Raw genomic sequence first — 112,576 nt, 5'->3', positions numbered from 1 at the left:
CTCGGCGCTGCCGGCGCTCGGGGCGGCGATCGTCGTCCTGCCGGTGACGTACGGGGTCGGCCGGTGCCTGCGGCGGGTGGACTCGGACGCGGCAGACGTCGGATGGACGGCCGTGACGGCCGGGCTCACCGCCGCGGTGATGATCGAGGTGATCGCGGGGGCGACCTCGTACACGGCCCCGTTCCGTGCCGACGCGCTCCTGTTCGGGCTGGTCTACGCGGTGCCGTTCGGCATCGCGGCCGCGGTCGCGGGTGCCCTCGCCCGGATCGGTCAGCTGCGCCGCACCGCCGCCGTGGTCCCGGTCCCGGCCGTGGAGTCGTTGCCGACGCCGCTGGGGTAGGGGCGACGCCGCGTCGAACCAGGGAACCGACGTCGAACCAGCTGTGGGGGGTGGTTCGACGTCGGCTCCGTGGTTCGACGCCGGCCGTCGGGCGCAGCGCGACCGGCGGACGCGGAGCGCGACAGCCGGGCAGACGCAGGACGGCCCCGCACCGATCGGTGCGGGGCCGTCCTGACGAGCGCCGGGGGCGCGGGAGTCAGCGCTTGCCGAAGACATGGATCGGCAGGTAGAACGAGAGCGACATGAGCAGCAGGCCGCCCATGAAGACGAACGCCTGGCCGGACTGCACCTGGAACGCGAACCCGAACAGGTACATCGACACCAGCAGCAGCAGGATCGAGAAGAAAGCGGCGATGACGCGGCCCACGGTGGTACCTCCGGTTCGAGCGGGTGGATCCCGACCAGTCTATCCCCAGGTCGGCCGGGGCCGGTGCACGCCCCGACGACGGGGCGCCGGTTCACGCAGTGGGGCGGGTGGCGATGAGACGGTCGACGACGGCGAGCAGCGTGTCCATGTCGACGGTGCCTCGGTTCGGCCGGACCTCGGACCCGGTCACCGCGCCGAGGGAGGCCTGGTGGTACAGCCCGTCGCCGAGGAGCTTCACGGCCTGCGCGGTCGGCGCGTCGCCGAGCTCGTCGACGAGGGTCTCGAGCCATGCGTTCTCGGTGTCGTCGAGCGTCCGGCCGGCCTCCTCGTACCCGGCCTGCTGCAGCCGGCTGGCCGCCAGGAGGGCGAGGTCGAGCTCGCTGCCGACGAACAGGCAGTTCCGCACGAAGTAGCGCGCGGCGCCGTCCTCGGCCTCGCGCATCCGCTCGACGTCGATCGCCCCGAGGTCGGACAGCCGCTCGCACAGCCCCTCCACCAGGGCTGCCTTCGAGCCGAAGTGGTACAGCAGTCCACCCTTCGAGACGCCCGCCCGCGCGGCGACGGCGTCGAGGGTCGCCGGACGCTCGCCTTCCTCGCACACGATGGCGACGAAGCTGTCCAGGACACGGTCTCGGGCGCTTGCCATGCGCACGAGTCTAGGCAACCGCCCGCACGCCGACGAACGGCCGGTTCCGTGAACGTTCACGAACTCCTTGTCCGCGCGCTCGGCGGTGGGTAGCGTCGCAGCGACCGCACGGCCCACCGCACGAACAGGAACCGCATGTCAGCGCAGACCGCGACCCCCTCGACCACGCCGTCCACGGGCGCCGACCGGCCCCGATGGGCGGTGCTCGGCCCCGGCAGCATCGCCCGCCGCTTCCTGTCGCAGCTGCCGGCGAGCACCGGCACGCTCGTGGCCGCCGGGAGCTCGTCGCCGGAGCGCGCGCAGGCCTTCGCCGACGAGGCCGCCGAGCACGGGTTCGCCGACGTCGCCGCGGTCGACCACGCCGGGGTGCTCGCGGACGACCGGGTCGACGCCGTCTACGTCTCGACGGTGCACACCGGCCACGCCGACCTCGTGCTCCGCGCCCTCGCCGCCGGCAAGGCCGTGCTCTGCGAGAAGCCGCTCGCTCCGAACCACGGCACCGCGATGGCGCTCGTCGACGCCGCACGCCAGGCGGGTCTGCCCCTCGTCGAGGCCTACATGTACCGCTTCCACCCGCAGACCGCGGCGCTCCTCGACCTCGTCCGACAGGGTGCGATCGGCGACGTCCTGCACGTGGACGCGTCCTTCGCGTTCCGCACGGGCGAGCGCAGCGGTCGACTGTACGACCCGGCGACGGCGGGCGGCGGCATCCTCGACGTCGGCGGGTACCCGGTCACGATGACCGCCGCGATCGTGCAGGCGGCGACGGGTGTCGCCGTCGCCGAGCCCGTCGACCTGACGGCCACCGGCACCCTCGGCCCCACCGGGGTCGACGAGTGGACGGTCGCGCAGCTGACCTACCGCGGCGGCGTCACGGCGAGCGTCCGGACCGGCGTGCACCTGCAGGACGACAACGCGGTGACCGTCCACGGCAGCCGCGGCCGCATCGTCCTCACCGACCCGTGGACGCTCTCGGCCGACCCGACGATCACGGTCAGCACCGTCGACGAGGAGCCGCGCACGATCTCCTTCGCCGGCGAGCACCCCTACGCCCGCGAGGCAGACGCGACGACCGACGCCCTGCGCGCCGGAGCCGTCGAGGCATCGCAGATGACCCTGGACGAGACGCTCGCGACCGCCCGAACGCTCGACCGCTGGCGCGCCGCGATCGGCCTGCGCTACCCGTTCGAGGCGGAGACGGCCGACATCCCCACGGTGAGCGGTGCCCCCTTGCGCGTCCGCGACGACGCCCCGATGCGGTACGGCGAGGTCCCTGGCGTCGGCAAGCGCATGTCCCGGCTGGTCATGGGTGTCGACAACCAGCCCGACCTCGCCCACGCGAGCGCGCTGTTCGACATGTTCGTCGAGCAGGGCGGCAACGTCTTCGACACCGGCTACGTCTACGGCGGCGGCGTCCTCGAGGGTCGACTCGGCAAGTGGATCGAGAACCGCGGCATCCGGGACGACGTGGTCGTCATCACCAAGGGCGCCCACACCCCGTACTGCGACCCGGAGTCGCTCACCCGGCAGCTGCTCGAGAGCCTCGAGCGGCAGGGCACGGACCACGCGGACGTCTACATGATGCACCGGGACAACGAGGACGTGCCGGTCGGGGAGTTCGTCGACGTGCTCGACGAGCACCGCCGCGCCGGACGGATCCGGGTGTTCGGCGGCTCGAACTGGAGCACCGCCCGGTTCGACGAGGCGAACGAGTACGCCCGTGCGAACGGCAAGCACGGGTTCGAGGTCCTCAGCAACCACTTCGGTCTCGCCGAGGCGTACGACGTGCCGTGGGCCGGCTGCCGCCACGCGACCGACCCGGAGTCGAAGCGCTGGCTCGAGGAACGGCAGGTCCCGCTCCTGCCGTGGTCGTCCCAGGCCCGCGGGTTCTTCACCGGCCGTGCCGCTCCCGGCGACACGAGCGACCCGGAGCTCGTGCGCTGCTACTACTCGGACGAGAACTTCGAGCGCCTCCGCCGCGCACGCGAGCTCGGCGAGCAGCACGGCGTGCCCGCGACCGCGATCGCCCTGGCGTACGTGCTGCACCAGCCGTTCCCGACCTTCCCGCTGTTCGGCCCGCGCACCATCGAGGAGGCCCGTTCGTCGATGACCGGGCTGTCCGTCGAGCTGAGCCCCGAACAGGTCGCGTGGCTGGACCTCCGCGCCTGACCGCGGCGCTCGGCCGACAGCACGACCCGAACGTGACCGACACCACGCCCCACGGCGCGACCGACACCACCCACCCCGCGGACGCAGCAGCAGCGGACGGAGCAGCAGGCGCCGACGCGTCCGCGGGGCGGTCGGCCACCCGCGCCACGATCCACGACGTCGCCGCGGCCGCCGGGGTCTCTCGTCAGACCGTGACCCGCGCGATGAACGGCATGTACGGCATCAGCGCGGCGACGAAGGAGCGCGTCCTGGCCGCAGCGTCGGCCCTGCACTACCGGCCGTCGCGCTTCGGCCGCGGGCTCGTCACCGGCGGTGACCGTCAGCTCGGCCTCGTGGTGAACGACCTCCGGAACCCCTACTCGCCCGAGCTCGCGGCCGCGGTGCTCGGCCTGGCGGCGGCCCGCGGGTGGAACGTCATGCTCGCCGACGTCGGGCTCGCGGGGGACTCCGACCGCGCGGTGCAGGCCCTCGGGGCGCAGACCGACGTGGTGATCGGCTACCTCGGCATCCGCGCGCCCGACTGGATCGAGCGGCTCGGCACGGTCCCCGTCGTCGAGCTCGACCCCGCCGGCGAGGTCCTCCGCGGCGCCGTCCGCATCGACCCGGCGCCGGCCGTCGAGGACCTCGCCGATCACCTGACGGCCACGGGGGTGCGGCACCCGGTGATCGTCGACGCCTCGCACACCGGCCGCCCGAGCAGCCGCGGGCTCCTCGTGATCGACGCACTCCGGCGCCGTGGGCACCGACCGGAGATCGCGATCGCCGAGGCGTCGACGTCCGAGCACGGGGCCGCGATGGCCGCGCGGGCGCTCGAACGGTTCCCCGCGGTCGACGCGGTGCTCGCGTTCAACGACGTCATGGCGCTCGGCGTCCTCGCCGCGTGCCGTCGGGCCGGTGTCGACGTGCCCGGACGCGTCCGTGTCGTCGGCGTCGACGGGCTCGCGGTCGGCACGCTCGTCGCCCCCACCCTGACCACCCTGGCGGTCGACCTCGGCGCGGTCGCGCGCGAAGCGCTCGACCTCGCCCTCGGCATGCTCGCGGGGGAGCTGCCGCGCTCCGGCACGTCGGTGCAGCGCACCGTGCGCCACCGCCTGCTGGTGCGCGAGTCCGCCTGAGCGACCCGCGTCCGCAGGGTGCGCGCGAGGCGGACGGGAGGCCCGTGGCGGCGCCGCCACGGGCCTCCCGTCCGCCGTTCGGTTGCATTTGCAACCAACACCGTCCAGACGGTACACTTACGGAGTCCTGACGGGGCGCGTGTCGACACCGCGCCCCGTCTCGTCTGCTCCGCCGTCGACCTGGTCCGGCTCGAACCCCCAGGGAGTCACCGTGTCCGCACTGCTCACCAGCCCCGTCGCCACCGCCGTCACCGTCAGCCGCGCCCGACGGTTCGCCGCGCTCGCCGTGCTGATGCTGCCCGTCCTGCTCATCTCGGTGGACAACACCGTCCTGAGCTTCGCGCTGCCGACGATCGCCCGCGCCCTCGACCCGAGCGCGACCACGCAGCTCTGGATCGTCGACGCCTACCCGCTCGTCCTCGCCGGTCTGCTCGTCGTCATGGGCAGCATCGGCGACCGGATCGGACGCCGCCGGATCCTCGTCGTCGGCGCGACCGGGTTCGCGCTGTTCTCCGTCGCCGCCGCCTTCGCGACCGAGGCCTGGATGCTCGTCGCGGCCCGCATCGCGATGGGCGTGTTCGGCGCGATGCTCATGCCGGCCACGCTCTCGATCATCCGCAACGTGTTCACCGTCGCGGGGGAGCGGCGGATGGCGCTCGCCGTCTGGTCGACGATGTTCGCCGCCGGCAACGCCCTCGGCCCGCTCGTCGGCGGTGTGCTCCTGGCGCACTTCCACTGGGGCAGCGTCTTCCTGGTCGCCGTCCCGATCCTCGTGCTCATGCTCGTCGGCGTGCCGTTCTTCGTGCCGGAGTCCCGCGACCCCGCGCCGGGGCCCGTCGACGTCCCGAGCATGCTGCTCTCGCTCGGGACGCTCGCGCCGATCGCCTGGGCGATCAAGTCGGTCGTGCACCCCGAGGAGCGCGGCTTCGCGATCGCGATGCTCGCCGTCGGCGTGCTCTGCGGCATCGCGTTCGTCCGCCGGCAGCTCCGGTCGCGCACGCCCATGCTCGACCTCCGGCTGTTCCGGAGCACGGCCTTCAGCGGCAGCGTGCTCATGAACATGGCGGCGATGTTCTCGCTCACCGGCTTCCTGTTCTTCATCGCGCAGCACCTGCAGCTCGTCGCCGGGCTCGACCCGTTCGCCTCCGGGATGGTGCTCATCCCCGGGTCGGTGCTCACGATCGTCGCCGGACTCGTCGTCGTGCCGATCGTCGCCCGGGTGGCCCCGCGGTGGGTCGTCGCGGTGTCGCTGACGTTCTCGGCCGCGGCGTACGCGATGGTCTCGGTCCTCGGGCACCACGCGTCCGTGGTCGCCCTGGCGTTCGCGTTCGTGCTGCTCGGCATCGGGATCGGGGCGTCCGAGACGGTCACGAACGACCTCATCATCTCGACGGCGCCCGCGGACAAGGCCGGTGCGGCGTCGGCGGTGTCCGAGACGGCGTACGAGATCGGCGCGGTCCTCGGGACGGCCGTGCTCGGCACCATCCTCGCGGCCGCCTACCGGGCCCACGTCGTGGTGCCCGGCGGTCTGAGCGGGTCGGCGCACACGGCGGCGCAGGAGACCCTCGGCGGCGCGGTGTCGGCGGCGCAGGACCTCGGCGGCACGGCCGGGCAGGCGCTGCTCGAGAGCGCCCGGGCGGCGTTCGACTCCGGCGTGACGATCACGGCGGGCGTCGCCGCGGTGCTCATGCTCGTCGCCGCGGCCGCCTCGGTCGTCATGCTCAAGCGCGACTGACCCGGCGGCGCGCGACCGGCGCGGGCGGTCCTGCGTGGTCCCGTGCTCGCTCGCGCGCACTCGCCCGTCCGCTTGGTGGACCCGTGCACTCGGTGGAGCAGAAGACGTCGGGTCGGTGACCGCCACCCGACGTCTTCTGCTCCATCGTTGGCCCCGGGCAGGCTCCGGCGCGACCGAGCCCCCTCCGGCGCCTCCTCCGGCGCGCCCGGGATCGGACGAACCTGGGAATCGTTGACCTGAACCACGGTTGAGGTCCTACGTTGGGACGTGGCCGCGCAGCCGCGGCCCACCCCACCCCGGAGGAACCCCACGACTGCCATGCCCGACGAAGCCCCGGCCACGACCGCCGACGCGTACAAGGCCGCCTTCCGCGGACACCCCGCCGGTGTCGCGGTCATCACCGCCGAGGGATCCGACGGGCCCACCGGTCTCACCGCGTCGAGCGTCGCGAGCGTCGCGGTCGACCCGCCCGTCCTGGTGTTCTCGCTCTCCACGAAGTCCGGCTCCGCGGGGGTCGTGCTCGGCGCCGACGTCTTCGTCGTGCACCTCGTCGACTCGCTGAGCGTCGGACTCGCCAAGCGTTTCGCCGCGACCGGCAGCCCGGCGGCGGACGACCCGATGTGGGGCACCCTGCCCACGGGTGAGCGCTACCTGCCGGCCGCGGCCACCGCCCTGCGCTGCCGGCCTCGCTCGACGACAGAGATCGGTTCGTCCACCGTGGTCGTCGCCGAGGTCCTCGACATCGTCGTCGGCCGCGAGCACGGCGAGCCGCTGGTCTACCACAACCGGGAGTTCCACTCCCTCTCCGAACGTTCCCGGCTCTCCTGAGCCGCGGAGCACCGTCCGACAACCACGAACGAAAGGACCTCCGATGGCTGAGTACACCCTGCCCGACCTGCCGTACGACTACGCCGCCCTCGAGCCGCACATCAGCGGCAAGATCATGCAGCTGCACCACGACAAGCACCACCAGGCCTACGTGACCGGTGCCAACACCGCGCTGCAGCAGCTCGGCGAGGCTCGTGAGTCGGGCAACTTCGGTGCGATCAACAAGCTCGAGAAGGACCTCGCCTTCCACCTCGGCGGGCACGTCAACCACTCGATCTTCTGGACCAACCTCGGCCCGGACACGAAGGTCCCCGAGGGTGAGCTCGCCGCGGCGATCGACGAGTTCTTCGGCTCCTTCGAGCAGTTCCAGGCGCAGTTCGCTGCGGTCGCGAACGGCATCCAGGGCTCCGGCTGGTCCGTCCTCGCGTGGGACCAGGTCGGCCAGAAGCTGGTCACGTTCCAGCTCTTCGACCAGCAGGCCAACGTCCCGCTCGGCGTCGTCCCGATCTTCATGCTCGACATGTGGGAGCACGCCTTCTACCTCGACTACCTCAACGTCAAGGCGGACTACGTCAAGGCCGTGTGGAACATCGTCGACTGGGAGAACGTGGCGGCCCGCTTCGCGAACGCGAAGGCGCAGTCGTTCGTCACCCTGTGACGCGACGTCGGTCACCACGGTGACCGGCCCACGGACGGGAGGCGCGGTGCCAGCTGGCACCGCGCCTCCCGTCCGTCGTCTGGTCGCCGTGCGCAGTCTGGTCGCCGTGCGCAGTCTGGTCGCCTCGCGCAGTCCGGCGGTCGCGCGCGGTCGGGTGGCAGGCGTCGGCTGGTGGCCGTGGGTGGGCTGACCGGCACGCGTCTGCCGGCGGTTCGTCGATCCTGTGTGACCTGCCGGCGGGCGGACGGACGCCGTCAGGCGGTGGCGAGGGAGCCGACGGACACCTCGAGCGCGATCGCCCGGAGTGCGCCGTCGACGTCCGTGCCGGCCGGGTCGACGAGGGCGCCCCACTGCACGCCACGTGCGGCACCGACGGCGGCGCGTGCCGTGCGCTCGGCGGTGTCCGGGCAGGCGCCGTGCGCGGTGCACCAGGCAGCGATCTCCGCGATCCGACGCCGGAACGATCGCCGTTCGCGATCCCGCCCGTCGATGGACTCCACGCAGCCGAGCTCGAACGTCAGCCGCGCGGCGAGTGCGCGTTCGGGGGAGTCCAGTCCGCCGAACACCGTGACGAGGTGCCGGCCCAGTGCGTCGGTGTCGCCCTCGGGATCGAGGACGAGATCGACCACGTCGGCCTCGAGGTGGTCGACCACCGCCTGGATCAGGGACTCCCGCGAGCCGAAGTGGTACACGATCGGGTACGCGCTCGTGCCGAGCACCCGGCCGAGGCTGCGGACGGAGACGTCCTCGAGCTTGGTGTCGAGCAGGTGCTGCGCGACCTTCTCGACGATCGCGGGCTTGAGCGTCGGGTCGGGCTTCCTGGGCATGGGATCTCCGGGGGTCGCGGTCGCGTGGTGGTCGGTCGACGCGCACGACGCAGCCGATCACCTGAAATGTTAGCCGATCACCATGACATCCCGCACCTGCGAGGATCGACATCTGCTCGCAGCTTCCCTGAAGTAGAGGAATGCTCGGGTCTGGCTAGGATGGCGGACGTGTCATCGTCCTCCGAGCCCGTCGTGGTGCCCCCACGGCCCGCAGCCACACGCGCCGGACGAGAGGTCACGGGTCGTCGTCGCGGCGTCGGGAAGCGCTTCCTGGTCGTCGGCGACGTGCTCGACGGGGTCCTCGTGCAGACGAGCGCCGAGGCGGTGGGGACGCACGACCCGGCGGCCGTCATCCAGCACCGGTCGCTCGGCGCCGCGGGCAACACCGCCACCTGGCTCGGCTGGCTCGGGGCGGAGGTCGACCTCGTCGCCCGCGTCGGCGTCGACGACGTCCTCCGACACGAGCGCTCCCTGGCGGACGCCGGCGTCCGGGCGCACGTGCGCTACGACGCGCGCGCCGCGACCGGGGCGATCGTCTCCGTACGCGACGGCCGCGGCCGGACCGCGATGACGGATCCCGCGGCGAGCGGTGACCTCGACGCGGCGGACGTGCCGGGCGACCTCGTCGCGCGCGCGGACATCGTGCACCTCACCGGGGCGGCGATGCTCGGTGGTGGTGGTGCCGAGCGGATCGCAGGGCTCGTCGCACGAGCGGGGTCCGCGGGTGCGCGGGTGTCGCTCGACCCGTCCGCCGAGGCCGTGGTCCGCTCCGTCGGCCCGGAGGCGTTCCTCGCCGCCCTGGACGGCGTCGACGTGCTCTTCCCGGACGAGGCCGAGGCCTGCGCGCTGACCGGCGCGGCGACCGCAGCCGAGGCCGTCCGCCGGCTCACCGCGGTCGTGCCGCTCGTCGTCGTGACGACCGGGTCCGACGGGGCGCTGCTCGGACGTCCGGGCCGGAGCCCGCAGCGGGTCCCGGCCACCCCAGCGACGGTCGTCGACACGCTCGGGGCCGGGGACGCCTTCGCCGCCGGGTTCCTGCGTGCGTGGGCGACCGACCCCGTGCGGGTCGGCGCCGCCGCGCGCGAGGGCACCCGGGTGGCGTCGCGTGCGCTGGGCTTCGTGGGCGGACGGCCGCCGGTCTGAGCTGGGCCCTAGCGCTCGGTGGGCTCCGCGGTCACCGTCAGGGTCTGCACGAGTCCGACGGCGAGCGGCGCGAGCTTGATCTCGATGCGGAGGCGCCCGTTCGTCCCCGGCAGCCACCAGCGCAGCTGTGAGGGCACGGTCGCGTGCTCCTCGACGGGGTCCGCGTGCAGGTCGACACCGACGCGGGCGACGGCCTCAGCGAGTGCCCGCCGTCGCCGTTCGTACGGCTGGTCCATCGCGACGTTCGGGCTGCAGACGCGGTCGGCGAGGGCGTCGCCGGCGGGGTCCTGCGGGGCGTCGGCCCACTGCTGGAGCAGGGTGGTGACCGAGCGCTGGGCGTCCCGGGCGGCGGCGGCGGTCCGCTCGACGCCCGGTGCGACCGGGGCCGGCTGGCCCGGGATTCGTTCCAGCACGACGTCGAGCGCCCGGTCGGCGGCCGCGGAGACCTTGGCCTGCGTGGCGTTCTCGAACGCGACCACGCCGAGGCCGTGCTCGACGGACCAGCGCATGTGCGCGGAGAAGCCGGGGTAGCCGCCAGAGTGGCTGACGAGCTCACCGAACCGCGGGTCCTGCTCGACGAACAGCCCGAAGCCGTACGCGGTCGCCCGGGTCGAGGTCGGGACCACCGACGGCGGCACGACGCGCATCGCCTGCTGCATGAGCCGTCGATCGGCGGGGGAGAGCGGTCCGGGCTCCGGGGTGGTCGACGTCGCGGAGGCCAGGTGTCGTGCCCACCGGGCGAGGTCGCGGACGGTCGAGAACAGTCCGCCGATCGACGAGAACGCCCCGGGGCCGGTCATCGGCTGCGGGGTCCACGACCCGTCGTCGTCGCGCTGCCCGGTCACCACGTACCCGCGGGCGTCCTCGGCGCGGAACACCGTGTCCTCCAGGCCGAGGGGTGCCAGCACGCGGCTGGTCGCGGCTTCGAGGAACGTCGTCCCGGCTGCGACGGCCACCGCGCGACCGAGCAGGGCGTACCCGGTGTTCGAGTAGGCGAACCGGGTCCCGGGCACCGAGTCGAACAGCAGCCCGCCCCGGAGCACGTCGTCGAGTTCCGCGTCGGCGATCGACTCCTGCCGGTCGGCCCACGGGTCGTCCGTCGGGAACCCGCCGGCCATGGTGAGGAGCATGCGCAGGGTCGGGACCGGGGCGTCCCGCGACGGCAGCGTGACCTCGGCGAACGCCGGGACCGCGTCGGTGATCGGGGCGTCCAGGTCGGCGCGGCCCTCGGCGACGAGCGTGAGGAGGGTCGCCGCGGTGACGCTCTTCGTGCACGACGCGATGCGGTACACGGTGTCGGCGTCCGGTGCCCGACCGTCCCCGCGGTCGCCGTGCCCGCCGGATGCGATGAGCCCGTCACGGTCGAACACGCCCCAGACGCTGCTCGGGGCCGTCCGGGCCGCGACGCGGTCATGGAACAGCGCGTCGACCTCGGCCAGCAGGTCGTCGGGCAGGCTCATCCGCGGCGCATCCGGTCGTAGGCGTCGAGGGCGCGCTGCCGGCTCGCCTTGAGGTCGACCATCGGCTCCGGCCGGTCCTCGTCCGCGGGGACCCAGCGGTGCACGTACTCACGGTGCGGGTCGAACCGCTCGAGCTGCCGGTCGGGGTTGAAGACGCGGAAGTACGGCGCCGCGTCGAACCCGGACCCGGCGACCCACTGCCAGTTGCCCGCGTTGTTGGCCGGGTCGGCGTCGACGAGGGTGTCCCAGAACCACTGCTCGCCGATCCGCCAGTCGACCAGCAGGTTCTTCACGAGGAAGCTCGCCGCCGCCAGCCGCACACGGTTGTGCATCGCGCCGGAGTGCCAGAGCTCCCGCATCCCCGCGTCGACCAGGTCGAAGCCCGTGCGGCCGTGCCGCCAGCGGTCGATCTCGTCCTGGTCGGCGTCGCGCCACGGGAAGGCGTCGAACTCACGGCGGACGTTCACGGTGGCGATGTCGTCGCAGTGGAAGTACTCGTTCCAGTTGAACTCGCGCCACGCGAGCTGCCGGAGGAAGGCCGGGGCCTGCCGACGCTGCTCGGGCTCGAGTTCGCCGTGCAGCCGGTGCCACACCTGGTACGGGCTGACCTCGCCCCAGCGCAGGTGCGGGGACAGGTCACTCGTCGCGGCCATCGCGGGCTCGTCGCGCTGGTCGTAGTCCTCGAGCGCGTCGTGGACGAACCGTTCGAGCTTCCGGTGCGCCCCGGCCTCGCCCGGCTCCCAGGCGTCGCGGAGTCCGCCGGCCCAGTCCGGAGCGGTCGGCAGCAGGGCCCAGTCGTCCAGGTCGTCGCCGTCCACGTCCGCCGGCGCCGGCAGGTCACGGGGCTTCGGCAGCGGGTGCCGGGGTTCAGGCATCGCCTGCGCCGCACGCCAGAACGGCGTGAAGACCTTGAACGGCTCGCCCTGCCCGGTCAGGACGGTCCACGGTTCCCAGAGCAGGTTCGCCGCGAAGCTGTGCGCCTCGGTACCGGCGTCGGTCAGGCCGCTCTTGATGCCGGCGTCCAGGTCGCGCTCGACCCGGCCGTAGCGACGGTTCCAGTAGACCGCGTCCGCACCGGCGTCACGGACCAGGGCCGGCACCACGTCGGCAGCAGCGCCCTTCCGGAGCACGAGTCGTGACCCCCGGTCCCGCAGCTCGCCGTCGAGCGCCGCGAGCGAGTGGTGCAGCCACCAGCGGCTCGCGGCCCCGACCGGTCGGATGCCGTCGGTCTCCTCGTCGAGGACGACCACGACCGTGACGGGTCCGCCGTGGTCGATCGCGGCACGGAGCGCGGGGTTGTCGGCGAGCCGCAGGTCCTCCCGCAGCCAGACGACCGCGCCCCTCATGCGTCCACCGTGGCCCGGTCACGCGGGACGCGGGTGGTGCTCCGCCCCGGTGCGTCCGCCGCGACCCGGAGCTTCGTGCACAGGGCGGTGAGCGTCCGGAGCTCGTCGTCGTCGAGACCGGCGCCGACCTGCTCCGCGATGGTCTGCGCGTGCTGCACGGCGACCGAGCGGTAGACGTCGAACCCGTGCGCCGTGAGGGCGACGATGACCCCCCGGGCGTCGCTCGGGTCCGGCTGTTTCTCGACGATGCCCTTCGACGCCAGGCGCTCGACGAGTCGGCTGACGCTCGGCTGGGTGAGCAGCAGGTGTCCGGTGAGCTCGCGCATCCGGCACCGACGGCCGGGCTGCGTCGACAGGTTGAAGCACACGTCGTACTCGTTGAACGAGATCTCCGCGCTCGGGAAGTCGGCGTTGAGCGCCCGCATGACCGTCACCTGCGCCCGGAACAGTGCTTCCCAGGCCGCGACGGCGGTCGCCTTGTCGCTGCGGCGTGACTCGTCCACGGTGCGGCCCCTTCGGTCGTGCGGTCAACCCACACTAGCGACGGAGCACGAGCGCGCCGTGCAGACGGGGGACACTCCCGCGGACGGGTCGGCAGACGCAACGAGGGCCGGTCGCCTTCTGGGCGACCGGCCCTCTCCCTTGCACCAAGAGTGTCCTGCAATCACATTCCGCAGCCAGTGCCACAGCAAACACTGTCTGCAAGAAGGACTGTATAACGGCGAGGTAACGGCGCGCCAGCGTGTGACGAGGTCGTTCGCTGCGAGTTCACCGGGAGGACGCCGAGCGGATCAGAAGAGGTCGGGCGAGGGCGTCGAGGCGTAGCGCACGGCGACGTCGGCGTGCCGGTCGAACCGGTAGCCGACACCCCGCACGGTGCGGACGATCTCCTCGAAGGCGCCGAGCTTCGAGCGGAGCCGGCGAACGTGCACGTCGATCGTGCGCTCGTTCGGGGTCTCGTCCTCGCCGTCCGACCACAGGCCCTCGATGATGGCCGCGCGGTCGACGGTCTGTCCCTCGCGGAGGACGAGGAACTGCAGGAGTTCGAACTCCTTGTAGGTCAGGGGAGCGACCTCGCCGTCGAGCGTGACCCGCTTCCGAGAGATGTCGATGACGACCCCGGTCTCCTCGGGCTCGGGCTTCTCGGCCTGCTTGCGCGCGGCGACGGCGGACCGGTCCTGCAGGGCGAGCCGGACGACGTCGACGTCACGGCCGCCGGAGCCCTCGGCGGCGACGGCCACCGCGGCGTACGTCTCCGAGGTCGGCACGAGCTGCGCGGTGAGGGCCTTGAGCTGCTCGACCACCGCGGCGAGCGAGGTGCCGGCGGCGGCGGCCTGCGCCTCGTCGATGCCGACGTACAGCGCGAAGCCGCGGGCTTCGGTGCCCTCGGGCAGCGACCGGTTGCGCTGCGGCGCGACGACCGGGCTGGTCGGGATGCCGTTCGGGACCGGCGGAGCGACCGGTGCGCGACGGGACCGGATGGGCGTCACGGTGCCGAGGTCCGTCGACACGGACGCGGGGGAGCGGTGAGCGGTGCGGGGCTGGGCGATGGTGAGCGACATGGCGGTTCTTCCGTGCGGGTTGCTGCGCTGCGTGCGGCGCGGCGGTGTCGAATGCGTCGGTCCGGGGTCGGCGGATCGCCGTGTCGCCCTGCGGTCCGGCGGTGGACCGGGGCCTTCCCGGGGGTACGGGTGCACCGTCTCGAGCACGGTCGCTGTCCGTCGCCGGACGCTGTGCGTCGTCGAGTCGGTGTCACCCGGGGATCACACGCTCGCGACCGGGGTGGTGTCGCGGGGGATCCAGCTGGAACGGGTACCGATCAGGCACACATTCGACAACGCATGACCGCCGTCGTCGGCATCATCGTGCCGACGGTCCCCACTGCCCCTCGGGAGGAGCACGTCTCGAGGACGCGGGTGGACGGGTTCGCAGTCATGGGACGAGTATCAGCGGTATACCAACCCCGTGTCAACCGTCCGTGCGGACGGTGCGTGGTCCGGCCCACGGGATGCAGGACGCCCCCGACCACGCGGGACCTCCTGCCTGGCGGCAGGGTCTCGCGCGATCGGGGGCGTCGCGTCGGTGGTGCTACTCGGCCAGCCCGTACAGGCGGTCGCCGGCGTCGCCGAGGCCCGGGACGATGTACCCGTTCTCGTCGAGCTTCTCGTCGAGGGCGCCGAGCACGATCGTGACGTTGCGGTCGCCGACGGCCTGCTCGACGGCGGCCAGGCCCTCCGGGGCGCCGAGGATGCACACGCACGTGACCTCCTCCGCGCCGCGGTCGAACAGGAAGTCGATCGCCGCCGCGAGGGTGCCGCCCGTCGCGAGCATCGGGTCGAGCACGAAGCACTGGCGGCCGGACAGGTCGTCGGGCAGGCGCTCGGCGTAGGTCTGGGGCTCGAGCGTGGTCTCGTTGCGTGCCATGCCGAGGAAGCCGACCTCGGCCGTGGGGACGAGCTTGACCATGCCCTCGAGCATGCCGAGGCCCGCGCGGAGGATCGGGACGACGAGCGGACGGGGCTTCGCGATCGAGACGCCCATGGTGTGCGCGACCGGGGTGTCGATCGGCGTGGCCGTGACGCGGACGTTGCGCGTCGCCTCGTACGCGAGGAGCGTGACGAGCTCCTCGGTCAGGGCGCGGAACGTGGGGGACGGTGTGGTCCGGTCGCGGAGCACCGAGAGCTTGTGGGTGATGAGCGGGTGGTCGGCGACGTGGACTCGCATGGAGTCGAGCGTACCGTGCCGATGGGGCAGGATCGACGCGTGGAAGACCCCGCCGGCCGCCCGTTCACCGCCGCCATGGACCGTGCCCTCGCCGAGGCACGCGCGTGCCTGGCCACCGGTGACGTCCCGGTCGGGGCCGTCGTGCTCGACGCCGACGGCGCCGTCGTGGCGGTCGGACGCAACGAGCGCGAGGCGCGGCAGGACCCGACAGCCCACGCCGAGGTCCTGGCGCTCCGGGCCGCGGCCGCGGTCACGGGGGACTGGCACCTCGCGGAGCACACGCTCGTGGTGACGCTGGAGCCGTGCCCCATGTGCGCCGGTGCCGCGCTGGCCGCCCGGGTGCCGCGGATCGTGTTCGGGGCGTGGGATCCGAAGGCCGGGGCGTCGGGCAGCGTCTACGACATCGCGCGGGACCGCCGGCTGCCGCACCGGTCCGAGGTCGTCGGCGGCGTGCAGGAGGCGGCGTGCGCCGCACTGCTCGACGCGTTCTTCCACGAGCGACGCTGAGACCGCGGGGCGCCCTACTTCCAGAGCACCGCGACGAGCACGTTGATGATCGCCAGCGCCCCGGCCGAGTGGAAGAACGGCAGCGCGGCCTTCGCCTTCGCCTTCCCGGCGTCGGCCTGCGCCTGACGCGCCCGGGCGACGAGCGCCAGGACGAGCGCGACCACCGCGACGGCCAGCTTCACGCCGAGCTTCGCGTGGTTCGCCCCGCCGTCCGTCGTGGCGTCGAGGATGCCCATCATCGCGAGGCCCGTGACGAGCTGCGTGACGAGCCCGGTGATCATCCAACCGGTCTGGAACCCGCCCTTGCGGCGCACCTGCACGAGGAACGCGCCGATCACGGCCGCGAGGCCGAGGAAGTGCAGGATGAGCAGGACCGAGGAGAGCGCCGTCATGGACACGAGCCTGGCGGAACCGGGTGGCCCTCCGCCAGCAAGGCTGCCCTCAGTCGGCGGCGCGGATGACGATCGCCTCGGTCGGTGGTCGCGGACCGGTGCGCAGCACGTCCGGCTCGACGTAGATCACCCGCGCTGCCGGGACCGCGGCGCGGATCCGCTGCTCCACGGCGTCGATGCCCGCCGCGACGTCGCCGAGCCGCCGGTCGCCGTCGACGGCGACCTTCATGCCGACCATGAGCTCGTCCGGGCCGAGGTACAGGGTCTTGAGGTGCACGATCGAGTCGACCTCCGGCCCGTCGAGCGTCGCGGCCCGGATGCGTTCGACGTCGGCGTCGTTCGCACCCTCGCCCACGAGCAGGCTCTTCGTCTCGATGCCGAGCACGACCGCCACCGCGGTGAGGAGCAGGGCGATCAGTATCGTGCCGACCGCGTCGAACACCCCGTTGCCGGTGACCACCGTCAGCCCGACGCCGAGCAGCGCGAACACCAGGCCGGTCAGGGCCGCCGTGTCCTCGAGCATGACGACGGGCAGCTCGGGCGCCTTCGCCCGGCGCACGAACTGCACCCACGACTGCGACCCCTTGTGCGGGCGGGCCTCGCGGAGCGCCGTGCGGAGCGAGAAGCCCTCGAGCCCGATCGCGACGACGAGCACGGCGACCGGCAGCCACCAGTTCTCGAGCGGGTGCGGTGCCGCGAGCTTCTCGAGTCCCTCGTACAGCGAGAAGACCCCGCCGACGGTGAACAGGATGATCGACACGACGAACGCGTACACGTACCGTTCGCGCCCGTGGCCGAACGGGTGCTCCTGGTCGGCGGCCTTCCGCGCACGCCGTCCGCCGAGCAGCAGCAGGAGCTGGTTCGCGGAGTCGGCGAGGGAGTGCACGCCCTCCGCGAGCATCGCCGCGGACCCGCTGATCGCCGCCGCGACGAACTTGACGATCGCGATCCCGACGTTCGCGGCCAGTGCGGCGAGGATCGCCCTCGTGCCTCCCGAAGCGCTCACAGGTGTCCCTTCTCCCGACGTGCCCCGATCCTAGGCGCGACCGGTGCGCCAGGTCGCTGGATAGGGTCGGGAGCATGACGATCGAACTGCCCCGCACCGCCATGCTCGGCGTCGGCTCCATGTCCGGCGCGGTCCTCGACGGCCTGCTCGCCGCTGGGCTCGACCCGGCCACCGTGACGCTCACGACGAAGTCCGAGGGCTCGGCTGCGGCACTGCGGGGGCGCGGGCTCGACGCCCTCGCCACCGACACGGACCCGGACGCCAACCGGCACGCGGTCCGCGGCGCCGACCTCGTGGTGCTCGGGGTCAAGCCGTACATGGTGGCCGACGTGCTCGACGAGGTCGCTGCGTCCCTGCACCCGGGCGCCGTGGTCGTCAGCGTCGCCGTCGGTACGACCACCGCCGCGATGGAAGCCCGCGTGCCCGCCGGCGTCCGCGTCGTCCGTGCACTGCCGAACACCCCGATCGGCGTCGGGCACGGCGTCACCGGCATCAGCGCCGGCGTGACCGCCGACGACGACGCGGTCGCGCTCGCGTCGTCCGTGTTCAGCGTCTCCGGGACCGTGCTCACCGTGCCGGAGGACCGCCTCGACGCCCTGTCCGCCGTCTCCGGTTCCGGACCCGCCTACGTCTTCCTGCTCGTCGAGCAGTGGCAGGAGGCCGCCGAGCGCCTCGGCTTCGACCACGACCAGGCCGCCGCGATGGTGCAGGGGACGCTCCGCGGCGCGGTCGAGCTGCTGGCAGCCTCCGGGCGGGAGCCCGCGGACCTCCGCCGGGCGGTCACCAGCCCGGCCGGCACGACCGAGCGCGCCGTCGCCGTCCTGCAGGACGCGGACCTCGCAGACACGCTGGAGCGCGCGTCGCGCGCGGCGATCGCACGGGCCGAGGAGATCGCGCGGTCCTGACGGCGCGGTCCCAGCCACGCGTCGCCGGGGGCGACGAGCACCGGACGGGAGGCTCGTGGCGGGCCCCGCCACGAGCCTCCAGGCCGTCAGCGGGTCACTCGAGCGCCGCGAAGCGTTCCAGGTCCGTCTCGGTGCCGGAGACGATGATCACGTCGTCCTCGCCGATCACGCTGTCCGGCGTCGCCGGCACGAACGCCCGCCCCGGCGACTTGATGCCGAGCACGGTGAGTCCGTGCCGCGTGCGGATGACCGTCGTGGCGAGGTCCTTGCCGCGCACCGCGCGGGGCGGGTGCATCTTGACCACCGCGAAGTCGTCGTCGAACTCGATGAAGTCGAGCATGCGTCCCGAGACCAGGTGGGCGGTCCGCTCGCCGGCCTCGCGCTCCGGGTAGACGACGTGGTTCGCGCCGATGCGGGACAGGATCGTGCCGTGCGACCGGCTGACGGCCTTCGCCCAGATCTGCGGGATCCCGAGGTCGACGAGGTTCGAGGTGATGAGGACACTCGACTCCAGGTGCGAACCGACCGCGACCACGGCGATCGCGAAGTCCTGCGCGCCGATCTGCCGCAGGGCGTCGATGTCGGTGGCGTCCGCCTGCACCGCGTGCGTGACGCGGTCCGACCACTTCTGCACCAGCGCGGCGTCGGTGTCGACGACGAGGACCTCGCGGTTCTGGCGCTCGAGCTGCCCGGCGGTCGCGGCGCCGAAGCGGCCGAGGCCGAGGACGAGCACGGGGGCGTCGTGGCTCACGGCTCCGGTGACGGGGTGGGGCGCACGGCGGTCGGCGCGTCGGTCAGCCAACGATGGGCCTCTCTTCGGGTCGGCGGAACAGCTGCCGGCTCTGGCTGGCGGCCAGGGCTGCGGCGATCGTCACTGTACCGACCCGGCCGAGGAACATGGTGGCGGCGAGCACGTACTTGCCGGACTCGGGCAGCTCGGCCGAGATCCCGGAGGACAGGCCGCACGTGGCGAAGGCCGAGATGACCTCGAACAGCACGCGGTCCAGGGAGTCGCCGGTGATCTGCAGGAGCACGACGGTGGCGACGGCGACGATCGTCGCGCCCCACAGCACGACGGCGACGGCGACGCGGAGGACGTCGCTCGGGATGCGGCGGCCGAACGCCTCCATGCTGCGGCGGCCCCGGGCCTCGGCGACGGCGGCGAGGAACAGCACGGCGAGGGTCGTCACCTTGATGCCACCGGCGGTCGAGGCCGAGCCGCCGCCGATGAACATGAGCATGTCGGTGACGAGCAGGCTCGCGCCGTGCATCTGCTCGACGTCGATCGTCGCGAAGCCGCCCGAGCGGGTCATCGTCGAGAAGAAGAGGGCCTGGAACGCCGTGTGCCCGGCGCCCTCGGACCCGAGCGTGCGGGGGTTCGAGGCCTCGAGCGCGATGTAGACGACGGCGCCGAGGAGCAGCAGGACCGCACTCGTGGTCAGCGTGAGCTTGACGTGGATGGGCCACCGCCGCGGGGAGCGGAGCTGCTTGGTGAGCGTCCGGATGACCGGGAAGCCGATCGACCCGAGGACGACGGCGACCATGAGGAGCGACAGGAACCAGTAGTCGTGGGTGAACGGCGCGAGGCCGTCGGCGTTCGGTGCGAACCCCGTGTTCGTGAACGCCATCGCCGCGTAGTAGAAGGAGTCGCCCACGGCCGTCCAGAACGGGTACCCGGCGACGAGCACGGACGGCAGGAGCAGGAGCCCGACGGCGATCTCGATCGTCAGCGTGCTCACCGCCACCGTCAGCAGGAGCGTGCCGACCTCGCCGAGCCGGACCGCCTGGCCCTCGGGGACGGCGCCGTGGTGGGTGCGGAGCGGGTTCGAGTCGCCCGCGGCGATGAGCTTCGCGCGGAGCCCGAGCCGACGGGTCACCACGAGCCCGAGGATCGACGCGAAGGTCAGGACCCCGACGGCGCCGATCTGCGTGCCGATCACCACGAGGGTCTTGCCGAACACCGACCAGTGCGTGGCCATGTCGACCGTGGCGAGTCCGGTGACGCAGACCACCGACGCGGCGGTGAACAGGGCGTCCGAGAAGTGCGTCGTCGTGCCGTCCGCCGAGGCCATCGGCGTCATGAACAGCAGCGTGAACAGGAACACCAGCGCGATGAAGACGAGGATCGCCAGTCGGGAGGGCGAGGACCGCAGCACCGCGGCGATCCGGCTCACCTGTCGCCGGGAGGCGCTCACCTGGGGCGGGAGCGGCTCGGTGCGGTCGAGCATCGTATGCCTCCGGGGACATGGGCGGGACAGCGGTCATGGTACATCCGTGCCCGCCCGACTAGCCTTGCCGCATGGCCGACATCTTCACCGTCGTGGCGGACCCGACCCGGCGCGAACTGCTCGGTGCGCTGCTCGCCGCGTACGGGTCGGACAGCACCGGCGGCGAACTCAGCGTCGGGCAGCTCGTCACGAAGCTCGGCGTGAGTCAGCCGACCGTGTCGAAGCACCTCCGGGTCCTGCGGGACAACGGCCTCGTCTCCACGCGCGAGGAGGGTCAGCACCGCTTCTACCGTCTCGACCCCGAGCCCCTCGTCCGGCTCGAGGAGTGGGTCGTCCCGTTCACCGGCGCGGTGGACGCCGACGGCACCCCCGCCACGACGGCCTGGACGCTCGACGGCCAGCCGGTCTCGATCCGCCGCAACGGCACCGCCGGCAAGGCCACGGTCGAGGTCGGCACGGAGCTCGGCCGCGTGATGGCCGAGGCGTCCTACCGCGCGACCGCGGCGTTCAGCGGGGCGCAGCAGGGCTGGGAGCGCGTCGTCGAGAGCAGTCGGAAGCGCTTCACCCGACGGGGCGAGGACGACTGACGTCACGGTTCGGCCCCGAGCCTCGGAAGTGCCTGGACACGTCGTCCCGTCGGCCCCTACAGTTACCAGAGACCACACAGGTCACACCCATCCCGCGCGGGAGCGCGGGTCACCCGAAGGACCACCATGAGCGGCAGTTTCGACGACGTGCGCTTCCTCACCGTCGCAGAGGTCGCCGAGATGATGCGCGTCTCCAAGATGACGGTCTACCGGATGGTGCACGCCGGTGAGCTGCCCGCGATCCGCTTCGGCCGGTCGTTCCGCGTCCCGGAGTCCGCGGTCGCCGACGTCCTGCGCGGCGGCGGGGTCGCCGACGTCGGCTAGCGCCCGTCCGCCCGGCCACGCCGCTCGTTCGACAGGACCGCTGCGCTCCGCTAGACTCGGCCGGGTTGATTTTCCGCGGTCTCTTCGGGCCCGGTGTCCACACATCAGCATCGTTCCGAGCGAGGTCCACTATGGGTTCTGTCATCAAGAAGCGTCGCAAGCGCATGGCGAAGAAGAAGCACCGCAAGCTCCTTCGCAAGACGCGCCACCAGCGTCGCAACAAGAAGTAAGTCCAGTACTTGCACCCGAAGCCCCGGTCCGCCGGGGCTTTCGTGTGTCCGCGCGCCGGTTCCCCTGCGGGCTAGGGTGATGACATGCCCGCCGTGACCCTGTTGACGAAGCCCGGCTGCCACCTCTGCGACGACGCCCGACCCATCGTCGAGCGGGTCGTGGCCGACCACCCCGGCACCACCCTGCAGGAGCGGTCGATCCTGGACGACGACGCGCTGCGCGAGCAGTACGCCGAGGACATCCCGGTCGTCCTGGTCGACGGGCGGGTCCACAGCAACTGGCACGTGGACGCCGACCGGCTCCACCGTGCCCTCGAGAAGGCCGAGGCCCGCGCATGATCCACCACGTCGTTTCCTGGACCCTGCGGGAGGACCTCGACCGCTCGGCGTCGATCGACCGCATCCGCGAACTGCTGACCGGCCTGGTCGGCACCGTCGACACGATCCGGTCCCTCGAGGTCGTCGAGAACGTCGCCTACCCGGGGAAGAACCAGGACGTCGCGGTCGTCGCGACGTTCGACGACCTCGCCGGGCTGGACGCGTACCAGGTGCACCCCGACCACCAGGCGGCGGCAGCGGAGATCCGAGGACTCGTCAGGTCGCGGGCGGCCATCGACTGGGAGCGGTGATCCGCGCCTCCCGTCCGTGACACGCGACCAGCCGGGACCGTCCCCGGTCCTGGACACCAGAACGGCCACCCTCCTGCAGGAGGGTGGCCGTTCTCGTGTCGCCGGTGCTTACGGGGTGAGGCGCGTCGGGCCGCGGAACAGGTACGTGACCTCGCGGATCGACGGCTCGTGCAGCGCGAGCATGAGCACGCGGGCGAGGCCCATGCCGAAGCCGCCGTGCGGCGGGACGCCGTAGCGGAAGAAGTCGAGGTACCAGTCGATCTCGGCGGTGTCGAGACCCTTCTCCTCGGCCTGCGCCGCGAGGCGCTCGACGCGGTGCTCGCGCTGCGCGCCGGTGGAGATCTCGGCGCCGTTGAACAGCAGGTCGTAGCTGTTCGTGAGCGTCGGGTCGTCCTCGTGACGCATGTGGTAGTACGGCCGGATCGTGGCGTCGTAGTCGGTGACGAACACGAACTCGGAGCCGTGCGTCTCCTTCGCCCAGGCGCTCACGCGGCGCTCGCCCTCGGGGTCCAGGTCACCGTCGGCGCGCACGACCTCGTAGCCGCTGTCGGCGACGATCTTCCGGGCCTCGGCGAGGGTGACGCGGGGGAACGGGGCGGTCGGCACGACGAACTCGAAGCCGAAGACCTCCTCGATCTCCTTGCCGTACTTCTCCTTGACGGCGGTGAAGCCGGCGACGAGCAGCTCCTCGTGCATGGCCATGACGTCGGCGTGCGACTCCACCCACGAGATCTCGGCGTCGACGCTCGTGAACTCGGTGGCGTGCCGACTCGTGAACGACGGGTCCGCGCGGAAGGCGTCGGCGATCTCGAACACGGCGCCGAAGCCGGCGGGCTGCGCCATCTGCTTGAAGTTCTGCGGCGACTGCGCCAGGTAGGCCGTCGTCTCGAAGTACTCGAGCTGGAAGAGCTCGGCGCGGGACTCCGACGCCGACGCCATCAGCTTCGGGGTGTGGATCTCGATGTAGTCGCGCTCGACCCAGTACGTGCGGAACGCGTGCTCCATCGTCGTCTGGATGCGGAAGATCAGGTTCTGCTTGCGGTTGCGCAGGTCCAGGAACCGCCAGTCGAGACGCTTGTCCAGGGACGAGTCGTCGGCGATCGGGGTCTCCGGGATCGCGGCGCTCACCACCTCGAGCGAGCCGACCTTGACCTCGAGCCCGCCGAGCTTCACGCGCTCGTCGTGCTTCAGGGTGCCGCGCACGTGCACGAAGGTGCCGTGGGCGAGACCGGAGATCGCGTTCGTGATGCCGAGGGCGGCCTGGGCGGCGTCGTCGCCGTCCTCTGCCTCGCGCGTGGCCGGGTTCACCAGCTGCGCGGCGCCGGTCTCGTCGCGCAGGACGACGAACTGGACCTTCTTCTGGTCACGGACGGTCTCCACCCATCCGGCGACGGCAACGGGGCCGTCGGGGAGGGCGGCGAGGTCGGCGATACGGGTGCGTTCGATCACGGTCGTCGAGTCTACGGCCTCCTCCACAGGGAGGGTTCCGCGGGTGGTCCTCCACAGGTCCGGACGGGAGGCACGGGTCGGGTCCGCCTGGTCCGTAGCGTCGGGTGCGTGGTCGGGTCGCGAGTCGAGAGGGGGCCCCGGTGACGGCAGGGGGAGTGGGGCTCGCGGCCTGGCCGCCCCTCGCGGTGGCGACGGTCGTGGCGGCGCTCGTCGCGACGACGCTGACGCTGCTGGTGGGGGTCGTCGGCGGGTGCTGGGCGGTCGTGCGGTGGCGTCGGGACGTAGCGAGGGAAGAGCGCGACCGTGCGTGGTCACGCTTCGTCTGGACCGTCGACCAGGCCTGCGCCGCGGACGTCGGGCGCGCGGAACTCGGTTGCGCGAGCGCCGAAGCGATGTACGACATGCAGATTCTTCGCGAGGACGACGCGACCGTCGGCAGCATCGTGCTCGAGATCATCACGGGAAGGAACGGCAGATGACGGTGGAGGACCCGATCGACGCACTCATCCTGCGACGGCGGGAGGAGTTCCGGGAGCGTGTCCGGCGGCAGTACCGGCTGCGGCCGTGGCGCGCCCGACGCGTGCTCGAGCGGCACGACACGCTCATCCGGCACCTCGAGGAGACCCGGGCTGCGCGGCGTGAGCGCGCGCGGCTCGTGGCGGCGGGGTTGCTCCCGGCATCACGGGAGTGATGCGCGGAGGGTGCTCAGCGTCCCGATGAACTCCTCCGCCATGCCGGCACGCTCGACGAGCTTCGCGTGGCGAGCCCGGGCGTCGTCGAGGAACGCGTCGAGTCGGGCGGCGCGGGTCCTGGCATCGTCCGGGTCGGCGTCGCGCAGGCCGTCGACGACCCGGAGCAGCTCGGCCATCTCGTCGAGGGTGAACCCGAGGGGCTTCATCCGTCGGATCACGAGCAGGCGCTCGAGGTCGTCGCCCGTGTAGACGCGGAAGCCCCCGGTGGTGCGGCCGCTCGGGACGAGGAGCCCGACCTCGTCGTAGTGCCGGATCGTCCGGAGGGACATCCCCGCACGCTCGGCCAGCTCGCCGATGTGCATGGTCGTGGGGAGGCCGGCATCGCTCATGGTCCAACCCTACCCTCACGTGAGGGTAGGGTTGCCCGCGATGACCGTGCTCACCCATGCCGCCACGCCGCCGCGCGTCCTCAATGCCCTCCGATCGCCGCGGATGCTGACGCGCGAGGTCCTCGCCGGCGTCGTCACCGCGCTCGCCCTGATCCCCGAGGCGATCTCGTTCTCGGTCGTCGCCGGCGTCGACCCCGCCGTCGGGCTGTTCTCGAGCGTCGTCATCGCCGTGGTGATCGCGTTCGTCGGCGGTCGCCCCGCGATGGTCTCGGCCGCCGCGGGGTCGGTCGCCCTGGTGATCGCTCCGCTCGTGCGCGACCACGGGATCGCTTACCTCGTCCCCGCGGTGGTGCTCGGCGGCGTGTTCCAGCTCGTCCTCGGGTTCCTCGGGGTCGCACGGCTGATGCGCTTCATCCCGCGGAGCGTCAACGTCGCGTTCGTGAACGCGCTGGCCATCCTCATCTTCACCGCGCAGCTGCCGAACCTGTTCGGCGGGGACGTGCCCGTCGTGGTGTGGCCGCTCACCGCGCTCGGCGTCGGCATCGTCGTCGGGTTCCCGTTCCTCACGAAGGCCGTCCCCGCGCCGCTCGTCGCCGTGGTCGTCGTCACGGCGATCACGATCGTCTTCGGCATCGCCGTGCCGACCGTCGGCGACGAGGGGGCCCTGCCGACGGCACTGCCCGGCTTCGGCGGGATCACCGTCCCGATCACGTTCGAGACGCTGCAGATCGTCGCGCCGTACGCGTTCGGCGTCGCGATCGTCGGACTCATCGAGACACTCCTCACGGCACAGCTCGTCGATTCGATCACCGAGACCCGGTCGAGCGCCTGGCGGGAGTCCTGGGGGCAGGGCATCGCGAACATCGCGTCCGCGTTCTTCGGCGGCACGGGCGGCTGCGCGATGATCGGCCAGACGGTCATCAACGTGAAGACCGCCGGCGCGCGCACCCGGATCTCGACGTTCGTGGCCGGCGTCTCGGTGCTCGTGCTGACGATCGTGCTGCACGACCTGGTCGCGCAGATCCCGATGGCGGCGCTCACCGCCGTGATGCTCATGGTGTGCGTCGCGACCTTCGACTGGCACAGCATCCGACCGCGCACCCTCGGGCGGATGCCGCTCGGCGAGACCGCCGTCATGCTGATCACGGTCGTGGTGGTCGTCGCGACCGACAACCTCGCCACCGGCGTGCTCGTCGGGGTGGTCGTCGCCGCACTCGTCTTCGCGCGGCGGGCGGCGCACCTCGTCACGGTCGTGCGGGAGCCGGTGGACGAGCGCACCGTCCGCTACCGGGTCCGCGGCGCGCTGTTCTTCGCGTCGTCGAACGACCTCGTCACCAGGTTCTCGTACGCCGAGGACCCCGAGCACGTCATCGTCGACATGAGCGACGCGCACGTGTTCGACGCGAGCACCGTCGCCGCGCTCGACGGCGTGGAGCAGCGGTTCGCGAAGCACGGCTCGACGGTCGAGGTCGTGAACCTCAACACCGGGTCGGTCGCCCTGCACGGACGGTTGACGGGGCGCCTCGGCTGAACGTCCCCGCATCCGTGAATCCGCTGTGGGGCCGGTGGGAACCGCGGAGCGACCTAGACTGGAACCCATGCCCGCGACACGGATCCACCTCGTCCGGCACGGCGAGGTCCACAACCCGGGGCGAGTGCTCTACGGCCGTCTGCCCGGCTTCGGCCTGAGCGACCTCGGCGCCCGGATGGCCGCGGCGTCGGCGAACGCGTGGAAGGAAGCCGGCGTCGATGTTCGCCGGATCGTGGCGTCCCCGCTCCAGCGCACGCAGGAGTCCGCAGCGCCGTGGGCCCAGGCCTACGGCCTCGACGTCTCGCTCGACGAGCGCCTCATCGAGCCGACGAACCGGTACGAGGGGCAGCGTCCCGGCTTCACGAAGCGGTCGCTCGGTCGCCCGACGGAGTGGCCCTGGATCGCGAACCCGTTCCGCCCGAGCTGGGGCGAGGCGTACGAGTCCATCGCGAACCGCATGCTCGCCGCCGTCACCACGGCGTGGGAGAGCGTCGACGAGGGCGACGTCGTCCTCGTGAGCCACCAGCTGCCGATCTGGACGGTGCACCGCAAGCTCGCGGGGGAGCCCCTGTGGCACGACCCGCGCAAGCGCCGGTGCGACCTGTCCAGCATCACGACCGTCGAGCGTGTGCCCGCCACCTCGTCCGGCCGCTTCACCGAGGTCGGGTACGCGGACCCGGCGCACGCGTTGCGCGGATCCGCCGTCGACGAAGGAGCTGTCTGATGTCCACCCGAACCCGGTTCGCCACCCTCGCGGCGACGGCGGTGATCGCCGCCCTGGCGCTCGCCGGGTGCTCGTCGTCGAACGACTCGCTGTCCAAGCAGTACGGCAGCGGGACCACGCAGAACTACATCTCCGGCGACGGCGCGGTGACCGAGGTCGCCGCCGACAAGCGCACCGACCCGGTCGAGTTCAGCGCGAAGGACTCCGACGGCGACACCATCTCGTCGAAGGCGCTCCGCGGCAAGGTCGTCGTCCTGAACTTCTGGTACGCCGGCTGCCCGCCGTGCCGTGCCGAGGCGAAGTACCTCAACCAGGTGCACGACCAGTACGCCGACCAGGACGTCGCCTTCGTGGGTGTCAACGTCCGCGACGAGGCCGGTACCGCCGCCGCGTTCGAGCGCACCTTCAAGGTCGACTACCCGAACGTGCTCGACGCGGGGACGGGCACGATGCAGCTCGCGCTCTCCGGGCAGATCGCCCCGAACGCCGTGCCCGCGACGATCGTGCTCGACAAGCAGGGTCGCGTCGCCGCCCGTGTGCTCGGCGCGGTCGACGGTCCGAGCATCCTGCAGACCCTGGTCGGCGACGAGCTGCACGGCAAGGCCTCCTGACCCGTGTCCGGCAACCCCTTCGCCGACGCGATCCTCAGCGGCCAGATGGTCGTCGCGCTGCCCGTGGCCGCGCTCGCAGGGCTCGTGTCGTTCCTGTCGCCGTGCGTGCTGCCGCTCGTCCCGGGCTACCTCGGGTACGTCGGCGGCGTCGCCGAGGGCGGGCAGCGTCGCGGCCGTGTGGTGCTCGGGGTGCTGCTGTTCATCCTCGGCTTCACCGCCGTGTTCGTCGCGTACACGACCGTCTTCGGTGCGCTCGGCTTCTGGCTCGTCCGCTGGCGCGACCTCATCACGCAGGTGCTCGGCGTCGTGGTCATCGCGATGGGGCTGGTCTTCGTCGGCCGGTTCACGTTCCTGCAGCGCACGCTCAAGCCGTCGTGGACGCCCGCGACGGGTCTCGTCGGCGCGCCGCTCCTCGGCATCGTGTTCGGCCTCGGCTGGACCCCCTGCCTGGGCCCGACGCTCGCCGCGATCAACCTGCTCAGCGTGCAGTCGGGCAGCGCCTGGCAGGGCATGTGGCTCGGCGTCGCGTACTGCCTGGGCCTCGGCGTCCCGTTCGTCCTCGTGGCGCTCGGCGCCGGCTGGGCCACCGGGGCGATCCGCGCCGTCAAGCGCCACATGCGTGTCGTCAACATCATCGGAGGAGCGATCCTGATCGTCATCGGTCTGCTCATGGTCACCGGCATCTGGTCGGCCGTCATGTCGAGTCTCGGGGCGGTGATCCAGAGCTTTGTCCCCGCAGTCTGACCGCGACGCCGACGACACCGCGCGCGCCGACGCCCCTACGGACGCCACCGCGACCGACGCCACCGCACCCGACGACACCGTCTCCGGCGGCGACCCCATGCGACCGTCGGACCACGTCGACGGCACCGCCGCCGCGGCCGCGGACGACGCCGACGGCGGGGTGACGCAGCCGAAGCTCGGGTTCGTCGGCTACCTGCGCTTCTTCTGGCGGCAGCTGACCAGCATGCGGACCGCACTGTTCCTGCTCATGCTCCTCGCGCTCGCGGCGATCCCCGGCTCCCTCGTGCCGCAGCGGACCGCGGACCCGAACGGCGTCGTGCAGTACAAGGCCGACCACCCGCAGCTCTTCCCGGTGCTCGACACGCTCCAGGTCTTCGACACCTACACCTCGGTGTGGTTCTCGGCGATCTACCTGCTGCTGTTCGTGTCCCTCATCGGCTGCATCGTGCCGCGGACGAAGCACCACTGGCAGGCCCTCCGCACCCGCCCGCCGCGGACCCCGGTGCGGCTCGGTCGCCTGGCGGGCTACCGCTCCGTCCCGGTCGAGGCAGCGGCGCTCCGGGGCGACCGGACGACCGACGTGGGCGGTGCGACGAACGCGGCCACGAGCCTCCCGTCCGTCGACCACGCCGTGACGCGAGCCGCCGCGCTCCTGAAGCGGTCCGGCTACCGCGTCGAGCGCTTCGGCGACTCGGTCAGCGCGGAGCGCGGCTACCTGCGCGAGACCGGCAACCTCGTGTTCCACGCGGCCCTCGTCGGTGTGCTCGTCGCCGTCGGGCTCGGCGGTGGCTTCAGCTACACCGGACAGCGGCTGCTCGTCGAGGGCCAGACGTTCTCGAACGTCCTCGGCTCCTACGACTCGTTCAACCCGGGTCGCTGGTTCACCCAGTCCGACCTGCAGGGCTACAACCTGACGCTCGACAAGTTCACGACGACGTACGAGGAGCGCAACCTCGACGCCCTCGGCCAGGCGCTCGACTACTCGGCGACGATCACCGCACGTCAGAAGGACGGCCAGGAGCGCACGGAGCGCCTCGGCGTCAACGAGCCGCTGTCCATCGGCGGCACCAATGTGTACCTGCTCGGCAACGGCTACGCGATGCAGGTGACGGTGCGCGACGGCGACGGGAACGTGGCGTTCAAGGACGTCGTGCCGTTCCTGCCCGAGGACGCGAACTACACGTCCACCGGCGTCATCAAGGTCCCGGACGCGAAGCCGTCGCAGCTCGGCATGGTCGGGTTCTTCTACCCGACGGCGTCGAAGCTCGGCTCCGGTGCGTTCGCGAGCGCCTACCCGGACGCGCAGAACCCGCTGCTGACGCTGCAGGTCTACCGCGGCGACCTCGGGCTCGACAGCGGCGTGCCGCAGAGCGTCTACTCGCTCGACACGAGCGGGCTCGAGCAGATCGCCGGACGCCAGTCGAAGGCGGCGAGCATCGAGCTGAAGCCCGGGCAGTCGAAGGAGCTCCCCGACGGCACGGGCTCGATCACGTTCGACGGCGTCAAGCGCTACGTGTCGCTCGACGTGCACCACGACCCGTCGCAGCTCTTCGTCGCCGGCTTCGCGGTCCTCGCCGTGCTCGGTCTGCTCACCTCGCTGTTCGTCCCGCGCCGACGTGTGTGGGTGAAGGCGGTCCCGCGTCGCGGTGCGGAACACGGCGAGTACGACCTGGAGTACGCCGGGCTCGCCCGCGGCGAGGACCCCAACCTCGAACGAGCGGTCGCGGACATCGCTCGACGCCACCTGTCGGACCTCGGAGTTAGGATCCCTGCGTGAACCCGGACATGACGACCAACCTCGCGACCTACTCGGTCGTGCTGACCTACTCGGCGATCGCCGTGTACGTCATCGCGTTCATCGCGTTCGCGCTGGACATGGCGAAGCGCTCGGGTGAGGTCACCGCCGCCGCTGCCGGGGCGTCCACCGCGGCGGCCGAGCGGACGGTCGCCATCGTCCAGGGCGGCACGGTCGTGCTCGAGAAGGTCGCCGAGTCGGCTGATCGGTCGGACCGCGGGACGAAGTTCGAGCGCGTCGGCATGGCCGTGACGATCCTCGCGCTCGTGCTGCACGTCGGGGCGGTCGTCCTCCGGGGCGTCGCGGCCGACCGTGTGCCGTGGGGCAACATGTTCGAGTTCTCGCTCACGGGCACGGCGCTCATCACGCTGATCTTCCTGCTCGTGCAGTTCTGGCAGAACCTGAAGTTCCTCGGTGTCTTCATCAGCGGCCTGACGATCATCCTGCTCGGCATCGCCACGGTGAACTACTACGTGCCCGTCCGGCCGCTCGTGCCGGCGCTCGAGTCGTACTGGCTCGTCATCCACGTGTTCGTGGCGATCGCCGGGACCGGGTTCTTCGCCCTCGGCGCCGGGCTCGCGGTGGCGCAGCTCGTGCAGACGTCCCGACAGAGCCGCGGTCTCGCGACCAAGCTGCGGTTCATGGAGACCCTGCCGGACGCCGACCGGCTCGAGGTCCTGAGCTACCGGGTCATCCTGGTCGGCTTCGTCCTCTGGACCTTCACGCTGATCGCCGGTGCCATCTGGGCCGAGCGTGCGTGGGGCCGCTACTGGGGCTGGGACACGAAGGAGGTCTGGACCTTCATCATCTGGACCCTCTACGCCGGGTACATCCACGCCCGCGCGACGCGCGGCTGGCGCGGGGCGCGCTCGTCCTGGCTGGCGCTCATCGGGTTCGCCGCGGTGATGTTCAACTTCGCCGTCGTGAACGTGTTCTTCAAGGGGCTGCACAGCTACTCCGGCCTGTGAGCCGTCGGATGCGGTGACGGACCAGGATCCGTGACGGACGGGAGGCGCGGTGCCGGCTGGCACCGCGCCTCCCGTCCGTCACGGGTGCGGTCCGGCGGTCGTGTGCTCGCTCGGGCTGGGGTGCGCTCGAGCGGGCCACATCTGGGCCGCTCGACGTCGCCCGGCGACGGAATGCGCCCGCGCGGCGAACGCGCGCGGCGTGTCCTGCCCACTCGGCGCCCGCTCGGCGCGCCACAAGAGCGCACGCGCCGCCGCCCGCGGGTCAGGCCGCGGCGAGCAGGGCGTGCGTCCGCCGGAGCCGGTCGAGCCACCACGCCCGGCGCTCCGGGGCCGCGGCGTGCCGCTCGAGCAGCTCGACCGACACCTCGGCCCGCCGGACGTCGACGCGCCCGCCGACCGGCAGGAGCGGGGTCGCGGTCACGTCGGCCTCGAACATCGCCGCCGTGCCGAGGCCGGCGGCGTAGCCCGGGGACATCGCCGCAGCCGCGAGGAACGCCCCCATCCCGAGCCCGACCGAGGTGTCGAGCGCGCTGGACACCACGCAGGGCAGTCCGGCCTCCGCGACGACCCGCTGCGCAGCGGTCACGCCCCCGAGCGGCTGCGCCTTCACGACCAGGACGTCGGCAGCGCCGGCCCGTGCCACCGCGAGGGGATCGGCGGCGCGACGGACGCTCTCGTCGGCGGCGATCGCGACCCCCAACCCGGAGGTCCGGCGGCGGAGGTCGGCGAGCTCGGGGACGGTCCGGACCGGCTGTTCGGCGTACTGCAGGTCGAGGGGTGCGAGGTGCTCGAGCGCCCGGACAGCCTGGTCGACGGTCCACAGGCCGTTCGCGTCGACCCGGACGGCGGCGTCCGGACCCATCACACGGCGGACCGCGGTGACCCGGTCGACGTCGTCCTCCAAGGTCGTCCCGGGTTCGGCGACCTTCACCTTCGCGGTCGTGCAGCCGGGGTAGCGGTCGAGGACCTCGGCGACGCGGTCGGCGGGGACGGCCGGGACGGTGGCGTTCACCGGGACGGAGTCGGCCGCCGGTTCGTGGTCGGTCCAACCGAAGTCGATCGCCGCGCGGAGCCACGCGGTGGCCTCGGCGTCGTCGTACTCGACGAACGGCGAGAACTCCGTCCAACCGGCGGGGCCGCGGAGCACGAGGGCCTCGCGGATGGTGATGCCGCGGAAGCGCACCCGCATCGGCAGGGCGACGACGTGGGCGTCGGCGGTCAGGTCGGCGAGGTCGGGGAGCACGGTCCATCCTCCCGCAGGGACTGCGAGCGCGCTCGGCCCCCGCCGCAGGTCACGGTCCGGACACGTCCAGCGCGTCCGCCGGTTCCTCGGAGCGGACCGCCAGGGCCGGCCATTAGCATGCGACGGTCGGCCAGCGCCGACGCACGTGCACCACGTGACCGACCGCGTGCACGTGGACGACGTCGCGGCGACGACCGCGACGCACCCTGTGACGAATGGAGGGCCGGTGCCGCCGGAACCGCAGCAGCGCGCGCAGCGAGCAGCCGCGCCCGCGACCAGCGCGCAGCGGCGACCCGCCCCCGCACCGACCCGCACGACGCAGGACAAGCAGGTCCGCACGACGCAGGAAAAGCAGGTCCGCACGGCGCCGGACAAGCAGCTCCGAGCCGCGCACGGCAAGCAGGCCCGCGGGACCACGAACCAGCGGGTGGGCGCCCGTCCGGCCGGGAGCGGCACGAGCGACTTCGAGCGCCTCATGCAGCGCAACACCGTCGACGCCCGGACCCTCGCGCAGCGGGCCCGCCGGCGCAAGAACCCGATGGCCGGCAAGATCGCCCTCGGCCTCGCGATCGTCTCGGCTGCGGTGGACGCCAGTGCCTTCGCGGTGTTCATGGGCGGCGACACCACCTTCGCGTTCGGCATCTGCTTCGTCGTGGTGTTCCTGACGCTGATCGCCGCGGTGCTCGGCTTCGTCGCCGCGGTCGGCTCGTTCGGCCGCTGGTACGGCGCGATCGGGGTCGTCCTGGCGTTCTTCGCGAACCCGGTGATCCTCATCGTCCTGCTGGTGGTGGTGGCGCCCGAAGCGCTCACCACCATGTGACCGGCCCGACGCACCACGAGCACGACGCACCACGAGCACGACGCACCACGAGCACGCCGCGCCCCGCCGCGAACCGGCACCAGCACGACCGCCCACCCGGGCTCCGGCGATACGGTGGATGCATGCCCGCCCCCGTCAGCGACCTGTTCGACCCCGACGTCTGGACCGCGGCTCCGGTCGCGGAGCACTTCACCGACATCACGTACCACAAGCACGTGTCGCAGGGCATCGTCCGCGTCGCCTTCGACCGCCCCGAGGTTCGGAACGCCTTCCGTCCCCGCACGGTCGACGAGCTGTACCGCGCCCTCGACGACGCCCGCCAGGACCCCCGCGTCGGCGTCGTCCTGCTCACCGGCAACGGCCCGAGCCCGAAGGACGGCGGGTGGGCGTTCTGCTCCGGCGGCGACCAGCGCATCCGTGGACGCAGCGGCTACCAGTACGTCGGCGACGAGGGTGCCCCGCCCGAGGGCGTCGACCCCGCCGCGGCGCAGGCGTCGATGGGCCGCCTGCACATCCTCGAGGTGCAGCGTCTCATCCGCATGATGCCGAAGGTCGTCATCGCGGTCGTCCCGGGCTGGGCGGCCGGCGGCGGGCACTCGCTGCACGCGATCTGCGACCTGACGATCGCGAGCGCCGAGCACGGGAAGTTCAAGCAGACCGACGCCGACGTCGGCTCGTTCGACGGCGGGTACGGCAGCGCCTACTACGCCCGCCAGATCGGCCAGAAGCTCGCGCGCGAGGTCTTCTTCCTCGCCGAGGAGTACTCCGCCCAGCGCGCCTACGAGATGGGTGCGGTGAACAAGGTGGTGCCGCACGCCGACCTGGAGCGCGAGGCCATCGCGTGGGGCGAGACGATCCTGGGCAAGTCGCCGACCGCGATCCGGATGCTCAAGTACGCCTTCAACGCGGTGGACGACGGGATGGTCGGCCAGCAGGTCTTCGCGGGCGAGGCCACGCGCCTCGCCTACGGCACGGACGAGGCGGTCGAGGGCCGCGACTCGTTCCTGCAGAAGCGCGAGCCCGACTGGACCGCCTTCCCCTGGCACTTCTGATGGCCCGTCCGCTGGTCGCGCTGGGGGCGTCCGACCCGTCGGCCGTGCTGCGCGGCCTGGAGGCAGCGCTCGCCGGCGGCCCCGCGCTGCTCCCCGTCGCGGAGGACGCCCCGGCCCTGCCGACCGCACCACCGTCCCACGTCGAGCAGCGGGTCGCCCTGGTCGTCGAGACGAGCGGCTCGACAGGGACCGGCAAGCGGGTGGCGCTGTCGTCCGACGCCGTCCTCGCGGGTGCGGCGGCCGCGGACGCGGCCCTCGGCGGACCGGGCGCGTGGCTCCTCGCGTTGCCGACGCACTACATCGCCGGCCTCAACGTCCTGACGCGGTCGATCACCGCCGGGACGACCCCGGTCGTGCTGCCCGTCGGCCACTTCGCCCCCGCGGCCTTCGCGGACGCGGTGGACCGGCTCGACGTCGGTCCGGCCGCCCCGCGACGCTACACCTCGCTCGTCCCGGTGCAGCTGGCGCGCGTGCTCGACGACCCCCGGGCGACCGCGGCCGCGGCGACGCTCGACGCGGTGCTCGTCGGCGGGCAGGCAACCCCGGTGCCCCTCCGCGAGCGTGCCCGTGCCGCCGGCGTCCGTGTCGTCACGACCTACGGCGCGAGCGAGACGAGCGGCGGCTGCGTGTACGACGGCGTTCCCCTCGGGCCGGTGCGGGCCGCGGTCGACGACGGGGAGCTGCTGCTCGCCGGGCCGGTGCTCGCCGAGGGGTACCTCGGCGACGACGAGCGGACGGCGCGGACCTTCACGGAGCGCGACGGCCTCCGCTGGTACCGGACGGGCGATGCCGGGCAGGTCGAGGACGGCCGCGTCCGCGTGCTCGGGCGGCTCGACGACGTCGTGATCTCCGGTGGCGAGAAGGTCCCGCTCGGTGCGGTCGAACGGATCGTGCGCGGCATCGCCGGACAGGAGGGCGCGGTGGTGACGCGCCGCGCGTCCGCGGAGTGGGGCGAGGTGCCCGTCGTCGTGACGGAGCGGTCGCTCGACCTGGACACCGTGCGCGCCGTCGTCGGCGACGCCCTCGGCCGGGCCGCCCGGCCCGCCGACGTGGTCGTCGTGGACCGCCTGCCGATGCTCGCGTCGGGCAAGCCGGACCGCCGGGCGGTGCGCACGATCGCCGACCCCGCCAGCTGACGGACCCCCGTCCTGACGGGCCGGGCCACCTGACGGACCGGACCGGCGTGGGGGAGGTACGCCGTGCCTCCCGGTCGACGTCGGTACGATGGTCGGCCGTGGCACGTAAGAGGAACACGACCCCGGCGAAGCGCCGGAGCGGCAACCCGGCGAAGGCCGCTGCGCCGCAGCGCACGAAGCGGCGCGCGACCGCACGCGACTGGATCGGCGGGGCGCGCCTGCGCACCCTGACGCTCGGCGTCGTCCCGGTCGTGCTGGGGACGGGCGTCGCGTTCGTCGACAGCGGCGAACCCGGCGACTTCGGCGCGTACCTGGCGAAGGACCACCATCTCGTCGTGGCCCTGCTCGCCCTCGCGGTCGCGCTGTTCCTGCAGATCGGCGTGAACTACAGCAACGACTACTCGGACGGTGTCCGGGGCACCGACGAGTTCCGCGTCGGACCCGCACGGCTGACCGGGGCCGGGCTCGCGAAGCCGCGCACGGTGCTCACCGTCGCGCTGACGTTCTTCGGCCTGGCCGCGGTCGCAGGTCTCGTCATCGTCGTGCTCACCGGGCTGTGGTGGCTGCTGCTCGTGGGCGCCGCCGCGATCGTCGCCGCCTGGTTCTACACCGGGGGCAAGCGGCCCTACGGGTACAACGCCCTCGGCGAGGTGTTCGTCTTCGTGTTCTTCGGGCTCGTCGCCGTGCTCGGTACCGAGTTCGTGCAGATCCGTGCCGTCACGACGAGCGGCTGGGCGGCCGCCGTCGCCGCGGGCCTGTTCGCGTGCGCGGTCCTCATGGTGAACAACATCCGCGACATCGACGAGGACCAGCAGGCGGGCAAGCGCACCCTCGCGGTCGTCGTCGGCCGTCCGGTGGCCCGCGTGCTCTTCGCGCTGTTCCTGCTGCTGCCCTACGTCGCGCTGCTCTGGTTCACGCTGCTGTACTTCCGGACCGGCTTCGCCTACTTCTCGCTGCTGCTGGCCCTGCCGGCGCTGGCGATCGGGGTGTCGTCGCGGAAGCCGCGGGAGCTCATCACCGCGCTCCAGCTGTCGTCCTTCGCGTCGCTGGCCTACGGCGTCGTGCTCGGCGTCACGCTCGCCGTCCAGCCGTAGCGGCCGCTGCGGCGGTCAGGCCCCAGCGACGCCGGGCCCGGCCGGTGGCGGCGAGTCACTCCTCGCCGGACTCCCGACGGACCTCGTGCCGCTCGGCATCGGACACCGGACGCGGCGCGGGGGAGTCGGAGTCGGCGGCGTCGACGAAGTCGTCCTCGAAATCGCTGTCCGCGTCGTGCTCCTTGCGGGGCCGACGGGACGCGAGGCTCGAGGTGACCTGGCCGCGCAGCCCCGGGAGCGCGATGTACGAGACGAGCAGGCCGATGAGCGCCGCACCGATCGTCGCCCAGTACCAGGGCAGACCGATCACGAACAGGACGACGAGGGCCACGGCGAAGATGCCGAGCCGGGCCAGGGTGTAGACGAGCCACGCTTTCACCCGACGAGTCTACGGACCCCACGGCGCACGGCGGCTGACGGGCAGGCGCATCCCAGGCGCCGAACCTAGACTCCGTCCATGGTCCGTCTGTGGTTGGTCGTCGTCGTCGCCGCCGTGGCCTTCACGGTCTACGCGGTCATCGACTGCGCGACCATGCCCCGGCAGCGAATCCGGTCGCTCCGCAAGGGCTGGTGGATCCTCGTCGTGCTCGTCCTGCCCGTCCTCGGTGCCGTGCTGTGGTTCCTGCTCGGCCGGGCACCGACGGCCAGCGGCCCGGGCCCCCGCTACCGTGGACCCGAAGACGACCCGGACTTCCTCGGCGGCCCCCGCGCTCCCGAGCCCCACCGCACGGACAAGGACCAGGACGACGAGACCCTCCGAGACCTCGAAGAACAGTTCCACGAGCGTGACGACGACGGCCCCGCCGATCGCTGACGATCCTGCGGGATCCGGCAGCCCGGCGACCGACTTCGCCCTCGCGCTCCTCGGCGCCCTCGCGCGCGCCGGCGTCACCGACGTCGTCGTCAGTCCGGGTTCACGCTCGCAGGCCCTCGCCCTCGCCGCCGTCGCCCTCGAACGGGCCGGCGGGGTCACGGTGCACGTCCGGCTCGACGAGCGCACCGCCGGGTTCTTCGCCCTCGGGCTCGCCGTCGAGAGCGGCCGGCCCGCCGCGGTCGTGACGACCTCGGGCACCGCCGTCGCGAACCTGCACCCCGCCGTGCTCGAGGCGCACCACTCCGGTGTACCGATGGTCGTGCTCAGCGCCGACCGTCCGGACGAGCTCCGCGGCATCGGCAGCAACCAGACGACCGTGCAGCCCGGGCTGTTCGGCCCTGCGGTCGCCTTCGTGCGGGACGTGCAGGCGCCGACCGCGGGTGGGGTCGACCAGGACGCCGTCCGGTCCCTCGCGCGCGAGGCCGTCGCGGTCGCCGCAGGCCACACCGGCCAGCCGGGTCCGGTGCAGCTCAACGTCGCCTTCCGCGAGCCGCTGTCCGCGGGGCTCCGCGCCGAGGACGTCCAGGGCGTCCCCGACGACGAGGTCGACCTCGAGCACGCCCGGCGCCGGGTGCACACGGACCTGCCCGTCGCGGAGCTCGCACCCGACGAGGTCCCCGGGACCGTCGTCGTCGCAGGACACGACGCCGGCGAGGACGCCGAGCGGATCGCGTGGGAGCTCGGTGCGCCGCTGCTGGCCGAGGTGTCGAGCGGAGCGCGCTTCGGGCGGAACCTCGTCGTCGCCTACCGCGACCTGCTCCGCGACGCCGACTTCGGCGGGGCGGTCCGTCGCGCGGTCGTGCTCGGCCACCCCACGCTCAGCCGCGAGGTCCCCGCGCTCCTGCAGCGCGACGACGTCGAGACCGTCGTGGTCCGCGGACCGGGGGCCGACCCGTACGACCCGGCCCGTGCCTCCCGGCCGTCCGCCGCGACCACCTTCGTGTCCGACGTCCGCGTGACGGGCCGGACCACCCCGGCGCACCGGGCGTGGGTGGGGCGCTGGGTGGCGACGAGCCGCGCGCTCCTCGGCGACGGCGACGCCGGTCCGGACCTGGACGCCAAGCGGTCCGCCGACCGGACCGAGCGCAACCGATTCCTGCGCGACGAGGTCGCGCTGCGCCGCCGCGCGGTCGACCGCGAGATGCTCGTCGAGGCGGTCTGGGGTGCGACGTGGCCGCACGACCGGCTCGTGCTCGGCGCCTCGCAGCTCATCCGGGTCGCGGACGCGCACGTCGCCGGCAAGAAGCTCCGGGTGCACGCCAACCGCGGGCTCGCGGGCATCGACGGCACGGTGTCGACGGCGCTCGGGATCGCGGCGGCGCTGGAGCGGTCACCGGACTCGATCGGCACGACGCGGGTGCTCGTGGGGGACCTGACGTTCCTGCACGACCTCGGGGCGTTCGTCACCGGGACCGAGGAGCGGCGGCACCGCGTGCAGGTCGTGGTCGGGAACGACGGCGGGGGCGCGATCTTCCGCGGGCTCGAGGTCGCCGCGACCACGCCCGAGCAGGACATGCGCCGGATGATGACGACGCCGCAGCAGGTGGACGTCGAGCGCGTGGTGACGGGGCTCGGGTGGTCCTACCGGCGCGCGGCGACCTGGGGTGACCTCGAGGCGGTGCTCACCGACCCCGCGGAGCGGCTGGTCGTCGAGGTGCCGCTGGGCTGACGGGCTGGCACCCGCTCGTGCGCTTTCGTCTCGTCTCGTCTCGTCTCGTCGAGACGGACCGGTCGCGTCGAGACGCCGCCGGATCCGGGGGCGTCTCGCGTGTGGCGGTGCGTCTCGCGCGGACGCGGGCGTCTCGCGTCCGCCGTGGGGCCGGGTGGCGCCGGACGGGAGGCACGGTGCGGGCCCGCCACGATCCTCCCGTCCGGGGGCGGTCACGCGGGTGACGTTCCTGCCCATCGCACCCGACATGGGAAGCCGATCCGCGCGTCGGAGGCCGGAAGGAACGACTGCCCACGCGCGGATCGGTCTCCCGTGCGCGGATCGGCACCCTACGCGCGGATCGGTCTCCCCGCTGCCGCCGCCGCGCTCAGGCCAGGGCGTCGCGCACCGGGCGGAACTTGAGCGCCGTCTCGGCGACCTCGCGCGCCGGGTCGGAGCCGGCGACGATGCCGGCGCCGGCCCAGGCGCGCACGGTCCCGTCGTCCTCGATGCGGGCGCTGCGGAGCGCGAGCATCCACTCGCCGTCGCCGTTCGCCCCGAGCCAGCCGACGGGTCCGGCGTAGCGGCCCCGGTCGACGCCCTCGAGCTCGGCGACGAGCCGCACGGCCACGTCGGTCGGCGTCCCGGCGACCGCGGCCGTCGGGTGCAACGCGTCGGCGACGTCGAGCGAGGTCGTCCCGGCGGGGAGCGTCGCGCGCACGTCGGTCGCGAGGTGCCAGAGGTTCGGCAGCTGCAGCCGGAACGGCTCCGGGTCGGCCCGCAGGTCGGTGGCGATCGGTCGGAGCGCCGCCAGCAGGCTCGCGATCGCGAAGCCGTGCTCCTCGACGTCCTTCCCACTCGACGCCAGGGCCTCGGCGGCGGCGCGGTCGGACACCGGGTCGGTCCCGCGTGCGGCGCTGCCGGCGAGCACCCGCGCGGACAGCTCGGTGCCGTCCGTCCGGGCGAGCGTCTCGGGCGTGGCTCCGACGAGCCCGTCCACGGCGAAGGTGACGCACTGCGGGTAGGCGGCGGCGAGGTCGAGCAGGATCGCCCGGCGGTCGGCGCCGTCCGGCAGGGTCCCGACGAGGTCGCGCGCGAGCACGACCTTCTCGGCGCGGCCCGCGATGATCCGGCGGACGGCCTCGGCGACGTTCGCGGCGTAGGTGTCCTCGTCGACCCGGCCGGGGCCGAAGGCGACCGAGACGTGCCCACCCACCGCGGGCACCGGGACCGAGGTCCGGGTGAACGCGAGCGGAGCCGGGTCCGGGGTCGTGTCGACGGCGGTGAGCCATGCCTTGCCGCGGCGCTTTCCGATGACCACCCGGGGGACGACCAGCACGCTGCGCTCGGCGGAAACGTCCGCGAAGGTGAAGGAGCCGAACGCCACGAGCCCGGTCCCGCGGAGCTGCACCGGGTCGTCGACCACGGCGCTGCCGACGACGTCCCGCCAGACCGCGGCGGCGTCGCGCATCCGGTCCGGTCCGGAGAACTCGAAGCGCAGGGCCTCGCCGATCCCGACGATGCCGTCGCCGCCCCGCACGAACGCGAGCGGAGCGTCCCGCAGGGTGTGCCGCAGCACGTCGCCGGGATCGTCGAGGATGCGGGTCGAGACCGTGAGCGTGGGAGCCGCCGTGGTGGTTCGGGTCACGCACCGATCGTACGCGCGGACGGGGTGCACGGGCCCCGGCCCGGCGTCGGGGACACCCTCGGGCGCGACCTCTAGGATGGTGCGGTGAGCAGAGCGGACCTGAGCAAGCAGCCGGCTGAAGTGGCGGCCATGTTCGACGACGTCGCCGCGAAGTACGACCTCACGAACGACATCCTGTCGGCGGGCAACGCCCCGCTGTGGCGCGTCGCGACGGTCCGTGCGGTCGACCCGCAGCCGGGGGAGCGCGTCCTCGACATCGCCGCCGGCACGGGCACGAGCGCTGCGGCACTCGCCAAGAAGGGTGCCGAGGTCACCGCGCTCGACCTGTCCGCGGGCATGATCGCCGTCGGGCGTGAGCGCCACCCCGAGATCACCTTCGTCGAGGGCGACGCCGAGCACCTGCCCTTCGACGACGACTCGTTCGACGCCGTGACGATCTCGTTCGGCCTCCGCAACGTGAACGATCCGATGCAGGCCATCACCGAGATGCTCCGGGTGCTCAAGCCCGGCGGTCGCGTCGTGATCTGCGAGTTCTCCACCCCGCCGATGGCGCTGCTGCGCTTCGGCTACGGCGCCTACCTCAAGCGCGTGCTCCCGGGCATCGCGCGGCTGTCGAGCAGCAACCCGGCCGCCTACCGCTACCTCGCCGAGTCCATCGAGGCCTGGCCGGACCAGCAGGTCCTCAGCCAGTGGCTGCGCGGCGTCGGCTTCACGATGGTCGCGCACCGCAACCTGACCGCCGGCATCGTCGCGCTGCACCGCGGCCGGAAGCCCGTCGCCGGCACCGTCCGCGAGTCGGCGGCCCGCCGTGCCAAGGCCCGTCGGGAGCACCAGCACACGGGCGAGCAGCCCAGCGTGGTCGACCCCGGCGCCGAGCAGCCCGGCACGGACGCCTGACGGCCCCCACCCCCGAACACGGAGCAGCACTTGAACCCGAGCGTCCCGGTCGCACGTCGCGCACCGAGTCTCCGCGCGTCGTTGGGCATCGGCGAGCGACTCTTCGCCACGCCGTCGGAGCGCCGCTTCATCACCGCCGTCGACGACGGTCTCGAGCTCGTCGAGGAGCAGCTCGAGGTCGCGATGCGGTCCACCGACACCCTCGCCGACACGACGAGCCGCTACCTGCTGTCGGCCGGTGGCAAGCGGATCCGTCCGACGCTGACGCTCCTCATCGCGCAGCTCGGCCAGGGCGTGACGGACGCCGTGGTCAAGGCCGCGGTGAGCATCGAGACCACGCACCTCGCGTCGCTCTACCACGACGACGTCATGGACGAGGCCCCGGTGCGCCGCGGTGTCCCCGCGGCACACGTGACCTACGGCAACAACGTCGCCATCCTGACGGGCGACCTGCTGTTCGCCCGTGCGAGCCTCATCACCGCGGACCTCGGCACCGAGGGCATCCGGATGCAGGCCGAGACCTTCCAGCGTCTCTGCATGGGGCAGCTCCACGAGACCACCGGCCCGCAGCCCGAGGACGACCCCGTCGAGCACTACATCCAGGTGCTCAGCGACAAGACCGGCTCGCTCATCGCCACCGCGGCCCGCGCCGGTGTGATGTTCTCCGGCGCCGACCGGGCGTACCTCGACGCCGTCGGCACCTTCGGCGAGAAGGTCGGCGTCGCGTTCCAGCTCGTCGACGACGTGATCGACCTCGCGCCCGCGACGGACAAGACGGGCAAGATCGCCGGCAACGACCTCCGCGCCGGAGTCGACACCCTGCCGCTGCTCCAGCTCCGTCGACTCGCGGGCGACGACCCTGAGGCCGCCGCGCTGCTCGGCCGCATCGAACGCGACGTCAAGGACGCCCCGGACGACGCCGTCGACTCCACGCCGTACCAGTCAGCGGTCGCCGCGCTCCGGGCGCACCAGGCGACCACCGCCACGCGCGCCGTCGCCGTGCGCTGGGCAGAGGAAGCCGTCGAGGCCCTCGCCCCGCTGCCCGACGGCACCGTGAAGCGCGCACTGACCCGCTTCGCCGAGTCGGTCGTCGAGCGGAGCCGATGACCTCGCCGGCACACCAGCCGACACCCCCGGCAGCACCCCGCACGAACGAACTGGAGACACCAGTGCCCACCCTCCGACTCGCCATCGTCGGCGCCGGTCCCGCCGGCATCTACGCCGCGGACATCCTGCTGCGGGAGGCCCGCGGCTTCGACGTCTCGATCGACCTGTTCGAGCAGCTGCCGGCGCCGTACGGCCTGGTCCGCTACGGCGTCGCACCGGACCACCCCCGCATCAAGGGCATCGTGAACGCGCTGCGAGACGTGCTCGACCGCGGTGTCGTCCGGCTGTTCGGCAACGTGCGGTTCGGCGAGGACATCACGCTCGACGACCTGCAGCAGCACTACCACGCGGTGCTCTTCTCGACGGGCGCGATCAAGGACGCCGACCTGGACATCCCCGGCGTCGAGCTCGAGGGCTCCTACGGCGCGGCGGACTTCGTCAGCTGGTTCGACGGCCACCCGGACGTCCCGCGCACCTGGCCGCTGACGGCCGAGAGCGTCGCGGTGATCGGCAACGGCAACGTCGCCCTCGACGTCTCCCGCATCCTCGCGAAGCACGCCGACGACCTGCTGCCGACCGAGATCCCCGCGAACGTCTACGACGGCCTCAAGGCCAGCCCCGTCACCGACGTGCACGTCTTCGGCCGCCGCGGTCCGGCGCAGGTGAAGTTCACGCCGCTCGAGCTCCGCGAGCTCGGTGAGCTCCGCGACGTCGACATGGTCGTGTACGACGAGGACTTCGACCATGACGAGGCCTCGAAGACCGCCATCGCCACGAACAAGCAGGTCATGGTGATGAACCGCGTGCTCGAGCAGTGGCGCCAGCGCGAGACCGGCACCGCCAGCCGCCGCCTGCACCTGCACTTCTACGCGAAGCCCCTCGAGCTCGTCGGCGAGGACGGCCACGTCACGGCGATCCGCTACGAGCGCACCCGCCCCGACGGTCTCGGCGGGGTCGAGGGCACCGGCGAGGTCCGCGAGCTCCCGGTGCAGGCCGTGTACCGCGCGGTCGGATACTTCGGGTCCCCTCTGCCGGGCGTGCCGTTCGACGAGCGCACCGGTGTCATCCCGAACCACGAGGGCCAGGTCCTCGACGCCGACGGCCACCAGCTCCCCGGCATCTACGCCACCGGCTGGATCAAGCGCGGACCCGTCGGGCTCATCGGACACACCAAGTCCGACGCGATGGAGACCGTGCAGCACATCGTCACCGACCAGGCGTCGTGGTGGAGCCCGGCCGACCCGTCGCCCGAGGCCGTCCCGGCGCTGCTCCGCGAGCGCGGCGTGGAGTTCACGGACCTCGACGGCTGGCACGCGCTCGACGAGCACGAGCAGGCACTCGGCGGCGCCGAGGGTCGCGAGCGCATCAAGGTCGTCCCGCGCGACGAGATGGTCGACGTGTCGCTCCGTCGCGTCGACCAGCCGACGAGCTGACCGCCCCGACGACCACCGCGCTCCCCGCACCGCGATGACCACCGCCCGCCCCGCACCGCCCGCCGCGATGCGGGGCGTGCTCGTCGCGCCCGGACGGCTGCAGGGCGTCGACGTGGCGCGGGCCCTCGCGCTGCTCGGCATGATGGCCGCGCACGTCGGCGGCGTCGCGGACGCGTTCGACTGGGCCGACGGCGCGACGTGGTCCGCCGTCGCGAACGGCCGGCCATCGACGCTGTTCGCGGTCCTCGCCGGGGTGTCCATCGGGCTGACCAGCGGCCGCACCACCCCGCCCGGGCCGCCGGCGATCGGCCGGGTCCGCGCACGGCTCGCGGTCCGCGCGGTCGTCGTGGTCGCGATCGGGCTGCTGCTCATGGCGCTCGACACGCCCGTCTACGTCATCCTGCCGACCTACGGGGCGCTCTTCCTGCTCGTCGTGCCGGTCCTGCGGCTGCGCGCACGGTGGCTGTTCGTCCTCGCCGCGGTGTGTGCGCTCGCGTCGCCGGTGGCTGCCCTCGCGGTCGTCCCGCTCTACGCGGACGCCGGCATGTTCGGGGTGCAGCTCGGGCTGGTCTACCCGGTGGTCACGTTCCTGGCGTACGTCCTGGTCGGACTCGCGGTCGCCAGGAGCGGTCTGGAGGTTCGTGTCCGGCAGGTCCTGCTCCTCGCGTCCGGCGCGCTGGTCGCCGCCACCGCCTACGTGGTCGGGAACCTGGTCGCCCCGGTCCCGGCGGACGCCGAGTACGCGTTCCCGGGGCTGCCGTACGCTCCGGACGACAGCACACCGGGGCAGGTGCTCGCGCAGTACTTCGCGTCGCCCCGGGACCACTCGTCCTCGGTCGTGGACGTCGTGGCGACGGCCGGGATCGCCGTCGCGGTCGTCGCCCTGTGCACGCTCGTGTTCGACGGACGCGGTCGGACGGTCGCCCGGGTCGCGTTCCCGCTCGCGGCGGTCGGGTCGATGCCGCTGACCGTGTACGCCGGCCACCTCGTCGTCATCGCGGCGCTGCCCGAGTACCCGGAGTCCGCGACCGCGTGGGGCTGGTTCGCCGTCGGCTCGGTGCTGTTCGCGATGACGTGGCGGACGTTCCTGGGACGCGGCCCGCTCGAGCGGCTCGTGGCGCGGCTCACCCGACTGGTGCCGGACGCTCGCTGACCAGCCCAGGGCGCCGGAACCGCATCGACGTCTGGGGGCCCGGCGGGGCGGACCCGCACCGTGCCTCCCGGCCGGCCCTACTGCAGGGCTGCCGTCAGCCGCGCGACGTTGTCGAGCACCTGGGACCGGCGCGGACGTTCGAGCCACGCGTCCAACGTGAGCTCGAACGAGGCCTCCTTGTAGGCGGCCTGCACACCGCGCAGCGCGTCCACGAACCGGCTCCCGCGGACCATCACCGAGACCTCGAGGTTCAGGCTGAACGACCGCATGTCCATGTTGCTCGACCCGATGACGGACACGTCGTCGTCGATCGTGAAGTGCTTCGCGTGCAGGATCGTCGGGGCGCGGTACAGCCAGATCTTCACGCCGGCGCGCAGGAGCTCCTCGTAGTAGGAGCGCTGCGCGTGCCACGTCATCGCGTGGTCGCCCATCTCGCCGACGAACAGCTCGACCTCGACCCCGCGCTGCGCCGTCGTCGTGATCGCGTAGAGCATCGAGTCGTCCGGCACGAAGTACGGGGACGTGATCGACACCTTCTCCTGCGCGGAGTAGAGCAGCGCGTTGAACAGACGCAGGTTGTTCTCGCCGTCGAAACCGGGGCCGGAGGGGACCACCTGGCAGTCGAGGGCGTCCCCGCGGTCGGCGCGCTGCACCGGGTCGCTCTCGCGGAGCAGGAGCTCGTCCGTCTCGCTGTACCAGTCGGTGACGAACAGGGCGTTGAGGCCGGCGACGACCGGACCCTCGAAGCGGGCGAACAGGTCCTTGTAGACCATGCCCTTCTCGATGTGCGACGGCAGGTCGTAGGACGGGTCGATGAGGTTCTGCGACCCGGTGAACGCGACCGAGCCGTCGATGACCATGATCTTCCGGTGGTTGCGGAGGTCCGGGCGCTGGAACTTCCCCTGCAGCGGCTGCAAGGGGAGCATGAGGTGCCACTCGATGCCGGCCTGGTCGAGGAACGCGAGCGTGTCCTTGTAGCCCGGGTAGCCGCGGCTCGCCCAGTGGTCCAGGAGGAACCGCACCGTCACACCGCGGGCCTGCGCACGGGCGAGGGCCTCGAAGTACGGCCGCGTCGTGTCGTCGATCGTGGCGATGTAGAACTCGACGTGGACGAACCGACGCGACTGGTCGATCGCGCGGGTCATCTCCTGCACCGACTCGTACGAGTCCGGGTAGAGCTCCGCGGAGTTGCCGCCGACCAGGGGCATCGCGCCGAGCTCGCGGTTGAGCTTCGTGATGCTCTCGAGCCACGGCGGCCACGGATGGTCCCGCCGCACGCGCTCGATGCCCTCGGTCTGCTCGAGGATGTACGCGTTGATCTCCGTCTGCTTCTCGCGCCGGGCCTTCGGCAGCTTCGTCGACCCGATCACCAGGAAGACGATGAACCCGATGTAGGGGATCAGGAAGATCGCGAGGAGCCAGGCGGTCGCGGTCTGCGGCTTCCGGTTGTACGGGACGTAGATGATCGAGAAGACACGGATCGCCAGGTCCAGCAGGACCAGGAGGACGGTGATCGCGACGCTGAGCCAGTGCTCCACGGGGTGCGGCGCTAGCGGAAGTTGATGAACTGCAGCGGCACGTCGAACTCTTCACCCTTGAGGAGCTGGATCGTGTTCTGCAGATCGTCACGGCTCTTCGAGGAGACGCGCAGCTCGTCGCCCTGGATCTGGTTCTTCACGCTCTTCGGGGCGTTCGCGCGGAGGAACGCGCCGATCTTCTTCGCGACGTCCTGCTCGATGCCGTTCTTGAACTTCACCTCGATGCGGTACTCCTTGCCCGAGGCGAAGGGGTCGCCGGCGTCCAGGCTCTTCAGGCTGATGTTGCGCTTGATCGCCTTGGTCTGCAGGACGTCGAGGACGGCCTTCGCGCGCTCCTCGGAGTTCGCCTTGATGAGGACGTCCTCGCCGCTGAACGCGATCGAGGCCGCGGCGCCCTTGAAGTCGTAGCGCTGCTCGATCTCCTTGGCTGCCTGGTTGACGGCGTTCTCCGCCTCCATCTTGTCGACCTTGCTCACCACGTCGAAGGAACTGTCTGCCATGCCGGACAGCCTAACGGCGGACGGGAGGCACGGTTCGGGTCCGGCACGCCGGCTGCGGTGGGCGGTGGTCACGACCACCCCTGGTGATCCGCTATGCTCTTGGAGCGCCTTCGGTTGGTGATCACACGAGCCGGGTGCGCACATGGCGAGTTACCCAAGCGGCCAAAGGGATCTGACTGTAAATCAGCCGGCGTAGCCTTCGGGGGTTCGAATCCCTCACTCGCCACTCGATGAACCGGCCCCGTCCTCCTCGGACGGGGCCGTTCGCGTTCCGGCATGCACCGCGTTCCGGCTCGCGTCGCGTTCCGGCATGCTGGGGTCGTGTCCGACGCGCTCACCCCAGTCCAGTTCGCCGACCTCGCCGAGTCGATCGCACGCGAAGGGGCCGCCCTCGCCGCCCGTCGTCGTGCCGAGGGGGTCGAGGTCGCCGACCGCAAGTCGAGCAACGTCGACGTCGTCACCGCGGCCGACCGCGAGGTCGAGGCGCTGATCCGCCGCCGGATCGCCGAGGCCCGTCCCGACGACGGCTTCCACGGCGAGGAGTCCGGCTCGGGGACCGGCAGCTCCGGCTTCACGTGGGTGGTCGACCCGATCGACGGGACCGTCAACTACCTCTACGGCAGCGACGCGTACGGCGTCAGCATCGGCGTCGTCCGCGGGGAGCCGGACCCGACGACGTGGGAGCCCGTCGCCGGCGTCGTCGTGCAGCCCGCGACCGGCGCCGTCTTCCGCGGCGCGGTCGGCGCCGGGGCGACCCGCGACGGGGTGCCGATCCGTGTGGCGACGCCGGCGTCGCTCGCCGAGACGCTCGTCGCCACCGGCTTCGGGTACACGGCGGACCGTCGTCGGGAGCAGGTCGCCGTGCTCGCCGGGCTCGTCGGCGACGTGCGGGACGTCCGACGCGGGGGAGCGGCGTCGCTCGACTGCTGCGCGGTGGGAGCCGGCACCGTCGACGCGTACTACGAGCGGGGGATCAACCCGTGGGACATGGCCGGGGGCGCGGTCGTCGCGGCCGAGGCCGGTGCCACGGTCCGCATCTGGGAGGCGGGCGGGACCCGGTCCTTCCTGTTCGCCGCACCAGCGGTGGCCGACGGACTCGAGGCACTCGTCCGACGGCTCGAGCGGGAGGTGCTCGGCGGCTGAGCGCTCCGGGCGACCTGCACGGACGTGCACGCGACTGGCGAGGAGCTGTACGTCCTGCTAGCGTGCTCCAGTCCCGTTACCTGCTCGTTACCAACGGGAGCCCTGCCCCACGCTCGTGCTCCCGACCCACGAGCGCTCCGTGCCCCGAACTCCCGCCGAACCAGGATCAGCCCCGAACGCATGCCCCACGCTCCCGTGACGCCCACCCGCACCGCCGACGTCGACACCGCCCCCGAGCCGGTCGTCCACCTCACCCGACGCGAGCGCATCGCCGCCGAGCGACGAGCGGCAGCAGCAGGCGATCCGGTCGCAGCCCCGGTCCGTGCCGAGGTCGCCACGCCCGTGACCCCGCCCGCGCCGGCGTCGCCGATCGACCTGGCACCCGCGTCGCCTGTGCGTCCCGAGCCCTCCGCCGGTGCGGTCACCCCGCCGGCCCCGAGCTCGCCGGTGGTCGCTCCGGCTGCCGTCCGCCGGGCGGGTCGTGCCGCACGTCCCGTCGTCACCACGGCCGACCGGGCGACCCGGCACATCCCCGCGGTCCCGGCTGCTCCGGCTGCTCCGGCTGCGGCCACCGCGTCCACCGGCTCGTCCTTCCGCCGGACCGCCTCGCGCATCACCGCGGTCGGTGCCCTGCTCTTCGCCGCCGGACTCGTCGTGTCGACGTCGCTCCCGGCGCAGGCGCTCTGGGTCCCGACGAGCACGACGGCCGAGCGTACCGGCAGCGGCGCCGCCCAGACCCTCGCGGTCGGCGACGGCGCGACCGACGCGGAGACCACGCGCGACCAGTACTCGGTGTCGAGCGCTGCGCAGTACAAGAACGTCGACGCGTCCTCGTTCACCAACGACGCGAACGGCACGATCCAGTGGCCGTTCCTCACCGGTGTCCCGATCACGTCCGGGTTCGGCGGCCGCCAGGTGGAGGGCTGCTCCTTCTGCTCGACGAACCACATGGGCGTCGACTTCGCCCCGGGCGAGGGCACCCCGATCCGTTCGGTCGCCGCCGGCACGGTCATCAAGGTGCAGGCGCACGACGGCGGCTTCGGCAACGACGTCTGGGTGCAGCACGACGTCGACGGCAAGCAGTTCGTCAGCGTCTACGGCCACATGAAGGACAACACGTTCGAGGTCGTCCGCGGCCAGCAGATCGAGGTCGGTCAGGTCCTCGGCCAGGTCGGCTCGACGGGCAACTCGACCGGGCCGCACCTGCACCTCGAGATCCACGTCGACGGAGTCCCCGTGGACCCGCTGGCGTGGCTCCGCGCGAACGCGAACTAGCGGTCCAGCGGCGGCACGCCCGGGCGTCACGTCCGGTTCCCGACCACCGTCGCGGGTCTGCTACTCTCGTCTGGTGCCGCCGAGCGGCACTCGCCCCGATAGCTCAGTGGTAGAGCACTTCCATGGTAAGGAAGGGGTCGTCAGTTCAATCCTGACTCGGGGCTCCGACCCGGAGCTGTGCGCTCCGGATCTCTGGCGGGGTAGCTCAGTTGGTTAGAGCACACGACTCATAATCGTGGGGTCACGGGTTCAAGTCCCGTCCTCGCTACCACAAGCCCGGCGATCCGCTCGCCGGGCTTTCGTCGTTCCCGGGCTGTGCTCGTCCCGGGCTCTGCTGGTCTCGGGCTGTGCTGGTCTCGGGCTGTGCTCGTCCTGCTGCGCGTGCTGCGGCGCTGCCCACCGCGCGCGCCTGGTCGTTCCGGGCATCCCTGGTCGTCCCGGAGCACCAGGTACGTCCGATCCCACGAGGTACGCCCGATGCCGCCGAGTACGGGCGCGCGTTCCTGCCCATCTCGCTCGACATGGGATGCCGATCCGCTCGTGGGGTGCAGGAAAGGACGACTTCCCATGCGCGGATCGGCATCCCATGCGCGGAACGGTCTCCGACGCGCGGAACGGCGGCCGGGTCAGCGCGGGGGAGCGGTGAGCAGACCGGCCGCGCGCAGGGAGCGCTCGAGCGTCGCGTTCACCTGCTGCCACGCGGAGCGGCGTCGTCCGGCGCCGATGCTCCCGCCGGACACCGCGGTGCCGTGCACGGCGTGCCGCAGGGTGATCGTGGTCGAGGTCCCCGTGACGGTGGAGGACAGCTCGTACCGGCGGAACTGCCGCGACGGGTGCACCAGGGCCCCGAGCAGGATCGTCAGCGCGCGGCTGCCCGACGTCGCGGTGAGCGTGCCGCCCGTGGACTCCACGCGGTGGCCGGCCTGGCGCAGGGCAGCGCCCGCGACCTCCATGGCCGTGCAGCGGTCACCCGTGTGCACCGCGAACTCGGTCGTCGTCTCCATCGTTCCTCCCCACCCCCCGGATCGGCACAGCGACCCGACGACTTCCCCCGAAGCCGTTCGCGGCAGCATAGCCGAAACGACCTCACTTCCGGGCGATGTGTCGCGGAGCGTCGGTAGACTCCCGGACGTGTCAGTGAACCCCGAGCTCGTCGGCAGGACGTTCCCGCCGGCCCAGCCCTACCTGGTCGGCCGCGAGAAGGTGCGCGAGTTCTCGCGGGCCGTCTTCGCGACGAACCCGATCCACCACGACCCCGACGCAGCCCGGAACGCCGGGTACGCCGACGTCGTCGCACCGCCGACCTTCGCCGTCGTCGTGCAGGAAGCCACGCTCGCACAGCTCCTCGCCGAGCCCGACGCCGGGATCGACTTCTCGCGCGTCGTGCACGGCGAGCAGTCCTTCACGTACGAGCGGCCGATCGTCGCGGGCGACGAGCTCACCGCGACGCTGACCGTCACGAGCGTGAAGACCCTCGGCGGCAACGCCATGGTCACCGCCGAGAGCACGATGCAGGACGCCACCGGGGAACACGTCGTCACGGCGACCTCCACCCTCGTGGTCCGAGGAGACGACGCATGACCGCCGCACCGCTCACCGCCGTCGAGGTCGGCACCGTCGTCGCCGAGCGCACGGTCCACCTCACCCGCGACTCGCTCGTCCGCTACGCCGGGGCCTCCGGGGACTTCAACCCGATCCACTACCGCGACGACGTCGCCGCCTCGGTCGGTCTCCCCGGTGTCCTCGCGCACGGCATGCTGACGATGGGCCTCGCGGTCCAGCCGGTTTCCGAGTGGCTCGGCGACCGCGGGACCGTCCAGCGCTACGGTGTGCGGTTCACCCGCCCCGTCGTCGTCGACCCGGAACAGGGCGCCGACGTCACCGTCGTCGCGAAGGTCGGCACGGTCGACGCGGACGGTCGCCCCCAGCGCATCGACCTCACCGTGACCGCCGGCGGGCAGACCGTGCTCGGCAAGGCGCAGGTCACGGTGGTGCTCCGCTGACCGGGTCGACGCGTCTCGCCGACCTGACGACGTTCCGCGTCGGGGGTCCCGCCAGGACGCTCCTGACCGCCGAGACCACCGACGAGCTCGTCGCGCACGCGCACACGGCCTGGGCGGACGACGAGTGGCTGGTCGTCGGCGGCGGCAGCAATCTGCTGGTCGCCGACGACGGCTTCGACGGCACCGTCGTGCTGGTCCGCACCCGCGGCGTCACCGCCGAACACGACGCGGACGGCGTCACCGTCCGCGTCGCGGCCGGTGAGCCGTGGGACGCGTTCGTCGCCACCACCGTCGCCGAGGGATGGACCGGACTGGAGGCACTGAGCGGCATCCCGGGCACGGTCGGCGCCGCCCCCGTGCAGAACATCGGCGCCTACGGGGTCGAGCTGTCCGACGTGCTCACCGCGATCGACTTCCTCGACGCGTCGACGGGGGAGCGCGCGTGGGTCCCGGCCGCCGAGTTGGCGCTCGGCTACCGCACGTCGACGCTCAAGCACGGCCGGCGCGGGGTCGTCCTCGCCGTCGAGTTCCGTCTCGGCTCGGCTCCCGAGGCCGGGGTGCCGGTCCGGTACGCCCAGCTCGCGGGCTCGTTGGGGGTCGACCTCGGCACGCCGGTCGACCCGGCGACGATCCGCGCGACCGTGCTGCGGCTCCGTGCGTCGAAGGGCATGGTCCTGGACGACGCCGACCCCGACACGTGGAGCGCCGGGTCGTTCTTCACGAACCCGATCGTCTCCGCCGCCTTCGCCGAGACGCTCCCGCCGGAGGCGCCGCGCTGGCCCGCCGGCGACGACGTCAAGCTCAGCGCCGCCTGGCTCATCGAGCACGCCGGGGTGCACCGCGGGTACGCGGTCCCGGGGTCCCGCGCGGGGATCTCCTCCAAGCACACCCTCGCGCTGACCAACCGGGGCGACGCGACCGCGGCGCAGGTCGCGGAGCTCGCGCGCTACGTGCAGGCGACCGTCCTGAACCGCTTCGGGGTCGCGCTCGTGCCTGAGCCCGTCGTGGTCGGTGACCTGACCGCCTGATCGCCACGATCCTCCCGGCCGTCCAGCAGTCGGTCTGACGGGCCGCACCCCCGGAACGACGTTGCGCCCCGCTGCTGCGGGGCGCGACGTCGTCGACGGGGTGCGACGATCAGGCGGAGAAGAACGCCGCCAGGCGACGGACGCCCTCGGCGATGTCGTCGTCTCCCAGGGCGTAGGACAGTCGCAGGTAGCCGGAAGGGCCGAACGCCTCGCCGGGGACGACCGCGACCTCGGCGTGCTCGAGGATCAGGTCGGCGAGCTCGAGCGTCGTCGTGGGGGTGGAACCGGCCCACTCGCGACCGAGCAGCGCCGTCACGTCGGGGTAGACGTAGAACGCACCCTGCGGGGTCGGCGTGACGAAGCCCGGGATGGCGTTGAGGCCGTCGACGATCGAGCGGCGACGGCGGTCGAACGCATCGCGCATCGCGGCGACGGGCTCCTGCGGGCCGGTCAGTGCGGCGATCGCGGCGCGCTGGGACACGTTCGACACGTTCGAGGACAGGTGCGACTGCAGGTTCGACGCGGCCTTGACGGCGTCGGCCGGGCCGATGAACCACCCGACGCGCCAGCCGGTCATGGCGTAGGTCTTCGCGACGCCGTTCACCAGGATCGTGGTGTCGGCGAGGGCCGGGACCGCCTCGAGGATGCCGGTGAAGCGGACGCCGTCGTAGACGAGGTCCTGGTAGATCTCGTCGCTGATCACCCAGATGCCGTGCTCGAGGGCCCACTCACCGATGGCCTTCGTCTGCTCGGCGGTGTAGACCGAGCCGGTCGGGTTCGACGGCGAGCAGAACAGCAGCGCCTTCGTCGCGGGGGTCCTGGCGGCCTCGAGCTGCTCGACGGTGACGAGGTAGTCCTGGTCGCTGCCGGCGAAGACCTCGACCGGGACACCGCCGGCGAGCCGGATGGCCTCGGGGTAGGTGGTCCAGTACGGGGCGGGCAGCAGGACCTCGTCGCCGGCGTCGACGACCGTCTGGAACGCCTGGTAGACGGCCTGCTTGCCGCCGTTCGTGACGATCACCTGCGCGGGGTCGACGGTCACGCCGGACTCGCGCGCGGTCTTGTCGGCGATGGCCTGCTTGAGCTCGGGCAGCCCGGTGGCCGGTGTGTACCGGTGGTTCTTCGGGTCCTGCGCGGCCTGGACGGCGGCGTCGACGACGTGCTGTGGCGTCGCGAAGTCGGGCTCGCCCGCGGCGAAGGAGACGACCGGGCGGCCGGCGGCCTTGAGCGCCTTGGCCTTCGCGTCGACCTTGAGCGTGGCGGACTCGGCGATCGCCGCGATGCGCGACGCGATGCGCGGTCGGTCCGCCTGCACGGCGGGCTCGGGGGTGGTGGACTCGGGGCCAGGGGCTGCGGTGCTCACGGCCCCCAGCCTACCGACGCGGCACGCCGGAGCATCCGTCAAGTGGACAGCGTGTGACGGACTCCCGTACACTCGACCACCGGCGCACGGAACGCTCTGCGGAACGTGGCCACGGGGCAGTCCCCCTAGGGCGGTGGCTCAATTGGTAGAGCAGCGGTCTCCAAAACCGCAGGTTGCAGGTTCGAGTCCTGTCCGCCCTGCAAGTCTGGAAGGTGTGAAGTTGGCGAGCAAGGACATGGAGACGACGACGGACGACGTCGTCGCGAAGGCCAAGGCCGATCGCGCCCAGCGCGGTGGTCCGTTCGCCGCCATCGCCCTCTTCATCCGCCAGGTCATCGGCGAACTCCGCAAGGTCGTCACACCGACCCGTAAGGAGCTCTTCAGCTACACGGGTGTCGTGCTGGTCTTCGTCATCGTGATGATGATCCTCGTGTCGATCCTCGACTTCGTGTTCGGTCTCGGCGTCGGTTACGTCTTCGGCAACGGTCCGACGGTCTGATCCGACGGGGCCCCTGCGGGCGTCCGGCTGGTCTGGGCGTCGTCCGACAGGAGTACGGTCGCCCGAGACGGAACCGGACGCGCACCGCTCCGACCGCACACCCGATCCGCACCACCGAACGGAAAGAACCGCAGTGTCTGACAACTCCCGCGACGACATCGACCTCGCCACGGCTGCCGAGCAGTCCTCGGAGGTCGAGGAGAACCAGGAAGGCGACGTCGAGACGAGCGAGGGCCGCTCGGTCGAGTCCGCCGAGGAGCGTGCGATCTCCGTCGAGGACGAGGACGACGAGTCCCTCGGTCTGAGCGACGAGCCCGACGACGGCACGGTCGACGCCTCCATCGACGAGGCGCTCACGGCGCTGCAGGAGTCCCGCGACCCCGAGGCGGACGCCGTCGTGGACGACGCGCTCGACGTCGACACCCTGGACGAGGCCGAGGCCGCCGTCGAGGCAGTCGAGGACGAGGAAGAGACCGAGCTCGAGGCGGAGACCGCCGCCGAGGCGAACGAGGCGAACGAGACGATCGCGGCGGACGAGGCCCTCGAGGCCGACGACGACACCGAGGTCGACCCGTACGAGGCGTTCAAGGCCGAGCTGCGCATGAAGCCGGGCAAGTGGTACGTCATCCACTCCTACGCGGGCTTCGAGCGCCGCGTGAAGTCGAACATCGAGAACCGCATGGTCTCGATGTCGATGGAGGACTCGATCTACCAGGTCGAGGTCCCCATGGAGGACGTCGTCGAGATCAAGAACGGGCAGCGCAAGCTGGTCACCCGCGTCCGGATCCCCTCGTACGTGCTCGTCCGCATGGACCTCAACGAGGACTCGTGGTCGGTCGTCCGGCACACCCCGGGCGTCACCGGCTTCGTCGGCAACGCGCACAACCCCACGCCGCTCCGCTTCGACGAGGCGTTCGGCATGCTGAAGTCCCTCGTGCAGGTCGCCGAGGCAGCCCCCACCAAGGGCGGCGCCAAGGGCAGCGGCTTCGCTCAGGCCCAGCCGCAGGCCGAGGTCGACTTCGAGATCGGCGAGACGATCACCATCAAGGAGGGCTCGTTCGCGGGTCTGCCCGGGTCGATCTCCGAGATCAAGCCCGAGAGCGGCAAGCTCACCGTCCTCGTCTCGCTGTTCGAGCGCGAGACGCCGGTCGAGCTCAGCTTCGACCAGGTCACCAAGCTCTAGTCCGATCCACGAGATCGGGTAGACTACTGAGGTTTGGCCCCGTGCGCTGACGCGTGCGGGGCTTCACCGCGGTCCGGATCCGCCGGACCAGCGGGAGAGTGCACGGGTCCCCGTGCGTTCGATTCCAGGAGGAAAGCGAAGAATGGCACCGAAGAAGAAGGTCACGGGCCTGATCAAGCTGCAGATCAACGCGGGCGCCGCCAACCCGGCCCCGCCGATCGGTCCGGCGCTCGGTCAGCACGGCGTGAACATCATGGAGTTCTGCAAGGCGTACAACGCCGCGACCGAGTCGCAGCGCGGGAACGTCGTGCCGGTCGAGATCACCGTCTACGAGGACCGTTCGTTCACGTTCGTCCTCAAGACCCCGCCGGCCGCGGAGCTCATCAAGAAGGCTGCGGGTGTGCAGAAGGGGTCCTCGACCCCGCACACGGTCAAGGTCGCGAAGATCTCGATGGACCAGGTCCGTCAGATCGCCGAGACGAAGCAGGCCGACCTGAACGCCAACGACATCGAGCAGGCCGCGAAGATCATCGCCGGCACCGCGCGTTCGATGGGCATCACGGTCGAGGCCTGAGCCTCAGCGCCACACACACCCCAACCTTTCCGTGGGAGAGCCTCGCCGGCTCGTCAACCACGTAGCTCCTGAGGAGAACACCATGGCGAAGAAGTCCAAGGCCTACCAGGCCGCGGCCGCGAAGATCGAGGCCGACAAGTTCTACACCCCGACCGAGGCCGTCGCCCTCGCGAAGGAGACCGGGTCGGCCAAGACCGACTCGACCATCGAGGTCGCGCTCAAGCTCGGCGTCGACCCGCGCAAGGCGGACCAGATGGTCCGCGGCACGGTCATCCTGCCGCACGGCACGGGCAAGACCGCCCGCGTCATCGTCTTCGCCGTGGGCGCTGCGGCCGAGGCCGCCATCGCCGCCGGTGCCGACGAGGTCGGTGGCGACGAGCTCATCGCGAAGGTCGCCGAGGGCTACACCGCCTTCGACTCGGCCGTCGCGACCCCGGACCTCATGGGCAAGGTCGGTCGACTCGGCAAGGTGCTCGGCCCGCGCGGCCTCATGCCGAACCCGAAGACCGGCACCGTGACGCCGAACGTGGCCCAGGCCGTGAACGACATCAAGGGCGGCAAGATCGAGTTCCGCGTCGACAAGCACGCCAACGTGCACTTCGTCGTCGGCAAGGCCTCGTTCACGCCGGAGCAGCTCGACGAGAACATCTCGACCGCGCTCGAGGAGATCGTCCGTCTCAAGCCGTCCGCCTCGAAGGGCCGTTACATCACGAAGGGCGCCGTCTCGACGACCTTCGGCCCCGGCATCCCGCTGGACGTCAACGCGATCTGACGACCTTCGGCACTGGGTTGGTTCAGGCCATCCCGCTGGACGTCAACGCGATCTGACGACCTTCGGCACTGGGTTGGTTCAGGCCATCCCGCTGGACGTCAACGCGATCTGACGACCTTCGGCACAGGGCTGGTTCAGGCCATCCCGCTGGACGTCAACGCGATCTGACACTGATCTGCTGAACAGCCGATTCCTCGATCGGCTGGTCGACCAGGAGACCCGCACCGGTTCCGGTGCGGGTCTCCTGCGTTCCCGCCGCGGTCCGGATAACGTGGCAGCGTGCGGACCCTCGTCAACTCCCTCCGGCTGATCGCCGTGATCGCCGTCGTGGCGGCAGTGCTGGCCCAGTGGCTCGTCAGCTCGAAGTCCCCGGACTACCTGTTCTGGAACTTCTTCGGGTACTTCACGATCCAGTCGAACATCCTCATCGCGGTCGCCCTCGCGCTGACGCTCGTCGCCGCTGCCCGCCGGAAGCGCGGCGACGTCCTCGTCAGCGGGCTCCGCGGTGCGGCGACGGTCTACATCGCCACGACCGGCGTCGTCTACAACACGCTGCTCGTCGGGGCAGCTGTCGAGAACACGGTGCCGTGGTCCAACGACCTGCTGCACAAGTGGATCCCGCTGTACGCGGTGCTCGACTGGCTGCTCTTCTCGGACCGGGCGCGCCTGCTGCTGCGGCACGTCTGGTGGTTCCTGGTCTACCCGGCCGTGTGGCTCGCGGTCGTCCTGATCCGTGGCGCGACCGACGGGTGGGTGCCGTACCCGTTCCTGAACCCGGAACAGGGCTACGGGGTGGTGAGCCTGTACTGCCTCGGGGTCGCCGTCTTCATCGGGCTGATGGGCATCCTGGTGGTGGGGATGAGCAGGTTGCGGATCGTGAAGGTCTGACGCCGGTCAGGTGCGGAACGCCCGCAGCTTGTCCAGCACCAGGTCGGCGAGCTGTACGAGGCCGCGGATCTGGTCGTCGTCGCGGTCGATCCACCGGCACTCCGGCTCGTCGGCGACGGGGACGAACCCGTCGTGGCGCTCCCAGACGAACAGCGTGCGGTCGGCGCCGAGCACGTACTGCTGCCACCAGACCTGCCGCAGGTAGTGCCGCGGGATGCTCCGCCACGCCTTGCCCGTGGTCTTGATCTCGGCGAGGACGAGTCGCTCCGACGCATCGAACCCGACACCGTCCGGGGTGGCCAGGTGTGCGCGGTTCGTGCTCGCGTGGAACAGGTGTGCCGAGGGCTCGATGCCGTGCGTGGCGGCGACCCAGGCGGCGATCACGGGTTCGCGGTCCTTGCCGTGCTCGGTGAAGGCGTTGCCGGAGAACCGGGAGCCGTAGCGCTTGTCGGTGACGACCGCCTCGACCGCGCGGGGCGACGCGAGTCGTGCGACGTCGGTCGCGGTGATGCCCATCGCGCGCGCCCGCAACCAGGCGACCCGGTCGGAGGAGTGCGCGACGATCCGCTCGGTGTGCCCTCGGAGCGCGGTGAAGGCGTCGTGTCGTGCCGACGCGGCCGGGGCGACCGGCGTGGCGGACGCGGGGCGATCCTCCAGGCCGGGGTCCAGGTCGCCCCACAGGGTGGGCTGCACGATCGTCACCCGACGATTCTCACCCCGCGCGCCGACAGCGCGGTAACCGACGCGCGCGGCGCCCGCCGACAGCGCGGCGACCGACGCGTGCGACGCCCGCCGGCAGCGCGGTGACCGACGCGCGCGACGCGCGCGGTCAGGAGACGAGGGCCCGGCGCTCCGCGAAGACGACGAGCTCGTCGACCCCGGCGGGGGAGAGGGCGTAGTCGATCGCCAGGGCCGCGGCGCCCTGGAGTGCCGCGAGCGACCCCGCGTGCGACTGGGCGATGACGAGGTGCTCGGTGGCGAGGGGCATCGAGCGGGAGTAGACGACCTCGCGGACGCCGGCGAGCAGGTGCTCCCCGGCGCGGGTGATCGACCCGCCGAGGACGATCACCGACGGGTTCATCAGGGAGACGCAGGTCGCGAGCACCTCGCCGATGTCGCGCCCGGCCTGGCGCACGGCGCCGATCGCGTCGAGCTCGGCGCGGTTCACCAGGTCGATGACGTCGCCGCTCGTGTGCACGTCGTGCCCCTTCGCCCGGAGGGCACGGGCGATCGCGGGTCCGGAGGCGACGGCCTCGAGGCACCCGGTGTTGCCGCAGTGGCACGGCACGTCGCCCGCACGGGACACCCGCACGTGGCCGATGTCGCCCGCGGTGCCCTGCGCGCCGCGCTGCAGTGCGCCGTCGGAGACGATGCCGGAGCCGATGCCGGTCGCGACCTTGACGAAGAGCAGGTGGTCGACGCCGGACCAGCCGTGTCCGCGTTCGCCGAGCGCGGCGATGTTCACGTCGTTGTCGACCAGGACGTGGGCGGGCACGTGCGCGCGGAGCCACGCGGGGACGTCGAAGCCGTCCCACCCGGGCATGATCGGCGGGTTGGCTGGACGCCCCGTGGAGAACTCGACGGGACCGGGGACGCCGATGCCGATCGCGATGACGTCCTCGCGGGCGCGGCCGACCTCGTCGAGGAGCTCGTCGATGGTCTCGACGAGCCAGGTCAGGGTCGGTACGGGGCCGGCGGCGATGTCGATCGCGGCCTCGCGCGTGGCGAGCGGGGTGGCGACGAGGTCGGTCACCGCGACCCGGCCGTGCGAGGCACCGAGGTCGGCGGCGACGACGAGTCGGGCGCGGGGGACGAGTGCGACCTGCGCGGGTGGGCGGCCGCCCGTGGAGGCGGCGGTCTCGACGGGGCCGACGAGTCCGACCTCGATGAGGGCGTCCAGGCGCACGGCGATGGTCGAGCGTGCGAGTCCCGTCAGGGCGGCGAGTTCCCCACGGGTCCGCGGCACTCCGTCGCGGAGGATCTGGAACAGCTCGCTCGTCCCGACCGGAGGCGACGCTGCCGTCCGTGTCGTGTCGACCATGTCGGGAGTGAACCACACATCGATCGCGCCACGCAACGAAGATCGTCGACGAAGTCACAACTTTTGCTTGACCGCCGACAGAAGCGGTCATAGTGTGACGCTCGATCAGTGACGATCCACCATCTCGACGAGGAGAACCCCTGGTGACGCAACCCCTCTCGGTCCAGCTCTACACGGTGCGCGACGCGCTCTCGGCGGACCTGCTCGGCACGCTGCAGCGCATCGCGGGCATCGGCTACACGGACGTCGAGGCCTTCGGCTTCGTGGACCGCGCCGAAGCCCTGCGCGACGCACTCGGCGAGGCCGGCCTCCGTTCCCCGAGCGGCCACGCCCGACTGCTGGACGCCGGTGAGCAGGACCTCGAGCGCATCTTCCACGCCAGCACCACGATCGGCCTCGGGACGCTCATCGACCCGCACATCGACGAGGCCCGCTGGACGACCCGCGAGGACGTCGAGGCGATCGCCCGCGAGCTCAGCGCCCTCGCCCCGCGTGCGGCCGACCACGGTCTGACGCTCGGCTACCACAACCACGCGTTCGAGTTCTCGAACCGCATCGACGGCGTCTCGGCCTACGAGGTCTTCGCCGACGCGCTGTCCGACGACGTCGTGCTCGAGCTCGACACCTACTGGGTGACCGTCGGTGGCGACGACCCCGTCGCGGTACTCGGCAAGTACGGCGACAAGGTGCAGTTCCTGCACGTCAAGGACGGCGACGGCTCGCACGACGACAAGCAGCAGGTCGCGGTCGGCAACGGCATCATGCCGATCCGTGACATCGTCGCCGCCGCTCCCGCCGCCCAGCACGTCGTCGAGCTCGACGACCACGAGGGCGACGTGTTCCAGGCCGTCGCCGACTCCTACACGTTCCTCCAGGGGGCCCGAGCATGACCGACACCACCACGACCGCAGCCGCGTCGACCGACAGCGCCCGCCGCACCGGTCCCGTCGGCGTCGGCGTCATCGGCGCCGGGGTCATCTCCGACCAGTACCTGTCGAACCTCACCGCGTTCCCCGACCTGCAGGTCCGGTTCATCGCGGACATCGACGAGCCCCGCGCCGCCGCACAGGCCGAGAAGTGGGGCGTGCCCGGCTCCGGCTCGGTTGCCGAGCTCCTGGCGGACGACGACGTCGAGATCGTCGTCAACCTGACGATCCCGGCCGCGCACGTCGAGGTCGCCCTGCAGGCCCTCGCCGCCGGCAAGCACGTCTGGGGCGAGAAGCCCTACGCGCTCGACCGGGAGAGCGCCGCGCAGCTCCGCGACGCCGCGGCCGCCGCGGGCAGGACCGTGAGCGTCGCCCCGGACACGTTCCTCGGCGCCGGGCTGCAGACCGCCCTCCGCACGATCCGCGAGGGCCGCATCGGCACCCCGCTCAACGGCCTGACGCTCTTCCAGAGCCCCGGACCGGAGTCGTGGCACCCGAGCCCCGAGTTCCTGTTCGCGTACGGTGCCGGTCCGCTGTTCGACATCGGCCCGTACTACATCACGACGCTCGTGCAGGCGTTCGGCCCGGTCGCCAAGGTGACCGCGACGGCATCGAAGTCCCGCGCCACCCGGACGATCGGCTCCGGCCCGAAGGCCGGCACGGACTTCCCGGTCGAGGTGCCGACGAACCACTCCGCGCTCATCCAGTTCGAGGACGGCGGGAGCGCGCAGAGCGTCTTCTCGTTCGAGTCGGACCGCGGGCGCACCGGCTTCGTCGAGATCGCGGGGGAGACCGGCACGGTCGTGTTCCCGGACCCGAACAACTTCGACGGCGACACCGAGCTGTACGCGCACGGTGCCGACGGCCCCGAGACGATCCCCGCGGTCGGCTCCACCTACTCGCGCGGCACGGGCGTGGTCGACCTCGCCCGCTCGCTCCGCGCCGGGGAGGGCAACCGGGTCCCCGGTGCCCTCGCCTTCCACGTCCTCGACGTGATGGTCTCCATCGCCGAGGCGGCCGAACGTGGTGAGACCGTGCTCGTGGAGAGCACGGTCGAGCCCTCCCCGACCCTCCCCGAGGGTTGGGACCCCGCGGAGCAGACCCTGTCCTGACCCCAGGACGGGCCCGCTCCTGCTCGCGGGTCGGCCACACGGCCGGCTCGCACCCACACAGCAGCACCCGACACGCACCACCCTCAGCACCATCTCAACGACGAGAAAGTAGAGAGTCATGCGCACTGCCATCCGCGCACTGGCCATCACCGCGGCCGCGGCACTCACCGTGACCGGCCTGGCGGCCTGCTCATCCGGGTCGTCCGGTTCCTCCGGCGACGGGAAGACGCTCACGTACTGGGCGTCGAACCAGGGCACGTCGCTCCAGAACGACAAGGAGGTGCTCACCCCCGTCCTCGAGAAGTTCACCAAGGAGACCGGGATCAAGGTGAACCTCCAGGTCATCGGCTGGAACGACCTGCAGAACAAGATCCAGACCGCCGTCACCTCGGGCCAGGGCCCGGACGTCGTCAACATCGGCAACACCTGGGCCACCTCGCTCCAGGCCACCGGCGCCTTCCAGGAGTTCGGTGACTCGGAGATGAAGGCGATCGGCGGCGCCGACAAGTTCGGCAAGGTCGCACTCTCCACCGGTGGTGCGCCCGGCAAGACCGTCACGAGCGTCCCGCTCTACGGCCTCGCCTACGGCCTGTACTACAACAAGCAGATGTTCAAGGACGCCGGCCTCGAGGCGCCGACGACGTGGGAGGACCTCACGGCGGACGCCAAGAAGCTCACCTCGGGCGACAAGTACGGCTTCACCATCGCCGGTGGTTCGTACACCGAGAACTCGCACTTCGCGTTCATCACCTCGGCGCAGAACGGCGGCGAGTGGTTCGACAAGAGCGGCAAGCCGACCTTCACCGAGAAGGCGAACGTCGACGGCATCAAGCGCTACCTCGACCTGATGCAGTCGGACAAGGTCGTCAACCCGTCGAACGCGCAGTACGACAACGGCACGCAGGCGGTCTCGGACTTCGCGAACAAGAAGGCCGCGATGATGCTGACGCAGAACAACGCGAACGCCACCATCACGTCGCAGGGCATGACCACCGACGAGTTCGGTGTCGTCCCCTTCCCGACGACCGCTGACGGCAAGGACATCGCGTCCTTCCCGGCCGGCATCAACCTGTCGATCTTCAAGAACACGAAGAACAAGGACGGCGCCCTGAAGTTCGTCAAGTACATGACGAGCGAGGAGACCCAGACCACGCTGGACAAGCCGTACGCGGCCCTGCCGGTGCTGGCCTCGGCTGCGGACTCGGTCACCGACGAGCAGACGAAGACCTTCCTCGACATCTACAACAACAAGGCGAAGCCCCTCCCGCTGGTGCCCGCCGAGGACCAGTTCGAGTCGACGGTCGGCAAGGCGATGAACGACATGTTCGCCAAGATCGCCACCGGCTCGACGGTGTCGGACAGCGACATCAAGTCGGCGCTGCAGACCGCGCAGGACCAGGTCTCGCAGGCGGCCGGTTAGTCGGCCTGGAGGCCCGGGGCGCGTCCGCAGGACGCGTCCCGGGCCTCGCCCCTCCGCACCCGGCCGCGTGCCGGGGGTGAGCCGATCGGCTCACGCATGCCGCGCCTCCAGGCCGCTGCCACGGCCCGACCGCCACCGCGGTCACGAGACGCGAAGCACCCGATCCCATCCTCGCCGGAAGGCCACCACCCATGACCACCTCGGTCCTGCCCGAATCCGAGCGCATCGACCTGACGCACACGAAGGCGCCGACCCTGTCGGGGCCGCAGCCCGGCCGCAAGCCCAAGCGACACTGGCTGCCGTACGCGCTCGTCGCACCGGCGATCCTGTTCGAGCTGCTCATCCACATCGTGCCGATGCTCGTCGGCATCTGGATCTCCTTCATCCAGCTCACCAAGTACTTCATCGCGAACTGGGGCGCCGCACCGTTCGCGGGCTTCCGGAACTACTCGGTCGTCGTCGACTTCGACCAGGCGATCGGCAAGGGCGTCCTCAACTCGTTCCTGATCACGTGCGGGTTCACCGTCCTGGTGGTCGGGCTCTCGTGGACGTTCGGCATGGCCGCCGCGGTCGCGCTGCAGAAGCCCTTCAAGGGCCGCGGCCTGTTCCGCACGCTGTTCCTGGTGCCCTACGCGCTGCCGATGTACGCCGGCATCATCACGTGGAAGTTCATGTTCCAGCGTGACTCCGGCGCGATCAACCACATCCTGGTCGACCAGCTGCACCTGATGGGGCAGGGGCCGTTCTGGCTGATCGGGTCGAACGCCTTCATCTCGGTCGTCGTCGTGGCGATCTGGAAGACCTGGCCGTTCGCGTTCCTCATGCTCATGGCCGGCCTGCAGTCGGTGCCGAACGATGTCTACGAGGCCGCCTCGGTCGACGGCGCGAAGCCGTTCCGGCAGTGGCGCTCGATCACGCTGCCGATGGTCCGCCCGGTCAACGTGACGCTCGTGCTCGTGATGTTCCTCTGGACGTTCAACGACTTCAACACGCCGTTCGTGCTGTTCGGCTCGACCGCGCAGCCGCCGGCCGCCGACCTGCTCAGCTTCCACATCTACAACGCGTCGTTCATCACCTGGAACTTCGGCTCCGGTGCCGCGATGAGCGTCCTGCTCCTCATCTTCCTGCTCATCGTCACGGGCATCTACCTCGCCGTGACCAACCGGAGGTCCGTCCGTGCGTGAGACATTCGGCGCCAAGTCCTTCAAGGTCGTCACCCTCGTCCTGCTGACCCTGTTCACGGTCGTCCCGCTCTACGTGATGATCACGACGGCGATCAAGCCGCTCGGCGACGTCCAGAACGACTTCACGTGGATCCCGACGAACATCACCCTGCAGCCGTTCATCGACATGTGGACGACGGTGCCGCTCGGGCAGTACTTCATCAACTCGCTCGTGGTCTGCACGGTCGCGACGGTGTTCTCGCTCATCATCGCGACGTTCGCCGCGTACGGGGTGTCCCGGTGGAACTTCAAGGGCAAGAGCACCTTCACCACCGCGGTGCTCTCCACCCAGATGTTCCCCGGCGTGCTGTTCCTGCTCCCGCTGTTCCTGATCTTCACGAACCTCGGGAACGCGCTCGGCATCCAGCTCGTCGGGTCGTGGACCGGCCTGATCATCACGTACCTGACCTTCACGCTGCCGTTCTCGATCTGGATGCTCGCGGGGTACTTCGAGACCATCCCGCGGGAGCTCGACGAGGCCGCGATGGTCGACGGTTCCGGTCCGATGGGTGCCCTGTTCCGGGTGATCCTGCCCTCGGCCCGTCCGGGTCTGGTCGCGGTCGGCATCTACTCGTTCATGACGGCGTGGGGTGAGGTGCTGTTCGCCTCGGTCATGACGAACGGCAACGGGTCCACCCTGGCGGTCGGTCTGCAGCAGTACTCGACGCAGACGAACGTGTACTGGAACCAGATCATGGCGGCGTCGCTCGTCGTCTCGATCCCGGTCGTGGTGGCGTTCCTCATCGTGCAGCGCCAGTTCGTGGCCGGCCTGACCGCGGGTGCGGTGAAGTAGGGGGCGGCTGCCTGCCTGCCTGCCTGCCCGAGACTCGGCTCGGCGGACGGTCTCGTGGTCAGTGGACCGCGGAACCGACCGCCGGGCCGAGTCTCGTTCCACGACGACGACAGGATGGACGCATGACCGACACCACCCGCGGGCGGCAACTGCTGCCCGGACAGACGAGCCGTGTGCACGTGTACGACCTCGCGACGCGGACGAGCCGACCCGTGTTCGCGTCGCGGGCCGTCCTCGTCGAGGCGCCGAACGTGCTCGACGAGCGCACCCTCGTGCTGAACGGCGACGGTGACCTCTGGCTGCTGCGCCTGCCCGAGCCCGGCAGCGACGTCGTGCTCGACGAGTCCGCGCTCGTCCGCGTGCCGATGCCCGGGGTCACGGAGATCAACAACGACCACGTGCTCGACCCCTCCGGGACCTCCGTCGTGGTGAGCGCCCGCGACGGGGAGCTGTACCGGGTGCCCCTGCCGGACGGCGGCTCGGCGGAGCGCCTGACCGACACCGCGGCCGTGCTGCCGGTCGTCCGGAAGTACTACCTGCACGGCATCGCCCCGGACGGCAGCGTCCTCGCCTCGATCGTGGGGGAGCGCACGGTCGACGGCGTCTGGACGACGGACGTCGCGCTCGTCGACCCGGCCTCCGGCGCCACGACGTTCCTGACCCGTGACGAGCACCCGGACGACGGCTGCGCGATCACCCCGGACGGCCGCACGGTCCTGTTCAACACCGAGCGCTTCACCCCGGGGACCGCGCAGCTCGCGGCACTCCGACTCGACGGCGGCGACCCGGTCCGCCTGACCGCGGACGAGCGGGTGGACTGGTTCCCGCACCTGTCGCCGGACGGGCAGCACCTGCTCTACCTGTCCTACGGACCCGGCGTGCAGGGGCACCCGGCCGACCACCCCGTCGAGCTCCGGCTGCTCCCCGGGGCCCTGGTGCGTGGCGCGCGGATGGCCGTCGTGCCGGAGACCCTCGTCGCGCTCGATGGCGGCCAGGGCACGGTCAACGTGCCGCCGTGGTCGCCCGACTCGACGTGGTTCGCGTACTGCGACTACCCGGTGGCCTGAGCGACTGATCGTCCGAGCGGCGGCGACCGCGGCGAGCGTCGCGAACACGGCGCCCGCCGTGCCGGCGGTGATGACCGGCGTGGTGGACGCGAGGGTCCGCGCGACCGCGAGCCGATCGACCGGGGTCGCACCGTGCCTCCCGGCCGTGGCCTCGACGTCCGCGGTGGCGACGTCCCGCGCAGAAGCGGGCCATGCGGGGGACTGGAGCATGTCGCCGACGCTACGGAGCGGACCCTTCGGACCCTGCCCGGCGATCCACAGAGCGCGGAGGGGCGCTGCACAGACGGCTCATAGGAATTGCTCGATACTCGAAGACGTGACCATCTCCCAGCCCGCAGCAGCCCCGCGTCTCTCCCGTGCCGACGGATCCCCGTTGCGCATCCTCGTCGTCGACGACGAGGCCAGCCTCACCGACCTGCTGTCGATGGCGCTCCGCTACGAGGGCTGGGACGTCAAGAGCGCGAACGGCGGGCAGGAGGCCCTCGCCACGGCCCGCGAGTGGAAGCCCGACGCGATGGTGCTCGACGTGATGATGCCGGACCTCGACGGGCTGCAGGTGCTCGGTCGGCTCCGGCAGAACAACGACGACACCCCGGTGCTGTTCCTCACCGCGAAGGACTCCGTCGAGGACCGGGTGACCGGGCTCACTGCCGGCGGCGACGACTACGTCACGAAGCCGTTCTCGCTGGAGGAGGTCGTGGCGCGGCTCCGCGGGCTCATCCGTCGGTCGCAGATCTCGATCTCCGAGGCCGGGGACTCCCGCATCGTCGTCGGCGACCTCGTGCTCGACGAGGAGTCCTACGAGGTCTCCCGCGCCGGACGCCCGATCGAGCTGACCGCCACCGAGTTCGAGCTGCTCCGCTTCCTCATGCGCAACCCGCGCCGCGTGCTCTCGAAGGCGCAGATCCTGGACCGCGTCTGGTCCTACGACTTCGGCGGCAAGTCCTCGGTCGTCGAGATCTACATCTCGTACCTGCGCAAGAAGATCGACGCCGGCGAGACCCCGATGATCCACACCGTCCGGGGCGTCGGGTACGTCATCAAGCCGACGTCGTGACGCTCCGCCGCCGGCTCGTCCTGAGCATCGTCGCGCTCGTGGTCGCCGTGAGCGCGGTGATCGGTGCCGGCAGCATCCTCGCGCTCGCGTCCATCCAGCGCTCGGCGATCGACCAGCAGCTGCAGTACGCGACGAGTCGCGCGCAGCGGTCCGTCGAGCAGCAGCAGGGCGGCGGGAGCCCAGGGATCGACATCGGCCGTCCGAGCGGGCAGGCCGCCGGCACGCTCACCGTCTACTTCCTGAACGGCGACGTGGCGGTCGGGACCGTGCTCGACAACGACGGGGCGGTCGACCGCATCGGCACGGACGTCGTCCGGCCGCTCGGCGGCGTGACCGTCGACGGACTCCCGCACACCGTCGACCTCGGCGGTGACCTCGGGCGCTACCGCGTCACCGCGGTGTCGCTCGGGACCGCGGTCCTGGTCGTCGGCCTGCCGATGGCCCCGGTGTACGAGAGCGTGTGGAAGCTCCTCGGCGTCGTCCTCGTCGTCACCGTGGTCGCGCTCCTCGTCGCGTCGTTCGTCGCGGCCGTCGTCGTCCGCCGGTCGCTGCGGCCGCTCGAGCGCGTCGCGGAGACCGCCTCGGCCGTGGCCCGGATGCCCCTCGAGCGGAGCGACGCGCTCGACGGGGTCCGCGTCCCCGACACCGACCCCCGGACCGAGGTCGGCCGGGTCGGCACCGCGTTCAACCGGATGCTCGGGCACATCGGGAACGCGATGCAGGCGCGCGAGCGCTCGGAGCAGAAGGTCCGCCAGTTCGTCGCGGACGCCTCGCACGAGCTCCGCACGCCGCTCGCGTCGGTGCGCGGGTACGCCGAGCTCACCCGACGGATGGGCGGCGACCTGCCGCCGGACGTCGTCTACGCCATGGGCCGGATCGAGTCCGAGTCGCTCCGGATGACGAGCATGGTCGAGGACCTGCTCCTGCTCGCCCGTCTCGACGAGGGCCGCGAGGTCCAGTTCGCCGAGGTCGACCTGACCGGCCTGGTGTTCGACGCCGTGAACGACGCGCACGCCGCCTCGCCGGCGCACGAGATCGCCGTCGAGGTCCCGGACGAGCCCGTGGTCGTACCAGGTGACGCGGCCCGGCTGCACCAGGTCATCGTCAACCTCGTCACGAATGCCCGGACGCACACCCCGGACGGCACCCGGATCACGGTCGGGTTGTCCCCGGCTGCCGGCGGTGTGGACCTGACCGTGCGGGACGACGGGCAGGGCATCGACCCGGAGTTCCTGCCGAAGCTGTTCGAGCGGTTCGCGCGGGCGGACAGTTCGCGGTCGCGGAGTGCGGGGTCGACCGGACTCGGGCTCGCGATCGTCGACGCGGTCGTGCAGGCGCACGGCGGGACGGTGTCGGTCGCGAGTGTGCCGGGGGACACCGTTTTCACGGTGCACCTGCCGAGCACGCGTCCGGTCGCGTCTGCCGACGTGGTGGCGGCGACCGCCTGACGGACGGGAGGCACGGGGCGGGCCCCGCCCCGTGCCTCCCGTCCGTGGGTTGGTCGTCACCCGCGTCCTGTGGTACCGTTCTCGAAGCCAAAGACCGCCGGTCGTCTGTGCGCTCGCGCACAGACCGAAGGTCCTCACTCGTGGGGCAGCCAGCGCAGGTGTTCAGACCCTCTCCTCTTCACGGGGGAGCAGCTCCGAGCCTCTGCGCCGGAGCTTTTTCCATGTACGGGGTCCTGGGGCTAGCCGGCAAGAAACCCCAAGGAGAACCATGGCGAACAAGGAAGCTGCGGTCGCCGAGCTCACGGATGCATTCCAGAGCTCGAACGCCGTTCTGCTCACCGAGTACCGCGGTCTCACGGTCGCGCAGCTCAAGGAGCTCCGCAACTCGATCCGTGAGCACGCCACGTACGCCGTGGTGAAGAACACGCTGACCAAGATCGCGGCGAACAACGCCGGCATCACGTCGTTCGACGACGAGCTCGCCGGTCCGTCCGCTCTCGCCTTCGTCCACGGTGACACCGTCGCCGTCGCGAAGTCGCTGCGTGCATTCGCCAAGGCGAACCCCCAGCTCGTGGTGAAGGGCGGTTACTTCGACGGTAACCCGCTCACCGCGACCGAGGTGGACAAGCTCGCCGACCTCGAGTCCCGTGAAGTCCTGCTCGGCAAGCTCGCCGGCGCCTTCAAGGCCTCGCTGTTCGGTGCTGCGTACCTGTTCCAGGCACCCCTCTCGCAGGCCGTCCGCACCGTGGACGCCCTCCGCGAGAAGCAGGAGTCCGCGGCCTGACCAGGCACGCGTTCATCAACCACACGTACTAGCTAGTAGTAGGAGAAAATCATGGCGAAGCTTTCGCAGGACGAGCTCATCGAGGCCTTCAAGGAGCTCACGCTCATCGAGCTCTCGGACTTCGTGAAGAAGTTCGAGGAGGTCTTCGAGGTCACCGCTGCTGCCCCCGTCGCGGTCGCCGCGGCCGGTGGCGCTGCTGCCCCCGCCGAGGAGGTCGAGGAGAAGTCGGAGTTCGACGTCGTCCTCAAGTCGGCCGGTGACAAGAAGATCCAGGTCATCAAGGAGGTCCGTGGCCTCACGTCGCTCGGCCTGGGCGAGGCCAAGGCGCTCGTCGAGACCGCCGACGCCAAGATCCTCGAGGGTGTCAACAAGGAGACGGCCGACAAGGCGAAGGAGGCCCTCGAGGCCGCCGGCGCCACGGTCGAGCTCGCGTAGTTCCGACCTTCTGGTCACGAAGGCCGCTGCCCCTCGGGGTGGCGGCCTTCGTCGTGTGCGGGGCGCGGGGTGCGCGCGGCGGCGGGCGCGGCGGGCGGGAGTTCACGCGCTGAGCGACACTTCACGGCGGCAGGCGCGCGTGAAGTGTCGCTGAGCGCGTGAGGTGCTCCGGTTCACACCGGGACGCCGTGTGCGCGGAAGAGCGCTCGGAGTCGGTCGAGCTCGACCAGGTGCCACCACGTCGCCCGGACGACCGTGCGGACGGCGGGCAACGCTCGGACCCGGTCCTCGCGACGCTTCTCCGCCCAGAGCACGTCGCCGGGGTCGCGTCCGTCCAGCATCGTCGGGTCGACGTACTTCTGTCGCCCGTCGAACTCGACGACCACCCCCAGGGACGGGAACCAGAAGTCGAGCCGGTCGATCGTGCCGTCGGCGTGCCGTACCAGCGCCTGGCTCACCCACGGCGGCATGCCCAGCTCGACGAACCGTGCGGCGGCGAAGGACTCGCCGGCGGACTCGTGGAGCGGGTCGAGCGCATCGAGCACGGCGGCGGCGCGGACGGACCCACGGGCTGGCCGTCGGGGGACGTGCTGTTGCAGCTCGTCGATCCGGACCTGCCTGCGGCGGACGGCGGCATCGACGGCGACCGCTGCGACGTGCAGCGCGCACGACGTCGCGAGCATCACGGCCGTGTCGAGGGCCGAGGTGACGGGAACGCCGTCGAACGCCGCGGGGTCGACGGCGGTCCGCGGAACGCCGGGGTGACGGACGACGCCAGCTCGGTGCTGGATGACCGTTGCGTTCGGATCGAGCACGTGGACCCGATCGCCGACGTCCCCGATCCAGGGCCAGCCGTGGATCATCGCGGCGGTCCCGTGCGAGAAGACGGAACCGGGACGCAGCAGCGGCGCGACGGCACGGGCGCGGGTGAGGTGTCGTTCGTGGAGGGCGAGGCCGTCCCAGACGTCGCGCTCGATGAACACCCCGGGCAGCAGCCGCACGAGACTGCCCGCCGCGTACCGACGCTGCAGGGTCCGAGCGGTCGCCGGGTCGGCGGGGGGACGTCCGGAGGATCGGTGTGCGCTTCCGCTGTTCGTGCATGCGCCGATCGTGGCCGTGCCCGGGCGGGTCCGGGGTGTGATCGGCGGGACCGGTGCACGACCTCCGCAGCGACCGGCTGTGTGGAGGACGGATGTCACGGGCTCAGCGACAGGTCACGGGCTGACCGGCGCGTGAGGTGTTGCTGAGCGCGTGAGGACGCAGCAGGGCGCGGGCCGCCGCTCGGGTCAACGCAGGGTGCTGTGGCGGCGGCCGTAGACCAGGTAGAGCACCACACCGGCGAGCATCCACAGCCCGAAGGCGATCCACGTGCCGGCTCCGAGGAACACGGCGAGCAGGACGCAGCAGAGCGTGCCGAGCACCGGGACGACCGGGAACAGCGGGACGCGGTACGAGCGCTCCAGGTCGGGTCGGCTGCGGCGCAGGACGAGCACGGACACGTTGACCAGGGCGAACGCGACGAGGGTGCCGATGCTCGTGGCGTCGGCGAGCTCCCCGAGCGGGACGAGCGCCGCGACGACGGTCACGACGACGCCGACCACGAGGGTGCCCATGAGGGGCGTGCCGGTGCGGTGGGAGACCCGGCCGAAGAGCTTCGGCACGAGTCCGTCCCGCGCCATGGTCAGCAGGATGCGGGTCTGGCCGTAGAGCACGGTGAGCACGACGCTCGCGATCGCGACCACGGCGCCGACGGAGAACACGAGCGCGACCCAGGGCTGGCCGGTGACGTCGACGACGATGCGGACGAGCGAGGCCTCGTCGGCGGAGAACGACGTCCACGAGCGCGCTCCGATCGCGGCGATCGCCACGAGGATGTACAGCGCGGTGATGAGCGCGATCGACCCGATGATCGCGCGGGGGAGGTCGCGGCGGGGGTCCTTCGCCTCTTCCCCGGCGGTCGACGCGGCGTCGAACCCGATGTACGAGAAGAACAGGCGCGAGGCCGCAGCGGTCACGCCGGCGGCCCCCATGGGGGCGAGCGGTTCGAAGTTCTGCGCGCGGAACGCGGTGAACGCGACGACGACGAAGAACACCAGCAGGGCGATCTTCACGACGACCATCAGCGTGTTCACCCAGGCGCTCTCGCGGGCACCGGGCAACAGGACCGCCGTCGCGAGCAGGACCAGGAGCGCCGCGGGCAGGTTGACGACCCCGCCGTCGCCGGGGGGAGCCGCGAGGGCCGTCGGCAGGTGCAGACCGAAGACGCGGAGGGTCTCGTCGACGTACTCGCTCGCGCCCACGGCCACGGCGGCCACGGACACCGCGTACTCGAGGACGAGGCACCAGCCGCAGACCCAGGCGATGCCCTCGCCCATGGTCGCGTACGTGTACGAGTAACTGGACCCGGACGTCGGCACCGCGCCGGCCATCTCCGCGTAGGACAGCGCGGAGAGCAGCGCGGCGACGCCGGCCACCACGAACGAGATCCACACGGCCGGCCCGGCGAGGGGCACCGCGGTCCCGAGCACGACGAGGATGCCGGTCCCGAGGGTCGCGCCGACGCTGATCATCGTCAGGTGCCACACGCCGAGGGAGCGACGGAGCGGCGCACCGTCCACGCCGCGCGCGGCCTCTGCCTGCAGCTGCTCGATGGGCTTGCGCCGAGCGAGCTGCTGGCGGAGCGACGTGGGGCGGGTGGGCGCGGACGTCATGGGACCTCTGTGGAGCCGGGGAAGGGGACTGCTGATGGTCGCACGGCCCCTGAACGGGGTCAAATACGGGCCACCCCGCCACCGTCACCGCGCGGGGATAGGTTTGCCCCATGAGCATGGGCCACGGGATGCGTCCGGGTACCGCGGGCGGACCCCGCGGCGGTGGGCGCATCTCGAGCGGCGACGTCCGGGCGCAGAAGGCCGCGAACGCCGAGGCGCCGCGGATCCCGCACCTCGTCCGGCGGATCGCCGAGCTCTTCGTGCCGCACCGCCGCGCGATCGTCCTGACGGTCGTGCTCGTGCTCGTCGGGGCGGCCCTGTCGGTGATCCCGCCGCTGCTCACCCAGCAGGCGTTCGACCGCGGACTGTTCCCACCGGGTGGTCGCCCGGACCTGCCGGTGCTGTTCGAGCTCGTCGGCGGCATGATCGCCCTCTGGATCGCGAGCGCCGGCGTCGGCATCTGGCAGACCTACCTGACGGCGACCGTCGGCAACAAGGTCATGGGCGCCATGCGGATGCGGCTCTTCGGGCACCTGCAGCGGATGGAGCTGGCCTTCTTCACCCGCACGAAGACCGGCGTCATCCAGTCACGGCTGCAGAACGACGTCGGTGGCGTCGCGAGCGTCCTCAACAACACGATCTCGTCCGTCCTCGGCAACACCGTCACCGTCATCGCCGCGATCGTCGCGATGCTGCTGCTGAGCTGGCAGATGACGCTCGTCGCGGTCGTCCTCCTGCCGCTCCTGGTCGTCGCCCAGCGGCGGGTCGGCCAGGTCCGCGCGCGGATCGCGGCCCAGACGCAGGAGTCACTTTCCGACATGACGGCGATCACCCAGGAGGCGCTGAGCGTCTCCGGCATCCTGCTCGCCAAGTCGTTCAACCAGCAGCGCAGCGAGACGCAGCGGTACGGGGACGAGAACCGCAACCAGATCCGGCTGCAGGTCCGCCAGCAGATGTCCGGCCAGTGGTTCTTCGCCATCGTCCAGGTCTTCCTGTCGATCATCCCCGCGGTCATCTACGTGGTGGCCGCGTACCTGATCATCGGGAACGTGCCGATCACCGCCGGCACCATCGTCGCGTTCACCACGGTGCAGTCGCGGCTGCTCTTCCCGACGGTGGGCCTGCTGCGCGTGGTCCTCGACCTGCAGACCTCCGGAGCCCTGTTCGCCCGGATCTTCGAGTACCTGGACCTGCGTCCCGCCATCACCGACGCGCCGACCGCGCAGAAGGTGGACGAGCGCCGCGTCGGGCACGTCGCGTTCGAGGACGTCACCTTCGCCTACCCGGACGCCGAGGCCGACGCGCCCACCCTGCGCCAGGTCTCGTTCGAGCTCGAACCCGGACAGTTCGCCGCGTTCGTCGGGCCGTCGGGCGCCGGCAAGACGACGATCTCGTACCTGGTCCCGCGACTGTACGAAGCATCCTCGGGCTCGGTGCGCTTCGCGGGTGCGGACGTGCGGGACCTGGAGCACGAGGACCTGATGCGGCACGTCGGCATCGTCAGCCAGGAGACCTACCTGTTCCACGCCTCGATCGGCGACAACCTCCGGTACGCCAAGCCGGACGCGACCGACGTCGAGCTCGAGCGTGCGGCACGCGCGGCGAACATCCACGAGACCATCGCCTCGTTCCCCGACGGCTACGACACCGTCGTGGGGGAGCGCGGCTACCGGTTGTCCGGCGGCGAGAAGCAGCGCATCGCGATCGCGCGGGTGCTGCTCAAGGACCCGCCGGTGCTCGTGCTCGACGAGGCGACGAGCGCGCTCGACTCCATCTCCGAGCACGTCGTCCAGACCGCCCTCGACACGGCGGCGGCCGGGCGAACGACGATCTCGATCGCGCATCGTCTCTCGACGATCCGGGACGCTGACGTGATCTTCGTGCTCGACCACGGGCGGATCGTCGAGCGCGGGACGCACGACGAACTGCTCGACCGTGACGGCGTGTACGCGGCGCTCTTCCGGCAGCAGAACGCCCCGGTCGACGCGGATCGCTGACCGCCCGGCTCCCTCCAGCCCGCAAACCCGCCCCTGGCACCCGCCGAGGCGCCCCCGAGGCGGCCCCGCGCCGTCGAGTGCGCAGACGTCGTCGCGCGCCGGAGACGCGGGCGACGTCTCCTGCTCACCGGAGGAACACGCGCGCCGCACCGTGCGGCACGCGCCGGACGTGATCCCGCGCCTCCAGGCCGGATCTCCGCCCACCTCCCGCCACCTGCCCGCCCCGCCGCGCCGAGCGGACGGCCGATCCCACACCCCTCACCTGGTGACCGTGGTCCGTCCAGGAGGTCCTGCAGGCCCAGGCCCAGGTCCGCCTGCAATCCCGCGTCGCATCCCAGCGGGTCGCCGGGGGTGCCGCCTAGACTCGCCCGCGTGCGTTACGCGAACTCCGTCGTCGACCTCGTCGGCGACACCCCGCTCGTCCGTCTGAACCGCGTCACCGAGGGCATCCGGGCGACCGTCCTGGTCAAGGTCGAGTACCTGAACCCGGGCGGCTCGTCGAAGGACCGCATCGCGACGCGGATCATCGACGCGGCCGAGGCCTCCGGCGACCTGCGGCCCGGCGGGACGATCGTCGAACCGACCTCGGGGAACACCGGGGTCGGGCTGGCGCTCGTCGCCCAGCAGCGCGGGTACCGGTGCGTGTTCGTCCTGCCGGACAAGGTCGGCGAGGACAAGCGGAACGTCCTCACCGCGTACGGCGCCGAGATCGTCGTCACGCCCACCGCGGTCCCGCCGGAGCACCCCGAGTCGTACTACTCCGTGTCGGACCGGCTCGTGCAGGAGATCCCCGGCGCCTACAAGCCGAACCAGTACGCGAACCCGAACGGCCCGCGGAGCCACTACGAGTCCACGGGTCCCGAGATCTGGCGCGACACCGAGGGGCAGATCACGCACTTCGTCGCCGGCGTCGGCACCGGTGGCACCATCTCCGGCACCGGCCGGTACCTCAAGGAGGCCTCGGACGGTCGCGTCCGGATCGTCGGTGCGGACCCGGAGGGCTCGGTCTACTCGGGCGGCACCGGGCGGCCCTACCTGGTGGAGGGCGTCGGCGAGGACTTCTGGCCAGCCGCGTACGACGCCGGCATCCCGGACGAGATCATCGCCGTGACGGACGCCGAGTCGTTCGCGATGACCCGCCGCCTGGCGCGCGAGGAGGGCCTGCTCGTGGGCGGGTCGAGCGGCATGGCCGTGGTCGCCGCGCTCCGGGCCGCGCAGGACCTGACCGAGGACGACGTCGTCGTGGTGCTCCTGCCGGACGGCGGCCGGGGCTACCTCGGCAAGATCTTCAACGACCGGTGGATGCGCTCGTACGGCTTCGCCGAGACCGACGACGCGCGCACGGTGGGGTCCGTCGTCGCGGGCAAGGACGGCCGTCTGCCGGACCTCGTGCACGCGCACCCGTCGGACACCGTGCGGGACGTCGTCGAGATCATGGCGACGTACGGCGTCTCGCAGATGCCGGTCCTGAGCGCCGAGCCGCCCGTCGTGATCGGCGAGGTCGTCGGTGCCGTCGCCGAGAAGGACCTGCTCGAGCAGGTGTTCACCGGCGCTGCCGCGATGACGGACGCAGTGTCCGACTTCGTCGGGGACCCGCTCCCGCTCATCGGCACGGGGGAGTCCCTGTCCGCGGCCCGGCGGGCGCTCGAGTCCGTCGACGCCCTGCTCGTCGTCGACGACGGCAAGCCGGTGACCGTGCTGACCCGGCACGACCTGCTGACCTCCCTGTCCGAGTGACCCGGGCCGCGCACCGACGCGGCCCCGACCACGACCCCGAGCTGCAAGGAACCCCGATCGCATGACCGAGTTCGACACCCGCGCCGTCCACGCCGGCCAGGACCCCGACGCCACGACCGGCGCGGTGATCCCGCCCATCCACGTCACGAGCACCTACGTGCAGGACGGGGTGGGGAACATGCGGAACGGCTACGAGTACTCGCGCGGCGGCAACCCGACGCGGGACGCCCTGCAGACGCTCCTCGCCGACCTGGACGGCGGGGTCGCGGCGTACTCGTTCGCGTCCGGGCTGGCCGCCGAGGACGCCCTGCTCCGCGCGTACCTGGAGCCCGGCGCCCGCGTGGTGATGGGCAACGACGTCTACGGCGGGACGCACCGCCTGGTGAACCGGCTGCACGTGCCGTGGGGCGTCGAGCTCGTCGTCGTCGACATGAGCGACGTCGACCGGGTCCGCGCCGCGCTCGAGGGCGCCCCCGCGAAGACGGTCCTGTGGGTCGAGACCCCGACGAACCCGCTCATGAAGATCGCCGACATCGCGCTGCTGTCCGAGGTCGGGCACGCCGCCGGTGCGCTCGTCGTCGTGGACAACACGTTCGCCTCGCCGTACCTGCAGCAGCCGCTCGCGCTCGGCGCCGACGCGGTGTCGTACTCCACGACGAAGTACCTCGGCGGCCACTCCGACGTCGTCGGCGGTGCGGTCGTGCTCCGGGACCGGGAGTTCGCGGAGCAGGTCGGCTTCCTGCAGTTCGGTGCGGGAGCGATCGCCTCGCCGTTCGACGCCTTCCTGACCACCCGCGGCATCAAGACGCTGCCGCTGCGGATGGAGCGGCACTCCACGAACGCGCAGGCCGTCGCCGAGGCGCTCGTGTCCGCCCCGGGCGTCGAGCGGGTCTTCTACCCTGGCCTCGCCGACCACCCCGGACACGAGGTCGCCGCGAAGCAGATGCGCGGCTTCGGCGGCATGCTCTCGGTCGCGCTGACCGGGGGGCCCGAGGCGGCGAAGCGGTTCGTCGAGTCGACCGAGGTGTTCACGCTCGCCGAGTCGCTCGGCGGGGTCGAGTCGCTCATCGGGTACCCGAGCGAGATGACGCACGCGTCCGTCAAGGGCACGGAGCTCGCGGTGCCGGAGAACGTCGTCCGCCTGTCGGTGGGCATCGAGGACGCCGACGACCTGGTGGCGGACGTCCTGCAGGCGCTGGCGCGCTGACGTCGCGGCGCGCTGACGCGCGCTGAGGGCGGACTGGAGGATCGTGGCGGCGCCGCCACGATCCTCCAGTCCGTCCGTGGTCACCGGTAGCGTGACCCGGGTGAGCAGCGTGGCGACGACGACCGGGATCCTCAGCGGGCGCTACGCGCTCGCGACGATCGGCATGGTCGCCATCGTGGGCGTCGCGGCGTTCCAGAACCTGGCGATGACGACGGTCATGCCGGAGATCAGCCGTGACCTCGACGGCGAGACGCTGTACGCGCTCGCCTTCGCGGCACCCCTCGCCGCGGGTGTCCCCGGGATGGTGCTCGCGGGGAACTGGACGGACCGGTCCGGCGGTCGCGTCGTCGCGTGGGTCTCGGCCGCGCTCTTCGCGCTCGGCACCGCGGTCGTGATGCTGGCGCCCACGATGGAGGTGTTCCTCGTCGGGCGGCTCGTCGAGGGCTTCGGTGCCGGGGCGATCGACGTCGTGCTCTACGTGCTCGTCGCGCGGATCTTCCCTGCCGAGCTGCACGGCCCGGTGTTCGCCGGGTTCGCCGCGGCGTGGGTCGTCCCCGCGCTCGTCGGGCCGGCGGTCGCGGGCATCGTGACCGAGACGTGGGGCTGGCACTGGGTGTTCGCCGGAGCGCTCGGCATCGCCGTGGTGTCGTTCGCCCTGCTCGTGCCGACCCTCGGGAGGCTGCACGCCCCGGCCGCCGCGCTCCGACCGGTGTGGCAACGCACCAGGATCGGCTGGTCCGTCGGCGCGGCGGTCGCGATCCTGCTCCTCAACGTCGCCCCGGACCTCGGCCCGTGGCCGCGCGTCGCGGCGGTCGTCGTCGGGGTCGTCGGCACGTGGGCGGCGCTCCGTCCGCTGCTGCCGACCGGGACGTTCCGTGCGGCGCCCGGGCTGCCGAGCGTGGTGCTCCTGCGAGGACTCGTCGCGGCGGCGTTCTTCGGGAGCGAGGCCTACGTGCCGTTCCTGCTGCAGTCGCGGCACGGTCTGTCGGCGTCGACGGCGGGCCTCGCGCTGACCGTCGCCGCCCTGAGCTGGGCCGGCGCCAGCTGGGTGCACGGACGCGTCGGCGAGGAACGCCTGACGGCCGCCAGGACGTTCGGTGTCGGGCTCGCCCTGGTGCTCGTCAGCCTGGTCACGGCGCTCGCGGTCGCCTGGTTCGACCTGCCGTGGTGGGTGCTCGTCGTCGGCTGGTTCGTCGGCGGCGCCGGCATGGGCGGGCTGTACCCGCGGGCGTCGATGCTGACGCTGCGCTTCTCGGGCGAGGGCGACGACGGGTTCGCGAGCTCGGCGCTGACGATCGCGGACGCCTCGGGCAGCGTCGTCGGGCTCGCGGTCACCGGGTTGCTGTTCGTCGGCAGCGGGGGAGCGGACGCCGCGTGGTCGTTCCCGCTCGTGTTCCTCGCGATGATCGTGATCGCGCTGCTCGCCACCGCGGCGGTCCGACGGCTCGGCCCGGTGCCGCCGCCGGCGGGTGCCCAGCGGGTAGCGTGACGCTCGTGCGCATCGGGGTCGGGGCCGTCGTGGCGGTCGTGGTGGGGGCGGCCCTCGTCGCCCTGACCGGTTGCCAGGGACCCACGACCGCGGCGCCGACGCCCGTGCAGAGCTCGGACCTGACCAGCTCGGACGGCGGCTTCGACCGGCACGCCGTGGTCGGGGTGGTCCTTCCCGCCGCGGACGGCTCGCTCGGCACGGCTCTGGGCGACCGGCTCGACGCGGCGGGGTTCCGGTCGGACGTCCGGGTGGCGCCCGAGCAGGACGGCGCGGCGGCCCAGCGCGAAGCGGTCGACGCGCTCGTCCGGGGCGGCGCGAAGGCGGTGCTCGTCCGCGCGGTCGACGCCTCGGCCCTGGCCGGAGTGCTCCAGACCGCGCACGACGCAGGCGTGGTCGTGGTGTCCCTCGGCGGTTCCCTGCCCGCGAGCGGGACCGGGGGCGACGGGGTGTCCGCCGACTACCGGGTGCCCGGCGACGACGACGCGGACGCGCTCGTCGACACCACGGTCGACGTGGTGCGGTCGCTGCAGCGCGGCGAGAAGCCGACGGTCAGCGACTGACGGTCAGCGACCGACGACCGGGACCGTGGTGGTCAGTGCCACCAGGACGGGAACGACAGCGTGATCGTCTCGACGAGCGACCTCCGCGACCGCCGGGGCCCGGCGAGCCAGGCCTCGATCGCGCCGACGAACCCCTGCGCGACGAACCCGGCCGCGACGTCGTCGAGCATGGTCGGGCGCTCGGTGGGGAGCTCGCGGATGTGCTGCGCGCTCGAGACGGTGAAGTGCTCGACGAGGAGCCGGTGGAGCGAGGCGTCCTCGGTGTCCGGCAGCCCCTTCGCGTAGATGTCCCGGTGGGACACCACGTGCTCGACGACCGCGTCGATCCCGCGACGGGTGATCGCCGCGAGCTCGTCGGCACTCGCACCACGGGCGGCAGCCGTCCGACGGGCCTCGGCGTCGTCCTCGCGGATGCGGTCGAGCTCGGGCGTGAGCACGTCGGCGAGCAGCGACCCCGGGGAGACCGCGTGCGAGTAGAAGGTCGCACGGTTGATCCCGGCCGCGCGCGTGACGTCGGCGACGGTGATCGTGGACACGGGGCGGTCGGCGGCCAGCCGCAGGATCGCCTCGCGCAGGGCTGCGGTGGTGTGCAGGATCCGTGCGTCGACCACGGTCCCACCCCCTTCTCGCCGAGTCCGGTGCCCGGTCCGACCGGGTGTCGACGAGCACGGTCGACGCTACCGTACGGCGACCGCCCGGACGGGACGGAGAGCGCGGTGTGACGCGACGGATGTGGTGCGGGAGGTTCCGGGAGCGCTCACGCAGCCCGTAGGATGGTTCCGTGGGCGAATCGATTCGATTCGACTCGGCCGGGTCCGCCCGGTGCGACCCCGCTCTCCCGGCGCCGGGCAACCACGGCGCCCGTGATCACCTCCCTCTCCCGTCTCTCCTGTCGAAGGACCGCTCGCTCGTGACCGCGCCCGCCACCACTGGTTCGCTCCGCGTCGTGCTCCACCCCGGTGACTCGCTCACCCGGGGGCAGCGCCTCGTCTACGTCTTCGTGCTCGGCGCGCTCACCGCGCTCGGGCCGTTCACCATCGACCTCTACCTGCCGGCGTTCCCGTCGCTCAAGGAGCAGTTCGGGGTCTCCGACGGCGCCGTGCAGCTCACGCTCACGGCGACGACGCTCGGGTTCGCGGTCGGTCAGCTGCTGGTCGGCCCGTGGAGCGACAAGGTCGGTCGTCGCCTGCCGCTCATCATCGCCACCACGGTGCACATCGCGGCGTCCATCGGAGCGGCCACCGCGCCGGACATCGAGCTGCTGGCCGTGTTCCGCGTCCTGCAGGGCATGGGTGCCGCGGCGGGTGGTGTCGTCGCGATGGCCACCGTCCGCGACCTGTTCGGCGGCAAGCCCCTCGTGCGCATGCTGTCTCGCCTGGCGATGGTGAACGGCCTCGCACCGATCCTCGCGCCGCTCATCGGCTCGCAGATGCTCCGCTTCACCAGCTGGCGCGGCATCTTCGTGTTCCTCGCCTGCTACGGCCTGGCCGTCGTGATCGCGTCGATCCTGCTCATCGTCGAGACGCTGCCGAAGGAGCGCCGGCACGAGGCCGGCCACTCCACCGTCGGCCAGCGGTACAAGGCGCTGTTCTCCGACCGGATCTTCGTGGGCGTCGCGCTCATCGGAGCGATGGTGTTCAGCGGCCTGTTCTCGTACCTGAGTTCGTCGCCGTTCCTGTTCCAGGGCGTCTACGGGCTCAACGCGCAGCAGTACGGACTGCTCTTCGCGGTGAACTCCATCGGCGTCGTCGTCGGCGTGCAGATCTCCTCGCGGATCGCGCAGCGTGTCGGCCCGCAGTGGATCCTCGCCTGCTCGACCGCGACCCTGTTCCTGGCGTCGGTCGCGATCATCGTGCTCGACGCGCTCGGTGCCGGACTGGTCGGCGTGCTCGTGCCGCTCTGGTTCTTCATCGCGGCGTGCGGCTTCTCGTTCCCGCTCGTCCAGGTCATCGGCCTCGCCGCGCACGGCAAGGAGGCCGGCACCGCCGCCTCGCTCCTCGGCGCCCTGAACTTCGGTGTCGCCGGGCTCATCTCGCCGATCGTCGGCTGGCTCGGCATCGAGACCGCGGCGCCGATGGCGGCCGTGATGGCGTGCACGGCGGCGGTGGCGATCGTCCTGCTCTGGGCCGTGGTCCGTCCCCGCACGGTCCCCGCCCTCACGCACTAGTCACTCCCCGTCGTCGTGCGGCCGGACCGGCGTCGGTCCGCGTCCGTACGCTGTGGCCATGAGCGACGACGCGGTGGAGCAGGCGAGGGCAGCGGCGGCGGCGGCGCAGGCCGCCGCCGAGGAGGCGCGTCGGCTCGCCGACGAGGCCGCACAGCGGGCCGAGGAGCTCGCCGCAGCGCTGAGCCGGACCGCGGCAGCGGCGCTCGCCGAGCCGGCAGCGGCGACTGCCGAGCCGACCACCGCGCCGTCGGGCCCGGCCGCCCCGGTAGCCGAGCCGACGGCGAGCACGGGCACCGAGCCTCCCGTCCGGCCCGACACCCGACCCGGCGACCAGGCGAGCCCGCCGCCCACCGCGCCACCCGCCGGACCGCTCGGCACGGACGCCGTGGCGGCCGTCCGTGCCGGGTACGCCGTCGGCGGCACCGCCCTCGAACTCGGCGCGCTCGTCAACGGCGAGGCGCTGCCGGACGTCCAGGTGCGCATCCCGCTCGGCATGCTCAACCGGCACGGGCTCGTCGCGGGTGCCACCGGCACGGGCAAGACCCGCACCCTGCAGCTCCTCGCCGAGCAGATCGCCGCGGCTGGTGTGCCGGTGTTCGCGGCGGACGTCAAGGGCGACCTGTCCGGCCTGGCGACCCCCGGCCAGCCGAACGACAAGCTGCTCGCGCGCACGGCGGGCATCGGTCAGCAGTGGCAGGGTGTCGGCAGCCAGGCCGAGTTCTACGCCCTCGGCGGCGTCGGCACGGGCGTCCCGGTCCGGGCGACGGTGTCCGGGTTCGGGCCGCTGCTGCTCGCGAAGGTGCTCGGTCTCAACGAGACGCAGGAGTCGTCGCTCGGGCTCGTCTTCCACTACGCCGAGCAGGCCGGGCTGCCGCTCGTCGACCTGTCCGACCTGCGGAGCGTCCTGACCTACCTGACGAGCGACGCGGGCAAGGGCGAGCTCGCGGACCTCGGTGGCCTGTCGAAGCAGACGGTGGGGGTCATCCTGCGGGAGCTCGTCACGTTCGCCGACCAGGGCGCAGAAGCGTTCTTCGGGGAGCCGGAGATCGACACCGCCGAGTTCCTCCGGACGGCCCCGGACGGCCGCGGGATCGTGAGCCTGCTCGAGGTCCCCGGCGTGCAGGACCAGCCGCAGCTGTTCTCGACGTTCCTGATGTGGATGCTCGCGGACCTGTTCAACGAGCTGCCCGAGGTCGGCGACCAGGACAAGCCGAAGCTCGTGTTCTTCCTCGACGAGGCGCACCTGCTGTTCACGGGTGCGTCGAAGGACTTCACCGAGCAGGTCGTCCGCACCGTCCGGCTGATCCGTTCGAAGGGCGTCGGCGTGTTCTTCGTCACGCAGACGCCGAAGGACGTCCCGAACGACGTACTCGCGCAGCTGGGGTCGCGCATCCAGCACCAGCTCCGCGCGCACACGCCCGACGACGCGAAGGCTCTCCGCGCCACGGTGTCGACCTACCCGACGAGCGAGTACGACCTCGGCGAGGTCCTGACCTCGCTGGCGACGGGTGAGGCGATCGTGACCGTGATGAACGAGCGTGGTGCGCCCACGCCGGTCGCGTGGACGCGCCTGCGCGCGCCGCAGGGTTCCATGGAGCCCCTGCCGGGGGCCGACCTGGAGGCCCGGGTCACCTCGTCCCCGCTCCTCGCCCGGTACGGCACCCGCGTCGACCCCGACTCGGCGCACGAGATCCTCGCGCGCCGGATGGAGGCCGCGGCCGCCGAGGCCGCCGCCGCTGAGGCGGCGGAGCACGCCGCGTCCGCGCAGGCCGAGGCCGAGAAGGAGGCGGCGCGGGCCGCCGCGGCAGCCGCGAAGGAGGCGGCGGCACGGGCGAAGCAGGACGAGCGGGAGCGTCGGACCGCGCAGCAGGAGTACGAGCGCACGCAGCGGGAGTTCGAGCGCGCGGAGCGGGCGGCCGAGTCGCGGCGGAGCGGGCGTTCGTCACGGTCGTCGCGGACGTCGACCTCGCGGCGGTCGGGGGACCCGCTGTCGGACCTGCTCGGTCCGGGGCTCGGCGGGACCATCGCCAAGGAGGTCGTGAAGGGGATCTTCTCGACCCTGCGACGCCGGCGCTGAGGGACGGCGCGGCCGGTCGGCGAGCATCGGCGACGCGGACGGTCAGCGAGCTCGGGTGGCGCGGACGGTCAGCGTGCTCGGGCGGCGCGGTCGGTCAGCGTGCGAGGAGTCCGATCGTCTCGACGGCGAGTACCCCGACGACGAGAGCGGCCGCTGCGCCACCCGCGACCGCGATGCCGGCACGACGCTCGTACCAGGCGCGGCTCGACGGCCAGCGGCGGGCGACCTCGCGCGCCGGCAGGACGCGGCCTTCGCGGTCCACCCGGACGTCGAGCACGTCGACCACTCGCTCGAGCGCCGCGTCGCCCCAGACGTCGCCGCGCATGCGGAACAGGTGCTCGCCGTCGGCGTCGAACGCCAGGAGCGTCCGGACCGGGCGGTCGGCCGTCCCGCGCTGGGTCGTGACGAGGACGAGGTGGTGCACCCGGGCCCGCGGGATGCGTCGGTTCGCGGTGACCACGCCGTGCAGCACGACGTCGTCCTCGTCGATCCCGAGGAACGCCGAGCCGAGCCGCACGAACAGCACGCCGGCCAGGACGGCGAGGAGCAGGACGAAGCCGGCCACGAGCGACCACCAGCGCATCGGGAGGGTGACCCAGACGAGCGCGACGACGAGTGGGACGGCGGAGCAGACGACGCTCAGGGCGGTGGAGCGGACCAGTGCGCGACGGGGCCGGAGCACCGTGTCGAACACCGGCGCGCGCAGTCGTCCCGTCGCCGGTACCGTCGCGTCCCCCACGTGGGTCTCCTCGCCCTCGGGTGCGCGGGCAGCGTCGACCGCACGCCCGTCGAGCGACGCCCCTGCCGCCCGGTTGCACCGTGTCCGACCCGTCCCGGGGTCGTCCGTGAGCACAGACTAGGGCCTCGGCGGGGCCGGAGGACAGTGCGTTCCACTGCGTAGCGGCGTGTTCCGGCCACCTCGTTGCGGACGGGGGGCACGATGGTCGGCCTGACGGGGGACACGGGCGTCGACGGGCGCCACCGGAACGACGAAGGGCACCCGCTCGGCGGGTGCCCTTCGCGCTCCTGACAGGTACGGACCTGGTCGGAGCTGCTGGCGGAGAATGGGGGATTCGAACCCCCGAGGGCTTGCACCCAACACGCTTTCCAAGCGTGCGCCATAGGCCACTAGGCGAATTCTCCAGGCGACATCTCGCGATGACGACACCCCATGGTACAGGTTCCCGAGGGTGTGGATGACCACGAGCCTCCACAGCCCCGCCGGCTCCCAGAGGGCCCGTCGAGCGCGCGACTACCCTGGAGGTGTGTCGACCCGCATCTACATCACGTCAGCAGAGGGGCACACCGGCAAGAGCACCGTGGCCCTCGGTGTCCTCGAGACCCTCGCCCGATCCGTCGGTCGCGTCGGCGTGTTCCGACCCGTCGCCCGGTCGGTCGCCGAGCCCGACTACGTGCTCGAGCTGCTCCTGCAGCACACCGCCGTCGGGCTCTCCTACGACGAGGCCGTCGGCGTCACCTACGACGACGTCCACGCGGACCCCGAGGCCGCGCTCGGCACGATCCTGTCCCGCTTCGCGCAGGTCGAGCGGCAGTGCGACGCGGTCGTGGTCCTCGGGTCCGACTACACCGACGTGGGCAGCCCGACGGAGCTGTCCTTCAACGCGAAGGTCGCGGCGAACCTCGGGGCGCCCGTGCTGCTCGTGCTCGGCGGCCGCGACTCCGCCGAGCGGGGGGCGCGCACGGCCGAGGCGATGGCGCAGGTCGCCGACGTCACGACGAGCGAGCTCCGCGCGGCACACGCCCAGCTCCTCGGCGTGGTGGTGAACCGTGCCGACCCGGACGCGCTCGCGGCGATCGTCGCGAGCGTCGAGCACGCGGTGCGCGACGACCACCCGGACACGCCCGTCTGGGCCATCCCCGAGGACCGCGTGCTCGTCGCACCGACCGTCCGGGCCCTGCTGCAGGCGACCGGCGCGACGCTCGTCCGCGGGGACGAGGCACTGCTCGACCGCGAGGCCCTGGGCACCGTCGTCGCCGGCATGAGCATGGAGAACGTGCTGCCCCGGCTCATCGAGGGCGGGATCGTGGTCGTGCCGGGGGACCGCAGCGACGTGCTGCTCGCCACGGTGCTCGCGAACCAGTCCGAGACCTTCCCGAGCCTGGCCGGTGTCATCCTGAACGGCGGGTTCGAGACCTCGCCGCAGATCACCCGCCTGCTCGAGGGCCTGTCGAGCTCGCTGCCGATCGCCCGGAACGACCTCGGCACGTACGACACCGCGCTCCGGATCACCCACACCCGCGGGCGGCTCGCGGCGGACTCACCGCGGAAGGCCGACCTCGCGCTCGCGCTCTTCGAGCAGCACGTCGACGCCGACGCCCTGCGCGACCGGCTGCAGCTCACGCCGTCCGGCGTCGTGACGCCGCTCATGTTCGAGCACGGCCTGCTCGACCGGGCCCGCGGCTACGGCAAGCGGATCGTCCTGCCCGAGGGCGACGACGACCGCATCCTGCACGCCGCGTCCACGCTGCTGCAGCGTCAGGTCTGCTCACTGACGATCCTCGGCGAACCCGCCGCGATCCGTGCCCGCGCGACCGAGCTCGGGCTCGACCTCGAGGGTGCGCAGCTCATCAGTCCGTTCGACCCCGAGCTCCGCGAGCGCTTCGCCGAGGAGTACACCCGGCTGCGGGCGCACAAGGGCATGTCGATCGAGCTCGCCCGCGACACCGTCACGGACGTCTCGTACTTCGGCACGCTCATGGTGCAGCTCGGGTTGGCCGACGGCATGGTGTCCGGCGCGAAGCACACCACGGCGCACACCATCCGGCCGTCCTTCGAGATCATCAAGACCCGGCCGGACACGTCGATCGTGTCGAGCGTCTTCCTCATGGCGCTGGCCGACCGCGTGCTCGTGTACGGCGACTGCGCGGTGATCCCGGACCCGACGAGCGAGCAGCTCGCCGACATCGCGATCTCGTCGGCCGAGACCGCGGCGCAGTTCGGGATCGACCCGCGCGTGGCGATGCTCAGCTACTCGACCGGGGACAGCGGCACCGGGGCGGACGTCGACAAGGTCCGCGCGGGAACCGCCTTCGTGCGGGAGCGTCGCCCGGACCTGCTCGTCGAGGGCCCCATCCAGTACGACGCCGCCGCCGACCCGACCGTCGCGAGCACGAAGATGCCGGACTCGCCGGTCGCCGGCCGGGCGACGGTGTTCGTCTTCCCGGACCTGAACACCGGCAACAACACCTACAAGGCCGTGCAGCGGTCGGCGGGTGCCGTGGCCATCGGTCCGGTGCTCCAGGGCCTGCGCAAGCCGATCAACGACCTGTCGCGGGGCGCCCTCGTCGGCGACATCGTGAACACCGTCGCGATCACCGCGATCCAGGCCGGTACCGCGACCGACGCGGCCTGACCGACCGACCCGCACCGCGCCTCCAGTCCGTCCCGAGAAAGGCACCACCCCAGTGACCGCAGCCCTCGTCGTGAACTCCGGTTCGAGTTCGTTCAAGTACCAGCTCATCGAGCTCGAGGACGAGCGCACGCTCGCCTCCGGGCTGGTGGAGCGCATCGGCGAGTCCGCCGGCGCGTGGAAGCACACGAACGCGGTGACGGGGGAGTCGTCCTCGAACGACGCCGCCGACGTCCCGGACCACGCGGCGGGCTTCCAGGCCATGCTCGACGCGTTCGCAAAGGTCGGACCCTCGTTCGACGAGCACCCGCCGGCGGTCGTCGGCCACCGCGTGGTGCACGGCGGGACCACGTTCGACCGGGCGACGGTCGTGACGGACGAGGTCGAGGAGCAGATCGAGGCGCTGAACAGCCTCGCGCCGCTGCACAACCCGGCGAACCTCGAGGGGATCCGGGCCGCGAAGCAGGTCTTCGCCGACGTCCCGCACGTCGCCGTGTTCGACACCGCGTTCCACCAGACGATGCCGCCGCACGCGTACACGTACGCGATCCCGGCCGACCTCGCCGAGAAGCACCAGGTCCGGCGCTACGGCATGCACGGCACGAGCCACAAGTACGTCTCCGAGCAGGCCGCCGCGTTCCTCGACCGCCCGCTGTCCGAGTTGAAGACCATCGTGCTGCACCTCGGCAACGGGGCCTCGGCCGCGGCGATCGACGGCGGCCGCTCGATCGAGACCTCGATGGGCCTGACCCCGCTCGAGGGCCTGGTGATGGGGACCCGCTCCGGCGACCTCGACCCCGCCGTCCTGCTGCACCTGCACCGCGAGGCCGGACTCGACTTCGACGAGCTCGACACGATGCTCAACAAGCAGTCGGGCCTGCTCGGGCTCACCGGCAACGGGGACATGCGGGACGTGCAGGACGCGGCGTCGCGCGGCGACGAGACCGCCGAGGCGGCGCTCGCCGTGTACCGGCACCGGATCCGCCGGTACGTGGGGGCCTACACGGCGCAGCTCGGTGGGCTGGACGCCGTGGTCTTCACCGCGGGCGTCGGGGAGAACAACGCGCTGCTGCGCCGGCGCGTGCTCGCGGGGCTCGAGCACCTGGGCATCGAGGTCGACGCGGACCGGAACGAGTTGGTCTCACGGGAGGCACGGCGCATCTCCACGGACACGTCGCGTGTCGCGGTGCTCGTCATCCCGACGAACGAGGAGCTCGAGATCGCCCGGCAGTCGGCTGCGGTCGCGCTGTAGCTCGCGGCGGTCGCGCGCGAGACGCCCCCGAACGCGCGAGACGCCTCCGGATCCGGGGGCGTCTCGGCGGTTCAGGGGCGTCGAAGCAGCGCGGGGGCGTCTCGTTCGTGCGGATCGGGTCAGCCGAGGGCGTGCAGGGCGGCGGGGATCGGTGTGTTGCCGCTCGTCACCTCGAACTGCACGCCGACCGCAGAGTCGTCGAGGAGCGCGTGCAGCACGACCGCGGCGACGTCCGCACGGGGGATCGACCCGCGCGGCACCGTGCGCCCGACGGCGATCGTGCCCTGCGGCGGTGTGTCGAGGAGCGCACCCGGACGGACGATCGTCCAGCGCAGGTTCCGCGCGCGGATGTTCGCGTCCGCCTCGGACTTCGCGCGCAGGTACACCTGGAAGACGTCGTCCTCGGAGCGGGCGGGCACGACCGCGCGCTCCGGGTCGTACGAGTCGGCCGCCATCGCCGAGATCATCACGTAGCGGTCGATGCCCATCCGCTCGGCGGCGTCGGCCAGGAGCAGTGCTGCGTCCCGGTCGACGGTCTCCTTCCGCTCCGCACCGCTGTTCGGGCCGGCACCGGCCGCGAACACCACCGCGTCGACCCCGCGCAGGCGCAGGGCGAGTTCGTCGTCGTCGACCTGCTCCAGGTCCACGACCAGCGCGGTGGCACCCTGCTGCTCCACGTCGGCGCGGTGCGCGGGGTTCCTGATGACGGCGACGGCGTCGTGGCCGGCGTCGGTGACGAGGCGGGCGAGGAGCAGGGCGATCTGTCCGTGTCCTCCGGCGATGGCGATCTTCATGTGTCCGATACTGCCCGTCGCGTCCGGTAGACTTCCGGAGGCTCCTCACGTGACGCCATCCAGGCCAACTCCCCCAGGGCGGAAACGCAGCAAGGGTAACCGGGCTCTGGCGGGTGCGTGAGGAGTCTTCTTCGTTCCCGGAGGGCTCTCGGACGGCCCCGTCCACAGCCTCGGTGCGACGGCTGGTGGTGTCGGCCGTCCCGGCTACCCTTGGTCCGTGGTCACCGCCCTGTATCGCCGTTACCGGCCCGAGAACTTCGCCGAGCTGATCGGGCAGTCGCAGGTCACCGACCCGCTGCGGACCGCGCTCCGGACGAACCGTGTCAACCACGCGTACCTGTTCAGCGGGCCACGCGGCTGCGGCAAGACGACCTCGGCCCGCATCCTCGCGCGCTGCCTCAACTGCGCCGAGGGCCCGACGGACACCCCGTGCGGTGTCTGCCCGAGCTGCGTCGAGCTCGCCCGCGGGGGCAGCGGTTCCCTCGACGTGATCGAGATCGACGCGGCGAGCCACAACGGTGTCGACGACGCCCGCGACCTGCGCGACCGCGCCGTCTTCGCGCCGGCGCGTGACCGCTTCAAGATCTTCATCCTGGACGAGGCGCACATGGTGACGCCGCAGGGCTTCAACGCGCTGCTCAAGCTGGTCGAGGAGCCCCCGGAGCACGTCAAGTTCATCTTCGCGACGACCGAGCCCGAGAAGGTCATCGGCACCATCCGGTCGCGGACCCACCACTACCCGTTCCGTCTCGTGCCGCCGGCCACGATGCTCGAGTACGTCGAGCAGCTCTGCGCGCAGGAGTCCGTGTCGGTCGCGCCGGGCGTCCTGCCCCTGGTGGTCCGGGCCGGTGGCGGATCGGTGCGTGACACCCTGTCGCTGCTCGACCAGCTCATGGCGGGGAGCGAGGACGGCGCCATCGCGTACGAGCGTGCCGTCGCCCTGCTCGGCTACACCGACGCGGCACTGCTCGACGACGTGGTCGACGCGCTCGCCGTCGCGGACCCGGCATCGGCGTTCGCGGCCATCGACCGCGTCGTGCAGACCGGTCAGGACCCGCGACGCTTCGTCGAGGACCTGCTCGAGCGGCTCCGTGACCTGATCGTCGTCGCCGCCACGAACGAGAGCGCGGCGGCGGTCCTGCGCGGCATCTCGCCCGAGGAACTCGACACCATGACCCGCCAGGCCGGGGTGTTCGGGGCAACGGCGCTGTCCCGGGCGGCGGACATCGCGAACCGCGCCCTGACGGACATGACCGGTGCGACCTCACCGCGGCTGCACCTCGAGCTGATGACGGCGCGCATGCTCGTGCCCGAGGCCGACGACACCCAGCGCGGGGCCCTCGCCCGTGTGGAGCGGCTCGAGCGCCGCGTCGGTGTCGGCGACGCGGGCGGACACCAGGGCGATCCGACGGCGGACGCGGCTCCTGCCGCTCCGACCCGGACGGCGCCGCCTGCCGCTCCGCAGCGCACTGCGGCTCCGAGGCCTGCGTCGACCGGTTCGCCTGCGTCGACCGCTGCGCCCGCGCAGTCGGCGGCTCCTGCAGCGAGCCCGCGCTCGACCGGTGAGCCGTCGTCCGGCAACGGGCCGGCCGCCCCCGGGGACGCCGTGCGTGACGCCGCCGCAGCGTGGGGAGCGGTCGCACCGAGCACCCCGCAGCCCGCGCAGCAGCCGCACGCCGAGCGCCCGTCGACGGATGTCCCGGCCGCCCCGTCCGCTCCGGCCGCTCCGTCCGGCACTGCCAACGCCTCGTCGACCGGGCAGGGCACGGCGGTCGGCGACGAGCCCGTGGTCCGTCCCATCGCGGCCGTGGGCTTCCAGCAGCTCCGCGACGCCTGGCCGCAGGTCGTCGAGCACGTGCAGAAGGCCCGTCGGTCGGCGTGGTCCGTGGTCGTCACGGCGCAGGTCACGGCCCTGCGTGAGGACGTGCTCACCCTGACGTTCCCGAGCCAGCAGGACGTGGCGTCCTTCAAGGAGATGTCCGATCCCGCGACGAGCGTCAGTGAGCTCCTCCGCTCGGCGATCATCGACGTCCTCGGACTCCGGGTGAAGTTCGTCGCCCGCGGGCCCGGGCAGCACCAGCAGCAGCAGCCGAACGGTCAGCAGCGGGCTCCGCAGCAGCAGCTCCCGCAGCAGCAGCAGGCCCCGCAGCAGGCGCAGCAGGCCCCGCAGCAGGCGGCGGCGCCGGAGCGTCGCGCCCCCGAACCGCAGCCCGGGCCCGAGGTCGCGGCGCCGCGGGCTCAGGCGCCGCAGGCTCCGGCGCAGCAGCAGGCGCCCCAGGCTCCCGCGGCACCGACTCCCGCACCGCAGCCCGCGGTGACACCGGCACCGGCGTCCAGCAGCCCGGTCACCGACTGGGCCGTCGCCACCATCCCGGCGACGGACCCGACGCCCGCACCCGCCGCCCCGGCCGGACGAGCGGAACCGAGCTGGTCGGCGCCCTTCGGCACGACGGACACCGGCGAGCCCGTCACCCCCGTCCCGGTCGTCGGCGACCCCGCCGCCGACGCAGCGCTCGCTGCGCAGCTGCGTCCGGCCTCGGCACTCGGCGGAGGCGCCTCCGCGACGCCGCGCCCGCGTGCCGAGTCCACCCCGGCCGCCGCACCGGCGGCAGCCGAGACGTCGGCGTCCGCACCCGCTGCGCCCGACACCACGGCGACCCGGTCCGACGTGCCCGTCGACGACTACCCCCTCGACGACGAGCCGTACGACGACGGCGCCCCGTTCCCCGACCCGGGCACCGGAGTGCCGGCCGCGGCGCCGACACCGCCCGCAGCGGCGTCCGGCCAGCAGCAGGGCGCTGCCCGACAGCAGGGCGCCGCCCAGCAGCAGGCCGCACCCCGACAGCAGGCCGCCCGGCCGCAGCCGACCACCACACCCCCGGCCCGTCGCGCCCCCGTCGCGGGACGCTACGGCGAGGCCGTCGTCCGTGAGATCCTCGGTGCCCAGTTCATCGAGGAGACCGCCCTGCACGAGGAAGGCGCCTGATGTACGACGGCATCGTCCAGGACCTGATCGACGAGTTCGGTCGCCTGCCCGGCATCGGCCCGAAGTCCGCGCAGCGGATCGCGTTCCACATCCTGCAGACCGAGTCGTTCGACCCGAGCCGCCTGGCGGAGCTCCTGGCCGACGTCAAGGAGAAGGTCCGCTTCTGCGAGGTCTGCGGCAACGTGACCGAGTCCGAGCGCTGCAGCATCTGCCGCGACCCCCGTCGTTCGCCGACCGTGATCTGTGTGGTGGAAGAGGCGAAGGACGTCGCCGCGATCGAACGGACGCGCGAGTTCCGCGGGCTCTACCACGTGCTCGGCGGTGCGATCAGCCCGATCGACGGTGTCGGTCCGGACGACCTGCGCATCCAGCAGCTCATGACGCGCCTGGCCGACGGCACCGTGGACGAGGTCATCATCGCGACCGACCCGAACCTCGAGGGCGAGGCGACGGCGACGTACCTGAGTCGTCTGCTCCTCCCGATGGGCATCCGGACGACGCGACTCGCGTCCGGTCTGCCCGTGGGCGGCGACCTGGAGTACGCCGACGAGGTCACACTCGGACGGGCCTTCGAGGGGCGTCGCCTGGTCGGCGGCTGAGCACGACGCCACCGGCCGGCACGCACCCGCCGCGCGGCTCCTCACGCCCAGCAGCACGCAGGATCCTTGCGTCCCACGCCGTTCCGACGCAACATCCGCGGAACACCCTCTACCATTGTCGAACCGCGTCACATCGCGGATCCGTCGTCCCCGGGAGTACCAAGCAGTGGCCTTGATCGTGCAGAAGTTCGGTGGATCGTCCGTCGCGGACGCCGAGAGCATCAAGCGCGTGGCGAAGCGGATCGTCCAGACGAAGAAGGCCGGCAACGACGTCGTCGTCGCGGTCTCGGCGATGGGCGACACCACCGACGAGCTCGTCGACCTCGCGCACTCGGTGACGCCCATCCCGGCTGGTCGTGAGCTCGACATGCTGCTCACGGCGGGGGAGCGCATCTCGATGGCCCTGCTCGCGATGGCGATCAAGAGCCTGGGCGTCGAAGCCTCGTCCTACACCGGTAGCCAGGCGGGCATGCTCACCGACGCCCAGCACGGCAAGGCCCGCATCGTCGACGTCACCCCGAAGCGCGTGCGCGAGGCGCTCGACGCCGGCCACGTCGCGATCGTCGCGGGCTTCCAGGGCTTCAACCGCACGACCGGCGAGATCACCACGCTCGGTCGCGGCGGCTCCGACACCACGGCCGTCGCCCTCGCCGCCGCGCTCGACGCCGACGTCTGCGAGATCTACACCGACGTCGACGGCATCTTCACCGCCGACCCGCGCGTGGTGCCGAAGGCCAAGAAGGTCGACCGGATCACGAGCGAGGAGATGCTCGAGCTCGCGGCCTCCGGCGCCAAGGTCCTGTACATCCGTGCCGTCGAGTACGCCCGTCGGCACGGCGTCACCCTGCACGTCCGCTCCTCCTTCAGCAACGCCGAGGGAACCATCGTCTACAACCCTGCAGAGGGGGAAACCGTGGAAGAACCGATCATCACCGGGATCGCCGGAGACCTCTCCGAGGGCAAGATCACCGTCGTCGGCGTGCCCGACACCCCGGGCAAGGCCGCCGAGATCTTCACGATCGTCGCCCGTGCCGGCGCGAACATCGACATGATCGTGCAGAACGTGTCCGAGGCCGTCACCGGCCGCACGGACATCTCCTTCACGCTGCCGAAGGACCAGGGCCAGGGCGTGCTCACGGCGCTCGAGGTCGCGAAGGCCGACATCGGCTACGAGGGCATCCAGTACGACGACCAGATCGGCAAGCTCGCCCTCGTCGGTGCGGGCATGCGCACGAACGCCGGCGTCTCCGCCGCGCTCTTCCGCGCCCTGCACGAGGCGTCGATCAACATCGAGATGATCTCGACCTCGGAGATCCGCATCTCGGTCGTCACCCGTGCCGACACCCTGAACGAGGCGATGCGCGTCGTGCACGCGGCGTTCGGCCTCGACGCCGACCAGGAAGCCGTCGTCTACGCCGGCACGGGCCGCTGACCGCGGTCCCGCGAACGAGCAGGAGCACCACATGAGCACCACCGTCGCCGTCGTCGGCGCCACCGGTCAGGTCGGCGCCGTGATGCGTCGCCTCCTCGAGGAGCGCGCGTTCCCGGCCGACCGCGTCCGGTTCTTCGCGAGCGCCCGGTCCGCCGGCACCACGCTGCCGTTCCGCGGCGAGGAGATCGTCGTCGAGGACTCCGAGACCGCCGACCCGTCCGGCATCGACATCGCGCTGTTCTCGGCGGGTGCCACCGCCTCGCGCGCCCTCGCGCCGAAGTTCGCCGCTGCGGGAGCCGTCGTCGTCGACAACTCCAGCGCCTGGCGGATGGACCCGGACGTCCCGCTCGTGGTGAGCGAGGTGAACCCGCACGCCATCGACCAGGCGCCGAAGGGCATCATCGCGAACCCGAACTGCACGACGATGGCGATCATGCCCGTGCTCAAGGTCCTGGACACCGAGTCCGGTCTCCGCCGACTCGTGGCCACGACGTACCAGGCCGTGTCCGGGTCCGGGCTCGCCGGGGTCGAGGAACTGCTCGGCCAGGCCAAGGCCGCCCTGGAGCAGGACGCCGCTGCGCTGACCCACGACGGCTCGGCCGTGACCTTCCCGGAGCCGGTCAAGTACGTGCGTCCCATCGCGTTCGACGTCGTGCCGCTCGCCGGCTCGATCGTCGAGGACGGCGAGGGCGAGACCGACGAGGAGAAGAAGCTCCGCAACGAGAGCCGGAAGATCCTCGAGCTGCCCGACCTGCTCGTCGCCGGCACCTGCGTGCGCGTCCCGGTCTTCACCGGGCACTCGATCTCGGTGCACGCCGAGTTCGACCGTCCGCTCTCGCCCGAGCGCGCGACGGCGATCCTCGCCGAGGCGCCCGGCGTCGAGCTCGCCGACGTGCCGACGCCGCTGCAGGCCGCCGGGCAGGACCCGTCGTTCGTCGGCCGGATCCGGGCCGACCAGTCCGCGCCCGCCGGTCACGGCCTCGCGCTGTTCGTGAGCAACGACAACCTGCGGAAGGGCGCCGCGCTCAACGCGGTGCAGATCGCCGAGACGATCGTCGCCAGCCGCACCGTCGCCGTATAGCGGCCGGGGTAGGGACCAGAAGACGGACGGGAGGCACGTGGCGGGTCCGCCACGTGCCTCCCGTCCGTCTGTCGGTCGGCTCGCACCCGGCCGCACGCCGGTAGGATCGACGGGTGGCAGTGAAGCAGGTGGACCCCATCGACGTCGTCCTGGTCGGGGGAGGGATCATGAGCGCCACGCTCGGCGCGATCATCCACCGGCTCGAGCCCACGTGGCGCATCCGCGTGTACGAGCGGCTCGGATCGGTCGCGCAGGAGTCCTCGAACCCGTGGAACAACGCGGGCACCGGGCACTCGGCGCTCTGCGAGCTGAACTACACGCCCGAGCTGCCCGACGGACGGGTCGAGATCGCGAAGGCCGTCACTGTCAACGAGCAGTTCCAGGTGTCACGGCAGTTCTGGGCCCACCTCGTCGAGACCGGTGCGCTGCCGGAGCCCTCGAACTTCATCAACCCGACGCCGCACATCTCGTTCGTCTGGGGTGCTGACAACGTCGAGTACATGCGGAAGCGCTGGGAGGCGCTCAAGGACCACCCGCTCTTCGCGGGCATCGAGTTCTCGGACGACCCCGCGCAGATCCGGCAGTGGGCACCCGCGCTCATCCCGGGGCGCAAGAAGGACCAGCCGATCGCGGCGACGTACTCGGCCGCGGGCTCCGACGTCGACTTCGGGTCGCTGACGCGCCAGCTCTTCGACGAGCTCGAGATCGCCGGCGTCGAGTTCGAGCCGTCGCACCAGGTCCGGAAGATCACCCGCTCGACGGTGTCCGAGGGCTGGGTCCTCGACGTCCGCAACGAGATCGGTCGCTCCACGCAGCGCATCGCGGCGAAGTTCGTCTTCGTCGGCGCGGGCGGCGGAGCACTCCACCTGCTGCAGAAGTCCGGCATCCCGGAGATCCGGGGGTACGGCGGGTTCCCGGTGTCCGGCGAGTTCCTCCGGACCGACGAGCCCGAGGTCGTGCAGAAGCACGCGGCGAAGGTGTACGGCAAGGCGAGTGTCGGCGCTCCGCCGATGTCCGTCCCGCACCTCGACACCCGCATCGTCGACGGCAAGGCGTCGCTCATGTTCGGCCCGTACGCCGGGTTCAGCCCGAAGTTCCTCAAGCAGGGCTCCGTGCTCGACCTGTTCCGCTCGATCCGTCCGCACAACCTGCGTCCGATGCTCAGCGTCGCGTTCTCCAACTTCGACCTCGTCCGCTACCTCGTCGGGCAGCTGCTCGCGTCGAAGCAGACGAAGTTCGACGCCCTCCGCGAGTTCATGCCGACGGCCGAGCCGGACAACTGGCACCGGATCACCGCCGGGCAGCGTGTCCAGGTGATCAAGCCCGACCGCGAGAAGGGTGGCGTGCTGCAGTTCGGGACCGAGGTCATCACGTCGGCCGACGGGTCGATCGCGGGTCTGCTCGGTGCGAGCCCCGGGGCGTCCACCGCGGTGCCGATCATGCTGTCCATGCTGCAGCGGTGCTTCCCGGACCGCTGGGCAGGTTGGGAGCCGAGGGTGCGCGAGATGGTGCCGACGTACGGCACGGACCTCGGCTCCGACCCGGCGCTCGCGGACGAGACCCTCGCGCGGACCGCGAAGGTGCTCGGGCTGCACCACTGACCCGGGCTCGCCCGGCTTGACCGCCGTTCGAACGTGTGTTCGAATGGCGGCATGCGGTGGAGTGGACAGGCGATCGACGCGGAGCGGACCGACGCGCTCCCGGGGCTCGCGTCGAACAGCGGGCTCGTCCGGAGCGTCACGACGCCGGAGTTCGCGGGGGTCACCTTCCACGAGGTCCTGGCGAAGAGTGCCCTGAACCGTGTGCCCAGTGCCGACGGTGCCGGTACCTACGGCTGGACGATCAACCCGTACCGCGGGTGCAGCCACGCGTGCGTGTACTGCTTCGCCCGGCCGACGCACACCTACCTGGAGTTCGACGGGGGCGCGGACTTCGACCAGCAGATCGTCGTGAAGACCAACGTCGCCGACGTGCTCCGCCGCGAACTCCGCCGACCGAGCTGGCAGGGGCACCCGGTCGCCCTCGGCACGAACACCGACCCGTACCAGCGCGCCGAGGGCAAGTACCGGCTGATGCCGGGCGTGATCCGTGCCCTCGCCGAGTCCGGGACGCCGTTCAGCATCCTGACGAAGGGCACGCTGCTCCGACGCGACCTGCCTCTGCTGGCCGAGGCGGCACGGCAGGTACCGATCGACCTGGCGATGTCGATCGCGGTGTACGACGACGCGCTGCAGCAGCAGGTCGAGCCGGGCACCCCGACGACGGCGGCACGGTTGGCGACCGTCCGGGCGATCCGGGACGCGGGCCTCGACTGCTCGGTGTTCCTGATGCCCGTGCTGCCGTTCATCACCGACACCCGGGCACACCTCGACGACGCGATCGGGCGGGCGGCCGCGGCCGGTGCGACGAGCGTCATGTACTCGGCGTTGCACCTGCGGCCCGGGGTCAAGCCGTGGTGGTTCGCGTGGCTGCAGCAGACCCGCCCGGACCTGGTCGCGCGGTACCGGTCGATGTACCTCGACAACACGTACGCCCCGAAGGACTACCGCAGGTGGCTCGCGGAGCGGGTCCGTCCCATCCTGCGCGCCCACGGGGTCGCGGTCGGTCGGGTCGACCCGGCGACCGGCTCGATGGGGTTCCGCGACCGCGAGGAACGGCTGCGCACGATCCCGACAGGACCCACGGCCTCGCCGCTCGACGAGCAGTCGCGTCCGTCGGTGTCGCCGCTGCAGCGCGCGGACCCCGGCTGGGGGCATCGGACGGCCAGCGTCGGTGCGGCGTCCGGGCCGACCCTGTTCTGACGCGAGTGCGCTTCCGCGTTCGGGGGACACCGAGTGTCGGTGATCGGCGGTAACATCGGGCGGGTCGCCGAACGGTGCTCGTTTCGGGGTACACGACAGCCTCCCGATGGCCGTCGTCGGCGACACGACGACCCTCCGGAAGGACCCTCGACCCGTGCTCGGCATCCCCACGCACCTCGCGCCCCGCGTGAATGCCTGGTCGACCGTGCGCGCCTTCCACGCCGCCGCCGTCGGGTCCGTGGTGGCCGCGGCGGTCGTGCTGCTGCTCTACCGGCTGGCCGACCCGGACGTCCGGATCGTCGGCGCCGTGCTCGCCCTCGTGCCGATGGCCCTGATGATCGGCGTGCACGTGCAGTTCGGCACGTGGCGGTCGGCCGTGGCCTTCCTGCTCGTCGGCGGGGTGTCCGCGTGGTGGTTCGCGCTCGTCGTGCAGCGCGAGGTCCCGGCGGGCTGGGTGACGAGCTACCTGCTGTCGCTCGTGGTCATCCCGCTCGTCCTCGTCGGTGGTGCCGGCGCGGTGGCCGGACGGGTCGTGCTGTGGTCGGTCGGCGGGTTCCTGGTCGGACGCCTCGCGACCTCGATCGCCGTCGCGCAGGTGGACGGGCCGCCACGGCCGTTCCTGCTCGCCTGGGTGACCCTCGGCTTCGTCGTCGCGCTCGTGCTCTTCACCAGCCGGAACACCGCACGGTCCGAGCGGGTCCAGCCCGAGCTGCTCCGCTCCGCGCGCGAGGAGCACGTCTCGGCGTACCGCGCCGGGGTCGAGGCCGAGGCCGCGGCGATCCTCCACGACACCGTGCTCAACCACCTCGGCGCCATCGCCCTGGCACCGGACGGCCCGATGGACCCGCAACTCGCACGCACGGTGGAGTCCGACGTCGCGATGCTGACCGGCAAGGAGTGGCTCGCGCCGTCCGGGTCCACCGTGGACCGGCCGTCCGCCGTCGCCGTCGACGCGTTCGAGGCGATGGTCGACGAGCACCGCGCCGAGGGCCTGCAGGTCGACGTGACGGGTGACACCGCCGTGCTCGGCGCCCTCGACCACACCGCCTCGACCGCGCTGTTCCGCGCGGTCGGCCAGTGCCTCGCCAACGTCCGGAAGCACGCCGGCACCGACCGAGCCGAGGTCAGCGTCTTCGACGACGGTGCATCGTGCACGGTCATGGTCGTCGACGACGGCCGTGGCTTCGACGAGCAGGAGACCAGCCCGGACCGGATGGGCCTGCGAGGCTCCGTCCGCGAGCGCATCGCGCGCGTCGGTGGCGACGTGCAGGTCTGGTCGTCGCCCGGGTCCGGCACCAGCGTGATGATGACGGTGCCGCACGCCGCCGCCGCGGTCCCGGTCGCTGCCACGCTCGACGACGAGTGGGGGACCGGCCGGTGAGCCGCGTCGACGACGTCCGGGCCCGCACCCGTGGCAGCCGCACGGCGCAGCAGTACGACCCGCTCGGCGCGATGGGGTCGCGTCCGCTCGCGATCGTCCTCGGCGCCGGTGGGGTCGCCTGGGCGCTGCTCGTGTCCGTGTTCGACCGGGACGTGCCCGGGAGCCCGACGCTCAGCGCGTTGACCGTCCTGCTCCTCGCTGCGTCCGGCGCGGTCGTGTTCGTCGCCTCGTCGCCGTTCCGCGCCCCGTTCCCGCGGTGGGCGTTCGTGCTCCACGTCGTCCTGCTCGCCGCAGCGACCGTCGCGAGCGTCGCGGCGCAGTGGGGCCCTGACCGCAGCGCCCTGAACGACTTCATGAGCCTGCTCACCGCGACCGGCATCGTGATGGCAGCGCCGTACCGACCGTGGCGGGACCTCGCCGTGGGCGGTGTGGTGCTGGCCGTCGTCGACGCCGGAGCGTGGGGCGCTGCCGCGACCGTGTTCCCGTACGGCGTGCCGGCGTCGGTCGCGGCGTTCCTCGCCGCCGCCCCGACGCTCGTGCTCACCACGGCGTCCGTGGTGTTCGCCGCGACCTTCGCAGGGCTCGCCGAGCGCGTCCAGATCCGGGCCGGGTCCTACTCCGTCGCCCGTGCGGAGCGGGACGGCATCGCCGCGAGCGTGCAGCACGACCGCTCGGTGGTCCTCGCCCGTGACGTCGCTCCGTTCTTCGCCGAGCTCCGCACGAGAGCGGCCATCACGGACGCCGACCGTGCGCGGGCCCGTGCGATCGCCGACGGCATCCGGCGGGCCATGGTCGCCGACGCCGACCGGACGTGGTTCGAGCACGCCGTGGTCGTGGACGGCGGGACGGCCAGCGCGATCGACGACCCGGACGGGCTGATCGCGACGCTCGACGCCGACCAGCGCACCGTCGTCCGGACGTTCCTGCGCGCGGCCCTCCGCGCGGCGACGGTCGACCCGGCCGGGTTCCGCGCCCGGGTCCGGCGGTCGGCGGACGACGACCCTCCGACGACCCCGAGCGCCACCGGAGCCGGGACTGTCTCCGTCGCGCTCGACCTGGCCGTGGACGACTCCGACGTGGGCATCCACCGCACCTTCGACCCCTACCTCGCGGTCCTCCGCGTGACCTTCCCCGACCTCGACGTCGCCGTCCGGCCGTCGTCCCTCGCACTAAGGTTCTCCTATGACCAGCACTGACCCGAACCGGACCACGGAGGGCGTGCCCCCGCTCCCGCAGCCCGGCACCCGACGCGTGCGGCTGGCGATCCTCGACGACCACGAGGTGCTGCTCGACAGCCTCTCGAGCTGGATCGCCGTGAACGCCTTCGACTTCGACCTCGCGCTGACGGCCCACACCTGGCTCGAGATGGTGCACAGCGAGAACTTCCCGACCGACCTGGTCTTCCTCGACTTCCAGCTCAAGGAGCCGGTGTCGATCGAGGCACGCGTCCGCACCTGCCGCGCGGCCGGGGCGAAGGTCATCGTGCTGTCCAGCGTCGACAGCCGCGAGTCCCGCGACCGCGCCCTCGCCGCCGGTGCCGCGGCGTTCCTGTCGAAGTCGCTGCCGATGCGCGAGGTCATGGACGTGGCGCGCGAGGTCATGGGCGTCTCGCGCGAGACCCCGCCGCAGCGCGACTGGCGTCCGCTGCCCACGGGCGCGAACGCGCACCAGCGGCCGAAGCTCAGCCACGGCGAGGAAGAGGCGCTGCGCCTGTACGTGTCGGGCTACTCGACGAACGAGGTCGCCGCGCAGATGAACGTGCAGTACGAGACGGCCAAGACCTACCTGCGCCGCGTGCGCGAGAAGTACAGCAAGGTCGGTCGTCCGGCGTCGAAGAAGTCCGACCTGATCCGTCGTGCGGCAGAGGACGGGTTCCTCGCGTAGTGGCGAAGCTCTACTTCCGCTACGGCGCGATGAACAGCGGCAAGAGCACCGGGCTCCTGCAGGCCGCCTACAACTACGAGGAGCGCGGGCAGCGCGTGCTGCTCGCGAAGCCGTCGGTCGACACCAAGGGTGACCGCGAGATCGTGTCGCGCCTCGGCGTCACCCGGTCCGTCGACGTCGTCTTCGCGCCCGAGGACGACGTCCGCGCGGCCGTCGCAGCTGCCGGCGCGGTGGACCCGGAGTCCGACCGGCTCGACGGCATGGTCCGGCCGCTCAGCTGCGTCCTCGTCGACGAGGCGCAGTTCCTGACGCCCCGCCAGGTCGACGACCTGCTCCGCATCGCCGTCCTCGACGACGTCCCGGTGCTCGCCTACGGCATCCGTACCGACTTCCGCACCGAGGCGTTCCCCGGCAGCGCGCGGCTGCTCGAGATCGCGCACTCCCTCGAGGAGCTCAAGACCATCTGCCGCTGCGGTCGCAAGGCGGTGTTCAACCCCCGCAAGGTGGACGGACGCTTCGTCTTCGACGGCTCGCAGGTCGCCATCGACGGCGCCGGCGTCACCTACGAGGCGCTGTGCGCCAACTGCTACCTCACCGAGTCGGGCGGTCGCCTGGACGGCGACTGACGGACTGGAGGCGCGTGGCGGGCCCCGCCACGCGCCTCCAGTCCGTCCCGTGGCCCGGAATGCACGCGAGCCGGCGACCGTTGGTGCCCACATGAGCGACGCCACCGTGCACCTGTCCGTCCTGGACCTGGCCACCCGCGAGTACGGCCAGACGAACACCGAGGCCCTGCAGGGCACCATCGACACGGCGGTGCACGCCGAACGGCTGGGCTACGAGCGGATCTGGGTCGCCGAGCACCACGGCATGCCGGGCATCACCTCGTCGGCACCCGCGGTGCTGCTGAGCGCCGTCGGCGCCGCCACCTCGCGGATCCGGATCGGTTCCGGTGGCGTGATGCTGCCGAACCACGCGCCGCTCGTCGTCGCCGAGCAGTTCGGCACGCTGCGCGCGCTGTACGGCGACCGGGTGGACCTCGGCATCGGCCGGGCGCCGGGCACCGACGGTGCGACCGCGATGGCGCTGCGCCGCACGGACCGTCTCGACGTGGACGACTTCCCGCAGCAGCTCGCCGACCTGATCGGCTTCTTCACGGGGATGGACGCCGAGAACCCGCTGTCGCGCATCCGTGCCGTCCCCGGGTACGGCGACGTGCCGGAGTTCTGGCTGCTCGGGTCCTCCGGGTACAGCGCCCAGGTGGCGGGGGCGCTCGGCGTCTCGTTCGCCTTCGCGCACCACTTCGCGTCGGACAACACCGAGGCGGCGCTCGCGCTGTACCGGGACTCGTTCCGGCCCTCGCGCTTCCGGCAGACGCCGAACGCGCTGATCGGCGTGCAGGTCGTCACCGACGAGGACCCCGCGGTCGTCGACGAGCAGAGCGCCCCGGGGATGATCTCGTTCATCCGGATGCGGCAGGGTGCCAAGCCCGAGCCGGTGTCGATGGACGAGGCCCGCGCGTACGAGTTCTCCGACCTCGAGCGGCGGTTCATCGCGGCACGCACGGAGCGCCAGGCGTACGGCTCACGTGAGCAGGTCGCGGCGAAGCTCAACGAGCTCGTGGCGTCCACGGGCGCGGACGGGGTGATCGTGGCGCCGGGGGCCGCCCAGGCGCGGTACCGGCACCAGGCGCTCGAGGTCGTCGCGTCGCTGCAGGCCGAGGGACGGCTCGTGCCCGCAGGGGTGGCTGCGGCGCGGTAGCCCGGGCTGCGGTGCCGCTGCGGCTGTTGCGGTGCCGCTGCTGCGGCGTTGGCGGCCACTCTTCGCGCCCAGCGACACCTCACGCGCTCGCGATGCCGTGGGATGTCGCTGGGCGCGAACGATCGCTGGCTGGCTGGCTCAGGCGAGCAGGCCGAGGCGGTTCGCGGTGGCGATCGCGCCGACGCGGGTGCCCACGTCGAGCTTCCGGAACACGTTGTAGACGTGGCGCTTCACCGTGCCGACCGCCAGGCCGAGCTCCGACGCGATCTCGGCGTTGGAGCGAGCGGCGGCGACGAGCCGCAGGACCTCGAGTTCACGGTCGCTCAGCGGCGTGCCCGCCCGTGCCTCGGTGACGAGGTCGATCGGGAACGTCACCGGCGCGGCGTCGGTGCTCGTCGCCCGGACGATGCGGTCGACGAGCTCGCGGCTCGGGGTGTCCTTGGTGACGAAGTCCACGGCACCGGCGTCGAGGAGCGCCCGGCGCAGCACCGCGTCCCGGTGCATGGTCAGCACGACCACCCGGACGTGCGGGTGCCGGCGACGCACCGTCGCGATGGTCGTCCGCGCCGGTGGCCCGTCGAGCTCCACGTCCAGGAGCAGCACGTCGATCGCCGCGACCTCGGGGGAGTCCAGCACGTCGGACGGCCGTTCGCCGTGCGCGACGACGCGGATGGTCGGCACCGCGGACAGGATCGTGGCGAGTCCCTCGCGGAACAGCCGGTGGTCGTCGACGATCGCGACGTGCGTGATGCCCGGCCTTGGCCCGCTCACAGTGACCCCATGGGCACGACGAGCCGGACGGTGGTCCCGGCGCCCGGGGCGCTCTCGACGTCGAGTCGTGCGCCGAGGACGCCCGCGCGCTCGCGCATGGTGTGCTGCCCGAGCCGGCCCTCCGCCGCGGTCCCCGGCGTGAACCCGGGTCCGTCGTCCCGCACGGTCACCACGACCGTCGTGTCGGACCAGGCGAACGTCACCGTCCCCGTCGATCCCGGGGCGTGCTTGCGCCGGTTCGTGAGGGCCTCGAGCAGGATCGTCAGGGTCTCCTCGGCCTTCCAGTTCGGCAGGGCACCGGGCACGCCCGTCGTGGTGATCGTCAGCCGGTCGTCGCCGGGGAACAGGTCGTCGACGTGCCGTCGCAGGGCGTCGTCGAGGCGGTCGTCGCCGACCCGGGCGTGCAGCGAGACCGCGAGGTCCTGGACGTCCCCGAGCGCGGTCCGGAGCAGCCGTCCGGCCGCCTCGAGCTGCGCGGTGCGCTCGGAGGTCGGGGGATCGGTCAGCAGGACCAGGTCGAGCCGCTGCAGCCCCGCGAGGACGCCGTGGGCGACCCGGTCGTGCAGGTCCCGGGCGATCTGGGTGCGGGAGTCGAGGTTGGTCGTCGTGACCCGCTGCCGCAGCGCCTCGGTGTACGCGATCGCCCCCGCCGGGAACCGGCTCCAGACGCCCGCGTGCAGGGCTTGGGTGGCGCGGAGAACCTCGTCGGTGGTGCTCGCACCGACCTCGGCGACGAAGACCGGCAGGTAGGCGTCGAAGAGCATCTCGGCGGCGAGCATGGCGCCGGCCGGGTGCTGGGCGTGCTCGGCGTGCAGCGCCCCGGTGGCGAGGTGCTCCGGGTCGAGGTAGCGGTCGCTGACGATGCTCGCTGTGCCGTCGCCCGCGGCGTACCGGGCGTGCGCGTCGGTGATCATCGAGGTCACGTTCTCGAGCAGGCTCTGCGCCAGCACGGGGTCGTCGGCGAGCTCCGGGAACCGGGACCCGATCTCGGTGAGGACGGCGGCGAGTTGCGGAGGGATCGTCATGACGCCTGCGAGCGTAGCGGGGGTCCGGCGCCGGGAGCGTGCCGCGGGCCGGTCCTGTACCCACGGACACACGCCGTCGGGGACCGAGCACGGGGCCAGAAAGAGCAGAAGGCCAGACAGAGCAAGAGGCCCTGGTTCCTTCGAACCAGGGCCTCTTGCGGTTACTGTCTCAACACAGTGTCGGGGTGACAGGATTTGAACCTGCGACCTCCTCGTCCCGAACGAGGCGCGCTACCAAGCTGCGCCACACCCCGCGGTGTGATCACTCCGTTCCCGGAGCAACCCCAGAAGTCTATCCGATGTTCGGGGGTGCTCACGACCATCGGCGAGACGCCCGGGCGCGTCGTCGTGGCAGGGGTCAGTCGGTGCGTGCCGTGAGGGTCACGACGACGGCCTCGGGGCGGCAGGAGAAGCGGACGGGCGCGTAGATCGACGTCCCGATGCCCGCGGAGACCTCGAGCCACGACCAGTGCGCGCGGTGCTGCCACTTGTGCAGGCCGCTGACGTACCGCCGCGGCAGGTCGGAGTTCGTGACGAGGGCGCCGATGCCGGGGACCTGCACCTGCCCGCCGTGGGTGTGCCCGGCGAAGACGATGTCCGCACCCTGGTCGACGAAGGCGTCGAGCACGCGGCGGTACGGTGCGTGCGTGATCCCGATCGCGACGGGGGAGGGGCCGTCCTCGTCCTCGGTCCACGGCACGTCGCTGCGCATCTCGTCGACGTTCGTCGGCAGCAGGTCGAGCCGGTCCCAGCCGCGGTGCGCGTCCGACGTGCCGAACAGCTCGAAGCGCGACCCGCGGAGCTCGATCGCGTGCGCCTGGTCGTTGACGTCGAGCCAGCCGAGCGACTCGAAGAAGGCCGTCTGCCGGTCGATGTCGAGCGACACCGGCCGGCGGTCGGCGTGCATGCGGCTCGGACCGCCGAAGTACTTGAGCGGGTTGCGCGGCGACGGTCCGTAGAAGTCGTTCGACCCGTGCGCGAAGGCACCCGGGACGCCGCGGAACGGCTCGAGCGCGTACTCCACCGCGCTGTTCGCCGTGGCGTGCCCGAGGTTGTCGCCGGTGTTCACGACGAAGTCCGGCTCGACGAGCGACAGGTCGCGCAGCCACTGCTGCTTGTCGGCCTGCCAGGGCGCCATGTGGATGTCGGACAGGTGCAGCACCGTCACGTCGCGGGAGCCGGGCGCGAGCACCGGCACGGTCTCCCACCGGATGCCGAAGCGGCGACGCTCGACGAGGGAACCCCACGCCGCCGTCGCCGCTCCGATGGTCGCACCCGCGGCGATGACGCCCAGCGCGGCGCGACCGCGACTCACTTGCAGTCCTTCGGCGCCTTGCCGTCCTTGTCCCCGAAGAGCTGGAGCGTCAGCGCCGTGCTCTTCGCGGTGGCGGTCCCGGCACCCGGGTCGACCGCGGCCACGGTGCACTCCTTGCCGCCCTTGGCGTACTGGTCGGAGACGTTCACCGAGCCGAACCCGGCGTCACCGAGCGTGCTCCGGGCGTCCTGCAGGCTCTTGCCCGCGACCTCCGGCACGGTCGACTGCGAGCCGTCCGTCGTGTAGACGGTCACCGAGGAGCCGGTGGAGAGCAGGGAACCGGCGCCCGGTGAGGTCGAGGAGACCGTGCCCGCCGTACCGGCGCCCGGCTGCGCCCCACCGTCGACGTACGTGAAGCCGGCGGACGACAGGATCGAACGGGCCTCGTCGGCGGTCTTGCCCGACACGTCCGGGACGGCGACGCTGTTGCCGCGGAGGGCGGTCTGCGACGGGGTCGGGAACGGGTCGGCCGGGTGCTTGGCGTTGATCGGGATCATCGCCTGCTGCCACACGTGCGCACGCTGCGAGGCGTAGGAGCCCCACCCGGCGCCGGGCAGGTAGTGGCGGAGGTTGTTCTTGCCGCCGTCCGTGTTGCCCTGCCAGTACGCCGTCGCGACCTTCGAGCTCGCACCGACGAGCCAGATCTGGTCGGCGTCGTCCGTGGTGCCCGTCTTCGCGAACAGCTGCGTGCCGTCCGGGGTCTGGGCGCCGACGGCCGTACCCGAGGCGATCGTGCCGCGCATGGCGAAGGCCGCGGTCGCGGCGACGCTCGGGTCGAGCACCTGCTTGCACTGCTTCGGCTGGCCGCCGAGCGACTTGCCCTCGGCGTTCGTGATGTTGTCGATCGCGATCGGGGAGCAGTAGGTGCCGTTGTTCGCGATGGTCGCGTACGCGGACGCCATGGTGAGCGGCGCGATGTTGTTCGTGCCGAGGATCGACGACGGGTAGGCGTTCAACTCGGTCTTCTCGTCGGCGGAGTGCACGCCGAGGTCCTGCGCGGTCTGGCGGATGTCGCACAGGTCGAGCTTCGCGGCCATGGAGGCGAACGCCGCGTTCACGGACAGCGCGGTGGCGCGGGCGACCGTGAAGTTGCCGTTCTCACCCGCGGAGTCGTTCTTCGGCGCCCAGTTCGACGTGATGGTCGAGCCGCACTGCGTCCAACGCGACGTGTTGTGCGGGGTGCCGTTGACGCTCTCGTTCAGCCCGTGCCCGGCCTTCAGCCAGTCGAGGAGCGTGAACACCTTGTACGTCGAACCGACCTGGAAGCCGATCGAGCCGCCGTACTCCTTGTCGACCGAGTAGTTGATCGAGGTCGCCGTGGGCGGGGTCTGCAGGGACTGGTCGTAGTCCTTGTTCTGCGCCATCGTCAGAATGCGTCCGGTCGACGCCTCGACGGAGTTGAGGGCGCCACCGAGGCTGAAGCGGCTCTCGGTGTTCGGGTCGTACGTGTTGAGCAGGTCCTTCTGCTGACCGTTCAGGTCGAGGTCGAGGGTGGTCTGCACGGTGTACCCGCCGTTGCGCCAGGCGGTCGCGCGCTCCTTCTCGGTCGCGCCGAGCTGGGACATCTGCTTGACGACCTTGACCGCGTAGTCGCAGAAGAACTGCGAGCCGTTGCCGGCCGCCGACTGGCAGCCCTGGTTCGGCTGCGTCAGGTGCACGTAGTCCGCGGGCTTCGAGGCGATGGCCGCGTCGAACTGCTCCTTGGTCAGGTGCTTCTGCGCGTACATCGACTTGAGGATGACGTCACGACGGGCGACGTTCGCGTCGTAGTACTTGGGGTCGGACAGGTTGCGCGAGTTCGGCGACTGCACGATCGCGAGGATCGAGGCGGCCTCCTGCGGGGTCAGGTCCGTGGCGTTCTTGTTGAAGTAGTGCTGCGCGGCGGCCTGCACGCCGTACGTCTGGTCGCCGAAGTAGGCGATGTTGAGGTACCCGGTCAGGATCTCCTTGTGCGAGTACTTCTTCGCCAGGCCGATGGCGAGCTTCATCTCCTCGAGCTTGCGGGGGATGGTCTGCTCGACGGCGTCGTTGTAGGCCTTCTCGCGCTCCTCCGGGGTGGGGAGCTCGAGCGCCTGCTGCATCTTGATGTTGCGCACCAGCTGCATGGTCAGCGTCGACCCACCGCCGGACTCGCCGAGGCCGCCGGCGAGGGACCCCACGCCCGCACGCACCAGGGACGTCATGTCGACACCGCCGTGGTCGTAGAAGCGCTTGTCCTCGCCGTCGATCGCCGCGTTCTTCAGCTGGTCGCTGATCTGGTCGAACTGCAGCTCCTGGCGGTTCTGGTCGTAGACCGTCGCCAGGTGCACCGGCTGCCCGTTCGAGTACGCCAGGACCTCGTTGCGCTGCGGCAGGTCACCGATCTCGATGTACTCCGGCAGCGACTCGAAGACGCCGATCGTCGAGGTCGTCGTGACGCCGGCGACCGCGATCGCCGGGGTGACGCCGATCGTGACCAGCAGGCCGGCGAGCGCGCTGAAGCCGACGAAACCGACGAAGGCGCCGATCGCGGAGACGGGCTTGGTCCGCGAGGCAGACTTCTGGGCAGACATAGGATGCAGCCTAAACGACGCCCACGACTGAAAGGCTGGCAAGGAACCGCATGACTCGCTGGGAGTACTTCACCACGCCGTTGATGATCCACAACACCGCCGCCATCCTCAACGCCCACGGCGACGAGGGCTGGGAGCTGGTCCAGGTCGTCACCGGACCCGAGGGCGGACTGGTCGCCTACCTGAAGCGCCCGAAGGCCGACGCGTGAGCGTCGCGGACCGCCTCGCCGAGCTCGGGCTGACGATCCCCGCGGTCGCGGCGCCGGTCGCCGCCTACGTGCCCGCGGTCGTCACCGGCCGGTACGTGTACACCGCGGGGCAGCTCCCCTTCGTCGACGGCGCACTGCCCGTCACGGGCAAGGTCGGGACGTCGGTCGACCCTGAGACCGCCACCGCGCAGGCGCGCGTGGCCGCGTTGAACGCGCTCGCGGCCGTCCAGTCCGTCGCCGGGTCCCTCGAGCGGGTGGCCCGGGTCGTCAAGGTGACGGTCTTCGTCGCCTCGGACCCGTCCTTCACCGGTCAGCCCGCCGTCGCCAACGGCGCGTCGACCCTGGTCGGCGAGGTCTTCGGGGACGCCGGCGTCCACGCGCGGAGCGCGGTGGGCGTCGCGGTGCTGCCGCTGGACGCGCCGGTCGAGGTCGAGCTGGTCGTCGAGCTGACGGACTGAACCACCCGCGCACCGCAGCCGGTGCGCCCACGTGAGCGGGGCCTCCAGTCAGGACGGACTGGAGGCCCCGCTCACGTTCCGTGCGCTACATCAGTCCCGCGATGGTCGCCATGATCGTCGGGTCGGCGAGCGTCGTCGTGTCGCCGATGCGGCGGCCCTCGGCCGCGTCGCGGAGGAGGCGGCGCATGATCTTGCCGGAGCGGGTCTTCGGGAGCTCCGGGACCACGACCACCTGGCGCGGCTTCGCGATCGCCCCGATGCGCTTGCCGACCCAGTCACGGAGTTCCTTCGCGACCGCGTCGCGGTCGACGCCCTCGGCCGCCTCGGCGGTGAGGATCACGAACGCGACCACGGCCTGACCGGTCGTCTCGTCGGCGGCGCCGACGACCGCGGCCTCGGCGACGCCCTCGTGCCCGACGAGTGCCGACTCGATCTCCGCGGTGGACAGGCGGTGACCGGAGACGTTCATGACGTCGTCGACCCGCCCCTGCACCCAGATGTCGCCCTGACCGTCGAGCCGCGCGCCGTCGCCGGCGAAGTAGCGGCCGGGGAAGCGCGACCAGTAGGTCTCGACGAAGCGGTCCGGGTCGCCCCAGATGCCGCGGGCCATCGACGGCCACGGGTCGGTGATCGTGAGGTAGCCGCTGCCACCGGGCGCGACGCGCTGGCCGTCCTCGTCGACGATCTCCGCGGTGATGCCCGGGAGCGGGGTCTGGGCGGCGCCGGGCTTGAGCTTCGTGACCCCCGGGAGCGCGGAGATCATGATCGCGCCGGTCTCGGTCTGCCACCACGTGTCGACGATGGGCGTGCGGTCGTGGCCGATCACCTGGCGGTACCACTGCCAGGCCTCGGGGTTGATCGGCTCGCCGACGCTCCCGAGCAGGCGGAGGGACGCCAGGCTGCGCGCCTCGGGGATCTGGCGTCCGGCCTTCATCGCGGCGCGGACCGCGGTGGGGGCGGTGTACAGGACCGTCACGCCGTACGAGTCGACGATGTCCCACCAGCGGCCGGGCTTCGGCTCGTCCGGGGTGCCCTCGTACAGGACCTGGGTGACGCCGTTGGCCAGGGGGCCGTAGACGACGTAGGAGTGCCCGGTGATCCAGCCGATGTCGGCCGTGCACCAGTAGACGTCCTTCTCCGGGTGCATGTCGAACACGTTGCGGTGCGTGTACGCCGCCTGCGTCAGGTAGCCACCTGACGTGTGCACGATGCCCTTCGGCTTCCCCGTCGTGCCGGACGTGTAGAGGATGAACAGGGGCGTCTCGGCGGGGAAGGCCTGCGGTTCGTGCTCGGCGGCGGCCTTCGCGATCTCGTCGTGCCACCACAGGTCGCGGTCGGTCCAGCCGACCTCGTTGCCCCCGCGCTTCACGACCAGCACGTGCTCGACGGTGTCCGTGCCGTCGCCGGCCAGGGCCTCGTCGACCGCGGGCTTGAGCGGCGAGACCGCTCCGCGCCGCCAGCCGCCGTCCGCGGTGACGACGAGCTTCGCGCCGGCGTCCTCGATGCGGGCGCGGAGGCTCTCGGCGCTGAACCCGCCGAAGACCACCGAGTGCACGGCACCGATGCGCGCGACGGCGAGCATCGTGACCACGGCCTCGGGGATGAGGGGCATGTAGACGACGACGCGGTCGCCCTGCTCGACGCCCAGGTCGGTGAGCATGTTCGCGGCGCGCTGCACCTCGGCGGTGAGCTCGGCGTAGGTGATCCGGCGGGTGTCGCCGGGGGCGCCCTCGAAGTGGATCGCCACGCGGTCGCCGTTGCCCGCGCGGACGTGGCGGTCCAGGCAGTTCTCCGCGACGTTGAGCGTGCCGTCGTCGAACCACTTGGCGAACGGCGCGCCCGACCAGTCGAGCGTCCGGGTGAACGGCGTCCGCCAGTCGAGCAGGTTCCGCGCCTGGTCCGCCCAGAACGCCTCGCGGTCGGCGGCGGCGGCCTCGTGCAGGTCCTCGTGCGCGACGGCGTCGGCGACGAAGTCGGCGGGGGGAGCGAAGGTCGGGCCGTCCTCGTGGCGTTCGTCGGCCTGGGTCGGAGTGGACATCGGTGTCCTTTCGCGTCGTTGCGGCAGGGGTGCTCGGTCGTCGGTTGCTGGTGCGGTCGGCGCCGGGTGGCGGTCGTCGGTTGCTGGTGCGGTCGGCGGTCGAGTGGGTGCAGACGGAGACTACCGCCGGGCGCGGACCGGAGGGTCGTCGTGACACGAGCCGGATCACGACCGGGGGTTGCCGAGCAGGCTCGTTCATGGGGTACAGTGGTTCCTACCGGGCTCGTTCCCGGTGGCACCGGTTCGGATTCCCCCCAATCCACCGATGTCCGGCGGCACCAGTTCCCCCCAACCGGTGCCGCCTCTTCTTTTTCCCCGACGGGTGTCGCGCATCCGTCCGGCGGCCCGTCGGGTGATCCCCGATCTGATGCCGAACCGTGGACAGACCTGTCCATACCGGCGCGACACGCGTTCGATCGGTGTCGGGGCTCCGTGACCCCTGGTGAGACGGGTCAGGGCGGCTCGGTGCGGTGTTGCACCACCCCTGGACTCGCGGCACGGAACGGGGTACGGCTTTGTAGTTCGGGGTACAAAAGAGTCCGCTGGCCGGGATCGGCTCTGTTGTCCACAGAGCCGTTCGTCCGCGCGACGAACCACGGCTGGTCGCCCTACCGTCACCGTCATGCACCGACACCGAGCCGGGACCGATCCCTTCCTGCCGCACGTCGACCGGCC

The 112,576-nt window shown here is 72.0% G+C and carries 108 protein-coding genes, 6 tRNA genes and 1 other RNA gene (2 of these 115 only partly in view); 80 read left to right on the top strand and 35 right to left on the bottom strand.

From position 1 onward, the window contains the following. Positions 1-340 carry the 3' portion of a hypothetical protein gene (locus tag LQK89_RS11675; RefSeq protein ID WP_231049180.1) on the top strand. The gene continues 191 nt to the left of window position 1, outside the view, so only the last 340 of its 531 coding nucleotides appear in the window; its start codon lies off the left edge, out of view; it ends in the stop codon at positions 338-340. Between the two features lie 196 nt (positions 341-536). Here LQK89_RS11675 and LQK89_RS11670 read toward each other — a convergent pair whose 3' ends face one another. Both LQK89_RS11670 and LQK89_RS11665 read right to left on the bottom strand, forming a co-directional pair. Beyond that, the gene (locus LQK89_RS11670; protein ID WP_174777903.1) at positions 537-707 is read right to left on the bottom strand and encodes a hypothetical protein; all 171 of its coding nucleotides are present in this window, start codon (positions 705-707) and stop codon (positions 537-539) included. 91 nt (positions 708-798) lie between these two features. After that, positions 799-1,353: a TetR/AcrR family transcriptional regulator gene (locus LQK89_RS11665; protein ID WP_174777904.1), complete on the bottom strand. Its 555-nt coding sequence runs from the start codon at positions 1,351-1,353 to the stop codon at positions 799-801. 135 nt (positions 1,354-1,488) lie between these two features. Here LQK89_RS11665 and LQK89_RS11660 point away from each other — a divergent pair, with 135 nt between their 5' ends. The 5 genes from LQK89_RS11660 to LQK89_RS11640 all read left to right on the top strand — a co-directional run bounded on the left by LQK89_RS11660 (position 1,489) and on the right by LQK89_RS11640 (position 7,858). Further along, positions 1,489-3,522, top strand: a complete 2,034-nt coding sequence (locus LQK89_RS11660; protein ID WP_231049179.1) for an aldo/keto reductase — start codon at positions 1,489-1,491, stop codon at positions 3,520-3,522. A gap of 32 nt (positions 3,523-3,554) precedes the next feature. Next, complete coding sequence (locus tag LQK89_RS11655) at positions 3,555-4,637, top strand: LacI family DNA-binding transcriptional regulator (RefSeq protein WP_231049178.1); 1,083 nt, start codon at positions 3,555-3,557, stop codon at positions 4,635-4,637. Positions 4,638-4,848: 211 nt separating this feature from the next. After that, positions 4,849-6,372 carry an MFS transporter gene (locus LQK89_RS11650; RefSeq protein WP_174777906.1) on the top strand — a complete coding sequence of 508 codons (1,524 nt, stop codon included), beginning with the start codon at positions 4,849-4,851 and terminating at the stop codon, positions 6,370-6,372. Positions 6,373-6,690: 318 nt separating this feature from the next. Beyond that, positions 6,691-7,200 (top strand): flavin reductase family protein, encoded by a 510-nt coding sequence (locus LQK89_RS11645; protein ID WP_231049177.1) that lies wholly within the window; start codon positions 6,691-6,693, stop codon positions 7,198-7,200. Between the two features lie 43 nt (positions 7,201-7,243). Continuing rightward, positions 7,244-7,858, top strand: a complete 615-nt coding sequence (locus LQK89_RS11640) for a superoxide dismutase (protein ID WP_058742645.1) — start codon at positions 7,244-7,246, stop codon at positions 7,856-7,858. Positions 7,859-8,112: 254 nt separating this feature from the next. On the opposite strand, the gene LQK89_RS11635 is transcribed toward LQK89_RS11640, so the two are convergent. After that, positions 8,113-8,685, bottom strand: coding sequence for a TetR/AcrR family transcriptional regulator (locus tag LQK89_RS11635; RefSeq protein WP_144804396.1), 573 nt, complete (start codon positions 8,683-8,685; stop codon positions 8,113-8,115). Positions 8,686-8,853: 168 nt separating this feature from the next. On the opposite strand from LQK89_RS11635, the gene LQK89_RS11630 reads away from it, so the two are divergent. After that, positions 8,854-9,828, top strand: a complete 975-nt coding sequence (locus LQK89_RS11630; RefSeq protein ID WP_167510108.1) for a carbohydrate kinase family protein — start codon at positions 8,854-8,856, stop codon at positions 9,826-9,828. A gap of 8 nt (positions 9,829-9,836) precedes the next feature. On the opposite strand, the gene LQK89_RS11625 is transcribed toward LQK89_RS11630, so the two are convergent. The 5 genes from LQK89_RS11625 to upp form a co-directional block, all read right to left on the bottom strand. Beyond that, the gene (locus LQK89_RS11625) at positions 9,837-11,288 is read right to left on the bottom strand and encodes a serine hydrolase domain-containing protein (RefSeq protein WP_231049176.1); all 1,452 of its coding nucleotides are present in this window, start codon (positions 11,286-11,288) and stop codon (positions 9,837-9,839) included. Further along, positions 11,285-12,634, bottom strand: a complete 1,350-nt coding sequence (locus LQK89_RS11620; protein WP_231049175.1) for a cryptochrome/photolyase family protein — start codon at positions 12,632-12,634, stop codon at positions 11,285-11,287. The genes LQK89_RS11625 and LQK89_RS11620 overlap by 4 nt, the downstream gene beginning before the upstream one ends. Beyond that, positions 12,631-13,137, bottom strand: a complete 507-nt coding sequence (locus LQK89_RS11615) for a MarR family winged helix-turn-helix transcriptional regulator (protein ID WP_058741915.1) — start codon at positions 13,135-13,137, stop codon at positions 12,631-12,633. Before LQK89_RS11615 ends, LQK89_RS11620 begins: the two co-directional genes overlap by 4 nt. 288 nt (positions 13,138-13,425) lie before the next feature. Continuing rightward, positions 13,426-14,196, bottom strand: coding sequence for a winged helix-turn-helix domain-containing protein (locus tag LQK89_RS11610; protein ID WP_231049174.1), 771 nt, complete (start codon positions 14,194-14,196; stop codon positions 13,426-13,428). A 526-nt stretch (positions 14,197-14,722) separates the two neighbouring features. Continuing rightward, complete coding sequence (gene upp / locus LQK89_RS11605) at positions 14,723-15,358, bottom strand: uracil phosphoribosyltransferase (RefSeq protein ID WP_114849733.1); 636 nt, start codon at positions 15,356-15,358, stop codon at positions 14,723-14,725. Positions 15,359-15,433: 75 nt separating this feature from the next. On the opposite strand from upp, the gene LQK89_RS11600 reads away from it, so the two are divergent. Continuing rightward, a complete protein-coding gene (locus LQK89_RS11600) occupies positions 15,434-15,865 on the top strand; it encodes a nucleoside deaminase (RefSeq protein ID WP_231050793.1) in 432 nt (143 codons plus the stop codon). Between the two features lie 14 nt (positions 15,866-15,879). On the opposite strand, the gene LQK89_RS11595 is transcribed toward LQK89_RS11600, so the two are convergent. Both LQK89_RS11595 and LQK89_RS11590 read right to left on the bottom strand, forming a co-directional pair. After that, positions 15,880-16,257: a hypothetical protein gene (locus tag LQK89_RS11595; protein ID WP_083519948.1), complete on the bottom strand. Its 378-nt coding sequence runs from the start codon at positions 16,255-16,257 to the stop codon at positions 15,880-15,882. Between the two features lie 49 nt (positions 16,258-16,306). Continuing rightward, entirely contained in the window at positions 16,307-17,263 is a 957-nt protein-coding gene (locus tag LQK89_RS11590) for a cation diffusion facilitator family transporter (protein ID WP_231049173.1), read from the bottom strand. Between the two features lie 74 nt (positions 17,264-17,337). Here LQK89_RS11590 and proC point away from each other — a divergent pair, with 74 nt between their 5' ends. Continuing rightward, positions 17,338-18,168: a pyrroline-5-carboxylate reductase gene (proC, locus tag LQK89_RS11585; RefSeq protein ID WP_231049172.1), complete on the top strand. Its 831-nt coding sequence runs from the start codon at positions 17,338-17,340 to the stop codon at positions 18,166-18,168. 94 nt (positions 18,169-18,262) lie between these two features. Here proC and LQK89_RS11580 read toward each other — a convergent pair whose 3' ends face one another. Both LQK89_RS11580 and LQK89_RS11575 read right to left on the bottom strand, forming a co-directional pair. Next, positions 18,263-18,970 (bottom strand): potassium channel family protein, encoded by a 708-nt coding sequence (locus LQK89_RS11580; RefSeq protein WP_217507587.1) that lies wholly within the window; start codon positions 18,968-18,970, stop codon positions 18,263-18,265. After that, positions 18,963-20,396 (bottom strand): TrkH family potassium uptake protein, encoded by a 1,434-nt coding sequence (locus LQK89_RS11575; RefSeq protein ID WP_058741921.1) that lies wholly within the window; start codon positions 20,394-20,396, stop codon positions 18,963-18,965. Before LQK89_RS11575 ends, LQK89_RS11580 begins: the two co-directional genes overlap by 8 nt. 71 nt (positions 20,397-20,467) lie before the next feature. Between LQK89_RS11575 and LQK89_RS11570 the strand changes: the two genes are divergently transcribed. From LQK89_RS11570 to LQK89_RS11550, 5 genes are all read left to right on the top strand, one after another. Beyond that, positions 20,468-20,983 carry an ArsR/SmtB family transcription factor gene (locus tag LQK89_RS11570; RefSeq protein WP_083519949.1) on the top strand — a complete coding sequence of 172 codons (516 nt, stop codon included), beginning with the start codon at positions 20,468-20,470 and terminating at the stop codon, positions 20,981-20,983. A 126-nt stretch (positions 20,984-21,109) separates the two neighbouring features. Next, positions 21,110-21,307, top strand: coding sequence for a helix-turn-helix domain-containing protein (locus LQK89_RS11565; RefSeq protein WP_058741922.1), 198 nt, complete (start codon positions 21,110-21,112; stop codon positions 21,305-21,307). Positions 21,308-21,438: 131 nt separating this feature from the next. Further along, positions 21,439-21,537: a 30S ribosomal protein bS22 gene (locus LQK89_RS11560; RefSeq protein ID WP_003792170.1), complete on the top strand. Its 99-nt coding sequence runs from the start codon at positions 21,439-21,441 to the stop codon at positions 21,535-21,537. A gap of 84 nt (positions 21,538-21,621) precedes the next feature. Then, positions 21,622-21,876, top strand: a complete 255-nt coding sequence (locus LQK89_RS11555; RefSeq protein WP_058741923.1) for a glutaredoxin family protein — start codon at positions 21,622-21,624, stop codon at positions 21,874-21,876. Further along, the gene (locus tag LQK89_RS11550) at positions 21,873-22,166 is read left to right on the top strand and encodes a Dabb family protein (RefSeq protein ID WP_231049171.1); all 294 of its coding nucleotides are present in this window, start codon (positions 21,873-21,875) and stop codon (positions 22,164-22,166) included. Before LQK89_RS11555 ends, LQK89_RS11550 begins: the two co-directional genes overlap by 4 nt. Before the next feature lie 108 nt (positions 22,167-22,274). Here LQK89_RS11550 and aspS read toward each other — a convergent pair whose 3' ends face one another. Then, entirely contained in the window at positions 22,275-23,615 is a 1,341-nt protein-coding gene (aspS, locus tag LQK89_RS11545; protein WP_174777915.1) for an aspartate--tRNA(Asn) ligase, read from the bottom strand. A 140-nt stretch (positions 23,616-23,755) separates the two neighbouring features. Between aspS and LQK89_RS11540 the strand changes: the two genes are divergently transcribed. Next, positions 23,756-24,094, top strand: a complete 339-nt coding sequence (locus LQK89_RS11540; protein WP_147281416.1) for a hypothetical protein — start codon at positions 23,756-23,758, stop codon at positions 24,092-24,094. Continuing rightward, a complete protein-coding gene (locus LQK89_RS11535; protein WP_114849725.1) occupies positions 24,091-24,306 on the top strand; it encodes a hypothetical protein in 216 nt (71 codons plus the stop codon). The genes LQK89_RS11540 and LQK89_RS11535 overlap by 4 nt, the downstream gene beginning before the upstream one ends. Here LQK89_RS11535 and LQK89_RS11530 read toward each other — a convergent pair. Further along, complete coding sequence (locus tag LQK89_RS11530) at positions 24,295-24,696, bottom strand: MerR family transcriptional regulator (protein ID WP_175324944.1); 402 nt, start codon at positions 24,694-24,696, stop codon at positions 24,295-24,297. The genes LQK89_RS11535 and LQK89_RS11530 overlap by 12 nt on opposite strands. Before the next feature lie 40 nt (positions 24,697-24,736). Between LQK89_RS11530 and LQK89_RS11525 the strand changes: the two genes are divergently transcribed. From LQK89_RS11525 to ccsB, 6 genes are all read left to right on the top strand, one after another. Continuing rightward, complete coding sequence (locus tag LQK89_RS11525; protein ID WP_231049170.1) at positions 24,737-26,227, top strand: SulP family inorganic anion transporter; 1,491 nt, start codon at positions 24,737-24,739, stop codon at positions 26,225-26,227. A 67-nt stretch (positions 26,228-26,294) separates the two neighbouring features. Continuing rightward, positions 26,295-26,951, top strand: coding sequence for a histidine phosphatase family protein (locus LQK89_RS11520; protein ID WP_231049169.1), 657 nt, complete (start codon positions 26,295-26,297; stop codon positions 26,949-26,951). After that, positions 26,951-27,562 (top strand): TlpA family protein disulfide reductase, encoded by a 612-nt coding sequence (locus LQK89_RS11515; protein WP_114849721.1) that lies wholly within the window; start codon positions 26,951-26,953, stop codon positions 27,560-27,562. Before LQK89_RS11520 ends, LQK89_RS11515 begins: the two co-directional genes overlap by 1 nt. Before the next feature lie 45 nt (positions 27,563-27,607). After that, positions 27,608-28,306, top strand: coding sequence for a cytochrome c biogenesis CcdA family protein (locus LQK89_RS11510; RefSeq protein ID WP_114849874.1), 699 nt, complete (start codon positions 27,608-27,610; stop codon positions 28,304-28,306). Between the two features lie 97 nt (positions 28,307-28,403). Further along, entirely contained in the window at positions 28,404-30,083 is a 1,680-nt protein-coding gene (gene resB / locus LQK89_RS11505) for a cytochrome c biogenesis protein ResB (protein ID WP_231050792.1), read from the top strand. Positions 30,084-30,091: 8 nt separating this feature from the next. After that, entirely contained in the window at positions 30,092-31,069 is a 978-nt protein-coding gene (gene ccsB, locus LQK89_RS11500) for a c-type cytochrome biogenesis protein CcsB (protein ID WP_231050791.1), read from the top strand. Between the two features lie 262 nt (positions 31,070-31,331). On the opposite strand, the gene LQK89_RS11495 is transcribed toward ccsB, so the two are convergent. Continuing rightward, positions 31,332-32,312, bottom strand: coding sequence for an o-succinylbenzoate synthase (locus tag LQK89_RS11495; RefSeq protein WP_231049168.1), 981 nt, complete (start codon positions 32,310-32,312; stop codon positions 31,332-31,334). 154 nt (positions 32,313-32,466) lie between these two features. On the opposite strand from LQK89_RS11495, the gene LQK89_RS11490 reads away from it, so the two are divergent. The 4 genes from LQK89_RS11490 (at position 32,467) to LQK89_RS11475 (ending at position 36,414) form a co-directional block, all read left to right on the top strand. After that, positions 32,467-33,132, top strand: a complete 666-nt coding sequence (locus LQK89_RS11490) for a hypothetical protein (RefSeq protein WP_231049167.1) — start codon at positions 32,467-32,469, stop codon at positions 33,130-33,132. A gap of 122 nt (positions 33,133-33,254) precedes the next feature. Next, the gene (locus tag LQK89_RS11485) at positions 33,255-34,184 is read left to right on the top strand and encodes a 1,4-dihydroxy-2-naphthoyl-CoA synthase (protein ID WP_231049166.1); all 930 of its coding nucleotides are present in this window, start codon (positions 33,255-33,257) and stop codon (positions 34,182-34,184) included. Beyond that, the gene (locus tag LQK89_RS11480; protein WP_231049165.1) at positions 34,184-35,320 is read left to right on the top strand and encodes an AMP-binding protein; all 1,137 of its coding nucleotides are present in this window, start codon (positions 34,184-34,186) and stop codon (positions 35,318-35,320) included. Before LQK89_RS11485 ends, LQK89_RS11480 begins: the two co-directional genes overlap by 1 nt. A gap of 98 nt (positions 35,321-35,418) precedes the next feature. Then, on the top strand, positions 35,419-36,414 hold the full coding sequence (locus LQK89_RS11475; protein ID WP_231049164.1) for a 1,4-dihydroxy-2-naphthoate polyprenyltransferase: 996 nt from the start codon (positions 35,419-35,421) through the stop codon (positions 36,412-36,414). A gap of 55 nt (positions 36,415-36,469) precedes the next feature. Here the strand turns inward: LQK89_RS11475 and LQK89_RS11470 are convergent, their stop codons facing one another. Continuing rightward, the gene (locus tag LQK89_RS11470) at positions 36,470-36,793 is read right to left on the bottom strand and encodes a DUF4229 domain-containing protein (RefSeq protein ID WP_058742574.1); all 324 of its coding nucleotides are present in this window, start codon (positions 36,791-36,793) and stop codon (positions 36,470-36,472) included. Between the two features lie 78 nt (positions 36,794-36,871). Here LQK89_RS11470 and LQK89_RS11465 point away from each other — a divergent pair, with 78 nt between their 5' ends. Both LQK89_RS11465 and menD read left to right on the top strand, forming a co-directional pair. Further along, complete coding sequence (locus tag LQK89_RS11465) at positions 36,872-37,228, top strand: PLDc N-terminal domain-containing protein (RefSeq protein WP_231049163.1); 357 nt, start codon at positions 36,872-36,874, stop codon at positions 37,226-37,228. Continuing rightward, positions 37,200-38,957, top strand: coding sequence for a 2-succinyl-5-enolpyruvyl-6-hydroxy-3-cyclohexene-1-carboxylic-acid synthase (gene menD / locus LQK89_RS11460; RefSeq protein WP_231049162.1), 1,758 nt, complete (start codon positions 37,200-37,202; stop codon positions 38,955-38,957). Before LQK89_RS11465 ends, menD begins: the two co-directional genes overlap by 29 nt. 367 nt (positions 38,958-39,324) lie before the next feature. On the opposite strand, the gene LQK89_RS11455 is transcribed toward menD, so the two are convergent. Next, entirely contained in the window at positions 39,325-40,584 is a 1,260-nt protein-coding gene (locus LQK89_RS11455; RefSeq protein ID WP_231049161.1) for an isochorismate synthase, read from the bottom strand. A gap of 84 nt (positions 40,585-40,668) precedes the next feature. Here LQK89_RS11455 and LQK89_RS11450 point away from each other — a divergent pair, with 84 nt between their 5' ends. The 4 genes from LQK89_RS11450 to LQK89_RS11435 all read left to right on the top strand — a co-directional run bounded on the left by LQK89_RS11450 (position 40,669) and on the right by LQK89_RS11435 (position 45,174). Further along, positions 40,669-41,481, top strand: coding sequence for a demethylmenaquinone methyltransferase (locus tag LQK89_RS11450; protein ID WP_231049160.1), 813 nt, complete (start codon positions 40,669-40,671; stop codon positions 41,479-41,481). A 30-nt stretch (positions 41,482-41,511) separates the two neighbouring features. After that, positions 41,512-42,588: a polyprenyl synthetase family protein gene (locus LQK89_RS11445; RefSeq protein WP_114849712.1), complete on the top strand. Its 1,077-nt coding sequence runs from the start codon at positions 41,512-41,514 to the stop codon at positions 42,586-42,588. Positions 42,589-42,650: 62 nt separating this feature from the next. Beyond that, on the top strand, positions 42,651-44,021 hold the full coding sequence (locus LQK89_RS11440) for an FAD-dependent oxidoreductase (RefSeq protein WP_175326375.1): 1,371 nt from the start codon (positions 42,651-42,653) through the stop codon (positions 44,019-44,021). 34 nt (positions 44,022-44,055) lie between these two features. Beyond that, positions 44,056-45,174, top strand: a complete 1,119-nt coding sequence (locus LQK89_RS11435) for a heparan-alpha-glucosaminide N-acetyltransferase domain-containing protein (protein WP_231049159.1) — start codon at positions 44,056-44,058, stop codon at positions 45,172-45,174. A gap of 77 nt (positions 45,175-45,251) precedes the next feature. Here LQK89_RS11435 and cls read toward each other — a convergent pair whose 3' ends face one another. Together cls and LQK89_RS11425 are read right to left on the bottom strand one after the other, a co-directional pair. Further along, a complete protein-coding gene (gene cls / locus LQK89_RS11430) occupies positions 45,252-46,712 on the bottom strand; it encodes a cardiolipin synthase (protein ID WP_144804360.1) in 1,461 nt (486 codons plus the stop codon). An 11-nt stretch (positions 46,713-46,723) separates the two neighbouring features. After that, positions 46,724-47,212 (bottom strand): YajQ family cyclic di-GMP-binding protein, encoded by a 489-nt coding sequence (locus LQK89_RS11425; protein ID WP_174777928.1) that lies wholly within the window; start codon positions 47,210-47,212, stop codon positions 46,724-46,726. 144 nt (positions 47,213-47,356) lie between these two features. Between LQK89_RS11425 and LQK89_RS11420 the strand changes: the two genes are divergently transcribed. From LQK89_RS11420 to LQK89_RS11400, 5 genes are all read left to right on the top strand, one after another. Continuing rightward, positions 47,357-47,438: transfer RNA gene (locus LQK89_RS11420), tRNA-Tyr, on the top strand. 95 nt (positions 47,439-47,533) lie between these two features. Further along, complete coding sequence (locus tag LQK89_RS11415) at positions 47,534-48,355, top strand: inositol monophosphatase family protein (protein WP_231049158.1); 822 nt, start codon at positions 47,534-47,536, stop codon at positions 48,353-48,355. Between the two features lie 180 nt (positions 48,356-48,535). Next, positions 48,536-49,630 carry a M23 family metallopeptidase gene (locus LQK89_RS11410; protein ID WP_231049157.1) on the top strand — a complete coding sequence of 365 codons (1,095 nt, stop codon included), beginning with the start codon at positions 48,536-48,538 and terminating at the stop codon, positions 49,628-49,630. 92 nt (positions 49,631-49,722) lie between these two features. After that, a tRNA-Thr gene (locus LQK89_RS11405) sits at positions 49,723-49,794 on the top strand. Positions 49,795-49,824: 30 nt separating this feature from the next. Next, positions 49,825-49,901, top strand: a tRNA-Met gene (locus LQK89_RS11400). A 355-nt stretch (positions 49,902-50,256) separates the two neighbouring features. Here the strand turns inward: LQK89_RS11400 and LQK89_RS11395 are convergent. After that, on the bottom strand, positions 50,257-50,634 hold the full coding sequence (locus LQK89_RS11395) for a hypothetical protein (protein WP_058741949.1): 378 nt from the start codon (positions 50,632-50,634) through the stop codon (positions 50,257-50,259). A gap of 127 nt (positions 50,635-50,761) precedes the next feature. Between LQK89_RS11395 and LQK89_RS11390 the strand changes: the two genes are divergently transcribed. The 3 genes from LQK89_RS11390 to LQK89_RS11380 are packed head-to-tail and all read left to right on the top strand — an operon-like array spanning position 50,762 to position 52,661. Then, positions 50,762-51,211 (top strand): MaoC family dehydratase N-terminal domain-containing protein, encoded by a 450-nt coding sequence (locus LQK89_RS11390; protein WP_083519953.1) that lies wholly within the window; start codon positions 50,762-50,764, stop codon positions 51,209-51,211. Then, the gene (locus tag LQK89_RS11385; RefSeq protein WP_058741947.1) at positions 51,208-51,633 is read left to right on the top strand and encodes a MaoC/PaaZ C-terminal domain-containing protein; all 426 of its coding nucleotides are present in this window, start codon (positions 51,208-51,210) and stop codon (positions 51,631-51,633) included. The genes LQK89_RS11390 and LQK89_RS11385 overlap by 4 nt, the downstream gene beginning before the upstream one ends. Further along, positions 51,630-52,661: a UDP-N-acetylmuramate dehydrogenase gene (locus LQK89_RS11380; protein ID WP_174779410.1), complete on the top strand. Its 1,032-nt coding sequence runs from the start codon at positions 51,630-51,632 to the stop codon at positions 52,659-52,661. The genes LQK89_RS11385 and LQK89_RS11380 overlap by 4 nt, the downstream gene beginning before the upstream one ends. Before the next feature lie 109 nt (positions 52,662-52,770). Here LQK89_RS11380 and LQK89_RS11375 read toward each other — a convergent pair whose 3' ends face one another. After that, positions 52,771-53,976 (bottom strand): pyridoxal phosphate-dependent aminotransferase, encoded by a 1,206-nt coding sequence (locus tag LQK89_RS11375; RefSeq protein WP_231050790.1) that lies wholly within the window; start codon positions 53,974-53,976, stop codon positions 52,771-52,773. A gap of 175 nt (positions 53,977-54,151) precedes the next feature. On the opposite strand from LQK89_RS11375, the gene LQK89_RS11370 reads away from it, so the two are divergent. From LQK89_RS11370 to LQK89_RS11345, 6 genes are all read left to right on the top strand, one after another. Continuing rightward, positions 54,152-54,224, top strand: a tRNA-Trp gene (locus tag LQK89_RS11370). Between the two features lie 14 nt (positions 54,225-54,238). After that, positions 54,239-54,523 (top strand): preprotein translocase subunit SecE, encoded by a 285-nt coding sequence (gene secE, locus LQK89_RS11365; RefSeq protein WP_083519952.1) that lies wholly within the window; start codon positions 54,239-54,241, stop codon positions 54,521-54,523. A gap of 133 nt (positions 54,524-54,656) precedes the next feature. Next, complete coding sequence (nusG, locus tag LQK89_RS11360) at positions 54,657-55,706, top strand: transcription termination/antitermination protein NusG (protein WP_231049156.1); 1,050 nt, start codon at positions 54,657-54,659, stop codon at positions 55,704-55,706. Positions 55,707-55,848: 142 nt separating this feature from the next. After that, on the top strand, positions 55,849-56,280 hold the full coding sequence (rplK, locus tag LQK89_RS11355; protein WP_017888638.1) for a 50S ribosomal protein L11: 432 nt from the start codon (positions 55,849-55,851) through the stop codon (positions 56,278-56,280). An 82-nt stretch (positions 56,281-56,362) separates the two neighbouring features. Further along, positions 56,363-57,052 (top strand): 50S ribosomal protein L1, encoded by a 690-nt coding sequence (gene rplA, locus LQK89_RS11350; protein ID WP_058741945.1) that lies wholly within the window; start codon positions 56,363-56,365, stop codon positions 57,050-57,052. Between the two features lie 279 nt (positions 57,053-57,331). Further along, positions 57,332-57,940, top strand: coding sequence for a Pr6Pr family membrane protein (locus LQK89_RS11345; RefSeq protein WP_174777932.1), 609 nt, complete (start codon positions 57,332-57,334; stop codon positions 57,938-57,940). 6 nt (positions 57,941-57,946) lie between these two features. On the opposite strand, the gene LQK89_RS11340 is transcribed toward LQK89_RS11345, so the two are convergent. Then, positions 57,947-58,642, bottom strand: a complete 696-nt coding sequence (locus LQK89_RS11340; RefSeq protein WP_231049155.1) for a YqaJ viral recombinase family protein — start codon at positions 58,640-58,642, stop codon at positions 57,947-57,949. A 127-nt stretch (positions 58,643-58,769) separates the two neighbouring features. Continuing rightward, positions 58,770-59,981 carry an ROK family transcriptional regulator gene (locus LQK89_RS11335; RefSeq protein WP_231049154.1) on the bottom strand — a complete coding sequence of 404 codons (1,212 nt, stop codon included), beginning with the start codon at positions 59,979-59,981 and terminating at the stop codon, positions 58,770-58,772. A gap of 143 nt (positions 59,982-60,124) precedes the next feature. On the opposite strand from LQK89_RS11335, the gene LQK89_RS11330 reads away from it, so the two are divergent. The 10 genes from LQK89_RS11330 (at position 60,125) to rplL (ending at position 70,246) form a co-directional block, all read left to right on the top strand. Next, positions 60,125-60,871, top strand: a complete 747-nt coding sequence (locus tag LQK89_RS11330) for a sugar phosphate isomerase/epimerase family protein (protein ID WP_231049153.1) — start codon at positions 60,125-60,127, stop codon at positions 60,869-60,871. Beyond that, positions 60,868-62,019, top strand: a complete 1,152-nt coding sequence (locus LQK89_RS11325; protein WP_231049152.1) for a Gfo/Idh/MocA family protein — start codon at positions 60,868-60,870, stop codon at positions 62,017-62,019. The genes LQK89_RS11330 and LQK89_RS11325 overlap by 4 nt, the downstream gene beginning before the upstream one ends. Before the next feature lie 118 nt (positions 62,020-62,137). After that, on the top strand, positions 62,138-63,439 hold the full coding sequence (locus LQK89_RS11320) for an ABC transporter substrate-binding protein (protein ID WP_058741939.1): 1,302 nt from the start codon (positions 62,138-62,140) through the stop codon (positions 63,437-63,439). 191 nt (positions 63,440-63,630) lie between these two features. After that, a complete protein-coding gene (locus tag LQK89_RS11315) occupies positions 63,631-64,623 on the top strand; it encodes a carbohydrate ABC transporter permease (protein WP_231049151.1) in 993 nt (330 codons plus the stop codon). Next, positions 64,616-65,455, top strand: a complete 840-nt coding sequence (locus tag LQK89_RS11310) for a carbohydrate ABC transporter permease (RefSeq protein ID WP_058741938.1) — start codon at positions 64,616-64,618, stop codon at positions 65,453-65,455. The genes LQK89_RS11315 and LQK89_RS11310 overlap by 8 nt, the downstream gene beginning before the upstream one ends. Positions 65,456-65,577: 122 nt before the next feature. Continuing rightward, on the top strand, positions 65,578-66,522 hold the full coding sequence (locus LQK89_RS11305; protein WP_231049150.1) for a TolB family protein: 945 nt from the start codon (positions 65,578-65,580) through the stop codon (positions 66,520-66,522). Between the two features lie 316 nt (positions 66,523-66,838). Next, positions 66,839-67,579 carry a response regulator transcription factor gene (locus LQK89_RS11300; RefSeq protein WP_114849692.1) on the top strand — a complete coding sequence of 247 codons (741 nt, stop codon included), beginning with the start codon at positions 66,839-66,841 and terminating at the stop codon, positions 67,577-67,579. After that, on the top strand, positions 67,576-69,027 hold the full coding sequence (locus LQK89_RS11295) for a sensor histidine kinase (protein ID WP_231049149.1): 1,452 nt from the start codon (positions 67,576-67,578) through the stop codon (positions 69,025-69,027). The genes LQK89_RS11300 and LQK89_RS11295 overlap by 4 nt, the downstream gene beginning before the upstream one ends. Positions 69,028-69,295: 268 nt before the next feature. Further along, positions 69,296-69,811, top strand: a complete 516-nt coding sequence (rplJ, locus tag LQK89_RS11290) for a 50S ribosomal protein L10 (RefSeq protein ID WP_058741931.1) — start codon at positions 69,296-69,298, stop codon at positions 69,809-69,811. Positions 69,812-69,862: 51 nt separating this feature from the next. Beyond that, a complete protein-coding gene (gene rplL, locus LQK89_RS11285; protein WP_058741930.1) occupies positions 69,863-70,246 on the top strand; it encodes a 50S ribosomal protein L7/L12 in 384 nt (127 codons plus the stop codon). Between the two features lie 173 nt (positions 70,247-70,419). On the opposite strand, the gene LQK89_RS11280 is transcribed toward rplL, so the two are convergent. After that, a complete protein-coding gene (locus LQK89_RS11280; protein WP_231049148.1) occupies positions 70,420-71,247 on the bottom strand; it encodes a hypothetical protein in 828 nt (275 codons plus the stop codon). Between the two features lie 285 nt (positions 71,248-71,532). Beyond that, positions 71,533-72,957, bottom strand: a complete 1,425-nt coding sequence (locus tag LQK89_RS11275; RefSeq protein WP_231049147.1) for an APC family permease — start codon at positions 72,955-72,957, stop codon at positions 71,533-71,535. A 110-nt stretch (positions 72,958-73,067) separates the two neighbouring features. Here LQK89_RS11275 and LQK89_RS11270 point away from each other — a divergent pair, with 110 nt between their 5' ends. The 5 genes from LQK89_RS11270 to LQK89_RS11250 all read left to right on the top strand — a co-directional run bounded on the left by LQK89_RS11270 (position 73,068) and on the right by LQK89_RS11250 (position 79,947). Further along, the gene (locus tag LQK89_RS11270) at positions 73,068-74,954 is read left to right on the top strand and encodes an ABC transporter ATP-binding protein (RefSeq protein WP_231049146.1); all 1,887 of its coding nucleotides are present in this window, start codon (positions 73,068-73,070) and stop codon (positions 74,952-74,954) included. 372 nt (positions 74,955-75,326) lie between these two features. Further along, on the top strand, positions 75,327-76,691 hold the full coding sequence (locus tag LQK89_RS11265) for a cystathionine beta-synthase (RefSeq protein ID WP_058741139.1): 1,365 nt from the start codon (positions 75,327-75,329) through the stop codon (positions 76,689-76,691). Between the two features lie 61 nt (positions 76,692-76,752). Beyond that, positions 76,753-77,898, top strand: coding sequence for a cystathionine gamma-synthase (locus LQK89_RS11260; protein ID WP_231049145.1), 1,146 nt, complete (start codon positions 76,753-76,755; stop codon positions 77,896-77,898). Between the two features lie 100 nt (positions 77,899-77,998). Continuing rightward, positions 77,999-79,387, top strand: a complete 1,389-nt coding sequence (locus LQK89_RS11255; RefSeq protein WP_231049144.1) for an MFS transporter — start codon at positions 77,999-78,001, stop codon at positions 79,385-79,387. Positions 79,388-79,392: 5 nt separating this feature from the next. After that, positions 79,393-79,947 carry a substrate-binding domain-containing protein gene (locus LQK89_RS11250; RefSeq protein ID WP_231049143.1) on the top strand — a complete coding sequence of 185 codons (555 nt, stop codon included), beginning with the start codon at positions 79,393-79,395 and terminating at the stop codon, positions 79,945-79,947. Between the two features lie 32 nt (positions 79,948-79,979). On the opposite strand, the gene LQK89_RS11245 is transcribed toward LQK89_RS11250, so the two are convergent. Beyond that, positions 79,980-80,558, bottom strand: a complete 579-nt coding sequence (locus LQK89_RS11245; RefSeq protein ID WP_174777944.1) for a TetR/AcrR family transcriptional regulator — start codon at positions 80,556-80,558, stop codon at positions 79,980-79,982. A gap of 299 nt (positions 80,559-80,857) precedes the next feature. On the opposite strand from LQK89_RS11245, the gene LQK89_RS11240 reads away from it, so the two are divergent. Both LQK89_RS11240 and LQK89_RS11235 read left to right on the top strand, forming a co-directional pair. Next, positions 80,858-82,114: a multidrug effflux MFS transporter gene (locus tag LQK89_RS11240; protein WP_144804330.1), complete on the top strand. Its 1,257-nt coding sequence runs from the start codon at positions 80,858-80,860 to the stop codon at positions 82,112-82,114. A gap of 58 nt (positions 82,115-82,172) precedes the next feature. Continuing rightward, positions 82,173-84,191 carry a helicase HerA-like domain-containing protein gene (locus LQK89_RS11235; protein WP_231049142.1) on the top strand — a complete coding sequence of 673 codons (2,019 nt, stop codon included), beginning with the start codon at positions 82,173-82,175 and terminating at the stop codon, positions 84,189-84,191. Positions 84,192-84,285: 94 nt separating this feature from the next. On the opposite strand, the gene LQK89_RS11230 is transcribed toward LQK89_RS11235, so the two are convergent. Together LQK89_RS11230 and LQK89_RS11225 are read right to left on the bottom strand one after the other, a co-directional pair. Beyond that, positions 84,286-84,930 carry a hypothetical protein gene (locus LQK89_RS11230; RefSeq protein ID WP_231049141.1) on the bottom strand — a complete coding sequence of 215 codons (645 nt, stop codon included), beginning with the start codon at positions 84,928-84,930 and terminating at the stop codon, positions 84,286-84,288. A gap of 316 nt (positions 84,931-85,246) precedes the next feature. Next, positions 85,247-85,334 (bottom strand) — tRNA-Ser (locus LQK89_RS11225). 122 nt (positions 85,335-85,456) lie between these two features. Between LQK89_RS11225 and pta the strand changes: the two genes are divergently transcribed. After that, on the top strand, positions 85,457-87,565 hold the full coding sequence (gene pta, locus LQK89_RS11220) for a phosphate acetyltransferase (protein WP_174777948.1): 2,109 nt from the start codon (positions 85,457-85,459) through the stop codon (positions 87,563-87,565). Positions 87,566-87,617: 52 nt separating this feature from the next. Then, a complete protein-coding gene (locus LQK89_RS11215) occupies positions 87,618-88,814 on the top strand; it encodes an acetate/propionate family kinase (RefSeq protein ID WP_231049140.1) in 1,197 nt (398 codons plus the stop codon). A 119-nt stretch (positions 88,815-88,933) separates the two neighbouring features. On the opposite strand, the gene LQK89_RS11210 is transcribed toward LQK89_RS11215, so the two are convergent. Beyond that, positions 88,934-89,608, bottom strand: coding sequence for an NAD(P)H-binding protein (locus LQK89_RS11210; RefSeq protein ID WP_174777949.1), 675 nt, complete (start codon positions 89,606-89,608; stop codon positions 88,934-88,936). 36 nt (positions 89,609-89,644) lie between these two features. On the opposite strand from LQK89_RS11210, the gene ffs reads away from it, so the two are divergent. The 12 genes from ffs to LQK89_RS11150 all read left to right on the top strand — a co-directional run bounded on the left by ffs (position 89,645) and on the right by LQK89_RS11150 (position 103,533). Next, positions 89,645-89,741: signal recognition particle sRNA small type (gene ffs / locus LQK89_RS11205), an RNA gene on the top strand. Positions 89,742-89,825: 84 nt separating this feature from the next. Next, positions 89,826-92,594, top strand: a complete 2,769-nt coding sequence (locus tag LQK89_RS11200; protein WP_231049139.1) for a DNA polymerase III subunit gamma and tau — start codon at positions 89,826-89,828, stop codon at positions 92,592-92,594. Beyond that, positions 92,594-93,193 (top strand): recombination mediator RecR, encoded by a 600-nt coding sequence (recR, locus tag LQK89_RS11195; protein ID WP_231049138.1) that lies wholly within the window; start codon positions 92,594-92,596, stop codon positions 93,191-93,193. The genes LQK89_RS11200 and recR overlap by 1 nt, the downstream gene beginning before the upstream one ends. Positions 93,194-93,359: 166 nt before the next feature. Beyond that, the gene (locus LQK89_RS11190) at positions 93,360-94,625 is read left to right on the top strand and encodes an aspartate kinase (RefSeq protein WP_058743290.1); all 1,266 of its coding nucleotides are present in this window, start codon (positions 93,360-93,362) and stop codon (positions 94,623-94,625) included. A gap of 31 nt (positions 94,626-94,656) precedes the next feature. Further along, on the top strand, positions 94,657-95,706 hold the full coding sequence (locus tag LQK89_RS11185; RefSeq protein ID WP_231049137.1) for an aspartate-semialdehyde dehydrogenase: 1,050 nt from the start codon (positions 94,657-94,659) through the stop codon (positions 95,704-95,706). Between the two features lie 113 nt (positions 95,707-95,819). After that, complete coding sequence (locus LQK89_RS11180; protein WP_269145895.1) at positions 95,820-97,307, top strand: malate:quinone oxidoreductase; 1,488 nt, start codon at positions 95,820-95,822, stop codon at positions 97,305-97,307. A gap of 51 nt (positions 97,308-97,358) precedes the next feature. Continuing rightward, positions 97,359-98,507 (top strand): Rv2578c family radical SAM protein, encoded by a 1,149-nt coding sequence (locus LQK89_RS11175; RefSeq protein WP_058743294.1) that lies wholly within the window; start codon positions 97,359-97,361, stop codon positions 98,505-98,507. 106 nt (positions 98,508-98,613) lie between these two features. Next, entirely contained in the window at positions 98,614-99,888 is a 1,275-nt protein-coding gene (locus LQK89_RS11170; RefSeq protein ID WP_231049136.1) for a sensor histidine kinase, read from the top strand. Further along, entirely contained in the window at positions 99,885-101,084 is a 1,200-nt protein-coding gene (locus LQK89_RS11165) for a hypothetical protein (RefSeq protein ID WP_152999391.1), read from the top strand. Before LQK89_RS11170 ends, LQK89_RS11165 begins: the two co-directional genes overlap by 4 nt. Then, positions 101,071-101,772: a response regulator transcription factor gene (locus LQK89_RS11160; protein WP_229666641.1), complete on the top strand. Its 702-nt coding sequence runs from the start codon at positions 101,071-101,073 to the stop codon at positions 101,770-101,772. Before LQK89_RS11165 ends, LQK89_RS11160 begins: the two co-directional genes overlap by 14 nt. Next, positions 101,772-102,398, top strand: coding sequence for a thymidine kinase (locus tag LQK89_RS11155; protein ID WP_058740764.1), 627 nt, complete (start codon positions 101,772-101,774; stop codon positions 102,396-102,398). The genes LQK89_RS11160 and LQK89_RS11155 overlap by 1 nt, the downstream gene beginning before the upstream one ends. A gap of 91 nt (positions 102,399-102,489) precedes the next feature. Continuing rightward, on the top strand, positions 102,490-103,533 hold the full coding sequence (locus LQK89_RS11150) for an LLM class flavin-dependent oxidoreductase (RefSeq protein WP_141862216.1): 1,044 nt from the start codon (positions 102,490-102,492) through the stop codon (positions 103,531-103,533). A 138-nt stretch (positions 103,534-103,671) separates the two neighbouring features. Here LQK89_RS11150 and LQK89_RS11145 read toward each other — a convergent pair whose 3' ends face one another. The 5 genes from LQK89_RS11145 to LQK89_RS11125 all read right to left on the bottom strand — a co-directional run bounded on the left by LQK89_RS11145 (position 103,672) and on the right by LQK89_RS11125 (position 109,196). Then, positions 103,672-104,304: a response regulator transcription factor gene (locus LQK89_RS11145; protein WP_175325899.1), complete on the bottom strand. Its 633-nt coding sequence runs from the start codon at positions 104,302-104,304 to the stop codon at positions 103,672-103,674. Continuing rightward, positions 104,301-105,329 (bottom strand): sensor histidine kinase, encoded by a 1,029-nt coding sequence (locus LQK89_RS11140; RefSeq protein ID WP_231049135.1) that lies wholly within the window; start codon positions 105,327-105,329, stop codon positions 104,301-104,303. Before LQK89_RS11140 ends, LQK89_RS11145 begins: the two co-directional genes overlap by 4 nt. A 180-nt stretch (positions 105,330-105,509) precedes the next feature. Beyond that, positions 105,510-105,583, bottom strand: a tRNA-Pro gene (locus LQK89_RS11135). Positions 105,584-105,687: 104 nt separating this feature from the next. Next, a complete protein-coding gene (locus LQK89_RS11130; RefSeq protein WP_174777959.1) occupies positions 105,688-106,644 on the bottom strand; it encodes a metallophosphoesterase in 957 nt (318 codons plus the stop codon). Then, on the bottom strand, positions 106,641-109,196 hold the full coding sequence (locus LQK89_RS11125) for a transglycosylase domain-containing protein (protein WP_231049134.1): 2,556 nt from the start codon (positions 109,194-109,196) through the stop codon (positions 106,641-106,643). Before LQK89_RS11125 ends, LQK89_RS11130 begins: the two co-directional genes overlap by 4 nt. Before the next feature lie 50 nt (positions 109,197-109,246). Between LQK89_RS11125 and LQK89_RS11120 the strand changes: the two genes are divergently transcribed. Both LQK89_RS11120 and LQK89_RS11115 read left to right on the top strand, forming a co-directional pair. Then, a complete protein-coding gene (locus LQK89_RS11120; protein WP_111227112.1) occupies positions 109,247-109,405 on the top strand; it encodes a DUF4177 domain-containing protein in 159 nt (52 codons plus the stop codon). After that, a complete protein-coding gene (locus LQK89_RS11115; RefSeq protein ID WP_174777961.1) occupies positions 109,402-109,863 on the top strand; it encodes a RidA family protein in 462 nt (153 codons plus the stop codon). The genes LQK89_RS11120 and LQK89_RS11115 overlap by 4 nt, the downstream gene beginning before the upstream one ends. A gap of 85 nt (positions 109,864-109,948) precedes the next feature. Here the strand turns inward: LQK89_RS11115 and acs are convergent, their stop codons facing one another. Next, positions 109,949-111,901, bottom strand: coding sequence for an acetate--CoA ligase (acs, locus tag LQK89_RS11110; RefSeq protein WP_231049133.1), 1,953 nt, complete (start codon positions 111,899-111,901; stop codon positions 109,949-109,951). 622 nt (positions 111,902-112,523) lie between these two features. Here acs and LQK89_RS11105 point away from each other — a divergent pair. Then, a protein-coding gene (locus tag LQK89_RS11105; RefSeq protein ID WP_175325895.1) for a TadA family conjugal transfer-associated ATPase crosses the window boundary here: on the top strand, positions 112,524-112,576 show its beginning. The gene runs 961 nt beyond the window's last position; 53 of the gene's 1,014 nt are visible here — the first part of the coding sequence; it begins with the start codon at positions 112,524-112,526; its stop codon lies off the right edge, out of view.

The organism is Curtobacterium sp. C1 (assembly GCF_021049325.1).
GTDB classification, from domain to species: Bacteria; Actinomycetota; Actinomycetes; order Actinomycetales; family Microbacteriaceae; genus Curtobacterium; species Curtobacterium citreum.
The sequence above is the reverse complement of the archived record's forward strand: the minus strand, read 5'-3'. Positions and strand labels throughout refer to the sequence as shown.

Excerpts from the sequence above, each read along its gene's own strand:
- LQK89_RS11535 (WP_114849725.1), top strand. The coding sequence starts at position 24,091 with ATGACGGTGGAGGACCCGATCGACGCACTCATCCTGCGACGGCGGGAG.
- LQK89_RS11175 (WP_058743294.1), top strand. The coding sequence starts at position 97,359 with ATGCGGTGGAGTGGACAGGCGATCGACGCGGAGCGGACCGACGCGCTC.
- LQK89_RS11435 (WP_231049159.1), top strand. The coding sequence starts at position 44,056 with ATGACCACCGCCCGCCCCGCACCGCCCGCCGCGATGCGGGGCGTGCTC.
- LQK89_RS11555 (WP_058741923.1), top strand. The coding sequence starts at position 21,622 with ATGCCCGCCGTGACCCTGTTGACGAAGCCCGGCTGCCACCTCTGCGAC.
- LQK89_RS11570 (WP_083519949.1), top strand. The coding sequence starts at position 20,468 with ATGGCCGACATCTTCACCGTCGTGGCGGACCCGACCCGGCGCGAACTG.
- LQK89_RS11485 (WP_231049166.1), top strand. The coding sequence starts at position 33,255 with ATGCCCGCCCCCGTCAGCGACCTGTTCGACCCCGACGTCTGGACCGCG.
- LQK89_RS11530 (WP_175324944.1), bottom strand. The coding sequence starts at position 24,696 with ATGAGCGATGCCGGCCTCCCCACGACCATGCACATCGGCGAGCTGGCC.
- LQK89_RS11640 (WP_058742645.1), top strand. The coding sequence starts at position 7,244 with ATGGCTGAGTACACCCTGCCCGACCTGCCGTACGACTACGCCGCCCTC.
- LQK89_RS11125 (WP_231049134.1), bottom strand. The coding sequence starts at position 109,196 with ATGTCTGCCCAGAAGTCTGCCTCGCGGACCAAGCCCGTCTCCGCGATC.
- LQK89_RS11510 (WP_114849874.1), top strand. The coding sequence starts at position 27,608 with ATGGTCGTCGCGCTGCCCGTGGCCGCGCTCGCAGGGCTCGTGTCGTTC.
- LQK89_RS11140 (WP_231049135.1), bottom strand. The coding sequence starts at position 105,329 with ATGACGATCCCTCCGCAACTCGCCGCCGTCCTCACCGAGATCGGGTCC.
- LQK89_RS11565 (WP_058741922.1), top strand. The coding sequence starts at position 21,110 with ATGAGCGGCAGTTTCGACGACGTGCGCTTCCTCACCGTCGCAGAGGTC.
- recR (WP_231049138.1), top strand. The coding sequence starts at position 92,594 with ATGTACGACGGCATCGTCCAGGACCTGATCGACGAGTTCGGTCGCCTG.
- LQK89_RS11170 (WP_231049136.1), top strand. The coding sequence starts at position 98,614 with ATGGCCGTCGTCGGCGACACGACGACCCTCCGGAAGGACCCTCGACCC.
- LQK89_RS11665 (WP_174777904.1), bottom strand. The coding sequence starts at position 1,353 with ATGGCAAGCGCCCGAGACCGTGTCCTGGACAGCTTCGTCGCCATCGTG.
- LQK89_RS11325 (WP_231049152.1), top strand. The coding sequence starts at position 60,868 with ATGACCGACACCACCACGACCGCAGCCGCGTCGACCGACAGCGCCCGC.
- LQK89_RS11395 (WP_058741949.1), bottom strand. The coding sequence starts at position 50,634 with ATGGAGACGACGACCGAGTTCGCGGTGCACACGGGTGACCGCTGCACG.
- LQK89_RS11560 (WP_003792170.1), top strand. The coding sequence starts at position 21,439 with ATGGGTTCTGTCATCAAGAAGCGTCGCAAGCGCATGGCGAAGAAGAAG.
- LQK89_RS11465 (WP_231049163.1), top strand. The coding sequence starts at position 36,872 with ATGGTCCGTCTGTGGTTGGTCGTCGTCGTCGCCGCCGTGGCCTTCACG.
- LQK89_RS11320 (WP_058741939.1), top strand. The coding sequence starts at position 62,138 with ATGCGCACTGCCATCCGCGCACTGGCCATCACCGCGGCCGCGGCACTC.
- LQK89_RS11610 (WP_231049174.1), bottom strand. The coding sequence starts at position 14,196 with ATGTCGCTCACCATCGCCCAGCCCCGCACCGCTCACCGCTCCCCCGCG.
- LQK89_RS11410 (WP_231049157.1), top strand. The coding sequence starts at position 48,536 with ATGCCCCACGCTCCCGTGACGCCCACCCGCACCGCCGACGTCGACACC.
- LQK89_RS11520 (WP_231049169.1), top strand. The coding sequence starts at position 26,295 with ATGCCCGCGACACGGATCCACCTCGTCCGGCACGGCGAGGTCCACAAC.
- LQK89_RS11210 (WP_174777949.1), bottom strand. The coding sequence starts at position 89,608 with ATGAAGATCGCCATCGCCGGAGGACACGGACAGATCGCCCTGCTCCTC.
- acs (WP_231049133.1), bottom strand. The coding sequence starts at position 111,901 with ATGTCCACTCCGACCCAGGCCGACGAACGCCACGAGGACGGCCCGACC.
- LQK89_RS11235 (WP_231049142.1), top strand. The coding sequence starts at position 82,173 with ATGAGCGACGACGCGGTGGAGCAGGCGAGGGCAGCGGCGGCGGCGGCG.
- LQK89_RS11625 (WP_231049176.1), bottom strand. The coding sequence starts at position 11,288 with ATGAGCCTGCCCGACGACCTGCTGGCCGAGGTCGACGCGCTGTTCCAT.
- proC (WP_231049172.1), top strand. The coding sequence starts at position 17,338 with ATGACGATCGAACTGCCCCGCACCGCCATGCTCGGCGTCGGCTCCATG.
- rplL (WP_058741930.1), top strand. The coding sequence starts at position 69,863 with ATGGCGAAGCTTTCGCAGGACGAGCTCATCGAGGCCTTCAAGGAGCTC.
- LQK89_RS11120 (WP_111227112.1), top strand. The coding sequence starts at position 109,247 with ATGACTCGCTGGGAGTACTTCACCACGCCGTTGATGATCCACAACACC.
- LQK89_RS11595 (WP_083519948.1), bottom strand. The coding sequence starts at position 16,257 with ATGACGGCGCTCTCCTCGGTCCTGCTCATCCTGCACTTCCTCGGCCTC.
- LQK89_RS11335 (WP_231049154.1), bottom strand. The coding sequence starts at position 59,981 with ATGGTCGACACGACACGGACGGCAGCGTCGCCTCCGGTCGGGACGAGC.
- LQK89_RS11620 (WP_231049175.1), bottom strand. The coding sequence starts at position 12,634 with ATGAGGGGCGCGGTCGTCTGGCTGCGGGAGGACCTGCGGCTCGCCGAC.
- LQK89_RS11660 (WP_231049179.1), top strand. The coding sequence starts at position 1,489 with ATGTCAGCGCAGACCGCGACCCCCTCGACCACGCCGTCCACGGGCGCC.
- rplK (WP_017888638.1), top strand. The coding sequence starts at position 55,849 with ATGGCACCGAAGAAGAAGGTCACGGGCCTGATCAAGCTGCAGATCAAC.
- LQK89_RS11275 (WP_231049147.1), bottom strand. The coding sequence starts at position 72,957 with ATGACGTCCGCGCCCACCCGCCCCACGTCGCTCCGCCAGCAGCTCGCT.
- LQK89_RS11525 (WP_231049170.1), top strand. The coding sequence starts at position 24,737 with ATGACCGTGCTCACCCATGCCGCCACGCCGCCGCGCGTCCTCAATGCC.
- LQK89_RS11315 (WP_231049151.1), top strand. The coding sequence starts at position 63,631 with ATGACCACCTCGGTCCTGCCCGAATCCGAGCGCATCGACCTGACGCAC.
- LQK89_RS11645 (WP_231049177.1), top strand. The coding sequence starts at position 6,691 with ATGCCCGACGAAGCCCCGGCCACGACCGCCGACGCGTACAAGGCCGCC.
- LQK89_RS11270 (WP_231049146.1), top strand. The coding sequence starts at position 73,068 with ATGAGCATGGGCCACGGGATGCGTCCGGGTACCGCGGGCGGACCCCGC.
- LQK89_RS11150 (WP_141862216.1), top strand. The coding sequence starts at position 102,490 with ATGAGCGACGCCACCGTGCACCTGTCCGTCCTGGACCTGGCCACCCGC.
- LQK89_RS11480 (WP_231049165.1), top strand. The coding sequence starts at position 34,184 with ATGGCCCGTCCGCTGGTCGCGCTGGGGGCGTCCGACCCGTCGGCCGTG.
- LQK89_RS11260 (WP_231049145.1), top strand. The coding sequence starts at position 76,753 with ATGACCGAGTTCGACACCCGCGCCGTCCACGCCGGCCAGGACCCCGAC.
- LQK89_RS11575 (WP_058741921.1), bottom strand. The coding sequence starts at position 20,396 with ATGCTCGACCGCACCGAGCCGCTCCCGCCCCAGGTGAGCGCCTCCCGG.
- ccsB (WP_231050791.1), top strand. The coding sequence starts at position 30,092 with ATGACGACCAACCTCGCGACCTACTCGGTCGTGCTGACCTACTCGGCG.
- LQK89_RS11550 (WP_231049171.1), top strand. The coding sequence starts at position 21,873 with ATGATCCACCACGTCGTTTCCTGGACCCTGCGGGAGGACCTCGACCGC.
- LQK89_RS11160 (WP_229666641.1), top strand. The coding sequence starts at position 101,071 with ATGACCAGCACTGACCCGAACCGGACCACGGAGGGCGTGCCCCCGCTC.
- LQK89_RS11600 (WP_231050793.1), top strand. The coding sequence starts at position 15,434 with ATGGACCGTGCCCTCGCCGAGGCACGCGCGTGCCTGGCCACCGGTGAC.
- LQK89_RS11425 (WP_174777928.1), bottom strand. The coding sequence starts at position 47,212 with ATGGCAGACAGTTCCTTCGACGTGGTGAGCAAGGTCGACAAGATGGAG.
- LQK89_RS11305 (WP_231049150.1), top strand. The coding sequence starts at position 65,578 with ATGACCGACACCACCCGCGGGCGGCAACTGCTGCCCGGACAGACGAGC.
- rplA (WP_058741945.1), top strand. The coding sequence starts at position 56,363 with ATGGCGAAGAAGTCCAAGGCCTACCAGGCCGCGGCCGCGAAGATCGAG.
- rplJ (WP_058741931.1), top strand. The coding sequence starts at position 69,296 with ATGGCGAACAAGGAAGCTGCGGTCGCCGAGCTCACGGATGCATTCCAG.
- LQK89_RS11385 (WP_058741947.1), top strand. The coding sequence starts at position 51,208 with ATGACCGCCGCACCGCTCACCGCCGTCGAGGTCGGCACCGTCGTCGCC.
- LQK89_RS11185 (WP_231049137.1), top strand. The coding sequence starts at position 94,657 with ATGAGCACCACCGTCGCCGTCGTCGGCGCCACCGGTCAGGTCGGCGCC.
- LQK89_RS11635 (WP_144804396.1), bottom strand. The coding sequence starts at position 8,685 with ATGCCCAGGAAGCCCGACCCGACGCTCAAGCCCGCGATCGTCGAGAAG.
- LQK89_RS11515 (WP_114849721.1), top strand. The coding sequence starts at position 26,951 with ATGTCCACCCGAACCCGGTTCGCCACCCTCGCGGCGACGGCGGTGATC.
- upp (WP_114849733.1), bottom strand. The coding sequence starts at position 15,358 with ATGCGAGTCCACGTCGCCGACCACCCGCTCATCACCCACAAGCTCTCG.
- resB (WP_231050792.1), top strand. The coding sequence starts at position 28,404 with ATGCGACCGTCGGACCACGTCGACGGCACCGCCGCCGCGGCCGCGGAC.